A 115,343-nucleotide genomic window follows, 5' to 3' on the forward strand; every position below is an offset into this window, starting at 1 on the left:
CGATTGGATGTTTGGCGCGACGCTGGGGCCGCAGCCCGCTGCAACGACAGGCTACGGTGGTTATGGGTCCCGGCCTGCGCCGGGACGACGATGTGGGTGGTTTTGCGTTCTACAACTTCCGCCTCAGCAACCCCCTCAATCGTTCCCGATGGTGTCGCCGAACAGCTGCCAGGTCTCGCCGTTGAACTTCTGCAGCCGCATCGCCTCCACCGGGAAATAGTCGGTCGGCGACGTCTTCACCTTGATGCCGGGCAGGAACATCGGCAGCGCGATGTCGAGGTTGGCGGCCTGCTTCATGATGTTCTCATGGGTGAGGTCGTCGCCGCATTGCTTGAGCACCTGCACCGTCGCCTCCGCCACTACATAGCCGTAGACGATCAGCTGGTCCTGCAGATTGCCGTCGGGGAAATAGTCCTTCATGAACGTCTTCAGCGCGATCACATCGGGATCGTCCTTCCACTGCGGATCGTTCGGATCCTTCAGCGAGTAGGACGAGATGATGCCCTTGGAGTGTTCGAAGCCGGCCGGCTTCAGCACCGAGGACACCGAGGTCGAGGTCGCGGCGAGGAAGAACATGTCGGGCTTCCAGCCGATCTCGCCGATCTTCTTGATAGCCTGCGCCGCCTGCTTTGGGATCGCGTGCATGAACAGCACGTTGGCGCCGGAGGCCTTCAGCTTCACGATCTGGCTGTCGACCGTCGGGTCGGTCGATTCATAGGTGGCTTCCGCCACCACCATCTTGGCGGTGTTGTCCGGCCCCAGCCCCTTCTTGAAGCCGTTGCCGTAATCCTTGCCGGCATCGTCGTTCTGGTAGAACAGCGCGATCTTCGCGTCCGGCTTGTTGGTCAGCACATACTTGGCATAGACCGCGGTCTCGGCCTGGTACGACGGCTGGAAGCCGATCGACCATGGAAAATGCTGATAGTCGCCCCACAGCGTGGCGCCGGCGCCGACGAACAGCTGCGGCACTTTCTTGTCGTTGAGATATTTGCGCACGGCAAGGCCGGTCGGCGTGCCCAGCGGATTGAGGATCGCGGCAACCTCCTCCTGCTCCACCAGCTTGCGGGTCTGCTCCACGGTCTTCGGCGGCGAATAGCCGTCGTCGAGCGTGATCAGATTGATCTTGCGCCCGTTCACGCCGCCCCGGTCGTTGATCATTTTGAAGTAGGCGGCCTGGGTCTTCGCGATCACGCTGTAGGCCGATGCCGCGCCGGAGAATGGCGAGGTCTGTCCGAGCTTGACCTCGGTGTCGCTGGCCCCCAGTCCGTATTTCTTCTCGGCGGCCTGAGCCTGCGTCGCGAGCACAAGCGCTGCGGCTGTGATGGCCTTCCATCTCATCGTGAGCCTCCCTGCGGCTTTTTTGTTTTGTTCGCGCGGGAGAGCTTACGCAGGTCGAGAAGGGCGGGCTTGTGGGGAGACGCCGGGGCAGGGATGCGAAAATGCGGCTATTGCCGTCGTCCCGGCCTAGTGCGCAATTGCGCACGGGAGCCGGGACCCATAACGACTAATGTTTGCCGTTACGCGGAATGTTGCCCCAGCGTCGCATCACACAAATAGCCGGGGTAATGGGTCCTGGCCTTCGCCGGGACGACGATGACGAGATAGCGCCCTCAGCGATAGCGCACGCTGCCGGTGGTGACCGGGTCGGTCGGCAGCACGGTGGCGCCGGCGCGGTTGGCGGCGGCGGAGGTGATCATGCCCGGCTCGCCCTTCAACACATTGCGGGGCGGGTTGAATTCGAGGATGACGAGGACCGCGGTCGCCAGCACCGCCACGGCGGCGGTCGCGATCGCAGGCATCAGTCTTCCGCGCGTATCGGCTGCGCGAACTTGCATTGATCAATTCCTTTATCGGGGTCGTTCTTTGGACCTGACATAAGAACGGCCAGGCTTGTTCCCAAGAGTGCGGCGCACATGCCTCACAATCAGTTGTACCGTCCGTGATGTCCTTCACGGATTTCGAGCCGCGCAGCTTGGCCGCATCGAATCGGAATCGTGTCGGACGGCTTGTTTGCACACTAACATCTGGAAGAGATCGTGGCGTTTTGCATGCGCCTCATGCGCTCGTGATGATGCGAATGAGTTTGTGATTAATGCCGGCGCGAGAAGGCCGTTTTGCCTTGATTTATAGGGTTTCTGAACTGGGAGAGGCGTACGCGTTAAGCGTTTCTTCACGCACGGACAGCGCATCAAAATAGATTCGTGCTGTGGCGAGCGATGACACCGCTGTCATTGGCAGCAGGTGGCAACGGGCGTGTTCGGCAGAGAGTAACCGGGCTTGTCAGGCGGTCTCGTCCGTCGAGCCGCTTGGCGGAGGCTTTAGCGAAGGCGGGAAGCAACCATCTCTCCCGTCGCGAGACGGTAGATTGTCTTGCTCTTCACTGATTGATGTAGAGGAGAATCCACTCGCGCCGCGTTTGCGTGCGGCGCGCTTGTCTTGCGTGCACTCCGCGTCCACCGCATCCGCCTCCACGTTCGTGACGATCGCGATATGCCCCTCTCAGAGGAGGCGGGACGCGCTGCTTGTACCCGTGAGTGGTCGAGAAATAGGAACATTTTCTTTGTACGGACCGGACAGGGGGTGTCGCGTCGAAAAGGCGGGCGAAATTCGCGGTTTGGCGCGGGTCGGCTGCAAGCCTTGAGCATCGCGGAATGACGGGCAGTTGCAACGGCTTGTCACGGCAACCGAACTTCGGCACGATGCGACTGCCGCGTATTCGGGCATGTTGTGGGATGCGGGCAGGCTTCCGGGTGGGCCGATATTGTTTGGCAGTTTGTCTTGAGTGACCTTGCGACCGATCCCCCGCTTGAATTCGTCAACGGCGTGGCGCGCGAACGCGGTGGGTTCTGGCGCCGCGTGACGGCGTTCGCGATCGACATCGCCATCGCAACGTTGTTGCTCCAGGTGCTGGCGTTCGCCCTGTATCCCGCGACCGGCGGGCGCGTGCAGTTTCCCGGCGGCTTCATGCTGCTGTATTGCGATCAGCTCAAGGCCGTCCCCCAAGGCTTCGACGTCCCGGCAGGTTTCGTCCCCACCACGATCGTCGATTGCCGGCAGGGCCTGTTTCAGCTGACGTCGGCACGGGCGCTGAACCTGGTGCAGGTCACGCAAAACGGCGTCCTCACCACGAGAAAGCAAATCACCTTCCTGCGCGATGTCGAGGGCAAACCGGTCGAGCAACCGATCCTCGGCCTGTTCTGGCTGCCGCTGTTCTTCGTGCTGCGCCTGCTGTTCGATCGCCGGGGCGGCACGCCGGGTCGCCGGTTGCTCGGTCTTCGCCTGACTGACGCCGCGAGCGGGCAGCGTCCGCCATCATCGAGCGCGGTGGTGCGCCGCTATCTGATGCAGGCGTTGCCGCTCGCACCCTACGCCGTCGAGCCGGTGCTGCTGTCCTTGTCCGGGGTGCACATCGTGCCGCTCGGCGAGGCCTGGTGGATGGCGTTGATCCTGCCCACGGTGTGCGGCGGCATCGGCGCCCTGATCGCGCTGCATAACGTGATCTATCGCAAGGATGCCTTCTACGATTCCTTTGCGCAGACCAGCGTGCTGCGGACCGATGGCGCCGGTGCCGTGATGCGGGCCGCGGCCATGCCACCGTTGCTGCCGCCGTCATTGCCGGACGTCACGCCGGGTCAAGTCGAAGCTGCTCTTTTCGACGGGCCCGAGCAGGCTGCTGCCGATGCATTGGGCGTTGCCCAGCCGAGCGCAGCTGCGCCGCCGCCAGCCGTCGTGCTTCCTCCGCCCTTGCCGCGGCCGGCCAATTACTTCGTGCGGCACTGGCGCGGCGAGCTGTCGCTGCCGGTCTCCTATTGGGTCAACGGCACCGCGCTCGGCGCCGGCCTCGGCGTTGCGATTGCCGTGGTCGGCCATCTGCTCTACGAGCGCGGCAGCGAGTATCCGGCGTTGTGGCTGGGCTCGGTGATCGCGATCTGGGCGTCGATCGTGCTGTTGCGGATCTGGGTCACCGTCGGCGTCTGGCGTTCGGCCTCGCGCTACCGGGCGCTTGGCAAGTCGTTCTGGGGCGGTGCGGCCAAGGTCACCACCGCACTCGGCGTGGCGTACCTCGCCTATAGCTGCCTGTTCGTCGCGGCGCCGCAGATCGCTGGTGTCTACGAGATCGTCTCCGGCGACACCCGCCTCGGGCCGCACCAGTTCCGCGTGCTGTTGAACGGCCAGATGCTGGAATTCTCGGGCGGCATAACCTTCGGTGTCGCCAAGGAGCTCGAGGGCTTCCTCAACGCGATGAGTGACCTCAAGGTGGTCCGGCTCAATTCGATCGGCGGGCGTATGAACGAGGCGCAGAAGATGGCCGACCTGATCAAGGCGCGCGGACTTGCGACCTTCGTCAAGGACACCTGTGTCTCCGCCTGCACGGTGGTGTTTCTCGGCGGCAAGGAGCGCGGACTGTTCACAGGCGGCGGCAAGCTCGGATTTCACCAGGCTTCATTTCGTGGCATGACCGCGGCCGATCGCAGCTCCTCGATCGAACGGGAGATCGCGCGCCTGCAGCGCTTCGGCCTTAGCCGCAGCTTCGCCGAGCGCGCCATGAAGACGCCGCCGAGCGGCATGTGGTACCCCGACAAGGACGAACTGCTGCGTGAAAAGGTGGTGACACGGCTCTACGCGCCGCCGCCACCTGCGAACAATCCAGCGAGCGGCAACCAGCCGCCCGCGACGGCGATGCCACAGACATCCGCGGCGGCAAGCAACGCCGCGGTTGCCGCACCGCCGGCGCCGGCTACGCCGCCTGCCGCGGCGGGCACGGGCCACGCTTTCCCGACGCCCGGCCCGCCATTGCATCTGGAATCCGGGACCTATCAGACCGAGCGCGTATGGATGCAGCCGTTTCCGACCAAGCCGGCATGGCCGACGCCGGCCGCGAAGGATGCCGAGGGAGAGAAGAAAGAATAGAGCGACGTATCGGTTCGATGGTGGAGCGCTTTGCCTTGCCGAAACCGGCGAAACGGGAAGCGTCGCTTGCACGCTTCCATGCGCGCGTCTCGCAAAGGACAGGCGGAAAACAAAAACGGCCAGGTCATCGACCCGGCCGTTTCAAAACTCTCTTCGCGAATTCCGCTCTCGCAGCTCGCTCAGCTCGCCTTCTTCACCGGGGCCGGCTTGCCGACCTTCTTCTCGATCGCGCGCTTCAGGTCGAGGGCGCGGGGCGAGAGCACGTCGGCCTTGGCCTTGAGCAGGTAGGCGTCGAGGCCGCCATTGTGGTCGACGCTCTTCAGGGCATTGGTCGAGACGCGCAGGCGCACGTTGCGGCCGAGCGCATCCGAGATGAAGGTCACGTTGGCCAGGTTCGGCAGGAAGCGCCGCTTGGTCTTGATATTCGAGTGGCTCACCTTGTGGCCCGTCTGGGGGCCCTTGGCCGTCAGTTCGCAGCGCCGGGACATCTTACAAAATCCTTATTGCATCCCCGCCGCTCTGCCAGGCGTGCAATCACACGGCCCGCGCGGGGGTTTTGAATTCGCGTCCATTTTCCAGGAACCGCGGGTGTATAGGGGGAGATCGCCCAACCGTCAAGATTATATCGCCGCATGGCGGTATCGGAGAATGCCGGTTCATAAGCCGTTCCAGCCACTTAACGGCTGAAATGGCAACCATATAAAGGGCGTATTCGGCTGCAAGTCTTGGTTCCATAAGAGATGCGCACGTTGTCCGGCCGAATTGAACGTCCCGATGGACAGCGAACAGAGCGCCGATAGCAGGACCGTCAGGTAGGTTAAGTGACCACCGCCATTGCCATTTTGCCCCCGCTCGGCCGGCTGCTCGGCCTGTGCGCGGGTGCCTTGCTGCTGTTTTGCGCCGAGCGCGCCAACGCGCAGGGGCGGCTCGATGCCCAGTATGAGGCAACGCTCGCCGGTATCTCGGTCGGCAAGGGCAGCTGGACCATCGAAATCGGCGACGACACCTTCTCGGCCTCGGCCCAGGGCGGCACCGCGGGCCTCTTGAAGGCGTTTTCGGGCGGCAGCGGCTCGGGCACCTCGCAGGGCCGCGTCGTCAACGGTTCGCTCGTGGCCGCCTCCTACACCGCGACCACCACCACCTCGAAGAAGTCAGAGACGATCCGGATGGTGCTGGCCAATGGCGGCATCAAGGAATCTTCGATCGAGCCGGAGCCGCCTGTCGATGCCGACCGCCTGCCGGTGTCGGACGCGCAGAAGAAGAACGTGTTCGATCCGATGACCGGCTCGTTCCTGCGTGCGCCCGGCAATGCCGAACTGATGAGCCCGGATGTCTGCCGCACCGGCGCCGGCGTGTTCGACGGCCGCATGCGTTACGACCTCAAGCTCGATTTCAAGCGGGTCGAGATCGTCAAGGCGGAGCGCGGCTATCACGGCCCGGCGCTGGTCTGCGCGCTCTATTTCGTGCCGGTCTCGGGCTACATCCCGGATCGCCCCGTGATCAAATACCTCGCCGCCCAGCGCAACATCGAGATCGCCTTCGTGCCGATCGCGGGCACCCGCCTGCTGGTGCCGTTCCGCATGACGATCCCGACTCCGCTCGGCCAGGCCATGCTGGAAGCGACCTCGTTCGTCACCACAGCCGCGCCGCCGCGCGTGGCGAAGACGCAGTAGCCTCTCTTCGCTTCCCCCCTTGTGGGAGAGGGTGCTTCGGAGGCGCTGCGCGAGCGCCACGGCCACGGCATGCAACAAACGTCATGGAATCCGGTTGACTCTTGCCCGGTTCTGATTCGACTCGGCCACCCCTGGAACTTAAGGAATTCAGTCCGCATATCCCCTGCTTGTGGAGCCCTCTCAAACTTGATCTAGTGCCGCCGCCGTCAGCCTACCCGAGATGTTGCGGTGAACGTTTCAGGCCTGGAATGGAGTCACCGATTCGGCCGCGATTCGTTCTAGACTCGTTCCGAAGCTTAAGAACGGCGCGGAAAGCGTCGCATTGTGAGACAGATTCGGCCTCAGATGGTGTCCATGACTGCTTTTCCGTCATTGCGAGCGAAGCGAAGCAATCCATGCTTCGGGTATGCGCGGATGGATGGATTGCTTCGTCGCTTCGCTCCTCGCAATGACGGCTGACAGACAGTCGGCTGCCGCAACAAGAAACACCTGCAAAATATGGCTTTCTCAACTTCGTTCGGAAATGACCGCGTGCCCGGTGCTGGTGTCACCGCGGTGCTGGGCCCGACCAACACCGGCAAGACGCATCTCGCCATCGAGCGCATGCTGGCGCATTCGTCGGGCCTCATCGGCCTCCCGCTGCGGCTGCTCGCGCGCGAGGTCTACAACAAGATCGTCGATCGCGCCGGTGTCGACAATGTCGCGCTGGTGACCGGCGAGGAGAAGATCAAGCCGAAGGCGCCGCGCTTCTGGGTCTCGACGGTCGAGGCGATGCCGCGCGATCTCGATGTATCCTTTCTCGCCGTCGACGAGATCCAGATCGCCGCCGATCTGGAGCGCGGGCACGTGTTCACCGACCGCATCCTCAACCGCCGCGGCCGCGACGAGACGCTGCTGCTGGGCGCTGCGACAATGCGTCCGATCATAGAGCGGCTGTTGCCGGGCGCCTCGATCATCACGCGGCCGAGGCTGTCGCAGCTCGAATTCGCCGGCGACCGCAAGATCACGCGGCAGCCGCGGCGCACGGCGATCGTCGCGTTCTCCGCCGATGAAGTCTACGCGATCGCCGAATTGATCCGCCGTCAGCATGGCGGCGCGGCTGTGGTGCTGGGCTCGCTGTCACCGCGCACGCGCAATGCGCAGGTCGCGATGTTCCAGAACGGTGATGTCGATTACCTCGTCGCCACCGACGCAGTCGGCATGGGGCTCAATCTCGACGTCGATCACGTCGCCTTCGCCTCCGACCGCAAGTATGACGGCTATCAATTCCGCCGGCTGACGCCGGCCGAATTCGCCCAGATCGCCGGCCGCGCCGGGCGCGCGACGCGCAACGGCACATTTGGTACGACGGGGCGTTGCGCGCCGTTCGAGCCCGAGCTCGTCAATGCGCTGCAGAACCACACCTTCGACAGCGTCAAGATGCTGCAGTGGCGCAACGCCAGGCTGGATTTCTCCTCGCTCGGCGCGCTCCAGGTGTCACTGGCGCAGGCGCCCAATCATGAGGCACTGACGCGAGCGCCGGTCGCCGAGGACCAGCGCGTGCTCGAACATGTCGCACGCGATGCCGAGGTGCGCGAATGGGCGCATGGGCCGAAGGCCGTGGAGCGGCTATGGGAGGCCTGCCAGGTTCCGGACTACCGAAAGCTGTCGCCGGCCGCCCATGCCGAACTCGTGACCACGCTGTACGGCTTCCTGATGCAAAAGGGTCGTATCCCTGACGCATGGTTTGCGGCCCAGGTCGACCAGGCCAACCGGACCGACGGCGATATCGACACGCTATCGGGCCGGATCGCGCAGATCCGGACCTGGACCTTTGTTGCCAACCGGCCGGACTGGCTCTACGACCCGGACCATTGGCAGGGGATCACGCGCGAGCTCGAAAATAAATTGTCCGATGCGCTGCATGAACGGCTCACGGAGCGTTTCGTTGACAGGCGGACCAGTGTATTGATGCGCCGCCTGCGGGAGAACTCAGTTTTGAATACGGAAATTGGCAAGACCGGTGAAGTGATCGTGGAAGGCCATGCGATCGGCCGGCTCGATGGTTTCACCTTCGCACCTGATGCGGCCGAGGCCGGCAGCGACGCCAAGGCGCTGCAAGCCGCCGCCCAGCAGGTGCTGGCGCGCGAGATCGATGCGCGCGCGGAGAAACTGGGTGCGGCGCCCGACGAGCAGTTCGTGCTGACCTCCGACGGCACCATCCGCTGGACCGGCGATGCGGTCGCCAAGCTGGTCGCCGCCGACGACGCGCTGCATCCGCGGCTGCGCATCATTTCCGACGAGCGGCTGACCGGCGCCTCGCGCGAGGCGGTGCAGACGAGGCTCGACCTCTGGCTCAAGACGCATATCGAGAAGCTGCTCGGGCCGCTGTTCGAACTGTCCAAGGCCGAGGATCTGCAGGGCATCGCCCGCGGCATCGCCTTCCAGCTGGTCGAGGCGCTCGGCGTGCTGGAGCGCACCAAGATCGCGGCCGAGATGAAGGATCTCGACCAGCCCTCGCGCGCGGCGCTGCGCAAATACGGCGTACGCTTCGGCGCCTACCACATCTATTTCCCGCAACTGTTGAAGCCCGCGGCGCGCTCGCTGGCTTCGCTGCTGTGGGCCGAGAAGCAGAGCAATGTCGACATGGCTGCGCTGTCGAATGTGCAGCATCTTGCCTCCAGCGGCCGTACCTCGTTCCCGGTCGACAAGGCCCTGCCGCGCGATGGCTATCGCGTGCTCGGCTATCGCCAGTGCGGCGAGCGCGCGGTGCGCGTCGACATCCTGGAGCGGCTCGCCGATCTGATCCGCCCGGCGCTGGCCTGGCGCGAGACCTCGCCTGGCGAGAAGCCCGCCGGTGCGTTCGACGGCCGCGGCTTTGTCGTGACCCAGGCGATGACCTCGCTGACCGGCTCCGCCGGCGAAGACTTTGCTTCGATCCTGCGCGCGCTCGGCTACCGCATGGACCGTCGTCCGCCGTTGCCGCCGAAGCCCGTCGCGGCCACGCCGGTCGAGGCCACCGAGACGGTCGCCGCCGAGACCACCGAGGCACCAGCTGCCGAAGCGTCGGTCGAGGCCGGTTCTGACGCCGCCGTCGATGCGCCGGCCGAGGCCGCCGCCGAGCTCACGGCCGATGCGCCGGAGGCTGCGACGGATCAGGTCGTGTCCGGCGATCCCGCGCCGTCGGCCGCATTGCTGCCCGACGTCGGCTTCGCCGAGGTCGTCGCCAGCGAGGCGACGCCGGTCGTGATCGAGACCAGGCCCGAACCCGAGCCCGTGGCGGAAGTTGCCGCGGAGCCTGCCGCTCTCGCCGAACAGCCAGTTGCCGAGGTGCCCGCTTCCGAAGCTGCGCCTGCGGTGGAAGCCGCTGCGGAGGCGCCGTCCGGGGCCACCGCTGAGGCACCGGCGCAGACCGCGGGCACCGAGGCCGCAACTGCCGAGGCCGCTCCTGCGCCAGCGGAGACGCCGGCTGAGCCGCAACTGGTCGAAGTCTGGCGTCCCGGCGGCCGCTCCGACGAGCGCCGTCCGCATCATCGCGGCGGTCACGACCGCAACCGCGGCCGCCACCAGGGCAAGCCCGCCGAGGGCGCACAGGCCGCGGAAGGCGGCGGCGAGGGCGAGAAGCGCGAGCATCATCGCCGTCCGCGCCGCCATCAGGATTTCCGCACGCCGCGCCCCGGCGCACCGGCCGATGCGACCGCAGCCGCGGCCGCGCCTGCCGACGGCGCACCGGCGCGCGACAATCGCCAGGATAATCGTGACGACCGCGGCCAGCGCCGCGAGCGCTTCGAAGGCAAGGGCTTCGAAGGCAAGGGTCGCGATCGCGACAACAACGAGCGGCGCCGCGACAACAAGTTCGGCGGCGGCGATCGCAAGGGCGAGCGCGGTGATCGTGACCGCGGCGGCCGCGACAAGGGCGGCCGCGACAAACGCGAGAGCGGACCGTCGCACCGGCCCTATGCCTCGAGTGCGCCGCGCGAGCGCGACCGGCCGATCGATCCCAACTCGCCCTTCGCCAAGCTCGCTGCCCTGAAGGAGCAGCTCGCCGGCCGGAAGGAATAGTGCAACCCTGGTCTGAAGCTTGGATCGACAGCGGCTCGATAAATGGCTGTGGCACGCGCGGGTGGTGAAGGCCCGCACCAGCGCGGCCGAGCTCGTCGCATCAGGTCATGTCCGCCTCAACGGCACGCGCGAGAAATCGCCGGGCCATGCGGTGAAGCCGGGCGATGTCATCACCGTTGCGCTCGACAACAGCGTCCGGGTGCTCAAGGTGATCGGCTTTGCCGAGCGGCGCGGCGATGCCAGTTCGGCGCGCGAGCTGTACGAGGATTTGCAAGGGAGCAATTTGCAAGCCGGTAAGGAGTAGTTATCTCACGTCTGTTATTTCGGCCGAAGCATGATCCGGACTGTGGGGCCGGACGCGCGATAGGATCATGCTCCCAACAAAACCGGCTGGCAGGGTCGCCAGAATGCAGGTGTTTTTCGGGGCCGGCTTCCCTTGCGGCTCCGGTATTCCTGCGCTACGCAACCCCAGAAAAAGTGGATCGTTTCGGAGTTTTGGATGACCTACGTCGTCACTGAAGCCTGCATCAAGTGTAAATATACCGACTGCGTCGAGGTCTGCCCCGTCGATTGCTTCTACGAGGGCGAGAACATGCTGGTCATCCATCCTGACGAATGCATCGATTGCGGCGTATGCGAGCCGGAATGTCCGGCCGACGCCATCAAGCCGGACACCGAGCCGGGCCTGGAAAAGTGGCTCGAGGTCAACCGCGACTACGCCAAGAGCTGGCCGAACATCACCCAGAAGAAGGACTCGCCCGAAGACGCCAAGGAGTGGGAAGGCAAGGAAGGCAAGTTCGAGAAATATTTTTCTCCGAATCCGGGCAGCGGCGACTGATTCGCCTTACCTCTTCGGGACTACCCCGATAAGGGCAGGCTTGGCCTGCCGCAGCCGTCCGTTCGGCCGCGGATTTAACCCTAATGACGGACATATGACCTGAGGATCCCCTGTTATGCCCGGAATCGGGCGTAAATCATTGATTTTTGCGGAAAATGTGCTATATTCAGCACATTACAGGCCAAGAACCCCCTGCCATGCGTACCTTGTGGCTTCGAGGTTCCCGCAACATCGAACAGGGGCGTGGCAGTTTCCGCGCGCAGGCTGTGTCACAGAAAACGCGTAAAAAGAGTGCTTCAAAGACGACGAAAAAAGCCGCTGTCGTTGCTCGCAGCGCAACCAAGGGCCGTGCCAAGGCGTCCGTGAAGGGGCCTAAGAAGGCGGCGGCTGCAAAGTCCTCAAAGAACAAAAGAAGCGTGATGCCAGAAAAGACTGCCAAGCCTGCCGCGAAGGCGACGGCTGCGAAACCCGCTGCCGCCGCGAAGGTCGCCCCCAAAACTGCTGCTGCTGCGCCGAAGCCGGCTGCTCCGAAGGCTGCCGTCCCCGCCGCCGCTCCGAAGGTTGCCGCCAAGCCGGCCGCCGCGCCGCGCGTCGAGGAGCCGAAGAAGGTCGTGACCCAGCGTCAGGGCTTCAAGGCCAATGAATTCGTCGTCTATCCCGCTCACGGCGTCGGCCAGATCCTGGCCATCGAGGAGCAGGAGATCGCGGGCGCCAAGCTCGAGCTGTTCGTGATCAACTTCATGAAGGACAAGATGACGCTGCGGGTGCCTACGGCGAAGGTCGCCAATGTCGGCATGCGCAAGCTGTCGGAGCCGGCGCTGGTCAAGAAGGCGCTGGAGACGCTGAAGGGCCGCGCCCGCGTCAAGCGCACGATGTGGTCGCGCCGCGCCCAGGAATACGAAGCGAAGATCAATTCGGGCGACATCGTCGCGATCGCCGAGGTGGTCCGCGATCTCTATCGTTCGGAATCGCAGCCCGAGCAGTCCTACAGCGAACGCCAGCTCTATGAAGCGGCGCTCGACCGTCTGTCGCGCGAGATCGCCGTGGTCCAGCATTCGACCGAGACCGAGGCGATCAAGGAGATCGAAGGCCAGCTCGCCAAGAGCCCGCGCCGCGGCGCCAAGGCCGAATCTGCTGAAGGCGACGCCGAGGGCGATGCCGACGGTGAGGATCTCGACAACGATGGCGACGATACCGCCGTCGAGGACGAGGCGGCCTGAAAGGGTTCGACGGACTGAAAAACAAAAGCCCGGTCGCAAGACCGGGCTTTTTGCTGTCTGAAGCAGACTTCCGTCGCGCCACGGTCCTCCGTCAAGCGGCGCAGCGCGGAACTGTGCTCCGCGCGCGCCACGCAGCCTTGCGCAATTGCCGCTTGGCGGATCGCCGCGACTCATGACCTCTTGCGGCGCGCTGGCGGCGATATCGCGCCGGCAAGGGGCGCGGCATGCTTGCGGGACGATCGCTGGGGCGCGGGTTCGACACGCTGTGGGCCGCGTTCGCGGTTTCGTCGCTCGGCACGCGACTGGCCTTCGATGCCTTCCCGCTGATCGCAATCCTCGTGCTGCATGTCGGGCCGGCGGCGGTCTCTGCACTCGCTGCGGTCGGGATGCTGGCCGGTGCCGTGCTGGCGGTGCCGCTCGGGCCGTGGGTCGAATTCCGCCGTAAGCGGCCGGTGATGATCGCAATGGACCTGATCCGCTTTGCCGCGATGATGAGCGTCCCGATCGCATTCGCGCTCGGCCAGCTCAGCTTCATCCAGCTCGTCATCGTGTCGGTGATCGCGGCGGCCGCAGACATCACGTTCCGTGCAGCGAGCGGCGCCTGCCTGAAGAGCCTGGTCAGGCGCGAGGATCTGGTGCTCGCCAACGCGCGGCTCGAATCCACCATGTGGATGGCGACCGCGGTCGGCCCGCCGCTCGGCGGCGTCGCGATCGGTCTGTTCGGTCCGGTCGTCACCGTGATCGCCGATGCCGTCAGCTTCCTGTTATCGGCGGCCGGAATTCGTTCGATCGGCGCGACCGAGCCGGAGCCCGCACGGCGCGCGGCGCCGTCCTACAGCATGACCGATCTGCTCGCGGGATGGCGATACATCCTGGCACATCCGGTGCTGCGGTCGCTGTTCCTCAACACCGTGCTGGTCAATGGCCTGATCATGGCGACGGCACCGCCGCTGGCGCTGCTCATGCTCCGCGATCTCGCATTCGCGCCGTGGCAATACGGCCTCGCTTTCGGGGCGCCCTGCGTCGGCGGGCTGCTCGGCGCACGGTTGGCGCCGGTGCTGGCGGCGCGGTTCGGGCAGCACAACATCCTGCTCGCTGCCGGTGCGCTGCGCGCGTGCTGGTCGCTCGGCCTTGCCTTCATACCTGGCGGCACGGCCGGCATCGTGGTGGTGCTCTGTCTTCAGCTCGGCCTCGTCACCTGCGCCGGCGTCTTCAATCCGGTGCTGGCGGCCTATCGCCTCGGCCATATCGAAATGGAGCGGACCGCGCGGATGCTGGCGGCCTGGTCGATCTCGAGCCTGGCGATGACCGCGCTGCTGACGGCGCTGTGGGGCGTGCTGGCGGGCCTTGCCGGCGTGCGCACGGCGATTGCGCTCAGTGGCCTGCTGATGCTCCTGACCCCGCTGCTGCTGCCGCGCCGCGCGCTCAACATGAGCGCTGCTTGATGCTGCGGCCGCGGTCCTCGTAGGTAGCCGTGGATGGAGTTGCTACCTCACCCGCTGCTTCTCCAGCTTCCGCGCCAGCGTGCGGCGGTGCATGCCGAGGCGGCGGGCGGCTTCGGAGATGTTGAAGTCGGTTTCGATCAGGGTCTGGTGGATGCGTTCCCATTCCAGCGTCTTGATCGAGGTCGGCCGCGCGCCGACCTCGATGGCGGCGTTGCCGGCGGCTTTCTGGAATGCGGCCTCGATGTCGTCGGTGTTCGACGGTTTTGCGAGGTAGTGGCAGGCACCGAGCTTGATCGCCTCCACCGCGGTCGCGATGCTGGCAAAGCCGGTCAGCACCACGATCAGCATCTCGGGGTCATGCGCATGCAGCGCCTCGACGCAGGCAAGGCCCGAGGCGCCGCCGGCGAGCTTCAGGTCGACCACCGCATAGCCCGGCGATTGCTGCTCGAGCAGCGCGCGGACCTCGTCGAGCGAGGCCGATACCGCGACGCCGTAGCCGCGGCGCTCGAACGAGCGCTTCAGGGTACGGGCAAAGCCGGAATCGTCCTCGACGATCAGGAGCTGGCGGTCATCCGTCAAGATCGTCTCCGATCGCAAGCGTCGCGAGCGGCAGCTCGAGTCGGACCGCCGCGCCGATGTCCGGCCGGTTGCGCGCCGTCACCACGCCGCCGAGCTTGCGCACCACGTTGACGACCAGGAACAGGCCGAGGCCGCTGCCGGGGTTGCCCTTGGTCGACTGATACGGCTTGCCGATATGTGAAAGCATCTCGCGCGAGAAGCCCGGGCCGCGATCGTTCACCGACAGCAGCAGCTTGTCGGCATTGCGCTCGGCCATCAGCTCGATCCAGTCGCGCGAGACCTCGGCGGCGTTGTCGAGCACGTTGAAGATCGCCTGCTTGAGCGCGATATCCGAGACGATCGCCAGGTCGGCGCCGAACGCATTGCGGAAATACAACGTGGCGGAGGGCCGCGTGGTCCGCCATTCCTGCACCAGTGCGGTCAGGAACGCCGCCACCGTGGTCGGCGAGGAGCCTTCGCCGCGGGCTTCGCCGGCCGATAGCAGGATGCCCGTCACGATCGACTTGCAGCGCTGCACCGAGATTTCCATCTCGCCGAGGTCCTGCGACAGCTCGGGATCGGAAGCGAGTGCAGGCATCCGGCGCCAGTCGCCCAGGATGACCGAGAGCGAGGCGAGTGGCGTGCCGAGCTCATGCGCGGCGCCGGAGGCCAAGAGGCCGATCCGGACGATGTGGTCCTGCTCGGTGGCATGCTGGCGCAGCGCGGCGAGGCGGAGGTCGCGATCGCGCAGGTTGCGGTTGATCCGGGTCATGAACACCACGAGCAGTACCGCGTCGAGCACGAGGCCGATGAAGGTGCCGGCGATATAGAGGTTGAAGGCGTCGGCAAAGCCGTGCTGCGGGAGCTCCAGCGGGCGGTAGTAGCTGGTCAGCCAGGCGAAGTTCACGCAGACCAGCGCCACCAGCGACCAGGTCGAGGGCGCATCGAGCAGCACCGCGCCGAGCGTCACCTGCAGCAGATAGAGCGAGGTGAAGGGATTGGTGGCGCCACCGCTGAGATAGAGCAGGGCGGTCAGGGCCGCGACGTCGAGCGCCAGCGCGATCAAGAGCTCGCGGTTGTTGATGTCCGCCCGGTAGCGCAGCCACAGCAGGCTGACGACATTGAGGGCCACCAGCCCGGAGATCACGGCGGCCAACGGCAGCAGCGGGAGGGCAACGCCCATCCAGAACTGCACAAAGCCGATGGTGATGATCTGGCCGATCACGGCGATCCAGCGCAACTGGACCAAAAGGGCCATGTTCTTGCGATTGGTCGCGATGTCGGCGGGTGCTGCGAGATCGAACGGCATGCCGGCGGCCGCGCTCACGGCGGACGGCATCACGGCCCTGCCGGTCGCGGCGTTCTCCTCATGCAGATCCGATGTGCGCTCGAGCATCTGGGCCTGGGTCGCGAGACAGATTGCGGGCTGCGCCGATCAGGCGGCGCACGGCGGCGCGCCTTGAACTCCACCCTGGATCGGAGGCGCCGGCACGGTTCCTGCTGACGATGCGCAGGAGCGTGCCGGCCAGCATAAAGGCCAGCGCGAACCATGTCAGCGCGTAAATCAGGTGGTTGTTCGGAAACCGCACGATCGTGAGTCCGCCGAGGGGGGTGCCGCCCGGATTCGGCGTCGCATCGGCGTCGATGAAGTAGGGGGCGACCTGCGACAATCCGCGCGTGGCGGCGATCGCGGCGACGTCGCGCGAATACCAGCGGCCGGCCGCCGGATCGTTGCTGCGCAGGAAGCCGCCCTTCGGTTCCGACATCCGCAGCAGCCCGGTGACGCTGACCGGCCCCTGCGGGTTGCCGCCGCTGCGCGTCGCGGGATCGCGTCGGTCGGGCGGCACGAAGCCGCGATTGACCAGCACGATGGCTCCGCCCGTGGTTTGAAGTGGGGTCAGCACCCAGAAGCCGGGACCTTCGTTCGTCACAGCCTGCACCAGCGTCTCGTCGGCGTTCAGGAAGGTGCCGTGCACGGTGATGCGGCGGTATTCGTCGCGCGCGGCCGCGACATCAGGCCATGACGAGGGCGGCGGCGGGGCGACCGGTGCCGCATGCATGCGCTGCTCGACCCGTTCGATCAGCGCCAGCTTCCAGGTCCTGCGTTCGATCTGCCAGACGCCGAGCGCGCTCAGCAGCACCACGCCCAGCATGCCGAGCGTGAGCAACACGTAACGGCGCAGAGCAATCTTGCGCCCGCGTCGGGACTGCACTCCCTCTCCCGCTTGCGGGGGAGGGCTGGGGTGGGGGTGTCGCCGCGAATCGGAAGAATCATTGAGTGGAGGGAGCCCCCACCCGCCGCGCGCTGCGCGCGCGTCGACCTCCCCCGCAAGCGGGAGAGGTGAAGAGGGGCCTGAGGCGCCCCGCATCGTCACGGCATCTGGCTCATGTCGTGCATCGGCATCATGTTGATGTTGAGATGATGCATGACCCACAGCGAGCCGGTCAGCGCGATCACCACCATGATCACGGTGAATATCAGCGCCATCATGGTCCAGCCGTTCTCCGACCGGGTGTTCATGTGCAGGAAGTAGATCATGTGGACCACGATCTGCACCGCCGCCAGCACCAGCACGATCAGCGCGGTGACCGCCTTGTCGGCGATGGTCCCGGTCATCACCAGCCAGAACGGAATGGCCGTGAGGACGACCGAGAGGCCGAAGCCGATCAGATAGCTCTTCAGCGAGCCGTGGGCGGCGCCGCCATGGTCGTCATGGCCGTGGCCGCCGGCATTGGCTTCGAGGGTATGAGCGTCGGCGTGAGAATTTGATGTCATCGCAGCATTCCCAGGAGATAGACGAAGGTGAAGACGCCGATCCAGACCACGTCGAGGAAGTGCCAGAACATCGACAGGCACATCAGGCGGCGCCGGTTCGCCGTGGTCAGGCCGAAACGCGCGGTCTGCACCATCAGCGTCACCAGCCAGACCAGGCCGAAGGTGACGTGCAGGCCGTGGGTGCCGACCAGCGTGAAGAACGACGACAGGAAGGCGCTGCGCTGCGGCGTCGCGCCCTCATGGATCATGTGGGCGAACTCGGTGAGCTCGATGCCGAGGAAGGCGAGGCCGAACAGGCCGGTGATCGCGAGCCAGAGCTGGGTCTGGCCGACCTTCGACTTCTCCATCGTCAGCATGGCGAAGCCATAGGTGATCGAGGAGAGCAGCAGCATCGTGGTGTTGAGCGCGACCAGCTTGAGGTCGAACAGGTCCTTCGGCGCCGGGCCGGCGGCATAGTTGCCGCCGAGCACGCCATAGGCCGCGAACAGCATCGCGAAGATCAGGCAGTCGCTCATCAGGTAGATCCAGAAGCCCAGCATGGTGCTGGCGCCTTCCGGATGATCGTGCTCGTCGATGACGTGGAATATCGGCTCGGAGCCTTGGACGGAGATTTGGGTGGTTGCTACGCTCATGGCTGGGCTCCCGCGGCGAGAACGCGCGTCCGCGCATCTTCGGTCCGCACCACCTCATCCGCCGGGATGTGGAAGTCGCGGTGATAGTTGAAGGTATGGCCGATCGCGACCGCGAGCAGCGCGACGAAGCTGACGGCGGCGAGCCACCAGATGTACCAGATCAGGGCGAAGCCCATCACGGTTGCAAGGCCGGCGAGGATGATGCCGGTGCCGGTGTTGGACGGCATGTGGATCGGCTTGAAGCCGGTCAGCGGACGCTTGTAGCCGCGGCGCTTCATGTCCCACCAGGCGTCGTTGTCGTAGACCACCGGAGTAAAGGCGAAGTTGTAGTCCGGCGGCGGTGACGAGGTCGCCCATTCCAGCGTCCGCGCATTCCAGGGATCGCCGGTGGTGTCCTTGAGCTGCTCGCGCCTGAGGATGCTGACCGCGAACTGCACCAGCATCGCGCCAATGCCGAGCAGGATCAGGAAGGCGCCGAAGGCGGCGATGACGAACCAGATTTGCAGGGACGGATCGTCGAACACGCGGAGCCGTCGCGTCACGCCCATCAGGCCGAGCACGTAGAGCGGCATGAAGGCGAAGTAGAAGCCGGAGACCCAGAACCAGAACGACAGTTTGCCCCAGAACGGATCGAGCTTGAAGCCGAAGGCCTTCGGGAACCAGTAGTTGATGCCGGCGAACAGGCCGAACAGCACGCCGCCGATGATCACGTTGTGGAAATGCGCGATCAGGAACAGGCTGTTATGCAGCACGAAATCGGCCGGCGGCACCGCGAGCAGCACGCCGGTCATGCCGCCGATCACGAAGGTCAGCATGAACGCCACCGTCCACATCATCGGCAGCTCGAAGCGGATGCGGCCGCGGTACATCGTGAACAGCCAGTTGAACATCTTCGCGCCCGTCGGGATCGAGATGATCATGGTGGTGATGCCGAAGAACGAGTTGACGCTGGCGCCGGAGCCCATCGTGAAGAAGTGGTGCAGCCAGACCAGGTAGGACAGGATGGTGATGACGACGGTGGCGTAGACCATCGAGGTATAGCCGAACAATCGCTTGCCGGAGAACGTCGCGGTCACCTCGGAGAAGATGCCGAACGCCGGCAGCACCAGGATGTAGACCTCCGGATGGCCCCATATCCAGATCAGGTTCACGTACATCATCGGGTTGCCGCCGAAGTCGTTCGTGAAGAAGTTGGTGCCGACGTAGCGGTCGAGCGACAGCAGCGCCAGCACCGCGGTCAAGACCGGGAAGGAGGCGACGATCAGGACGTTGGTGCAGAGCGAGGTCCAGGTGAACACCGGCATCTTCATCATCGTCATGCCCGGCGCGCGCAGCTTGACGATGGTGCAGACCAGATTGATGCCCGATAGCGTCGTGCCGACGCCGGCGACCTGTAGTCCCCATATGTAATAGTCGACGCCGACATCAGGACTGTAGCCGATGTTCGACAGCGGCGGGTAGGCGAGCCAGCCGGTGCGGGCGAATTCGCCGACGAACAGCGACATCATCACCAGCACGGCGCCGCCGACCGTCATCCAGAAAGAGAAATTGTTGAGGAACGGGAAGGAGACGTCGCGGGCGCCGATCTGCAGCGGCACCACGTAGTTCATCAAGCCGGTCACCAGCGGCATCGCCACGAAGAAGATCATGATCACGCCGTGGGCGGTGAAGACCTGGTCGTAGTGATGCGCCGGGAGGTAGCCGTCAGAGCCGCCAAACGCGATCGCCTGCTGCATGCGCATCATCAGTGCGTCGGCAAAGCCGCGCAGCAGCATCACGATGCCGAGGATCATGTACATGATGCCGATGCGCTTGTGGTCGACGGTGGTGAACCACTCGCGCCACAGATAGCCCCAGAGCCGGAAGTAGGTGACGAGCGCGAACAGCGCGAGGCCGCCGGTCGCGACCACCGCGAAGGTTCCGACCAGGATCGGCTCATGCAGCGGCAGCGCATCCAGATCGAGGCGGCCGAAGATCATCTTGACGAGATCGGGATTCATGCGGTCCTCCTCAGGACTCTGATTTCGGACGCTGGCCGAGCAGCTGGGATGTCGACGACGGATGCGCGGGCGAGAACGGCGGACGCTTCAGCCCGAAGCCGCGCAGCGGCGTCAGGTCGAGCGGCGCGGTGACCTCGCGTGACGGCGCGTTCTTGATCTCGTCCATCGAGCAGATGCCGGCGACGAAGGTCGGCTCGGTGCCGAGCGGCGCGCCGCGGCGGGCGTATTTGTCGTAAGTCAGCGGCAGCGTGTTGTTGAGGCCTTCGCGCCCGAGGCCACCCTTGGCGTCGATCGCCATCATCTCACTCATGCACATCTTGCCGGGCTCGACGCACATGTTGAGGATCGCCTTGTATAGATCGCGATCGACGGTGCCGTAGAGCCGCACCGGATCGTCCTGGCTCGGACGCTCGAGCTGCAGATAGTCGCTGCGGCCGAGCATGTTGGTGCTGGCCTTGGCGTTGGCGACCCATTTGTCGAAGCCGCCGGCCGACAGGCTCTTGAATTCGAAGTGCATGCCGGAGAAGCCGGCGCCGCTGTAATTGGCGGAGAAGCCGCGGAAGCTGCCTTCCTTGTTGGCGACCGCGTGCAGCTTGGTCTCCATGCCCGGCATGGCGTAGATCTGACCGGCAAGCGCCGGGATGTAGAACGAGTTCATCACGGACGAGGCCGTGATGCGGAAGCGGATCGGGCGGTCGACGGGCGCGGCGAGCTCGTTGACGGCGGCAACGCCGTAATCTGGGTAGATGAACAGCCACTTCCAATCGAGCGCGACCACCTCGACATTGAGCGGGGCGTCCTTGCTCTCGATCGGCTTGTCGGCGGCGATGCGGCCGAGCGAGCGATAGGGATCGAGCAGATGGGTGCCCATCCAGGTCAGCGCGCCGAGGCAAATGATGATCAGCAGCGGGGCGGACCAGATCACCAGCTCAAGCTGGGTGGAGTGATCCCACTCCGGCTCGTAGGGTGCCGCGGTGTTGGACTGGCGGTAGCGCCAGGCGAAGAAGATGGTCAGCGCCATCACCGGAAGCACGATGATGAGCATCAGGATGGTCGAGATGACGACGAGGTCGCGCTGCTGGGCGGCGATGTCGCCCGCCGGCGCCAGGACGACGAAATCGCACCCGCCAAGAAGCGCCGCGAACGGCAATAAGGCCAATAATTTCAAGGCGCGCACGGCTCACCCCACTTGAATTTTATGAGTTCCGCCAAGGGGTAGCTGCGATGCAGCAAAGTTGACATTGGACAATTTGTCCAATGTTGCACTGCGGGATGGGAGGTCAGAAGGTGAGATGGACCGCGTGGCAAAGCGCCTGCGGTGGCATCTCTAAGGATGGATTTCGGCGCGATGGCACAGGCCCCAGCAATGGCTCACGGCACCCCGACCGCGTCAGGTCACGGGCAGGCGAAACCCGGCGAAATCGCCATCGGCGTCATCATCGGGCGCACCTCGGAATTCTTCGATTTCTTCGTCTATGCGATCGCCTCGGTGATCGTGTTCCCGAAGCTGGTGTTCCCGTTCGTCAACGAACTGACCGGCACGCTCTATTCATTCGGCATCTTCGCGTTGGCGTTCGCCGCGCGGCCGCTCGGCACCGTGATCTTCATGGCGGTCGACCGCCGCCACGGCAAGGGCGCCAAGCTCGTCATCGCGCTGTTCCTGCTCGGTACCTCGACGGTGGCGATCGCCTTCCTGCCCGGCTACGACACGATCGGCGTCGCGGCGATTTGGCTGCTTGCCGCCGCGCGCGTCCTGCAGGGCATCGCCTGGGGCGGCGCGTGGGATGGCCTCGCCTCGTTGCTCGCGATGAACTCGCCGCCGAACAAGCGCGGCTGGTACGCGATGGTGCCGCAGCTCGGCGCGCCGCTCGGGCTGATCGTCGCGAGCGCGCTGTTCGCGTTCTTCGCCGGCAACCTCTCGGCGGATGATTTCTTCGATTGGGGCTGGCGCTATCCGTTCTTCGTCGCCTTCGCCATCAACGTGGTGGCGCTGTTCGCGCGGCTGCGCATGGTGGCGACCGATGAATATTCCGAGCTGTTCGAAAGCCGCGACCTGGAGCCGGCGCGCGTCGGCGAGACCGTCGCGCAGGAAGGCCGTCACATCCTGCTCGGCGCCTTCGCGCCGCTGGCGAGCTTTGCCCTGTTCCACATGGTCACGGTGTTTCCGCTGTCCTGGGTGTTCCTGTTCACCAGGGAAAGCCCGGTGCGCTTCCTGATCATCGAGATGATCGGCGCCATGGTCGGCGTCGTTGCGATCGTCGCTTCCGGCATGATCGCCGACCGCGTCGGACGCAAGCCGCTGCTGCTTGGCTCGGCGGTCGCGATTGCGGTCTATAGCGGTTTTGCGCCGCAACTGCTCGACGCCGGTGCGTTCGGCGAAACGGTGTACATGGTGCTCGGCTTCGTGCTGCTCGGCCTGTCGTTCGGCCAGTCGTCGGGCGCGATCGCCTCGAGCTTCGCGCGCAACTATCGCTACACCGCCTCGGCGTTGACCTCGGATTTCGCCTGGCTGTTCGGCGCCGGCTTCGCGCCGCTCGCAGCGCTGCTGCTCGCCACCCATTTCGGCCTGATCTCGGCCGGCGCCTATCTGCTGTCCGGCGCGGTGTGGACGCTGCTGGCGCTGTGGCTGAGCGGCCTGCGCGAAGCCGAAGTCAATTGATCAGGCAGCCTCGTTCGTCTTGTGGCCCGGATTGCGCTGCGCTGCATCCGGGCCACGGACCTTCGTTACCGGAACAATCCGTCGACGCGGAACGAATAGCCGAGGCCGACAATGTAGTTCGGTGAGTTGCGGTTGAGCCCGAACGCGACATGAAGATCGAGCTGCTGGGTCGGCGTGATCCGGTAGACGCCGCCGGAATTGATCAGCTGGGTCGGCCGCGCGCCGCCCGGATAGTCGCCGACATATTCGGTGAACATGCTGATCCGCTCGGTCAGCTTCTTCTCGATCACGAAGGTCGCTTCCGACACCTGCCGGCCGGTCAGCTCGGCAGGGTGGAAGAATTCCGTGAACATGCCGCTGACGCCCCAGCCGTCATGCAGCTCCCATGACCATGGCAGCTGGATGTAGGGCTGCGCGCCACGACCGACGATCGTAGTCGCGCCGGTTGGCAGCGCGACGCCGGCGGTGATCGACAGGGCGATCTTCCCCGGCAGCGGGCTGATCTGCCATTTGATGCCGGGCGCGACGTCGGAAAAGCCCGATACGCCGGGCGATTTCACGCTGCCGGACCAGCTCGGCAGGTCGACCAGCACCTCGAGGCAGGGCGCGATCCCGAGCCGCCAGCGGCTGTTGCTGCCGTCGACGCTGCGGCCGGCGGAGCGGCCGGTGGCATTGACGCCGTTCTCGCTCTGCAGGCTCCCGACCGGCACGACGATACTTGAATTGGTGACGTCGGGCCGGTCGGTCGCAATTTCGTCGCTCGACCTGGGGCAGCCGTCCGCGCGCGCGGCGGTGGTGGCTGCTGCGGCTGTGAGCGCAGCGAGCAGCATGCACGCGAGTCCGGCAAGTCGAGCGACGGCGCCGAGCCGATTGCGAAACACTGGGGATGCTCCAATAGCCCGGCGCCGCTGCGGAGGTGGCAGCTGCGAATTGAGATCGGTGGGCCGCGCGGATATTCCACGCGGGCGGGAAAAAACTTCGGCAACAACTGCCATTCTCGGCGATCGATCCGGCTTGCGTCCAGCTCAATCGCGAACCGGCGGAATTCCCGGGAATAGATCGCCGGTGGGGCTGCTCCTGTTGTGGTGACAAACAGGAGACCCCCGGGAATGACCATCCGTTCGATCGCAGGCGCGCTGGCGCCGCGGCACGCCAAAACCGCCGCGATGGCGGCGATCGCGATCCTGCTCGCCCTGAACAGCGCCCGTGCGGCGGGAGATGCCGCGCGCGGCGCCACGCTGTATCAGGGCTGCGGCGATTGCCATTCGATCGAGAAGAACGACGTCGGACCGATGCACAAGGGTGTCGTCGGCCGGCTTGCCGGATCGGTCGCAGGCTACAATTACTCGCCTGCGTTGAAGAACTCGAAGATCGTGTGGACCGAGGCCAATCTCGACAAATGGCTGACCGGTCCCGATGCGATGGTTCCGGGCACCAAGATGTTCTACGAGGTTCAGGATCCGAGGGATCGGGCCGACATCATCGCCTTCCTCAAGGAGAAGGCGAAGTAGGCCGTTTTCTCTCTCCGTCGTCCCGGCGAACGCCGGGACCCATAACCACAGGGCTGCGTTGTTCGAGCGCGCTGTGGCCCCAGCTTCGTCCGACAATGAACGACGGTGGTTATGGGTCCCGGCTTTCGCCGGGACGACGGCGGCGGCGATGCGCCAACGCAGCCTCAATCCACCACGATCTTGACGCGGTCGCGCGGCTTCACCTGGGCATGCGCGTCGAGGCCGTTGAGCATCCGGAAGCGCTCGGCCGGATGATCGACGCCGGCCATGCGGTGCGACAGCGATTCCACGGTGTCGCCGGGCTGTACGGTGATGACCTTGATGCGCAGCGGCCGTGCGGCCTGGATCTCATCCAGCGTCAGGCGACGGAATGAATTGACGGTCTCGCGCGCGTTGCGCTCGCTCTCGGTGGATTTCTGCTTGGCGGCGAAGATGAAGCGGTAGACGTCGCTGCCGAAGCGCAGCGCATAGACCTTGAACTGCCACTGGTCGCCATGCGCCGTGGCTGACGCGGCCGGAAAGCCGTTGATGTTGAGGTCCTCGGTCGACGACTTCTCGACGCCTTCCATCCAGCCGGAATTCAGATAGTCGCCGAGCGACTGTTCGGCCGGCACCCGCACCACGTCGAAGCGCATCGCCTGGCTGCCGCCCTCGCGGACGCCGATCACGGCCTGCGCGGTGTTGTCGAGCGTGAAATTCTCGGGCGCGGTGAAGGTGAAGCCGAGCTTCGGATGCAGGAATCTGCGGCCACGGACAAAACCTTCGCTGGGGTCCTCGCCATAGACGATGTTGTCGATCGCGGCGAGATAAGTCTCGCGGTCGCGCTCGTCGTTCTCGGGCGAGGAGTATTGCCGCGCGGTGGTCTGCGCATTGGCGATGCGCTCCGGTGTCGCCGGATGCGACGAGGTGAAATCCTGCGCACGCGGATCAAGTGCGGTCTTGCCGACCTTGAGCGCGGCGTTGCGCTCCATCGCGGTCAGGAAGCGTGCCGCGCCGTAGGGATCGAAATGCGCGCGCGCGGCGATCCCGACGCCGATGCCGTCGGCCTCGAACTCCTGCTGCCGGGAGAAGCTCGCCATCGTCAGCTTGGTCTTGGCGAGCGCCAGCGCCGTCAGATCGGGGTCGGTGCTCATGTCGGTGACGACGCGCGTCACCACCGCCGCCTGGCGCGCCTGGTCCTCGCGCATCGCGGCGTGTTTGGCCAGCACATGCGCCATCTCGTGGCTCAGCACCGAGGAGAGCTCGGAGGTGTCGCTGGCGAGTGCGATGAGACCGCGGGTGACGTAGAGCTGGCCGGTCGGCAACGCGAAGGCGTTGACCGCGCCGGAATTGAGGATCGTGACCTTGTAGGCCTGGTCGGGCCGCTCGGAGGCGGCGACCAGCCGCTCGACGGTCTTGCTGATCAAGGCCTCGAGCTTGGGGTCGTCATAGGCGCCGCCATAGGACGACAGGATGCGCTCATGCTCGCGCTCGCTGTTGGGCGTCTGCTGCACCACCCGGTTCGGCTTCACCGGCGCCGCCGCCGCCGCCGGGGTGACCTGCTCGAACCGGCCGACATTGCCGCAGGCCGACAGCGTGAGGGCCGCGCAGACGAGCGCAGGCGCTGCCGAAAGGCGGCGGCCAGTCCCATCTTCACGCCGTCCAGCGCGCTCAATCACGTCAAAAACTCACAAATTGTCCCGTGAATCGGCCGGGCTGTAGCCAGAGCCTCTAGTTCCCGCCGAGCACTTCAATCTGCCCCACCCGGAGCAATTCGATTCGCGGCCCACGTCGCGCTTCCACCCAGCCTCGCACACGAATCCTGCGATTTTCCAGAGACTTGGGCGCAAGCCCGGCCGCCTCGAACGCAGGGACTATGCGCCTTGAAATAGTCAGAGCAAAGTCCCGTGTCCAGTTTCGGCCGAAATTCAGGTAAGTCGTCGCGCCCGCCTGGCGCACGGACAAAACCCTGCCCTCGACCACGGTAAAACGCCCGATCCCGGCCAAAATATCGTCCGGACTTTCAGCGTTTTTTATGACCGTGGCCTCCGCCCAGGTTCCCGATCGGGCGGCGCGCGCCTCGCCTTCCGCCGCCATCAGCGCCGCGGCGCAATCCTTGTCGGCGATGTCGGACGACACCAGCGCGACGCCCTGGCGCAGCAACTCTCTTTGTACGGGCGTCTCGCTGCCTTCGAGGAATGCGTAGGCCGGTTGCCGGCCATAGCGGTCCGGCGTGTCGTCCTGTCCGCGCAACGTCACCTCTCGGCCGGCCAGCAGCGCGCCCAGCGCTGCGGTGGCCTTCGCCCGGTCGGCCACCTCGATCCCGGCGAGCCTGACCTCGCGGCCGTCGTCCAGCCGCAGGCTGCGTGCGTCGACGACGGCGGTGACGCGACCTTCGCCCTGAATCTCGAAATTGCACCCGGCCGCTTCGGCGCGTCCGATGCATGCGGCGATCGCAAGCGCACACGCTGTCATCGCAACCGTCCGCTGACGGCGAGGACATGCTCTATCGCGTGGAGACGTCATGCTGCACTCGTCGCTCCGGCACACGCCGTTCGGGGCGTGTTCGCCAACACGAACAGTCTGGCCGAAAGATCGTTTCGGAGCCACAGGCGAGACCGCATCGATGGGGCCGACACGGCTCGGCGATGCGCCGCTGAACATTTTGTCGCGGCACTTCTCACTGCGCGCATCGTCATGCCGCGTGTTTCACATCGTTGGGCGCCCGCCGCGCCATCGCCGGATCGCCGATCGCGATGAAGATTGGCGCCAGAACCTGCGCAGCGCGCTCTCCGCGCCCGTCAACCTTACCCATTGACCATCGCAACTCCGTGCGCGGAATGAGAATTTGTTATTATTGCCAATGACTTGCGGCGCAAGCAAACTAATCGGCAATTTTTCGAAATAGCGGCCGAAGCGCGGTCGCTCACGCATATTGCCGAGGTCCTTGTGTCGAATCCGGTTGTTCTGACGCTGACGACCAGCGATCCCGTCCACGATTACACCCAGCTCTACAACGCGATCTCGGCGATCAGCGTCGGCGGCGGCCTCGCTGCGGCCAACACCGATTACGTCATCAACTTCTCGCTCTCTTCCAGTGCCCGCACGTTGCAGCTGCTCGACGATCTGCCGGTCATCAACCTGATGAACGGCTCGACGCTCACCTTCGACGGCAACTCCGACTACAACAATCAGCTCGGCGGGCAGGACTACAGCGACGTCATCGACGCGCGCGGTTATCAGGGCTTCGTCGTCACCGCGGGCAAGGTGACGTTCAAGAACCTCACCATCATCAATGCGGTTGCGAGCGGCGGTAATGGCGGCACCGGCGGCGGTGGCGGCGGTGCGGGTCTCGGCGGCGGCCTGTTCGTCGGGCAGAACGCCGACGTCACGCTCAACAATGTCAATTTCGGCAACAACGCCGCCAAGGGCGGCAATGGTGGCGCGGTCGATCCGGCCGGCGGTGGCGGCGGTGGCGGCGGCATCGGTGCCGATGGCGGCAGTGGCAATGGCGGCGGCGGTGGTGGCGGCGGCTTCGGCGGTCACGACTATTATGGCGACCACGGCAATGGCGCCAACGGTTACAGCGAAGCCGGCTCTGATAGCCAGCATCCTTCAACAGGCGCGCAGGGTTCCAGCGGCACGCCGGCGACCGTCGTCGGTCCAGGCGGCGGACAGAGCGCCGACAACTACGGCGGCATCGGCTACGGCGCGCATGCCTCCGGCGGCGCAAATGGTGGCGGTGGTGCCGGCGGCGTCGGCGGCGGCGGCGGCGGCATCGGTGGCGGCAACTCGGTCGGCGGCGGCCCTTCGGGCACGCTGATCGGCTTCGGCGGCGCGGGTGGTATCGGCGGCGGTGGCGGCGGCGGCATCTTCGCCGGCGGCAATGGCGGCTTCGCTGGTGGCGGCGGCGGATCCGGCAACGGCAGCGGATATGCGCATACCGGCGGCAATGGCGGCTTCGGCGGTGGTGGCGGCGGCTCGAACGGTACGCCCGGCACCGGCGGGTTCGGCGCGGGCAGCGGCTCGCTCGCCGGCGGCGGTGGCGGCGGTCTCGGCGCCGGCGGCGATATCTTCGTCCAGCAAGGCGGCAAGCTGACCGTGATCGGCGGCACCCTGTCCGGTGCCACCGAGACCGGCGGCACCGGCGCCAATGGTGCCGGCAACGGCTCCGCCCATGGCGACATCTTCATCCAGGGCACGATGGTCGTCACGCCGACGCACACCGTTTCCACGGTCTTCGAGGGCCTGCAGACCGTCACCACGCTGACGATCGCCGACACGATCGCGGATGAAAAGGGCATCAGCGGCACCGGCACGAGCGGAAAGCTGCAGATCTCGGGCGGCGGCACGCTGACGCTGACCGGCGCCAACACTTACGTCGGCGGCACCCAGATCGACGGCGGCAATACGCTCTCGATCGCCGCCGACAACAATATCGGCGGTTCGGCCGGCGCGCTCATCCTCAACGGCGGCACGCTGACCACGACCGGCGGCTACACCTTCACCCACGACATCCAGGTCACCGCCAATGGCGGCACTTTCGACATCTCGTCCGGCACGATTGCCGACACTGGCGCCATCAGCGGTTCAGGCACGTTCACGCTGTCGGGCGCCGGCACGCTGCAACTCGGGCTTGGTCAGCTCGCAGGGCTGACCGGGACGCTCAATTTGAGCGGCGGGCATCTGTCGCTGACAACGAGCGGCACGTTCGACGATTCGATTTCGGTCGGCGGCAGCTCGCTCCTGAAGATCGCGAACGGTGCAACCGTCACCGATACCGCCCTGATCAGTGGCAGCGGCAATCTCGGAATCGACGGCGGCGGCACGTTCGTCCTCAGCCATGCCAACACCTATGGCAGCACGACGATCTATTCGGGCACGGTATGGCTGACCACGGCCGGCGCAGCCGGCGCCGGCAACATCTCGTTCACCCCAGGACTTGCCAGCACGCTGAAGATTGACGATGCCGCGCTGACCGGCAACGCGTTCACCAACAGCATCTCCAACTTCAATCCCGGCCAGTCCATTGACCTGACCGGGCTGCACTACAACACCCAGAACACCGCGCTCAACACCGTCAGTCTTTCCGGCAACGTCCTCACGGTCTCGAACGGCACGGCGACGGATACGTTGACGGTGAACGGGCTCGACGGCGGCGCCCGCTTCCAGCTTTCGCAGGATGCAAATGGCGGCACGGTCGTGCAGCTCGCGTCGACGCGCGTCTTCAACGTCTCGACCGTCACCGAGCTCAACGCGGCCATCCTGCAGATGGATTCCGGCGGCCAGAACGCCGCGCCGAATGCCAACTACACCATCAACATCACCGCCAGCTTCAGCCTCTCGTCGGAGCTGTACGCGCTCAATCTCTTGAGCGGATCTAGCGTCACCATCAACGGCAGCGACGGTCACGGCGGCGCCTACACGATCGACGGCCTCAACGCCCAGCGCGGCTTCTTCGTCTATGCCGGCAACGTCAATCTCGAGAACCTGACCATCCAGAACACGGTGGCCGCGGGCGGCCGCGTCATCCAGGGCGGCGGCGGCGGTGGTGCCGGGCTCGGCGGCGCCCTGTTCGTCTCGGCGAACGGCAGTGCCACGCTCGACAATGTCGTATTTCACAACAGTGCCGCGAACGGCGGCAACGGCGGAACCGGCAGCACCGCGAGCAACGCCAACCTCGACGGCTTCGGCGGTGGTGGCGGAATGGGCGGCCAGGGCGGCAACAGCAGCGGCGGCGGCATCGGCCTTCACGCGCAGGGCGCGAACTCCGCCGCATTCCAGAACGGGGCCGCTGGCATCGTTCCCGGCGCCGCAGGGGGCGGCAAGGGCGTCGACGGCTACCTGATCCCGTTCGAAGGCGGGACCATGCTCTACTGGTATGGTGGAACGGGCGGCGCAAACGGAGGCGGCGGCGGAGCGGGTGGCTTCCTCGGCGACAATAACCGCGCGCACGGCACCGGCGGTGGCGTCGGCGGCGGCAACGCAATCGACGGCGGCAATGGCGGCTACGGCGGTGGCGGCGGGGCGTTCGGCAATGGTGGATTCGGTGGTGGCGGCGGCTACGGCGGCAACGGCGGCTTCGGCGGTGGTGGCGGCGTCAGCGGGCTCGGCGGCTTCGGTGGTGGAAACGGCACCGCGGGTGGTGGTGGCGGCCTTGGCGCCGGCGGCACTGTGTTCGTTCAGCAAGGCGGCTCGCTGACCGTCAAGGGCGGCTCGCTCTCGAATGATTCCGGCTTCAACGCGGTCAAGGGCGGCACCAATGGCGGCGGCCAGGCCAGCGGCTCCGCGTACGGCTCCGGCATTTTCATCCAGGGCAACAACAATCTCAGCTTCGCCCCTGGCAGCGGGCAGACGCTGACGATCGCCAACGACATCGCTGACCAGAGCGGCAATGGCGGCATCGCCGCCAACGCGGGTGTTGGTGGGCTCGTCATCAGCGGCGGCGGCACCGTCATCCTCGGTGGCAACAACACCTATACCGGCAACACCACACTCAGTGGCACCGGCACGCGGGTATCGATCGCGTCCAACGTCAATCTCGGTGCGGTCACCAACGTGCTGAAGCTCGGCGACGGCACCGGCATCAGCTTCACCAGCAGCTTCACGCAGACCCACAACATCACGGTCGCGGGCGATCCGGTATTCAATGTTGCGGCCGGTCAGACGGTCACCCAGAGCGGCGTCATCTCCGATGGCGCGACGCCGGGCGATGTCGAGGTGACCGGCGGCGGCCGGCTGCTGCTGTCGGCGCACAACACCTATTCGGGCGGCACCGTCATCAAGGGCTCCATCCTCGAGCTGGCGGCGAGCGGCGCGGCGGGCACCGGCGCGATCGCGTTTACCGACGGCTCTACCGAGAAGCTCGTGCTCGATGCCGCGGCATTCTCCGGCGCCTCGTTCGGCACATCGATCACCGGCTTTGCCGGCGGCGATACCATCGACTTCGGCAATCTCGCCTATGACGCAACGGCGACGCTGTCCTATGCGAACGGCGTGCTGCTGGTGAAGAGCAGCGGCGGCACGACGCTAGCCTCCTTGAACCTGAGCTTCGGATCAGGCGCCTCGTTCGGCTCGCTGATGCTGGCGTCCGACGGCTCGGCATCGCCGCATCTCGAGCTCAGGTCGCAGGCGAGCATCGCCTCGGTCATGGCCGACACCACCGGCCACCTCACGACGCTGAACGCCGGCAAGGTCGTCACCATATCTGTCGACTTCAGCAACGTCGTGAGCGTGACCGGCGCGCCGCAGCTGCTGCTCAATGACGGCAAGGCCGCGACCTATCTCAGCGGCAGCGGCTCGCACACGCTGGTGTTCAATTACACCGTGCAGGATGGCGACAGCACGTCCGACCTGCAGGTGCAAAGCCTTGCGCTCAATGGCGGCACGATCAAGGATCCCGGTGGCCAGGACGCCGACGTGACCCATGCGGCGACCGATCTGCATCTGGTGATCGACGCGATCGCGCCGACCGTGTCGGTGACCGCGACCCCGGCCTCGCTGCTGGCCGGGCAGACCTCGACCGTCACCTTCACCTTCTCCGAGGCGATCACGGGCTTCGCGCTGACCGACACGACGGTGAGCGGCGGGGCGTTGAGCAACCTTGTCCATGTCGGCCTCAACGCCGCGCACCAGGATATCTACACTGCGACCTTCACGCCCGATGTGACCAACGCCGAGGCGGGCTCGGTCCAGGTCGATACGTCGAGCTATACCGACGTCGCGGGCAATGCCGGCGCCGCGAGCAACACCATCAGCTTCACCGGCGACACCAAGGCGCCGACGGTGTCGGTGTCAGCCGATCACAGCGCGCTGACGGCGGGCGATACTGCGCTTGTCACCTTCACCTTCTCGGAGGCCGTCACCGGCTTCGGGCTCGGCGATGTCACGGTCCATGGCGGGGCGCTGGGGAACCTGATCCATGTCGGCGTTGATGGCTCCGGCCATGACATCTACACGGCGACCTTCACACCCGATGTGACCAACACCGAAGCGGGATCGGTGCAGGTCAACACCTCAAGCTATACCGACGTCGCGGGCAATTCCGGCTCGTCGAGCAACACGATCAACTTCACCGGCGACACCAGGGCGCCGTCGGTAACGGTGTCTGCTGACCACAGCGCGCTGCTCGCCGGTCAGAGCGCAGTCGTCACCTTCACCTTCTCTGAGGCCGTCGCGGGCTTCGCCCTCAACGACGTCAGTGTCAGCGGCGGCAGCCTGGACAGCCTCGTCCATATCGGCGTCAACGGCTCCGGCCATGACATCTACACCGCAACCTTCACGCCCGACGTGACCAACACCGAGGCCGGTTCGGTCCAGGTCAACGCATCCAGCTACAGCGATACGGCCGGTAATGCCGGCGGAGCCAGCAATACGGTCAACTTCACCGGCGATACGCTGGCGCCGACGGTGTCGGTCACGCTCAACCCGGACACGGTGCTCGCCGGCGACGTCTCGGTCGCGACCTTCACCTTCTCGGAGGCCGTCTCGGGCTTCACGCTCGCCGGCACCACCGTTCATGGCGGTGCGCTGAGCAATCTCGTGCATGTCGGGCTCAACAGCTCCGGTCATGACGTCTACACCGCGACCTTCACGCCAGATGTCAGCGACACCGAGACAGGCTCGGTGAAGGTCAATGCGTCGAGCTATACCGATGTGTCCGGCAATGCCGGTGCGGCCAGCAACACCGCCACGATCGGCGGCGACACGCTGGCGCCGACGGTGTCGGTCGCGGCGGATCGCAACGCGCTGCTGGCGGGCCAGACCGCGCTGGTGACGTTCACGTTCTCGGAGCAAATCGCAGGCTTCGCGCTCGGCGACGTCGCCGTGCATGGCGGCGCGCTCGGCAATCTGGTCCATGTCGGCGTCAACATGTCGGGCCAGGACGTCTATACCGCGACCTTCACGCCGGATGAAAGCGATGCCGAGGTGGGCTCGGTGCAGGTCGCCGCGTTCGGCTACACCGACGTAGCCGGCAATGCGGGCGCGGCGAGCAGCATCCTCAATTTCACCGGCGATACCAAGGCTCCGACGGTGTCGGTCGCGGCGAGCCCGAGCAGGGTGTTGGCCGGCCAGAGCTCGCTTGTCACTTTCACCTTCTCCGAACATGTCGCAGGCTTCACGCTCGGCGATACCGTCGTCGCCGGCGGTGTGCTGAGCAATCTGGTCCATGTCGGACTCAACGTGTCGGGCCACGACGTCTACACCGCGACTTTCGCGCCGGATATCAACGATGTCCTGACGGGCTCGATCCGGGTCACGGCCTCGAGCTACACCGACGACGCCGGCAATGCCGGTGCCGCGAGCAACACCGCCACGATCGGCGGCGACACGCGTCCGCCGACGGTATCGATCGCAGCTGACCACACCGTGCTGCATGCGGGCGACGCCGCGCTGATGACGTTCACCTTCTCCGAGGCGGTCGCGGGCTTCGGGCTCGGCGATATCGTCGTCCATGGCGGCCTGCTGGGCAGCCTGGTCCATGTCGGACTGAACGTGTCAGGCCAGGACGTCTACACCGCGCTGTTCACGCCCGATGTCACCGACCATCTGTCGGCCAATCTGTCCGTTAGCGGGGCGAGCTATACCGACATCGCCGGCAATGCCGGTGCGGCAAGCAGCACCATCGCTTTCAGCGGCGACACCAAGCCGCCGGCGGCGCCAAGCCTGGCACTGCATCAGGACACCGGTTTCTCGGCTTCCGATCACATCACCAGCAATCTGCTGATCGACTACACCAAATCCGATTCGGCCGACACGCTGCGCTTCAAGGCCGACGGCGCATCTAGCTTCTCGACGGTGGCGCCGGTGTTCACCACCGACGGCGTGCACACCGTGACGGTGCAGGAGGTCGATGCCGCCGGCAATGTCAGCGCATCGTCCAGCCTGACCTTCACCCTCGACACCACAGCGCCCCACCTCACCGGCATCACGGCGACGCCTTCCGGCGGCGTCGCGGCGACGGGCGCGCTGGTGCAACTGACCGTTGGCTTCAATGAGGCGGTGCGCGTCGATGGCGGCACGCCGATCCTGACGCTGAACGATGGCGGCAAGGCAATCTACGACGCTGCGGCAACGGCACTGCTCGGCGATTCCTCGAAGCTGGTGTTCGATCACTTCGTGTCCTCGACGGACCGCGCCGGCTCGCTGTCCGTGACCGGCTTCGTCGCGAATAGCGCTGATGTCGTCGACCTGGCCGGCAATGCGGCCTCGCTGTCGGCCGTGTCCGCCGCTTTCGATGCGCTGCACATCAACGAGACCGTCGTGCCGGCCTACACGCTCGGACCGATCACCCGACCGGAGCTGCAACTGGATCTGGGCGGTCACGTCATCATGGACACCGTGGCGTCGGCGTTCGCCGGACAATATGGCTTGCAGTATTTGTTCCTCGGCCTGCCGCCCGGAACGCCCTATCAGACCGTCCCGGACTTTCACCTCTGATCGCTGCGCCAAGCGCTTCGGCGCAGCGCTTCATTCCGCTTGATGGAAAACAGATTGCTGTCGCGCGCGGCTTGCTGCAGTGCGAGCCATGCGGCATGATCCGCCCCTCGAAACGGACCTGATGGAATGAGGTCCGCGCTTCAACGGGAGGATTTGATGAGACGAGTTTTGGCCGGCGTGTTGGCCTGTGTGTTTGCGATCTCGGCGAATGCGTCGCTGGCGCAGGACAAGCCTCCGCTGAAGCTCGGCGGCATTCTCGACATGTCGAGCCTCTATGCCGACATCACCGGCTCCGGCAGCGAAACCGCGGCCAAGATGGCGGCGGAGGACTTTGGCGGCGCGGTGCTCGGCCGCAAGATCGAGATCGTGGTCGGCGACCATCTCAACAAGGCCGATCTCTCGGCCAACATCGCCCGCGACATGATCGACAATCAGGGCGTCGAGATGATCTTCGACGTCGCGGCCTCCGCCACCGCGCTCGCCGCGGCCGAGATCGCCAAGGCGCGCGGCAAGATCATCATGTTCAACGGTCCGGGCTCGATCCGCCTCTCCAACGAGGCCTGCGGCCCCTATACCGTGCACTATGTGTTCGACACCTTCGCGCAGGCCAATGTCACCGGCTTGGCCGCGGTGAAATCCGGCCTCGATACCTGGTTCTTCCTGACCGCCGACTACGCCTTCGGCCAGGACCTCGAAAAGGACACCAGCAGCGTCGTGGTGAAGTCGGGTGGCAAGGTGCTCGGCAGCGTGCGGCATCCGATCAACACCTCGGACTTCTCGTCCTTCCTGCTGCAGGCGCAGGCCTCGAAAGCCAAGGTGATCGGGCTTGCCAATGCCGGCGGCGACACCATCAACGCGATCAAGCAGGCCGCCGAGTTCGGCCTGACCAAGAGCGGCCAGAGGCTGTCGCCGCTGCTCGCCTTCGTCACCGATATCGACAGCGTCGGGCTCGAGACCGCGCAAGGGCTGCTGCTTGCGGAAGCGTTCTATTGGGACCTCAATGACGACACCCGCGCGTTCGCAAAGCGCTTCATGGAACGCACCAAGCGGGTGCCGACCTCGGCGCAGGCCGGCGTCTACTCCTCGGTGACGCATTATTTGCAGGCGGTGAAGGCCGCCGGCACCACGGATGCCGCCGCCGTCATGAAGGTGATGAAGGAGACCCCGATCAACGACATGTTCGCCAAGAACGGCCGGATTCGCGAGGACGGCCGCATGGTGCACGACATGTATCTGTTCGAGGTCAAGAAGCCCTCGGAATCGAAGGGCCGCTGGGATGATTACAAGCTGCTCGCGACCGTGCCGGGCGACCAGGCGTTTCAGCCGCTGGCAGACTCGCGCTGCCCGCTGGTGAAGAAGTGACGGGTTGAAAACAACAACGAAAGGCAAAACGCCATGAGCGATAACCAGATGGTCCTTCAATCCCTCGACAAGGGCCTGCTCACCATCACCATGAACCGCCCGGATCGGCGCAATGCGCTCAATCCCGAGATGACGCAAGGTCTCGTCGAGGCGGCGCGGCGGGCGCAGGACGATACCGAGGTGCGCGCGGTGCTGATCCGGGGCGCCGGCGGCACGTTCTGCGTCGGCGGTGACGTCAAGTCGATGGCGGCCGGCCGCGCGCCGCTGCCGTTCGAGGCCAAGATGGCGAACCTGCGCCGCGGCATGGAGGTCTCCCGCATCCTGCACACGATGCCGAAGCCGGTGGTGGCGCAGCTCGATGGTGCTGCGGCCGGCGCCGGGCTCTCGATCGCGCTGTCCTGCGACCTTCGCGTCGCCAGCGCCTCCTGCAAGATCACCACGGCTTTCGCCAAGGTCGGCTTCTCCGGTGACTATGGCGGCACCTACTTCCTCACCAAGATGCTCGGCAGCGCCAAGGCGCGCGAGCTCTATCTGATGTCGCCGGTGCTATCGGCGCAGGAAGCCTATAACCTCGGCATGGTCTCCAAGGTGGTGCCCGATGCCGACGTCGAGGCCGAGGCGCTGGAGCTGGCGCGCTCGCTGGCGCAGGGCCCGTCGGTCGCGCTCGGCTACATCAAGCGCAACATCAACAATGCCGAGACCATGACGCTGGAGGCCTGCTTCGACGGCGAGGCGATCCACCACACCCGTGCCGGCGAGACCACCGACCACAAGGAAGCGGCGAAAGCCTTCGTCGAGAAGCGCAAGCCCACCTTCCAGGGGCAGTAGGCCGTGACCAATCACATGGCCGAATACATGCGGCTGCGGCAGATCTGCCTGGTGGCGCCGCAGCTTGCGCCTGTGATCGCGGATATCTCCACGATCATGGGCCTCGATGTCTGCTATCGCGACGGCAACGTCGCCAAATACGGCCTCGAGAACGCGCTGCTGCCGGTCGATACGATCCTCCTCGAAGTCGTGGCGCCGTTCCAGCCGGGGCCGGGCACCGCAGCCGGCCGCTTCATCGAGAAGACCGGCGGCCGCGGCGGCTACATGGCGATCTTCGCTTGCGAAGATCCCGACACGCGCGGCGCCAAAGCCAATGCGATGGGTGTGCGCACCGCGAACGTGATCACGCACGCGCCGTATCATGGCGTGCAGCTGCATCCACGCGACTGCCGCGCCGCCTTCATCGAGTTCAACCACACCGACGGCAGCGACGACATCTTGGGGCCATATCCACCGGCCGGCCCGGACTGGCAGAAGTCGATTCGCAAGGACACGACTTTGGCGCTGACCGAGGTCGAGATGCAGAGCCCCGAGCCCGAGGCGCTGGCGGCGCATTGGGGAAAGATCGTCGGCACGCCCGCCGACGGCACCGTGGTGAAGCTGCCCAACAGCATTTTTCGCTTCGGCAAGGGCGGCAGCGAGATCATGAGCGGGCTAACGTTCAAGGTCGTTGACAAGGCGAAGGTACTGGATGCCGCGAAGGCCAGAGGCTGCGCGGCAAGTGATGATGAGTTCTTCCTGTGCGGCGTGAACTTCCGTCTGACCTCGTAGCGTCGTGACCCGGGGCAGCGCTCTTCCGGATTGCGCTGCGGTGCATCCGGGAGGAGAGGTTGAGCTCGCCGCATCGATCCAATATCGTCGAGCCCAACAAGAATAATTGGACAGCGCCCCCATGCCGCATCCGCTCGATACCTTCTTTGCCCCAAAGAGCATCGCACTGATCGGCGCGTCGCGCGATCACGAGAAGATTCCCGGCCGGCTGCTCGCGATGTTGCGCAAGAACGGCTATCCGGGCGCGCTCTATCCGATCAATCCGAACTATGACGAGATCGACGGCTTGAAATGCTTCAAGTCGATCGCCGAGGTCGGCGCGCCGGTCGATCTCGCCGTCATCGTCATTCCTGCCCGCGCAGTGCTGCCGGCGCTGGAGCAGTGCGCGGTCGCCGGCGTCAAGAACGCGGTCATCATCTCCTCAGGCTTTGCGGAGGAGGGCGGCGACAGCGCCGACATGCAGGACGCGATCGTGGCGTTGGCGAAGCGGACGGGCATGCGGATCTCCGGTCCGAACGCGGAAGGTTTTTACAGCCAGGTGCAGAAGGTCGCCGCGACCTTCAGCCCGACGGTCGACGTCAAGCCGGATGCGCCGGTATTGGTCGCGAGCCAGCGGCGGATCGGCATCGTCGCGCAGAGCGGCGGCATCGGCTTTGCGATTTATCACCGCGCCAAGGCGCTCGGCGTCGCGCTGAGCTATGTGGTCAGTGCCGGCAATGAGAGCGATCTCGGCGCCGGCGAATTCCTCGACTACATGGTGCACGATGCCTCGACCGACGTGATCCTGCTGTTCATCGAGGGTATCCGCGACGTCGACAAGTTCCTGGCGGCGGCGAAGCGCGCGGCGGAGCTCAGGAAGCCGGTCATCGTCACCAAGGTCGGCCGCTCCGGCGCCGGCGAACGCGCGGCGGCCTCGCACACCGCGAGCATGGCGGGCTGGTCGGCGGCCTATGACGCCGTGTTCGCGAAATACGGCTTCATCGTCTCTAACGATCTCGACGAGGCGGTTACGATTGCTGCCGTGTTGACCACCAATCCGTTGCCGAAGGGCGATCGCGTCGCGGTGCTGACGGTGTCGGGTGGCGCCGGTATCTGGGGCGCCGACACCGTCTCGATGCAGGGCTTGCGTGTCCCGGAGCTCTCGGCCGGAATCCAGAGCCAGATCAAGCAATGGATGCCGTCCTATGGCGCGGCCGGCAATCCCGTCGACGTCACCGCGCAAGGCGTCTCCTCCGGCGGCCTGCAGAAGAGCATCGAGCTGTTCGATGCGTCCGATGAAGTGGACGCGACGCTGGTCGTGCTGTCGCTGTCGAGCGAGACGCGGATGCCGTTCAAGGAGGCCGAGCTGAAGCCGCTCATCTCGGCGCAGCGCAAGCCGGTGGTGTTCTATTCCTACACGCTGCCGTCGCCATTCGCGCGGCAGGAGCTGGCGAAGTCCGGCGTGGTGGTGCTCTCGGGACTGACCCATGTCGGTGTCGCGATGCGGCGGCTGGCGGACTATGCGGGCTTCAAGCCTGCGCCGGAAATGGTGGCCAAGTCACCGGCGCACGATCTCTCCGCGTATCTGAAGGCCGAGACGCTCTCCGAACATGACAGCAAGTCGCTGTTGCGCGCGGCCGGCATCGCGTTGCCGGACGAGGTGCTGGTGACCGATCGCGACGGGCTCGACGCGGCGATCGAGCGCGCCGGATTTCCGCTGGTCATGAAGATCCAGTCGCCTGACATCGCGCACAAGAGCGAGGTCGGCGGTGTCCGCGTCAATATCGCCGCCAAGGGCGCGGCGTTCACCGCCTATCGCGACATGCTGGAGAGCGTGCAGAAGGCGCGGCCGGACGCGGCGATCCAGGGCGTGCTGGTCGGGCCGATGGCGAAGAAGGGCGTCGAGATCATCGTCGGCACCATGACGGACAAGACCTTCGGTCCGATGGTGATGGTGGGGCTCGGCGGCATCACCACCGAACTGTTCAAGGACGTGGTCTATCGCCCGGCGCCGGTGAGTGCGGCGGAGGCGACCACGATGCTGGAGACGCTGAAGGCCGCGCCGCTGTTGCACGGCTTCCGTGGCGCGCCGAAGGCGGACGTTGCAGCGCTCGCGCAACTGATCTCACAGATTTCAGTGCTGGCGGCGCAGCATGCGGATCGGATCGCCGAGATCGAGGTCAATCCGGTGCTGGTGCATCCGGAGGGGCAGGGCGTGACCATCGTCGATGCGCTGGTGGTGCCGAGGAGTTAGCGAGCTATCTCCCCACGTCGTCCCGGCGAAGGCCGGGACCCATAACCACCGAAGAGAGTTGTGGGAGAAGCCGACGCCGCGTGCCCTTCCTATGGGCCGCGGCGTATGGGTCCCGGCTTTCGCCGGGACGACCCGTGGAGAGAGCGGCGTTCGCGGTTACCGCCCCTTGAAGTTCGCGACGCGGCGTTCGGCGGTGGCCTTGACGCCTTCCTTGAAGTCCTCGGTCGCGCGCAGCTTGGTCTGCTCCTCCAACTCGTGGTTGGTCGCGGCGAGCACGCGGTCGGCGAGGCCGGCGCGCATGGTGGCGCGGGTCGAGACCAGGCCGAGCGGCGAGCATTCGGCGATCTCCTGCGCGAGCTTCATTGCTTCCGCACGCACCTGGTCCTGCGGCACCAGCACATTGGCGAGGCCCCAGCGATAGGCCTCTTCGCCGGTGACGCGGCGGCTGGTGTAGAACATCAGCTCGGCATTGTTCTTGCCGATCAGCTCCGGCAGCGTCGTGGTGAGGCCGAAGCCCGGATGGAAGCCGAGCTTGGTGAAGTTCGCGGCGAAGCGCGCTTCCGGGCAGGCGACGCGGAAGTCGGCCGACACCGCAAGTCCGAGGCCGCCGCCGATCGCGGCGCCATGGATCGCGGCGACGATCGGCTTCTTGTTGCGGAAGATGCGCACCGCCTGAACGTAGAGATGATTGATCGGCAGGTTCGAGGCCGGATCGCTCTTGGCGCGCTCCTCCTGCTCCTGGCGGGCCGGGTCGCCGAAATTGGCGCCAGCGCAGAACGCCTTGCCCTGGGCTGCCAGCACCGAGGCGCGGATCTCGATATTGTTGTCGAATTCCTCCAGCGCGTCGGCGATCTGGTTGATCAGCGCGACGTCGAAGAAGTTCAGCGGCGGCTTGCGGATTTCGATCAGGCCGACATGGCCGTGGATCTCGACGCCGATATCAGTGTATTTGGTCATGTGTCTTATCTCCGGTAAGGCTGCAATCTCTCGGCGCAAAAGGTGTCACCTCTCCCAAGGGGAGAGGTCGATTTGCGCCAGCAAATCGGGTGAGGGGTTGAGCTCTCTCGAGGGACCGTGATCCCTCACCCGGCGCTGCACGCCGACCTCTCCCGGAGGGAGAGGTGCAAGAGCTTGCGGTGAGATCATCGGTCCCATTGGTCGTCAGCGCAAGCCGAGCCCGCGGGCGATGATGCCGCGCAGCACCTCGGTGGTGCCGCCCTGGATCGTCAGCTTGGGTGCGGTCTTGATGGCGAAATCGAGCTGCTTTTCCAGCGTCTCGCGATTGGTCGCGGTCTCCTCGACGAAGGCCGCGAGATCGCGCACCCGATGCGGCAGCTGCTGCTCCCACACCGTGCCGATGTCCTTGACGATGGAAGCCTCCACCACCGGCTCCTTTCCGGCCTGCAGCATGCCCGCGACCGACACCGACATGCGCCGCATGGTGTGCACCTGCGCCACCAGGCGGCCGATGCCTTCGGCGCTGCGGGTATCCGGGTTCTTGCCGACCGCACGCACCAGCTCAGTGAGCACGTAATAGGTCTCGAGGAAGCGCTCGGGGCCGCTCCGCTCATAGGCGAGCTCTGATGTCGCCTGCTTCCAGGCGCCGTCGACCTCGCCCAGCACGTGATCGTCGGGCACGAAGTAATCGGTGAACACGACCTCGTTGAATTCGAACTGGCCGGTGATCTGGCCGATCGGATTCACCTGGATGCCCGGCTGCTTCATCTTGACCAGGAACTGGGTCAGGCCGTGGCGGCGGTTTTCCTTGGTCGGCGGCGAGGTGCGGAAGATCGCGATCATGTAGTCGGCGATATGCGCCGACGAAGTCCAGATCTTGGTGCCGTTGACCAGGTAGCCGCCGTCGGTCTTGGTCGCACGGGTCTTCGCCGCAAACAAATCGGAGCCGGAGTTCGGCTCGCTCATGCCGATCGCGAAGCAGACCTCGCCGCGGCAGATCCGCGGCAGGATGTCCATCTTGATGTGCTCGGGCGCGTATTTCAAAAGCACCGGGCCGCTCTGGCGGTCGGCGACGAAGAAGCGGCGGGTCGGCGCGTTCGCCACCCGCATCTCCTCGGTCACCACGTAGCGCTCGAGGAAAGAGCGCTCCTGGCCGCCATATTTCTTCGGCCAGGTCATGCCGAGCCAGCCCTTGGCGCCGACGCGGCGGGAGAATTCCGGCGCGTCATTGTCCTCGCGGTTCGGCGCGTGGGGATCGAAGGTGCCGGCGGCGATCTCCTCGGCGAGGAAGGCGCGCACTTCCTTGCGGAGTTGCTCGCATTTCTCGGGCAGGCGGATCGGATCGAAACGAAGGGCTGCAGTCATGATGTCCAGTCCTGATTGTTCTGCCTGATCTCAGCGCGAAGCCACCAGCGGCCACAATTCATCGGCGCCACGGTCGGCGACGAGCTTGCCGAGCTCGACCGCCCAGTGGCTCTCCGAGCCGAAATCGTCGCGCCACGCCAGCGCGCGCAGCGAGTAGCGGTGCAGGATGTGCTCGATGGTGAAACCGATCGCGCCGTGCACCTGGTGGGCGATGCCGCTGCCCTTCTCGGCGGCCTCCGAGCAGCGGATCTTCGCCGCCGCGGCTTCGAGGAACACCGCATCGCTATTCAGCGACTTGGTGTTGACGATGGTATCGGCCGCGGAGGTCGCGGCGGCCAGCGCCGCGGCGTTTTCGCCGGCGAGGCGCGCGAGGTTGTGCTGCACGGCCTGGAATTTGGAGATCTTCTTCTCGAAGGCGACGCGCTCGTTGGAATAACGCACCGAGATGTCGAGCATGGCTTCCAGCGCGCCCGCGATCTGCAAGCTGCGCGCGACGCCGCCCATCAGCATCAGCGTGGTCTGGTCAAAGCCATCAGGCGCCGGCTTGGTGGTGACGGGCTGCACCTTGGCGAGCGTGACGGTGTCGTTGGCATCGCCGCCAAGCCCGATGCCCGATTCGATCCGGCACTTCGCGGCATCGACCAGCGCGATCGAGATGCCGCCGTTTCCGCTTGCCAGCACCGCAAAATGCTTAGCGTCCTTTGCGAACGGCACGCCACGGGCGCGGCCGGAGAGCGATCCATCGGCGTTCAGCGTGACGCGATCCTTCGGGCTCGCAGGGACGACCGTCATCTCGCCTTCCGGCGAGGCGATCTTGCCCTGCGTCAGCAGCCAGCCGGCCAGCATTGTTTCGGCCAGCGGAATAGCGATCGCATGCCGTCCGGCGACGTTGAGCACGCTGAATCCCTCGGCGAGGCTGGCGCCGGAACCGCCGAGATCGTCGGGCACCCAGGACAGCGGCAGGCCGGCGTCGGTCAGCGCCTGCCACAGCGGCGCCTTCCATGCGCCCTTCTTGTCATGATTGATGGTCTGGGCATCCGCGAGATCGGCGAAAATCTTTTCCGCGGTCTCGGCGACGATGTTTTCACTCTCCGCCACAGCGTTCCTCGTGTTGATTGGCTTGGGTCCGGCCATCAGGCAGGCCCAGCTTGCGGTGTTGTCTTGCGCTCAATGATGCGGAAAAGCCATAGCCGTGACAAGCGTGGCCCGCAGGGCCACTTGCGCAGATGGCATGAAGCCCGACCAGACGCATGAATTCCGTAGAGTGAACATTCGGGCGCGTCGGTTTGTATGCCACGCGCTGCAGCAGATAGGCGGGCCGGACCGGTTCAGTCCGCCAGATGAAACTGGTCGCCGCGCCCATGAGGCGGCAGGTTCAGACGCGCGGCCATCGGCGAGACCGGTCGGCGCGAGGGGCATATGAGTTTTCGTCGACCCGTGTTTAGCTCGAGACCAAGATCAGAGGTGATGCGATGAAGATGCATATGCTGTCGGGTGGACGGCTGCGGATGTCCAAGCGGACCTATCTGCCGGATGCGGAGCGCGGCGAGATGATCGAGCTTCCGGTGTCCTGCGTGCTGCTCCGGCATACGCAGGGCAACGTGCTGTTCGACACCGGATGCCATCCCGATGTCGCGACCGATCCGGAAGGCCGGCTCGGCACGCTCGCCAGGTTCATGCAGCCGATCACGACGGCGGACGACCATGTGCTGACCAGCCTGAAGGCCGTTGGCCTCGGTCCCGACGATATCGATGTGGTGATCTGCTCCCATCTGCATACTGACCATTGCGGCTGCAACGGCTTCTTCAGGAAGGCGACGGTCTTCGTCCACGCGCTCGAGCTCGAGGCCGCCAATGCGTCCAACGCGCTCGATCGCGGATACATCAAGGCGGATTGGGATCATCCGCTGAAGATGGAGATCTTCGACCGCCAGACGGATGTGTTCGGCGACGGCAGGTTGACGCTGATCCCGTTGCCGGGACATTCGAAGGGAACGACCGGTGCGCTGGTCAAGCTGGACCAGAGCGGCGAATACCTGCTCGCATCCGATTCGCTCAGCGTACGCGCCAATCTCGATCAGCGGGTCTCGCCGCGGAACAGTCTCGATGTCGATCAATTCCTGAAATCGCTCGACGAGATCGCCAGGCTCGAGGCATCAGGTGTCAAGATCATCTGCGGCCATGACGATGCGCAATGGGCCAGCCTGCAGAAGGGCCCGAACGCCTATTTGTGATGGACCGGCGCGGTTTGCAGATGTATTTCCGCGCGATATGGTATGCCACCGCCGGAGTTCATCTGGCTCACGACAACAAGGAAAATGCAGATGTCCAAGGACGGTTTGTGCGCGATCGTGACGGGGTCGGCATCGGGACTCGGCGCCGCCACCGCGCAAATCCTCGCCACGCCGGGCGCGCGCCTCGTCATCAACTATTCCAACAGCAAGGCGGAGGCCGAGGCGACGGCCGAGCTTTGCCGCAAGCAGGGCGCCGAGGTGCTGGTGGTGCAGGGCGACGTCTCGCGCGATGAGGACTGCAAGAAGATTGCGGCCGCGGCACAGGGCTGGGGCCGCGTCGACGTGCTCGTCAACAATGCCGGCACCACCAAGCATGTCCCGCACCATGATCTCGATGGCCTGACCGCGGAAGACTTCCAACGCATCTACGCGGTCAACACCATCGGCCCGTTCCAGATGGTCCGTGCCGCGCGTGCGCTTCTGGAGGCCGGGGCGAAGGCCTCGGGCCGTCCGTCGGCGGTGGTGAACGTCTCCTCGGTCGCCGGCATTTCCGGCGGTGGCTCGTCGGTTGCCTATGCCGCGAGCAAGGGCGCGCTCAACACCATGACGCAGTCGCTGGCGCGCGCGCTGGCGCCGCTGATCCGCGTCAACACGGTGTGTCCGGGTTATATCGATACGCCGTGGTTCACCAAGGGCCGCGGCGAGGAGGGCGCCAAGCAGGTGCGTGATGCGGTGGTCGCGCGGGTGCCGCTGAAGGTCGCGTCAACCGCCGAAGATATCGCCAATCTGGTCTGCTTCCTGGCGAGCCCGGCGTCCAGCAACATGACTGGCGAATTCGTCCGCATGGATGCCGGCATGCATCTCATTCAGTGACGCGGTGCCGCTGCAGAAATGAAAATGCCCGGGGCAGCCCGGGCATTTTTACTTTGAACCAGTGTTCGGCTTGCCGTCACTTGTTTCCGATGTCCGGGATCACGCGCGCCGCGACCAGCCGGTTCCAGATGAACAGCACCACCAGCGCGCCGATCGTGGCGGTGATGAAGCCCGCGCCCTGTTCGGGACCATAGTGGCCGATCGCCTGGCCGATGAAGGTCGCAAGAAACGCGCCGGCGATGCCGAGCACGGTGGTGAGAATGAAGCCGCTTGGATTGTTCGGTCCTGGCGACAGGAACCGTGCGATGATCCCCGCGACAAAACCGACGATGATGACCCAGATGATGCCGCCCATGACTGTCGTCCTCCTCAGATGGAATCAACGCTGCCGCTAGAGCCGGCCGCGCAGCTCGTCGCCGCTCGGCAGCCGTCCGTCCGGCGTCAGATGGTTGATCGCGTCGGGCAGGTACTGGCTCAAGCCCTGCAGCAATTGGTCGCGCGACATGCCGCTCTGCGACGCCAGCGAGTCGATCTGGTCGGCGCCAAGCGCGTTGGCGAGGTCGCCGGGCGAGATCTGCTTGTTGGGGCCGTTGCTGACCCAGGAATTCGCCGCGTCGCCATGGCCCTTCTGCTGCAACTGGTTGAGCAGATCGCCGAGGCCGCCGCTGAGCACGGTGCCGGCGGCGCCGCCGGCGAGAAGGCCGCCAAGGCCGCCCTTGAGCAGGTCACCGAGTCCGCCACCAGCGGCGCCGCCGGGCAGGCCAGCGGTGACATTGCCGGGGAGTTGCGGCGCCTGCGCGGGGGTCGGCTGAGGGGCAGTCGCGCCCGGCTGGCCGCCGGTGAAATGCTTGACCGCCTTCCAGGCGAGCAGTGCCAGGATGGCCATGGTCATCGGCGACATTCCGCCGCTGCTCGAACTGTCGGATGGTGTGCTTGGCGCGCTCGGACCGCGGGGGCCGTTCTGCATGCCGTTGAGTACGTCGAGTAAACCCATGATCGTCTCCTGCCGCAACCGTGCCCCGTGCGGGAAACATAGCTGCGGCCCATGACGGTTACAAGGCGGGCCACCCGGCGGCGGCGCGCCGAAAATAGGCAGGCGGCCCGAGGTCTGCTATCGAGCCTTGATGAACGGATGTTTAGCCGGATGAACGAGGATCGGCCGATCGGAATTGCGGGCGCCGGCAGCATCGGTTGCTTCGTCGGCGGCATGCTGGCTGCGTCCGGCTACCGCGTCGCATTGTTGGCGCGCCCGCGGCTGATCCAGGAGATTGCGGGCAACGGCTTGCGGGTCAGCAGTTTCGACGGCTCGGAGCGGAGGGTAGCCGCCGATCGGCTCATTCTGTCCGACGATCCATCGATCCTGCGCGACGCCCGGACGGTGCTGGTGACGGTGAAGAGCGCCGATACCGGCGAGATCGCCGAATTGATCGCGCGTCACGCATCCACCGATGCCGCGGTGGTCAGCCTGCAGAATGGCGTCGGCAATCTGTCGCTGCTGCGCGATCGCTTGGCGGGCCGCAAGGTGCTCGGCGGCATGGTGCCGTTCAACGTGGTCGCGCTCGGCGACGGCCGCTTCCATCGCTCGACCTCGGGCGACATCGTGATCGCGCAGGATGATGCCGGCACCGCGGCACGGCTTTCGGTGCCGAGCCTCGCGATCAAGGCCTCCGCCAATATCGATGGCGTGCAGTGGGGCAAGCTGATCGTCAATCTCAACAACGCGCTCAATGCGTTGTCCAACATCCCATTGCGGCAGCAGCTCGCGCAGCGCGGCTGGCGGCAATTGTTCGCCGACCAGATGGTGGAGGGCCTGGCCGCGGTGCGCGCCGAAGGCATCGTGCCGGTGTCGCCGACGCCGCTGCCGTCGGGCTGGATGCCGCATCTGCTGCGGCTGCCTGATGCGCTGTTCGGCATGCTGCTCGGCCGCACCATGAAGATCGATCCCGAAGCGCGCTCCTCGATGTGGGAGGACCTGCAGCGCGGCCGTCGCACCGAGATCGATTATCTGCAGGGCGTGATCACCGAGATCGCGGATCGCCGCGGCCTCCAGGCTCCGCTGTCGCGCCGCATCACCGCGCTGATCCGGAAAGCGGAGGCCGACGGCAAGGGCGCGCCCGGGCTGACGGCTGAGCAGATTCGCGTTGGGTAACCGAGGAGGTGACATCGTGAAACGATCTTGCATCATGTTGCTCGCGCTCGTTGCGCTCGCCACCAGCCCACTGCGTGCTGCGCCACCGACCGTGGTTCCCTCGCCAGGCTATGATGCGCGTCTGCAGGAGCAGCGCGCGGCAGCGAGTCAATCGGCCGCAACGGCGCGCAAACCGGTCACGCGCCGGCATCACAAGCGCGGTCGCGCGCATTGATTCATTGCATGGAAGGCCTCGGATGAAGCTGCTGTTGCTCGCACTCACCTTCGTACTCGGCATCGCTACCGCCACTGACGCCGCCGACTATGCCGGTTCGATCAGTGCCTACCGGCGCGCCAACCGGATGCCCGCGGTGACGCTCGACGCCAGGCTGAATGCGATGGCGCTGAAGCAGGCGCAGGCGATGTCGGCGACCGGATCGGTCAGCCATTCCGCGGGCGGCAGCTTCTTCACGCGCATTGCACCGCTCAAGAAGCAGCGCGCCGCGGAAAATATCGGCGCCGGCTTCATCGCCTTCGCCGAGATGCTGAAGCAGTGGGAGGATTCGCCGGGCCATCGCGAGAACCTGCTGATGCCGGGCGCCAAGCGCGTCGGCGTCGCCTATGTCGACAATCCGAAGTCGCCGTACCGCAGGTTTTGGGCGATGGTGATCACCGACTAGTTGCGCTTCGCGAGCTTGGTCGGCGGCGGCGATGCCGGCGTGAACAGCTTCTTCAAATCGTTCAGCCCGTCGGACAGCCGCGGCCAATCGCAGGAGAACGTGCCCTTCACGCAGCTGCGTGTCCGCGGTCGCGGCTCGGGAATCGGCACGGCTGCGATCCGCGGCTTGACCGGCTTTGCGGCGGGGACGGGGACCTTCGCCGGCTCGCTGTGCAGCGACGCCTGCTGGATCTGCGGCGGCCGCTCCTGCTGCTTCTCCTGCCGCTCGAGCTGCTTGGCATTGAACGCCGCGACGATGCTGGAGCGGCGCTCTTTCTCGAGATAGCCGGTATATTCCTGGTCGATCTTCTTCTGCTCGTCCGGCGTCGGATTGGGACCGGCGATGTCGAAGCTGCGGTCCTGCATGAAGTCGTAATAGGTGTAGCCGCCGCCAGGCTTGCGGCGCCCGGCAAACTTGGCGTTGCAGTCGGCGAGTTGCGCAGTCTTGTCCTGCTTGGTCTTCGCCCTCTCGGCGAGGTCGGCGCAATCCTCAAAATCCTTCGGGGCGCTGCGCCACCATTGCGCGTGCGCGCGCATCGGCGCCAGCGCAACCGCGGCGACGAAAACGGCGACAGCCAACGTCGATGATCGTGACGGCATCACGGACATTGCAAGCAAACCCGAACGACACAGAGTGACCGGATTGTCGCCATTTTAGTGACGCTTGTCACCCTGGAACCGAACGATTTCCCTGACCAATTAAGTCGCAGACCAGCCGTGGGGCCTGATCAAATAATCGCGGCATGCAATTGTAATATCTCAAGAATTCTTACCGTAACGGCGCGTCGGAAGTTGCAACAATTCGTCTCGAATCGTTCACTTGACCCGATGCAGCAACGCCACGAGTTCCGCCTGCCGATGCGTGCCGGTCTTCTGGAAGATCGTCTTGAGCTGATTGCGCGCGGTGGCAAGGGCAACGCCGGCTTCCTGTGCGGCGGTTTCGACGGAATCGCCGCGCGCAAGCCGCGCGGCGAGGCGCGCCTGCGCCGGGGTCAGCTCGAACGTCGCCGCCAGCAGCGCCTGATCGAAGGCGGCGTTGCCTTCGAGATCGCGGATCAACAGGATCGCGCGCGCGCCCAGGAACGGTGACCGCGCGGCAGGAGGCACCGGCTGCATCTGGATCACGATCGGCCGTTTGTCGATCCTGCGCACCACGATCGGCGATGACGGCAAGGGCTGCAGATCCGAGCTGCGGGCTAGCTGATCGATCAGCCTGGTCAGATCGGCATTGGCCTGCCGGTCGAGCAAAGTGAGCCGGTTGTTGCGGATCGTAAGGTCGTGGCCGAGGCAGCTCTCCGCCTGGCCGTTCATGCCGATGACGGCGCCGAAGCGGCCGACGGCAATCGCCGCGATCTGGATCAGGTCGAGCGCACTGGTGATGCCCGAGATCGCGGAGCGGCCGACGACGGCGGAGAGCGTCGCGGCTTCGGTGAGCCGCGCCGACACCCGCGAGAGCGCCTTGACCTCGTCGGCGTCGAACATGCCCTCCTTCGGCGAGCGCTGAATGGTCAATCCCCACAATGCCGGACCCGAGCGGAAGCCGATGGCGGCAAACCATTTCAATCCGAACTCGCCGAGCGAAGCGTAGAGCGGATCGCGCAACATGTCGGCTTCGGACTCGAACAGATCGGCGTCGGTGATGACGTTGGTGCCGGCGAGGATCAGCGGCACGCCGCGTGCCGCACGGATGTCCGAGAGGTGAAGGTTGTTGGGGAAGTAGCTCTTGGAGAAATACTCGGTGATCGAGTCGGTGCGGGGAATGTCTTCGGTGCGGATGTCGCTCTGAAGCATCGCAGCCCCGGTCGCGCCGACGGCAGCGCAGACCCCCTCCATGAAGGACGGCCAGGTCGCGGGATCGAGAACCACGTCGCCAAGGCGCGCGGTCACGTCGTCCAGCCTGTGCACGTCGACCAAAGGCTTAAGCTCCGCCTGCTGCAGACTTTCATTGTTTCGCAGGCGAAACAGGAAAAGCCTGGTTGCGCCCGGTACCGTGCATAAAACAACCCGCACCGCCCGTCGTGCAAGTTAAATCAGCGCCACGGTCGAGGCCGGGCACGAAAACCCCAGCGAAACATCATCGAAAATCGGCGAGCGGACGGTCCCGCCGCTACGGCAAACGTTGATCCCAGCGGTGACCGGCCTCGGTCAGTGCCACGCGGCAGAAGCCGGCGGCGATCGCGACGACGTCCTCGACGGCTTGCGGATATTGCCTCGAGACCCAGCGCAGCGCGATCGAGATGACCGCGCCGACCATGCCGACCGAGAGCAGCGCCGCTGCCGCGCTTCCGTCGCCGTGTTTCGGATCGCGCATCGGCGGCACCAGGATGTCGCTGAAGACGCGCCCGGCGTCGAGCTTGACGGCATCGACCGCCGGGCTGATGCCGGAGATTTCCAGCAGGAAGACCCGCGCGGGCTTCGGATGCTGCTTCAGCCGGGTAAAATACAGCGTCAGCGCGGCGCGCAGCCTCGCTTCCGCATCGTCGCCGGCAGCCGCTGCGGCAGCCGCCATCTCCTCGTGCAGATGGCCGACGACATGGTTATAGGCGGCGATCAGCAGGGCTTCGCTGTTGGCGAAGGACTCATAGAAATAGCGCTCGGTGAGCTCGGCGGCCTCACAGATCGCCTTCACCGTCGCGACGCGATAGCCGACCTCGCCATAGACCTCGATTGCCGCGTCGATCAGCTTGAGCCGCCGCTCGCTGCGGCGTTCGTCGGCGTCCATGCCGCCATAGAGGCGGGCTTTCCCGCTGCTTGCCATGAAGCCTATTGACATGAGCCATTGTCAGATGTCAAGTTATCTGACAACAGGCATTGTCAATTCTACCGCGGGAGGGTCGAAGCATGTCCGCTCATTTCGACGTGTTGATCGTTGGTGCCGGACTGTCGGGCATCGGCGCCGGCTATCATCTGCAGACCAACTGTCCCGACCGCAGCTACGCCATTCTCGAAGGTCGCGATTGCATTGGCGGCACCTGGGACCTGTTCCGCTATCCTGGCATCCGCTCCGACTCCGACATGTACACGCTCGGCTATTCGTTCCGGCCGTGGACCGAGCCGAAGGCGATCGCCGACGGCCCGTCGATCCTGAACTATGTGCGCGAGACCGCGCGCGTCTACGGCATCGACAAGAACATCCGCTTCAACCACCGCGTCGTGCGCGCCGACTGGTCGTCGGCCGACTCGCAATGGACGGTGGAGGTCGAACGCGGGCCGGAGAAGGCGATCGAGCATCTCACCTGCAACTTCCTGTTCATGTGCAGCGGCTACTACAAATACGAGCACGGCTACACGCCTGACTTCCCCGGCATCGCCGATTTCGCCGGCCGCGTCGTCCATCCGCAGCAATGGACCGACGACATCGACTATGCCGGCAAGAAGGTGGTGGTGATCGGCAGCGGCGCGACCGCGGTGACGCTGGTGCCGGAAATGGCCAAGACCGCCGCCCATGTCACGATGCTCCAGCGGTCGCCGACCTATGTCGTGGCGCGGCCCGATGAGGACAAGGTCGCCAACTGGTTGCGGGCGCGGCTGTCCGCAAAACTCGCCTACGGCCTCACGCGCTGGAAGAATGTGCTGTTCGGGATGTATTTCTACCGGCTCTGCAAGCGCGATCCGGAGCGCGTGAAGAAGCTGATCCTCGGCGGCGTGCGCCACGCGCTCGGTCCCGATTACGACGTCGCGACGCATTTCACACCGCGCTACAATCCGTGGGACCAGCGGCTCTGCCTGGTGCCGAACGGCGATCTCTTTCAATCCTTGCGCAACGGCGGATCATCCGTCGTCACCGACCAGATCGAAACCTTCACGCGTGGGGGCATCAAGCTCAAGAGCGGCGAGGTGCTCGACGCCGATGTCGTGGTGACCGCGACGGGCCTCGATCTGCAGGTGCTCGGCGGGCTCGAGATCAAGGTCGACGGCACCCCGGTCGATCTGTCGAAGACCATGAACTACAAGGGGCTGATGTATTCCGGCTTGCCGAACCTCGCCGCCGCGTTCGGCTACACCAACGCGTCCTGGACGCTGAAATGCGACCTGACCTGCGAATATGTCTGCCGCATGCTCAATCACATGAAGGCGCACGGCTATGCGCAGGTGACGCCGCGGCGGAACGACCCTGATGTGACCGAGCTGCCCTGGGTGGATTTCTCCTCGGGCTATATCCAGCGCGCCGCGGCCAGGTTCCCCAAGCAGGGCTCGCGCCGGCCGTGGCGGTTGTACCAGAACTATGCGCTCGATATCATGACGCTGCGGTTCGGATCGCTGAAGGATGAGGCGATCGAGTTTCTGCCGGCGCGCCGGGCCGGCGCCACGGATGCTGCCGCGAACCCGGCGCGGCAAGTGGCGTAAGGCACAACGCGGCGAACCAGGCACAACTTCGCGCGCCCGTTGGGGCGCGGGCTGGCGATCATTCGGCACCTCTGCTATGGGAGGGCTGCGCCTGCATGCTTCGCTGCGGGCGGTGCGGTCCCGTAGCTCAGCCGGATAGAGCGACGGTTTCCTAAACCGTAGGTCGGAAGTTCGAGTCTTCCCGGGATCGCCATTTTCCGCCTGCCTGTGTTCAATGCACGCCCCAGGTTGTCGCGCCTTAAGCTGGGCCTTGGTGGGGGCGCGACCGGCGGAGTTGCAAGCGACGGAGCGCAGCACTGGACTGTCGCAGCGTGTGCCGCGATGTCGCGCGCAGTTCCTGAACGGTGGTAACATTGGACGGCACGCTGATGTGTGCGAGTATTCCCGGTCCCGGTGCGACTTTCGCTGGACGCTCCGTTGGCAGCAGTGATAACGGCTGAGAAAGCCATCTCACGACGGATCGCATGCCGAAACCTCCGCCCCCTCCCGCCAATCGCGGGCCCAATCCGTCCCCGGCGCTGCAACGCGCTGTGGCCGCATTGCAGATGGGACAGATCGTCGAAGCCGAGCGGCTGGCGGCAGAGGTCTTGAAGGCAAACCGGAACGATGTCGGCGCGGCCTCGATCCTGGCGCGGGCGCTGATGATGCAGAACCGCAACGAGGAGGCGATCGCGCCGCTCGAGCGCGCGACCCGCCGCGTCGAGGATGCGGGCCTCGAGACCCTGCTCGGCGCGGCGCTCGGCGGCGCCGGTCGCCGCAACGAGGCGATCGATGTGCTGCGGCGAACCACCGCGCGGCGGCCACCATACCTGCCCGCATTTCAGGCGCTGGCCGGGCAATTGCACGCGGACGGCCGTATCGACGAGGCGGTTGCCGTCATTGAGAGCGCAATTGCGCTCGCACCAGGGAGCCTCGAGTTTCAGCTCCTGCTCGCGCAGCTCCTGCCCCAGCGCAATGAGCGCGGCCGTGCGCGCCAGATTCTGGAGAAGCTGCGCGCTGCGGCGCCGGGACATCCCGATGTTCTGGGCGCACTCGCGCGCGTGCTGCTGCTCGATGGCGAATACGCGGCCGCGGCGGATCTCTACCGCCAGGTGCTGGCGCAGCGCCCCGACGATCCCCTGACGCGTACCAGCTTCTCCGCCACTCTTCTCGAAATGGGCGACCGTGCTGCCGGCGAAGCCAATCTGCGTCTGGCGTTGCGCGGCCGGCCGCAAATGATCGGCCGCACGACGGCCGCGCTGGTCATGTCATCGCATGGCCGCTTCTTCTTCCGTCGCAGCGCGTTTGCGGAATTCTTGAGTTAGGCGATCCAGGCTGGATTTGCCGGCCGCGCCACAAACTCGCCGTCGTCCCGGCGGAGGCCGGGACCCATGACCACCGATGCTGCTTGTTGCGCGATGTTGGAACGACGAGTCCCATCAATCATATCTGCTGCGGCGTATGGGTCCCGGCTTTCGCCGGGACGACGCGCGGAGAGGGTCTCGCCCACTCCGTACCCGTCATCGCCCGCGTGCGATCCGCAACGCAATCTCGTGCGTCCAGTCTACGATCGAAACTGGCGGCGATAGAGCCCGGGCTCGCGGGCCATCTTGTTGGACAGTTCCTGCGCGCGCGCTGTTTCATCGGGCGTCATCGCCGCGGTCTGCGCGACCCAGTTTTCACGCTTCACCGGGAAGCATTGCGCAACCGGCGTGCCCCTGGGCAGTACGCCGTTGAAATTGGTATCGTGCCAGTGTGCCGGGAAATGAACCCAGCTGTCGTGGAACAGATCGCAATCGACCATGCCGGTCAGCGTGGTGAACGGCAGGTCGAACCGGTTGACCGGATGTGTGAAGAACAGCGAGTAGCCCGCCGGCGCCTCGATGGTCCACAGATTGACGAACTTGATGAGAAGGCGGTCCGGCGTGAACAGCGGCGAGCCGACCACCTGGCTTTCGTCGTGGAATCCGATCGGCGAGCGCGGGAATTCGAGCGCCCCGCCGGCGGGAAGGTCGTTGTCCCAGGTCATTGCGCCATTCTCGACCTTCAGATCGCAGACCAGCGGCAACAGGAAACCTGACGTCATCGCATCGACGAATGGCGGGCAGCGCTTGACGGTATCCTCTTCGCGATTGCTCATCGCATTGAAGGCCTGCGTCGGCATCGCCTTGAGCCACCCGGGAAGACCCAATGATGCAGGCACCGGTGGCGGAATCTTGCCCTCGAGCTCCGCCGGGCAGCGGAATTTGATGGTTATCGCTTCGTTGTTATTGGACACGGTTCTGGTCCTTGGTTCGTTCGATATCGGCAGCGCCAATGCGCCAGTCGGTGCTGATCTAGCACGCGATGACGGGGCGGAGAAAGCAATCGCGCCTGTCGCCCGGCGAGCTCCGGCATGGAGCCATAAGTTGTTGTTATCGTGACGGATAAGGCTAGTCCTCGATTCCCGGTGCGGCGCGCATGTCGATGCCGCTTTTCCGCGACGTTCCGTTCGCCAATATGCAAGACTTTGCCGATAGGCATTGGCTTTCGATGTCTGTCGGGCGCATCATGGCTGGTGTCGCTGACGCCAGGATTTGCAGCAGGTAACCGGAGGGACCAATGGCCGAATCGAAGGTTGAGACCGCCAACACTGCAGGCGCCGCGCCACCCTCCGGCGACGGCGGCGGCGTGAGCGAACTTGCGATCGCAACCGTCCGCACCGTGCCGATCGAGCAGGCGCAGTCCCGCACCGAGCACGATCTGCTCGGCGAGGACGATGTGCCGGCCAATGCGCTGTGGGGTATCCACACCAAGCGCGCGGTGATGAACTTTCCGATCACCGGCGTGCCGGTCGGCCATTTTCCGGAGTTCGTCCGCGCGCTGGCGCTGGTGAAGCAGGCCGCCGCCCGCGCCAACAAGCGCCTCGGTTATCTCGCGGCCGAAAAGGCCGATGCCATCGACAAGGCCTGCACCAAGGTCGCGACCGACAAGGTCTACGCCGAGTCTTTTGTCGTCGACGCGATCCAGGGCGGAGCCGGCACCTCGACCAACATGAACGCCAACGAGGTGATCGCCAACGTCGCGCTCAAGCTGATGGGCAAGAAGCCCGGCGATTATCACACGCTGCACCCGAACGACGACGTCAACATGGCGCAGTCGACCAACGATGCCTATCCGACTGCGCTGCGGCTTGCGGTGATCTTCGCCACCCAGCCGCTGGTGCGCGCGCTGGACGATCTCGCCTATTCCTTCAAGGGCAAGGCGGTGGAATTCGCCGACGTCCTCAAGATGGGCCGCACCCAGCTTCAGGATGCGGTGCCGATGACGCTCGGTCAGGAGTTCGACGCCTTCCACGCCACGGTGAAGGAGGACGTCGCACGGCTGAACGAGATCTCCAGCCTGTTCCGCGAGGTCAATCTCGGTGCCACCGCGATCGGTACCGGTATCAATGCCGATCCGCGCTATGCGGCGCTTGCGGTCGAGGAGCTGTCGCGGTTGTCGGGCCAGCCGATGGTGCTGGCCTCGAACCTGATCGAGGCGACCTCGGACCTCGGCGCCTTCGTGCTGTTCTCCGGCGTGCTGAAGCGCGTCGCGGTCAAGGTGTCGAAGATCTGCAACGACCTGCGCCTGCTGTCGTCGGGGCCGCGTACCGGCATCGGCGAGATCCGGCTGCCTGCGGTGCAGGCCGGCTCGTCGATCATGCCCGGCAAGGTCAACCCGGTGATCCCGGAGGTGGTCAACCAGGTCGCCTTCCTCGTCATCGGGCACGATCTCACGGTGACGATGTGTGCCGAGGGCGGCCAGCTCCAGCTCAATGCGTTCGAGCCGACCATCGGCTACTGCGTGCTGAGCTCGCTGCGTATGCTGACGGCGGCGATCGACACCCTGACCAAGCGCTGCGTCGACGGCATCGAGGCCGACCGCGAGCGTTGCCGCAGCCTGGTTCAAGGCTCGATCGGCCTGATCACGGCGCTGGCGCCGGCGCTCGGCTACGAGGCGAGCTCGCGTGTGGCGCGCCGCGCGCTGAAGGAGAACCGCTCGGTCGCCGACATCGTGCTGGAGGAGAAGCTGCTGACCGAGGATCAGCTCAACCAGCTGCTCGAGCTCGAGGCGATGACGCGTCCGGCACGCCGCCAGCCCGTGCCCAAGTTGAAGGATAGTTGAGAGCAGGCGTTACGGAGCGCGAGGCAGGACACAGCATCCGTCGTTCGTCGTGCTCGGGCTTGTCGCGGCGTACCCCTTCAATGCCGCCCGCGCAAGAGACGCGGCTGGCCGGGCCAAGCCCGGTCATGACGGCGGGAGTGTCGAACGGCGACAGCTACAGTGTCTTGATGAACTCGATCAGGGCGCGGCGCTGGTCTTCCTTCAGCCCCGGCCCGATCACGCCGGTGCCCTTCTCGTCGGAGAATTCGTGCCCGGAATTGCTGTTGCCGCGCTTGGCGGTATTGAGCATGAAGCCGTCCTTGATCTTGTCCTTCCAGACATAGCCGAGATCCTTGGGCTCATATTCCCGGCTGCCGAGATAGAAGGTCGGCGGACGCTCCCTCACCGGTGACAGCAGCGCATAGATGGTCGGGACCGACCCGTTGTGCAGATAGGGCGGGGTTGCCCAGATGCCGTTGAGCGGCCGGACCTTGTAGGCGAGCGGCGCCTGGATCTCGTTCGGCCGGTAGCCGTTGATGCGCTTGCGATCCTCGGGCGGGGTCTTGTTCTGGTCGTACCAGTAGTCGACGGTCTTCTCGACGAGTTCGCCGAGCGCCGGCCCGAAGCTGCCGTCCTTGATGTTCAGATTGGCCGGCGTCTCGACGGTGCGGGTCTGCAGGCCTTCGGCCTGCGCGCTGTCGGTGCCGATATGGCTGATCGGAATCATCTCGACGTCGAGCAGCGGTTGACCGGCGTCGTTCTTGATCCAGCGCTTCTTGTCCTTGAACAGCGAAAAGGCCTCGCTCTCGGGCAGCGCCTTGCTGTTGATCGCCGGGCCATGGCAGTCCTGGCAGTGCGTCTTGTAGAGCTCGCCACCCTTCCTCGCGAGATCCATGTTGATCTGCCCCAGGATGTTCTCCGGCCATTTCGGCGATGCCAAGCCGCCAAAGCCCTTATCCTCGCTGGGCGGCTCGCCGGCGATCATCCGTTCCATCTCGTGCAGCGTGTCGATCCGCGCGCTCGATTTGAACAGGCCCTTGGATGCATCGAGCAGATTGAGTTCGGCGCTGACGCCGAGCGCCTCGCCGGCATTGCGCACCATCGGCTGCATGATCGAGCCGTCATACTGCACCCAGCTGAACCATGGCGCATTCCAGATCCGCGGGAAATGCACCGGCGCCGAATGCGAGGCGTAGTTGTTCGGATTGTTCAGGTCGATCGCAAACACCTGGTTGCCGATCCGGTTCAGTGCGTCGAGCCGCGCATAGCCTTCCTCGACGCTGTTGGCGGCGACCTTGCTCTCAAGCGCATTGATCTTGGCATATTGCTGCAGCACGAGATCGAGCTGGCCGCGCAGCGCCATGCGTTCCTCGACGCTGGCCTCCTTGCCGAGGATCTCGTCGGCAAAGCGCGCGAAGCGGCCGGGCCAGAACCTGGTCAGCAGCAGCGAGACGCCGACGCTCTTCTGGAATTCGAACAGATTGGTGTTGGCCGGTCCGCCGTCGATCACAATCTCGGTGCCGCGATAGCTGAGGCTTCCGGTGTGGCAGGCGGAGCAGGTCAGCCCGACGCCGTTCATGTCGGCCTTGCTGTGCGGGTTGCGCCACGGCGCGCCGTTGGCATCCACCATCGGGCCGCTCGGCGCAAACCCGATCGGCAGCGCATCCGGCTTGCCCGGGATCACGGTGTCGGGAATGAAACCGAAGCGGCCGAGATAATCGGTCTCGCTGAGCTTCGGCGCTGCCGTGAACAACGGCCAGAGCGTCGGCTGCTCCAGCGCCATGAACCATTCATTCGGAATGAGGAACGTCCGCGTGCCCTGGTCGGCGTGATAGAACCAGCGCAGCCGCTCGGCGCTGACATTCTGATCCAGCCACACGGTCTTCGCAGGCGGCTGGTAGTCGACGGCCTTGACGCGGAAGCCGCTCGCCACCGTCTCGATATCGTCCTTGAAATAGAGGACGCCGGCGACAATCAGCAGTCCGATGAAAAAGATCGTCTTGCGAGGCATGCCCGTCCCCCAATTCGCGGTATCAGCGCGTCATATTGCTGAGATATTAAAAGTCGCCGAAACAGATTCGCGTTAAACGTGTGTTGCACTGTGCACTATCCTATCGCGGCGCCGCTCGGTCTACCAACGGAAATGTTGCAAGGGAAATGTCGCAAAGGAAATTTTGGTTGGCTGTGAGCCAGTTCACTTGCGGCGTGCTCTCCTCGGCGGCATTTGCGCGCATCGACGGCTGCGGCTAGAAATGCCGGGGCAACAATTCTCCGGGATGGCGTCTTGAACGCGTCTGGCGCACAACCGCTCACGATCACGGTCTCGGACGTCAGTACGGTGTCCGCGCTGCTGCTGCGCCCGGAAGCGGCACGTGCGGCCTATGTGTTCGCCCATGGCGCCGGTGCCGGCATGGCGCACCCGTCGATGGCCGCGCTGGCCGAAGGCCTGGCAGAGCGCGGCATCGCGACGTTGCGTTATCAGTTTCCCTACATGGAGAAGGGCGGCAAGCGGCCCGATCCGCCCGCCGTCGCGCAGGCCACGGTGCGCGCCGCAGTGGCCGAGATGACGCGCCATTGCGGCGAACTGCCGCTGTTCGCCGGCGGCAAGTCGTTTGGCGGCCGGATGACCTCGCAGGCACAGGCCAAGGCGCCGCTCGAAAGCGTACGCGGGCTGGTGTTTCTCGGCTTTCCGCTGCACCCCGCCGGCAAGCCGTCGAGCGAGCGGGCCGCGCACCTCGCCGAGGTCAAGATTCCGATGCTGTTTCTGCAGGGCACGCGCGACGCGCTGGCCGAGCTCGAGCTGCTCGAGCCTGTCGTGAAGGGGTTGGGCAGCCGGGCGAAGCTGCACCTGGCGCAGGAGGCCGACCATTCCTTCCATGTCCTGAAGCGCTCCGGCCGCGATGATCGCGAGGTGATGGCCGAAGTGCTCGATGCGTTCGCAGCGTGGGTGGCGAAGCACTCGTAACGAGGTCGGCGTTCCGCATGTGACACTGTCCCGGATTGCGCTGCGCTCCATCCGGGCTACAGCGTCAACTGCGAGACGCTGCCGCCGTCAGCCTAACGCCGCACCGCCATAGATGCGGTCGCGCAGGCGGCGCATGCCGGACAGCCAGCGCTCGCGATTGGTGGCCTTGCGCTGCATGTATTCCTGCACCTGCGGATGCGAGAGGATCAGGAAGCGCTCTTCCGCCATCGCCTCGATCACCATCCGCGCCACTTCGCCCGGCTGCAGCACGCCGTCGACGCGCGCCGCGCTCGGGCCGGGCGTGGTCATTCCGGTCTGGACCGATTGCGGGCAGAGCACGGAGACGCGGATGCCGCGATCACCATACTGGATCGCCAGATGCTCTGCGAGCGCGACCGCGGCATTCTTGGTCACGCCGTAGGGCATCGAGTTCAGCGACGCCAGGAGCCCCGCGGCGGATGCGGTGTTGAGCAGATAGCCGGAACCGCGTGCCAGCATGCCGGGCACCAGCGCGCGCGCGGCGAAGACGTGGCTCATCACATGCACCCGCCAACTCACATCCCAGTCGGCATCGGATGCGGTTTCCTGTCCCTTGCGCGACAGCCCGGCATTGGAGAAGAACACGTCGACCGGGCCATATTTGTCCTCGGCAGCGGCGATCAGCGCCTTGATGTCTTCCTCGAGCCCGACATCGGCGGTGACGGCGAGCCCGTCGATATCGCCGGCGACGCTGGCGAGCCGGTCGCGCGAGGTCTTGAGATCGGCGACCACGACGCCGCGCGCGCCAGCCTCCGCATAGGCCCGCGCCACTGCCTCGCCGATCCCGCTCGCGCCGCCGGTGACGACACAGACCTTGTCCTTGACGTGCATGGTTCGATGCCCCTGCTTGTTATCGTGAGATCCGGATTGTCAGCCCTGATACAGGCCCTTGTCACGCGCCTTCTGGATCGCGAGGGCGGCCATCAGGTCGAGCATCGGGGTCGGAATATCTGCTGCGCGGGCAAAGGCCGCGGGCGCGCGCACCAGCACGTCGATCTCCATGGCGCGGCCGAGCTCGTAGTCCTGCAGGATCGACGGCTTGTGGTCGGGCGCGGGTCCCGAACGGGTGACGCGCTTGACCCCGGGGATATAGCGCGTCGCCACCGCATTGGCCTCGTCGAGCAGCCGTGGGATCACCTCCTGCATGTCGGGATCGTCGCGGACGCCGCGCGCGGTCAGCCCGGTCAGCAGACAGAGCACCGACATCGACATGTTGGTGAGCAGTTTCGACCAGATCGTCTCGCGAATCTCCGTGACGTCAGGCGATTCGATCGCAGCCTCATTAAGCGCCGCGCGCAGCCGGGTGATGCGCTCGCTCCGGAGATCGTCGCATTCGCCGATCAGGAGGCGGTTGCGATCCGGCGACAGATTCGCCACCAATCCGGGCGCGATCACCTCGTTGGAGGAGAAGATCACGCCGCCGATGATGCCCTCTTGCGGGACGGCATTGCGCAGACGCCCGCCGGGATCGAGGAAGCCGAGATCGGGAATCGCGGGATGCTGCGGCGGCAGACCGAGACCGTACCACCAGGGAATGCCGTTCTGCGCGAACACGATTGCGGTGTCCCGCTCAAGCAGCGGCAACAGTCCGGTTGCGAGCGCACTGACGCCGGTGGCCTTCAGCGTGCTGATGACGACGTCCTGCGGCCCCAACTCGGCAGGATCGGCCGACGCCCTTACCCGTGCGGTGACGCTGCTGTCGCCGACCTTCAGCGTCAATCCGTTGGCCCTGACCGCATCGAGATGCGGGTCGCGCATCACGCAGGACACCTCGTGGCCGGCACGGGCCAGCCGGACCGCGAAATGGCTGCCGACGGCGCCCGCGCCGAAAATACAAATACGCATGAGTGGAACTGGTCCTTGCAACGTGCCGCGTCAGTTTCCACAAGCGCAGGGCATCGCGCAACCCGTCATGCGCATGGCGCGGTCGCGCCCGCCCGAAAGTGATGGATCAAGGCCTTTGCTCTCGCCATAGTGCGGGTAACAGCAATGCCGAACGAGGGAGAAACGTCATGTCGGCCAGCCCAGTCCTGTGGAGCCTCGATGCGCGCGGGGTCGCGACCGTCACGCTGAACAGGCCCGAGGTCAACAACGCCTATGACGGCGCGCTGATCGCCGGCGTGCTGGCCGCGATCGACGAACTCTCGACCAAGCCGGTCCGCGTCGTCGTGCTCAAGGGCAACGGCAAGCATTTCCAGGCCGGCGCCGACCTGAAATGGATCAACGGCGTGCGGCCGAAATCACCTGACGAGAACGAGGCGGCGTCGCGCGCCACCTTCGAGGCGGTGCAGCGGCTCAACACGCTGCCGGTGCCTACCGTGGCGCTGGTGCAGGGCGGTTGCTTCGGCGGCGGCACCGGCGTGATCTCGGCCTGCGATATCGTGATCGCGGCCGACAACGCGCTGTTCTCGATCACCGAAGTGCGCTGGGGCCTGACGGCGGCGATCATCATCCCGCAACTCTGCGACGCCATCGGCGTCCGCCAGGTGCGGCGCTACGCACTGACCGGCGAACGGTTCGGCGCCGAGGACGCGCGCCGTATCGGTCTCGTCCATGAGGTGGTGCCCTTGGCCGATCTCGACAGCGCCGGCGCCAAGGTCGTGGAGCAATTGCTCGGCAATGCCCCGGATGCGCTGGCCGAGACCAAAAAGCTGGCGATGGAAAGCTCGTTCGGCGGCATGGCCGTCGACGATGCGGCCTACAAGCGTCTGGTCCATCTGCATTCGGCCAAGCGGCAGACCGCCGAGGCCGCCGAGGGACTTGCGTCCTTTGCCGAGAAGCGCGCGGGCCGCTGGAGCGGGGCGGCGTAAGCCAGCTCAGCAGCCGTTGCAGATGCCGCGGATGCTGCGATAGACCTCCGCGTCGTCGCGGCGCATCTGCTCCAGCGATTCAAACGTCTTCGATTCGTTCGATCGCGCCGCCGGCTCGGACCTGGATTCGGGCTTGCGCTTGGCCGCGAGCTCCTGCTCCTGCCGATGGTAGCAGGCCTCGCGCTCTGCCTTGGGCTCGATGAAGCGGCAGGTCTCGATCGCCGCCGCTGGTGTCGCGACGAAGATCAGGCCGAGCGAGGCTGATATCAGGAGTTTCAAGCGGGCGATCCTTTCGCGTCCTTGTCTCAGGTCGGCGGGCGGCGGGGCAAGGCCGCCATCGCATCACAGCGATCGCGACAGCGACTTCTTCAATGTCTTCAACAGCGCCTGCACCGCGGCGGCGTCGATGCGGCGTTCGGGAACGGCGGCCTTCACCCACAGTTCGGGAATCGGAAACTCGGTGAGGATCGGCTGCAGCGTGCCCGCGCGCAGCGCGTCAGCGACCAGATAGTGCGACAGCAGCGCGATGCCGTTGCCGGCGATCGCGCTTTGCGTCAGCACGCGGCCCTCGTTCGACGAGAGAATCGGGCGCACCTGGATGTTGATGCGGCCGCGCGGCCCCTCGAACGGCCATTCCGGACCGGTCGGCAGGAAGCTGAGGCAGCGGTGATCGACCAGATCGCGCGGATGCTTGGGCGTGCCGTGCTTCCTGAGATAGGACGGCGAGGCGCACAATAGCCGCGGCAGCCGGCACAGCGGCTCGTCGACCACGCCGCCGAAGGAATGCGGAAAGGCGCCGATCGCGATGTCGAAACCTTCGGTCACCGGATCGACCGGGCGATCGATCATTACGATCTCGAGCTTTACGCTGCGGTTTTGCCGCTGGAAGATCGTGAAGGCATCGGCGAGGCGTGCCACCGTCAGCGAGGTCGGCGCCTTGACGCGCAAATGATCGGAGAGGTCGCGCTGCTTCTCGCCCATCCGCGACAGGAGATCGCCGACATCGGCGACGACGCCGCGGGCGCGGTGCACATATTGTTGCCCGGCCTCGGTCAACCGCAACTGTCGCGTCGAGCGATGGAACAGCGCAGTGCCGATCCGCTCCTCGAGCTGGGTGACGCGCTTGGCGACAACCGATGTTGCAACGTTGAGCTTGCGCGCGGCGGCGGAGAAGCCGCCGGCATCGGCAGTGGCGAGGAAGGCTTCGAGGTTCACAAGCGTATCCATCTGCCCTCCCCAATACTTCTCCGCTTTTCTCGATTCGCGAAAGCTGATTACATAATTTGGTGGATTGTACTGCAATCTGCATCAATTCATAGTCGGCCCAATCAACCCTGTTCAGGGCGGAAATGATGCGAGCGAGCACGATCGAAGAACCTGCGCGGCAGGTCCCCCTCTATGGCGAATATGACGTGGTGGTGCTTGGCGGCGGCCCGGCCGGCATTGCAGCTGCGGTCGGCGCGGCGCGCGCCGGGCGGCGGACGCTGTTGATCGAGCGCTACGGATTTCTCGGCGGCATGGGCACCGCGGCCGGCGTGACCAATTTCTGCGGCCTGCACGCCAATATTTTCGGCGGGATGCATCGGGTGGTGCAGGGCGTCGCCTCCGACCTCTTGGCGCGGATCGACCGGCTCGGCGGGTTGAATGCGCCGCATCTGATCCTCGGCAAGATTTTTGCGCAGGCCTACGACACCGCGGCGTACAAGATCGCGGCCGACGATCTTCTGGCGCATCACAAGGTCGATATCCTGTTCCACGCGCTCGGCGCCGGCGTCGTGATGGATGGCACCCATATCCGCGCGCTGATGGTGGAAACCAAGGCCGGCCGTCAGGCGGTGCGCGCCGGCATCTTCATCGACTGCTCCGGCGACGGCGACCTCGCAGTGTGGGCCGGTGCACCCTATGAAGTCGGAGACAATGCCGGCGGGATGCTCTATCCCTCGATGATGTTCCGCCTCAACGGCATCGATCCGGCGAAGGCCGGCGATGCCTGGCGGACGATTCCGGAGCGGATGGCGCAGGCCGAGGCCGCCGGCACCCACACCTTCCCGCGCAAATCCGCGATCGTGCGGCCGCAGAAATCGCAGATCGAATGGCGGGTGAATTTCACCCAGGTGACGCGCAGCGATGGCGGCGCCATTTCCGGTATTGATCCCGACGAGATGACGCGCGGCGAGATCGAGGGCCGCCGCCAGGCGGTCGAAGCGTTCAAGTTCCTGCGCACCGTGCCCGGCTTCGAAAATTCCTACATCGTCGATCTGCCGCCGCAGCTCGGCATCCGCGAGACGCGGCGCGTAATCGGCGGCTACATGCTGTCCGGCGAGGACGTGCTGGGCTGCGCCTCGTTCGAGGACTCGATCGGCGTCAATGGCTGGCCGATGGAAAAGCACGTGCCCGGCGATGTGACCTTCGAGTTTCCGCCGATCCCTGAGAGCCGCGGCTATAACGAATTGCCGTACCGCATGCTGATACCTGACGGCGTCGACAATCTCCTGGTCGCCGGCCGTTGCGCGTCGATGACCCATGAAGGGCAATCGGCGGCGCGCGTCTCCGGTGCCTGTTTCGTGATGGGCGAGGCGGCGGGAACCGCGGCCGCGCTGGCACTCTCGGGCAATACGATTCCGCGCGACATTTCCGTCGAAAAGTTGCAACAACAGCTCACGCAGCAGGGCGCGTTCATCGGCCGCGATCGGCCCGTGCCCGAAGGAATCTAGGGCGTTTTCAGGCGAAGTGGATCCCGGTTCGCGTGAAGAAAACGCGTCAAAACAGGAATCGAGAGCCCCGTTCCGATTTGATCGGAACGGGCTCTAGGCGGAGGATGAAATGAAGGGTTGGGCGCGGCTCGCACTCGCGGGCCTGCTGATGTGGGCCGCGAGCGGTATCGCGCGGGCCGACGATCTGCTGAAGGCGAAGATCGGCGTGCTGCGGCTGTCGTCCTCGGCGCCGGTGTTCATCGCGCAGGACAAGGGCTATTTCCGTGACGCCGGGCTCGATGTCGAGCTGAAGTTCTTCGACGCCGCGCAACCGATCGCGGTCGCGACCACGTCGGGCGATGTCGATTTCGGCATCACTGCCTTCACCGCCGGACTCTACAATCTTGCCGGAAAGGGCACGCTGAAGGTGATCGGCGGCATGAGCCGCGAGAAGGCCGGCTATCCCCTGATCGGGTATTTCGCCAGCAACAACGCCTATGCGGCCGGCCTGAAGACCCCGAAGGATCTCGCCGGCAAGCGCGTCGCGGTGACCCAGGTCGGCTCCAGTTTCCACTATTCGCTCGGCCTGCTCGCCGACAAATACGGCTTCAAGCTGTCCGACGTGAAGATCGTGCCGCTGCAATCGCTGTCGAACGCGGCCGCGGCGCTGAAGGGCGAGACCGTCGACGCCGCGCTGCTGCCGATCTCGACGGCGCGGACGCTGATGGATTCCAACGGCGCGAAATTCCTCGGCTGGGTCGGCGACGAGACGCCGTGGCAGCTGGGCGCCATCTTCGCGTCGCCGAAGACGCTGACCCATGCGCAACTGGTGACGAGGCTGCTCACCGCGCTGACCCGCGCCGACCGCGAATATCACGATGTGGTTCTGGCCGCGATCAAGGACGGCGTGGTTCCGATCAACGAGAAGACAAGACCGCTGCTCGAGATCATCGCCAAATACACCAACCTGCCGGTCGAGCAGGTGGTCGGCAACTGCGCCTATGTCGATCCCGACGGCAAGCTCGACGTGAAGAACGTCGACAACCAGATCAAATGGCTGCAGGAGCAGGGTTTCGCCGACAAGGGTTTTGATGCGAATGCGATCATCGCCAAGGACTATGTGAAGGCGGATTGATGATGAGCCGTATGCGCAATTCTCGACCCGCCATCCTGAGGAGCCGCGAAGCGGCGTCTCGAAGGATCGACGGCCCGAATGCAGCAGCTCGGCCGTCGACCCTTCGAGACGCGCGCAAATGCGCGCTCCTCGGGGTGACGGGTCGGGTCGTGGGGCACTGAATGGACCTGATCGCCGACCATATCAGCCATCGTTTCGGCGCGCTCGACGTGCTCAGCGACGTCTCCTTCACGGTCCGCGCCGGCGAGGTCGTTGCGATCGTCGGTCCGTCCGGCTGCGGCAAGAGCACGCTGCTCTCGATCCTCGGCGGCCTGCTGCGGCCGAGTAAGGGCGCCGCCGAGTTGCGCGGCGCGCCTCCGGCAGGAAGCCTCAATCCGCTGACCTTCGTATTCCAGGACTTTGCCCTGCTGCCGTGGAATACGGTCGAGGAGAACGTCGCATTCCCGCTGCTGCACACGGGCCTGAGCGCCGGCGAGCGCCGCACCGTGATCGACGACGCGCTGCGCCGCACGGGCTTAACGGATTTCCGCGCGACCTATCCGAAGCAGCTCTCCGGCGGCATGCGCCAGCGCGTCGGCATTGCGCGGGCGCTGGCGGTGCGTCCCGCGATCCTGCTGATGGACGAGCCGCTGTCGGCGCTGGACTCGCAGACCCGCGAGCTCCTGATGGAGGATTTCGTGCGTCTGCTCGCCGACGGCACCATGGGCGCGGTCTATGTCACGCATAATCTCGAGGAAGCGGTGCGGCTCGCCGACCGCGTCGTCGTGCTGTCGCGGCGTCCCGGCCGCATCCGGGAGATCGTGACCATTCCGATGACGCGCGCCGAGCGCGGCACGGCGGATGCGCGCGGGCAGATGGCCGCATTGCAGGGCGAATTGTGGTCTTTGATCCGCAAGGAGGCGATCGATGCCGAGCGCGAGGTCCAGCATGCTTGACCGCGCGCCGCCGGACACGAAGGACCAATTGGGCGAAGCGACGCGGCCGGTCGCGTTTCGCGGCGCCGGCTTCACGCCGGGCGGCAGCCGCTATGCGGGTTGGCTCGCGCTCGCACTCGTCATCGCGATCTGGCAGCTCGCCGGCAGTGCCGGATGGGTCAATCCGCTGTTCCTGCCGGCGCCGTCGGCGATCGCGGTCGCGATCTATAAGCTCGCGACGTCGGGCGCGCTGTGGCAGCACCTCTCCTGGTCGATCATGCGGATCGGCACCGGCTGGATGATCGGCACGGCAGCGGGCGTCATTGTCGGCTTTGCGATCGGGCTGTCGACCATGGCGCGCGGTGTCGGCATCACCTTCATCTCGGCGCTGTTTCCGATCCCGAAGATCGCGCTGCTGCCGCTCTTGATCCTGTGGCTCGGGATCGGCGAGGAGCCGAAGATCGCGACCATTGCGCTCGGGGTGTTCTTCTCGACCGCGATCTCGGTTTATAGCGGCGTCGATGCGGTGCCGCGCAACCTGATCCGGATGGCACAGAGCTTCAACGTGCCGTTCCACGCCATCGTGCGCCGCGTGATCTGGCCGGGCGCGCTGCCCTCGATCCTCGCCGGCTTCCGCATCACCGCATCCGTTGCGTTGCTGCTGGTGGTCAGCGCCGAGATGATCGGCGCGCAATACGGCATCGGCGCCTTCGTGCTGCAGGCCGGCAATCTGATGCAGACCGACCAACTGCTGGCCGGCGTCGTGATCCTGTCGCTGTTCGGCCTCGCGGTCGGGAAGCTGATCAATCTGCTGGAGACGCGGCTGCTGCACTGGCGGTGAGGGGCGCGAGGGCGGCAAACTCAAATGTCGTCCCTGCGAAAGCAGGGACCCATAACCACAGGAGGTCGTCGTTAGGAAAGGCTGGGGCCCCAGCACCTCCAACAACACGACCCTGTGGTTATGGGTCCCGGGTCGCGCTTCGCTTGCCCGGGACGACGGTGGTTCCGGGACGACGACGACTACACGTTTCTGGCTACGCGTTGCCCCGATCCTCGCGGAACAGGTCGAGCTTCTGCTGCACCGGGCGGTCGGAGAACGAGAACAGCACCGAGTCGGTATCGGCCTCGTGGGTGACCCAGTGCCAGCTCGGCACCACGAACAAATCGCGCGGGCCCCATTCGAAGGTCTGATCGCCGACCCGGGTGCGGCCCTTGCCTTCGATCGCGGCGAACACCGTGGCGTCGGTCGACCGATAGCGCGCGGTCTTGAAGCCCTTCGGCAGCAGCTGGATGAAGGTGCCGATGGTCGGCATCGCGAAATCGCCGGTCTCGGGGTTGGAGAATTTCAGCTTGAGGCCGTGGCAGGCGTCCCACTCGTCGCTGGTTCTGGCCTTCTCCAGCGCCTCGCGGGTGTATTCATAGGGGTAGTTGAAGATCGGTGAGGTCTTCGATGTCCGCTTCTGATCGATCGGCAGGAGATTGTGACCGTAGCGCGCGAAGCTGGCGCCGGCCGGCTTGGAGATCGACTGCTGGTCTTCCTTGGCGCCTTCGGCAAACGAGCAGTCGAAGAACTGCACCATCGGGATGTCGAGCCCGTCGAGCCAGAACATCGGCTCATTGGTTTCGTTGGAATGGTCGTGCCAGGTCATCGACGGCGTGATGACGAAATCGCCCGGCGACATCGCGGTGCGCTCGCCGTCGACCGCGGTGAACGCGCCCTGGCCCTCGAGCACGAAGCGCAGCGCCGATTGCGCATGGCGATGGGCGGGGGCGATATCGCCCGGCACCACCATCTGCACGCCGGCGAAAAGTGAGGTCGTGATCTTGGACTGGCCGCGCAGCCCGGGATTTTCCAGCACCAGCACGCGGCGCTCGGCTTCCTTGGCCGTGATCAGTCTGCCGGCCTCGTTCATGTAATCGCGGATCTGGTCGAACTTCCACAAGTGAGGCCGGCAGGCGCTCTTCGGCTCCGGCGTGATCAGATCGTTCATCACGTTCCACAACGCCGAGAGGTTTTGGCCGTCGATCTTCTTGTAGAACGCTTCGCGCTCCGGGGTCTTCTGCACGGCTTCCATGGCAAGCCTCCCATCGTTCTTGTCGGTGCAATTTAATTGACAGTATACTCACAATATGGCTAGCGTCAATCTAACGAAATGCAAGGGAGGTTCCGATGAAGCTGCATGGCTATTTCCGGAGCAGCGCGTCCTACCGGGTCCGGATCGCCCTCAACATGAAGGGGCTGACGCCGGAGCACCTGCCGCATCATCTGCGCAAGGGCGAGCAGTGCGCGCCGGCCTATCTCGCCATCAATCCGCAGGGGCTGGTGCCGACATTGGAGAGCGACGCCGGCGCGATCCTCACCCAGTCGCTCGCGATCATCGAATGGCTCGATGAGACCAACCCCAATCCGCCGCTGCTGCCGAAGGATCCGCTGCGGCGCGCCAAGGTGCGGGCGTTCGCGCAGGCGATCGCCTGTGACACCCACCCGGTGCAGAATCTGAAGGTGCTGGCGCGGCTGCGCAAGCTCGGCCTGCCCGAAGAGCAGGTGACCGAATGGGCGGCCTGGGCCAATCGCGAAGGACTTGCGGCCTGCGAGACCCTGATCGCTGACGAGGCCGGGCCGTTCTGCTTCGGCGATACGCCGACGCTTGCCGATCTCTGCCTGGTGCCGCAGCTCGCCAATGCGCGGCGCTTCGGCGTCGACGTCTCGGCCTATCCGCGCCTGCTCAAGGCCGAGGCCGCGACAAAGCAAGTCGAGGCGTTCGCCGACGCCGCCCCGGACAGGCAGCCCGATGCCGAGTAGCAAGCCGACGCCCGTCACCATGGACGCGGTCTACACCGCGCCCGGCTATCTGTTCCGGCGCATGCAGCAGATCGCGGTCGCGCTCTTCATCGAGGAGTGCAGGGCGTTCGACCTGACGCCGGTGCAATATGCCGCGCTGGTCACGATCTCGACCCATCCCGGCATCGACGCCACCAGGCTCTCCGCCGTGATCGCGTTCGACCGCTCCACGCTCGGCAATGTGATCGAGCGGCTGCAGGCCAAGGAATACATCGTTCGCAAGCCGGCGGCGGAGGACAAGCGCGTCAAGCTGCTCTATCTCACCAAGGCCGGCGCGGGCGTGCTCAACGACATCATGCCCTCGGTCGACAAGGCGCAGGCACGGATGCTCGAGCCGCTGAAGCCGGCCGACCGCAAAACGCTGCTCTCGCTCTTGACCCAGCTTGTCGATCTCAACAACGAGGCGTCGCGGGTGCCGTTGCGCGCCGAGGACGCGCTCGAACATCTGGGGAGGTCGGGCTGATGGCGGAGACGCGACCTGTCCTGATCGCGGGCGGCGGCATCGGCGGCCTTGCCGTGGCGCTCGGCCTCGCGCAGAAGGGCATCCGCTCGATCCTGCTGGAGAAGGCGGCCGCGCTCGGCGAGATCGGCGCCGGCATCCAGCTCGGGCCGAATGCGTTCCACGCCTTCGACTATCTCGGCGTCGGCGAGGCCGCGCGCAACATGGCCGTCTATATCGACCAGCTCCGGCTGATGGATGCGCTGACCGCCGATGAGATCACCCACATCGATCTCGGCGAGACGTTTCGCGCGCGGTTCGGCAACCCCTATGCCGTGGTGCATCGCGGCGACCTGCATGGCGTGTTCCTGCGCGCTTGCGAGAGGCACGAACTGATCGAGCTGCGCGTCTCCAGCGAGGTGACAGGCTACGAGCAGGACGGATCGTCCGTGACCGCAAAGCTCGCCAATGGCGCGCGCGTCACCGGACGCCTGCTGATCGGCGCCGACGGGTTGTGGTCCAACATCCGCAAGCAGGTCACGGCGGACGGCCCGCCGCGCGTCTCCGGCCATACCACCTATCGCTCGGTGATCCCGACAGAGCAGATGCCCGAGGATCTGCGCTGGAACGCGGCGACGCTGTGGGCCGGCCCGAAATGCCATATCGTGCATTACCCGCTGTCGGGCTGGAAGGTGTTCAACCTCGTCGTCACCTATCACAACGACGCGCCGGAGCCGGTCGCCGGCAAGCCGGTGTCCGAGCAAGAGGTGATGAAGGGCTTCACCCACGTCCACGAACGCGCGCAGAATATCATCCGCCACGGCACCAACTGGAAGCTCTGGGTGCTCTGCGACCGCGATCCCACCGAGCGCTGGATCGACGGCCGCGTCGCGCTGCTCGGCGACGCCGCGCATCCGATGTTGCAATATTTCGCGCAGGGCGCCTGCCAGGCGATGGAAGACGCGGTCTGCCTGTCGCACATGCTGGCCAATCACGATGATCAGGCGGCGGCGCTCGACGCCTATCGCGCGCAACGCTTCCCGCGCACCGCGCGCGTGCAGCTGATGTCCCGTGCGATCGGCGAGCACGTTTATCACCCGGCCGGCGACCACGCCCGCATCCGCAATGCGATCATGAGCGCGAAGTCGCAGAACGAATGGTGCGACGATATCGCGTGGCTGTATGGCGGAACGGGGTTGGGCGGTTAGCTAGTAGTGGCTGACGTACGCGTTCGCCACACCCTCAGTCGTCGTCGCGGCGAAGGCCGGGACCCAACCACGAATAGTCGTTGTTGAGGCAGCTGGGGCCCCGATCTTCGCGCCACAAGCATTTGTGGTTATGGGTCCCGGCTTTCGCCGGGACGACATTGAATGTGTGGCCGCTGTGGTGCGCAAGCCGGCGTCGCTACATCCGCATCACCGCCTGCCGGTCGATCTTGCCCGTGCCGGTCTTCGGCAGTTCGTCGATGAACTTCACCTCGCGCGGATATTTGTAGGGCAGGAGCTTCGTCTTGACGTAGTCCTGCAACCGCCGCGTCGCCTCATCGCTGTCGAAGCCGGCCTTGTTCATCACCACCACGGCCCGCAGCGTCATGCGGCGGTCGGGCAATTCGGCGCCGTAGACCGCGCATTCGCGGACGTCGGGGTGATCGGCGAGGCAGAGCTCGACCTCCAGCGGATAGACCCACTGGCCGGAGATCTTGATAAGGTCGTCGGCGCGGCCGCGGAAGAAGTGGAAGCCGTCGCTGTCGCGCACGAAGCGGTCGCCGGTGTAGATCCAGCCGTCTTCGCGCACGGTCTCGGCGGTCTTGTCCGGCCGGTTCCAGTACAGCGGTGTTGCGGAATCGCCGCGCACCCACAAAATGCCTTCCTCATTGTCGCCGACCTCGCGGCCGTCGCTGTCGCGCAGCATGATCTCGTAGCCGGGCACGCGCAGGCCGGCGGCGCCGAGCTTCTTCTGCTCCGCGCGGTTGCTGAGATAGACGTGCAGCACCTCGGTCGAGCCGAGGCCTTCGATGATCTCGAGCCCGGTGAGCTGTTTCCAGCCGTTGAACACATCGGCCGATAGCACCTCGGCGGCGGAGACCGCCATGCGCAGCGAGGAGAAGTCCGCAGCGTCCGCGCCTTCGGCCTTGGTCAGGGTGATGTAGAGCGTCGGCAGCCCGAAGAATACGGTCGGCCGATACTGACCGATCGCCGCGAAGATCGCGGCGGGTTTCGGTTGGCCCGGCAGCAGCAGCGTGGCGGCGCCGACCGAGAAGGGAAACGTGATCGAATTGCCGAAGCCGTAGGCGAAGAAGATCTTCGGCACCGAGAAGCAGATGTCGCCGGGCTTGAGCTTCAGCACGTTGCGGGCAAAGGCGAGCTCGCTATAGGCCATGTCGTGCTGCAAATGCACGATGCCCTTGGGGCGGCCGGTCGAGCCTGACGAATACATCCAGAACGCCATCTCGTTGCGATGGGTGTCGGCCGCGTCGAGCTCGCTCCGAAATCCTTGCAGCCATTCGCCGGCATCACGCGTCTCCGCAACGGCATGACCGCCCGCGGCGCCGTTGACCACGATCAGCGTGCGCAGCGGCGTATCCTTGCAGGCCTCGGCGTTGAAGCGCGAGCAGAACTCCGCATCGGTGACGGCGACCTGCGCGCCGGCATCGGACAGGTAGAATTGCAGCAGCTCCGGCGTCGTCAGCGTGTTGATCAGGAGCGGCACGAGACCGGCGCGCACAGCGCCGAAGAACGCCGCCGGGTAGGCCGGGGTGTCGTCAAGGAACAGCAGCACGCGGTCGCCGCGCTTCAGCCCGAGCGACAGGAATGCGTGACCCCAGCGTGCTGCGTCGGCGCAGAGCTCGCGATACGTCCGTGTGCCGGCCGGGCCGGTCAGCGCCAGGCGTTCGGCATTGCCGTTGCCGAGATTGTCGAACAGGATGCGGCTCGCATTGTAGTGCGCGGGAATCGCAAAGCCGATCTCGCGCGCACCGGGACTGTCCTGCGGAACCTGGTCGGCGATCAGGCTCATGACGGTCCCTTTGCGGCTTCGTACCGGGCCATGAAGGCCGGCGACATCGCGCGCAGCCGCGCGTCGTCGATGCGGCCGGAGCGGGTGATGTAGCTGTAGGCGAAATCCAGCAGGTCGCGCTTCATGTGCGCGGGGAAATGCTCATACCAGTCGGCGCTGGTCCGCGCCGCGGTGACGAGCTTCTTCACGATCGGCTTACGCTCGCTCTCGTAGCGCGCTAGTGCTGCGGCAACGCCGCTTTCGCTCTCCAGCGCCTTGGTCAGCGCAATCGCGTCCTCGATCGCCAGCCGCGTACCGGAGCCGATCGAGAAGTGCGCGGAATGCAGCGCGTCGCCGATCAGCACCATGTTGCCGTGCGACCAGCGCTCGTTCCAGATCCACGGGAAATTGCGCCACACCGATTTGTTCGAGATCAGCCGGTGGCCATCCAGTGTCTCGGCGAACACCTCCTCGCAGATCGCCTGCGACTCTTCGATGCTCCTGTCGGCGAAGCCGTAGGCCGCCCAGGTCGCCGCGTCGCACTCGACCAGGAAGGTGCTCATGTCCTTCGCATAGCGATAGTGATGGGCGTTGAAGCAGCCCACGTCGGTTGCCACAAAGGTCTGCGACAACGTTGCGAAGGGCTTCGTGGTGCCGTACCAGGCGAATTTGTTGGTCGAGTGCGAGACCGATGCCCCGAATGCGGTCTCGAAACCGCGGCGAACCATCGAGTTCAGCCCGTCGGCAGCGACGATCAGGTCGTACCCCTTGAGCTCACCGACCGATTGCACAGCAGTGTCGAATTGCGGCGTGACGCCGACACTGCGCACGCGCTCCTGCAGGAGCGTCAGCAATGCCAGCCGCCCGATCGAGGAGAACCCGACGCCATCGATCTCGACGCTCTCGCCGCGCAGATTGAGGGTGATGTTCTTCCAGCTCTCCATCCGCGGGGTGATGGCGTCGACCGTCTCGGGGTCGTCGGCGCGCAGGAAGTCCAGCGCCTGCTCGGAGAACACCACGCCGAAGCCCCAGGTGGCGCCGGCCGGATTCTGCTCGAACAGATCGATCTCGGCGTCGGGATGACGCTTCTTCCAGAGATAGGCGAAATAGAGCCCGCCGGGCCCTCCGCCGATCACGGCGATCCGCAACGTCTGCCTCCCAGATTGACAGTGTACTTACAATTTGGATCGAGACTAATCTCCCTCTGGCGGGAACGCCAGAGGGAAAATGCGCGCAGCGGCTACAAGCGTGGTGCCGAAAAGTTCAGTAGCAGCGGCGGACCTTGACCCCGTCGACCCAAATCCAGCGGCAGCCGGCGACGACGGGCTTGCGGACGACGACCGCGCCGCGATGGCCGGCGCATCCCGCGCGATAGGGGCCGCGCCCGCACACGACCGCGTTGGCGTCGGCGGACTCGAAGGCCATGGTCGCGGCAAAGGACAGCAGGGCTGCAGCGATCAGCAATAATGAGCGCATGATATTCCCTCTCCCGGAGTGAGGACTGGTTGGCCTCTGGATGACAACAAGGTGCTGCGGCTTCGTGCCCGACAGTCGCCGGGCACAGGTCGTCGCGCCGCTTGTGCGGCTATTTCTTTTCGGCTTCCGCCAGCACCTTCTTGCAGGCGGGCGTCAGCTTGTCGCTTTCCTTGGCGAGGCAGGCGATGATGCGCCCGCCGCCGGGCGTCACGCTCTTGCAGAACTTCTGGTAGTCGCCCATGCAGGCGTCGCGTTGCGCCGTAGTCAGCTCCTGGGCAAAGACGGCGGTTGAGCCGCACAGCAAGGCGGCGGTCAGGACAATACGCAGCATCGATCGCTCCCTGTTCCGGTCAGTCGGGTGAAAACGGCATCAGCGCGCCGCGAACGGCGCTAGCACGTCACGGCACGCCGGTGACAGCGAGCCGGCATTGGTCGCCAGGCACTGCACGATCCGCCCGCCGCCCGGCTGGACGCCGCCGCAGATCGAGCGGACGTCGGCGCCACAGGCCGAGCGCAACACGAACAGCTCTTCGCGTGGTCGCAGTGGCCGCAGCGTGATCGCTGCCGGCGCGGCCGCCGGGGCTGCCGCCGTCGCCGCGCCTTCGGCCGGTGCGGCGCCGCCGCCACCGGCCGCCGCAACCGCCTTCTCGCAGGCCGGTGAAAGCTTCGCCTTGTTCTTCTCCAGGCATTGCAATGCAGGCGCGCCGCCGGTCGGCACCCCGGCGCAAACCTTCGGATAGTCGGAGCGGCACGCACTGCGGATCGCGGAGATTTGCGCGCTGCTCGGCTTGCCTGCGGCGGCAGCTTTCGGTGCTGCCGTCTCCGCGGGCTTGGCCGCGGTGGTCGCGGGCGCCGCATCAGTCTTGGCTGCCGCAGGCGCGGCGGCCGGCGCTTCCACGGCCTTCACCGCGCTGGCACAGGCCGGGGCAAGGCTTGCCATGTTCTTCTGCAGGCATTGCAGCGACGCCTCACCGCCCGGTGGCACGCTCGAGCAATGTGCGATGTAGTCGTTGCGGCATTGCGACTTGATGGCGTCGCGCTGGGCCTGGGTCGGCGCCTGCGACAGGGCCGGCGCGGTGCTGATGAATGTCGCGAGCCCAAGCCATGCACACAGCTTCGTTGCACGTGTCAACGCGTTGATCATTTGAATAAATCCTCTCGTTGCGCCGGAAGCTGCCGGCCCAACTGAACTGCGTTCTGAAATGTCTTGCTGTACGCGAGCGACATCATTTTCGCTTTCGAGTTCCGCTGCAAGCGGATTGTTGCTATGGATGAAGCAGACTGAATTTTTTGCGCCTACCACGTTTGAATTAGGTCATTTGAACTGAGGCTCGGAAATGAGGCATGCGCGCGCGTCCGCACATTTCGGTCAGAGCAATTTTGTGCGGCTGCGAAATGCGCCACTTATGCGCACGGTCTGCGCCATAGCGGCCTTCCTCAGTTTAAGTGCCTGCGAGCAAAACAGTTTTGTTCCGCCGCCGCCGCCGAAGGTCGACGTCGCGCCGCCTGTGCAGCGCGCCATCACGCGTTATCTGGACGCAACCGGAAACACTGCGCCGATCAAGACCGTCGATCTGGTCGCGCGTGTGCAGGGCTTCCTGCAGTCGATCGACTATCAGGACGGTTCGCCGGTGAAGCAGGGGACCACCCTGTTCACGATCGAGCCGGAGACCTACAAGCTGAAGCTGGAGCAGGCGCAGGCCGCCGAAGTCGGTGCGCAGGCGACGCTGAAGCAGGCGGAGCTCGACTTCAAGCGGCAGCAGGATCTGGTGCAGCGCCAGGCAGTGTCGCAGGCGACGCTGGATACTTCGACCGCGACGCGGGACAACGCCCAGGCCGGCCTGCAGCAGGCCCAGGTCAACACCAAGCTCGCTGCAGTCAATTACGGCTACACCAATGTCGCCGCGCCGTTCGACGGCATCGTCAGCAACCATCTGGTCTCGGTCGGCGAACTGGTCGGCGTGGCGTCGCCGACCCAGCTTGCCACCATCGTGCAGCTCGATCCGATCTATGTGAATTTCAACGTCAACGAACAGGACGTGCAGCGGGTGCGGGACGAAGCGCGCCGCCGCGGCATCACGACCACCGACCTCAGGCAGCTGCCGATCGAGGTCGGGTTGCAGACCGAGACCGGTTATCCGCACAAGGGCAAGCTTGACTACATCTCGCCGACCATCAACCAGTCGACCGGAACGCTCGCCGTCCGCGGCCTGGTCCCCAATCCGGAGCGCGTGCTGCTGCCGGGTTTCTATGTCCGCGTTCGGGTGCCGATCGACAAGCAGGACAATGCGCTGCTGGTGCCGGACGTTGCGATCGGCAGCGACCAGAGCGGCCGCTACGTGCTGGTCGTCAATGCCGACAACGTGGTCGAGCAGCGCAAGGTGACGACCGGTCCGCTCGACGAGGGCCTGCGCGTCATCGAGAGCGGGCTGAAGGCGGACGATCGCGTCGTGACCGCCGGGCTGCTGCGCGCGATCCCCGGCCAGAAGGTCGATCCGCAGATGCAGAAGGGCGACGCGACGCCGGCCGCGGCCAAGTGAGGGGCGCGCCATGATCTCGAAATTCTTCATCGAGCGGCCGGTCCTGTCCAACGTCATCGCGATCCTGATGATCCTGATCGGCGGCGTCGCGCTGTTCAATCTCGCGGTCGCGCAATATCCCGACGTGGTACCGCCCACCGTGCAGGTGACGACGCGCTATCCCGGCGCATCGGCAAAGACCGTGATCGACACCGTGGCGCTGCCGATCGAGCAGCAGGTCAACGGCGTCGAGGACATGCTCTACATGCAGTCCTACAGCGGCGCCGACGGCACCTACACGCTGACCGTGACCTTCAAGATCGGCACCGACCTCAACTTCGCGCAGGTGCTGGTGCAGAACCGCGTCTCCTCGGCGCTGTCGCAACTGCCGACCGCGGTGCAGAACCAGGGCGTCACGGTGCAGAAGCGGTCGACCTCGATCCTGCTGTTCGTGACGCTGACCTCGCCGAACAAGACCTACGACAGCCTGTTCCTGTCGAACTACGCCACCATCAACATCCGCGACGAGCTGTCCCGCCTGCCGGGCGTCGGCAACGTCACCGTGTTCGGCGCCGGGCAATATTCGATGCGGGTCTGGCTCGATCCGAACAAGCTGCAGGCACGCGGGCTGATGCCGCAGGACGTGATCCAGGCGATCCAGCAGCAGAGCCAGCAGGTCACAGCCGGCCAGGTCGGCGCGCCGCCGGCGCCGCAGGGGCAGGCGTTCCAGTACACGCTGAACGTCAACGGCCGGCTCGACGACGCGAGCCAGTTCGAGAACATCATCGTCAAGACCGGCAATGTCGGCGACGTCATCCGGGTCCGCGATCTCGGCTCGGTCGAGCTCGGCGCGCAGACCTACAGCCAGGTGTTCTCGCTCAACCAGAAGCCGGCCACCGGCATCGGCGTGTTCCTGTCGCCGGGCGCCAACGCACTGCAGGTCGAGAAGGAAGTGCAGAAGAAGGTGGCGCAGCTCGCCAAGCAGTTCCCGCAGGACATCAAATACGACACGCCGTTCGACACCACCAAATTCGTCCAGGCCTCGATCGACGAGGTCTACCGGACGCTGATCGAGGCCGGCCTCCTGGTGCTGGTCGTGATCCTTGTGTTCCTGCAGGATTGGCGGGCGATGCTGGTGCCGGCGACCACCGTGCCGGTCACCATCATCGGGGCGTTCGCGGCGATGGCCGCGCTCGGCTTCACCATCAATTTGTCGACGCTGTTTGCGATCGTGCTGGCGATCGGCATCGTGGTCGACGACGCCATCGTCGTGGTCGAAGGCGCCGCGCACAATATCGAGCAGGGCATGTCCGGCCATGACGCCGCGATCAAGGCGATGGACGAATTGTTCGCGCCGATCGTCGGCATCACGCTGGTGCTGATCTCGGTGTTCCTGCCGGCGGCGTTCCTGCCGGGGCTGACCGGCCGGATGTACGCGCAATTCGCCTTGGTGATCGCGGCGACCGCGCTGCTCAGCGCCGTCAATGCCGCGACCCTGAAGCCGACGCAGTGTGCGTTGTGGCTGCGTCCGCCGGTGCCGCCCGAGCAGCGCAACTTCTTCTACCGCGGCTTCAACGCAGTCTATGATCGGGTGGAACGGGGCTACACGCGGATCATCGGTGGCATTGCCGCCCACGCCAAGACCTCGGTCCTCGTTGCGCTGGTCCTGATCGGAATTGCCGGCTACGGGCTGTCGCGGGTGCCGACCGGCTTCATCCCGATCGAGGACCAGGGGTATCTGCTGGCCGCCGTGCAGTTGCCCGACGGCGCCGCGATCGATCGCACCCAGCAGGTGCTCGACAGGGTCACCGAGATCGCCCGCAAGACGCCGGGGGTCGAGCAGGTGGTTTCCATCGCCGGCATCTCCGCGCTCGACAATTCGTCGAGCCTTGCCAATGCCGGCGTCGCCTATGTGATCCTGAAGGACTGGGGCTCGCGCGGCCCGGGCGAGGATCTGCGCTCGCTGGTCTACGGCCTCAACGACCGGCTTGCGGTGATCCCGGAGGCGCGCATTTTGGTCATCCCGCCGCCGCCGATCCAGGGCATCGGCAATGCCGCCGGCTTTGCCATGCAGGTGCAGCTGCGCGACGGCAACGCCGACTACGGCAAGCTGCAGGCGGTCACCGGCGCCGTCGTCAGCAATGCGCAGACGCAAAGCGCGCTGCAGCGGGTGCAGTCGTCGTTCCGCTCGATGGTGCCGCAGTTCGACGTCCAGGTCGATCGCGTCAAGACCGAGACCCTGCACGTCACCACCGACCAGATCTTCTCGACCCTGTCGTCCTATCTCGGCGCCAGCTACGTCAACCAGTTCACCAAGTTCGGCCGCACCTTCCAGGTCTACACCCAGGCCGATGCGCAATACCGCCTGACCTTGCGCGACATCCAGAACATGATGGTGCGCAACAGCAATGGCGACATGGTCCCGCTCGGCACGGTGGCGAACATCACGCCGTCGGTCGGGCCGTCGCTGATCAGCCTCTACAACCTCTATCCGTCGGCCACCATCATCGGCCTGCCGTCGCAGGGCTACAGTTCCGGCCAGTCGATGAGCTTGATGGAGGAGATCGCCGCGAAGACGCTGCCGCCGGGCACCGGCTATGAGTGGACGGCGATGTCGTACCAGGAGAAGGAGGTCGGCAGCCAGATCTACTTCGTGTTCGCGCTGGCGCTGCTCCTGGTCTACCTCGTGCTCGCCGGACAATATGAGAGCTGGTACGCGCCGATCTCGGTGATCCTGGCGGTGCCGCTGTCGCTGCTCGGGCCGATGCTGGTGCTGACTGCGCTCCGGATCGAGAACAACCTCTACACCCAGATCGGCACCATCCTGCTGATCGCGCTGTCGGCCAAGAACGCGATCCTGATCGTCGAGGTCGCGCTCGAGCATCACATCCGCGACGGCAAGCCGGTGCTGGAATCGGCGATCGACGCGGCGCGCGCCCGGTTCCGGCCGATCCTGATGACCTCGTTTGCGTTCATCCTCGGCGTCTTGCCGCTGGTGATCGCGACCGGCGCCGGCGCCAACGCCCGCAAGTCGATCGGCATCACCGTGTTCTCAGGCATGATCGCCTCGACCTGCCTCGCGGTGCTGTTCGTGCCGGCGTTCTTCGTCGTGGTGCAGAATTTCGAGAACTGGCGCAAGGCGAAGAAGGGCAAGGCGGCCGGGCCGCAAGCCGCGCAGCAGGCGCCGGGCACGGCGCATTAGCCCCGCGCACCTACCTATCCCCGTCACCCCCGCGCAAAGGCTTCGCCTTTGTCGCGGGAGGAGGCCGCAAAGCGGCCGTCTCGAAGGGTCGACGGCTCGGCGCCATCTGCGCCGCCAAACCGGGGCCGTGGATCCTTCGAGGCGCGCAAGAGCGCGCACCTCAGCATGACGGAACCGAGAGCTTTTGCCCCTACACCTTCACCATGCGCTTGCCGCGGTTCTCGCCGGCGAGCAGCCCGATCAGCGCCTGCGGCGTGTTCTCGATGCCGTCGATGACGTCCTCCTGCACTTTCAGTTTGCCGGAGGAGACCCAGGACTGCAGGTCGGCGAGCGCGGCGTCGCGCTGGTCCATGTAGTCCATCACGATGAAGCCCTGCATGACCAGCCGCTTCACCACGATCAGGCCGGGCACGCCGCGCGGGCCGTGCGCGGAGGGCACGCCGTCATATTGCGAGATCGCGCCGCAGCAGGCGATGCGGCCGCGGTTGTTCATCTGGGAGAGGCAGGCCTCCAGGATGTCGCCGCCGACATTGTCGAAATAGACGTCGATGCCCTTCGGCGCCGCTGATCGCAGTGCCTTGTAGGTGGCGCCGTCCTTGTAGTCGACCGCGGCGTCGAAGCCGAGCTCTGACGTCAGCCAGTGGCACTTGTCCTTGCCGCCGGCGATGCCGACCACCCGGCAGCCCTTGATCTTGGCGATCTGGCCGACGATCGAGCCGACCGAGCCGGCCGCCGCCGACACCACCACGGTCTCGCCTTCCTTGGGCTTTCCGACATGGAGCAGGCCGAAATAGGCGGTCAGGCCGGCGATGCCGTAGACGCTGAGCAGGTGCGTCATCGGCTCGAGCTTCGGCATCTTCGAAAGGTGTTTGGCGGGCACGGTGGCGTAATCCTGCCAGCCGGTGTCGCCGAACACGATATCGCCCGGCTTGAGGCCTGGGTCATTCGACGACACCACTTCGGCGATGCTGCCGCCGGCCATCACGGTGTTGGCTTCGACCGCAGCACGGTAGGTGGCGCCGTGCATCCAGGCGCGGTTGGCGGCATCGAGCGAGATGTAGCGCGTCCGCACCAGCGCCTCGCCCTCCTTCGGCGCGGGGATGGTGGCGTTGGTCAGGCGAAAATGCTCGGGGCCGAGTTTGCCGGTCGGCTTTTCAACCAGCAGGATCTGGCGATTGATGGTGTCGTTCATTGGCGATGTCTCCCCCTCGCGTTGGTCGTTTCGCATGCAGTTTGACTGCGACGCGCGCAGCTTAGTGCACAGATTGTGCGCTGCATGAACGCTAGTCCCGGCGCTGGCATTCCACAACGGGAACAGATCGGCAAAGTCCCGCTGGACGCGAAGCGTGTTGCGTAGCTGCGTAAATCTGCCACACTTGCCTTACGCCGGGAACTTACGGGGGTAAGAGAATGTCGAACAGGTTTACGCAGTACATCCTGATTGCGATGGTCCTTGGCATCGCAATGGGGACGATCGTCTTCAACTATCTTCCTGACAGCCGTGCCGAGATCGCCGCCGACGTCAACCTGATCGCGATGCTGTTTCTGCGCCTGATCAAGATGATCATCGCGCCGCTGGTGTTCGCCACCCTCGTTGGCGGCATTGCCCATATGGGAAGCGGCGCCAAGCTCGGGCGCATCTTCGCCAAGACCATGGGCTGGTTCGTCTCCGCCTCCTTCATCTCGCTGCTGCTCGGCCTCGTGATGGTCAATCTGTTGCAGCCCGGCGCCAATTTCCCCGGCACACTGCCCGACAAGGCGCAGTCCACCGGCCTGCCGGTCTCGGCGTTCTCGATCGAGAAATTCCTGACCCATCTGATCCCGACCTCGATCGCGGATGCGATGGCGCAGAACGAGATCCTGCAGATCGTGGTGTTCGCGGTGTTCTTCGCGGTCGCGCTCGGCGCCATGCCCGAGCGGTCGAAGCCGATCATGAGCCTGATCGACGACCTCGCCCATATCATGCTGAAGGTCACCGGCTATGTGATGCTGTTCGCGCCGATCGCGGTGTGGGCAGCGATCATGGCGACCGTCTCGAAGAACGGCCTCGGCGTGCTCTGGAAGCTGATCGTCTTCATGGGCGGCTTCTATCTGTCGCTGCTGATCCTGTGGGGCATCCTGGTCGCGGTCGGCTTCATCGTGATCGGGCCGCGCTACAGTCACCTGCTGCGGCTGATCCGCGAACCGCTGATGATCGCGTTTTCGACCGCCTCTTCGGAGGCGGCCTATCCGAAGACGCTGGAGGGGCTGAACAAGTTCGGCGCCTCCTCGCGGATATCGGCTTTCGTGCTGCCGCTCGGCTATTCGTTCAATCTCGACGGCACGATGATGTACTGCACCTTCGCGAGCATCTTCATCGCGCAGACCTACCATATCGAGATGTCGCTCGGCACGCAGCTCGCGATGCTGGCAACCTTGATGATCACCTCCAAAGGCGTCGCCGGCGTGCCGCGCGCGTCGCTGGTGGTGATCGCCTCGACGCTGTCGCAGTTCGGCATCCCCGAGGCCGGGTTGCTGATGATCATGGGCATCGACACCTTCCTCGACATGGGCCGCAGCGCCACCAACGTGATCGGCAACTCGCTGGCGACCGCCGTGGTCGCGAAGTGGGAGGGCGAGCTGAAGGCCGAGCACGAGCTCGGGCCCGACGACGCGGTGCCGCAGGACGCGGTGCCCGGCGCCGTGATGGCCGGCCATTGACGGGAGGGATGCATGCATCGCGCCCGCTGGAGGCCGATCCGGGCTGAGCGCCGGTTGCTGTCGGCATGTCTGCTGGCAGCAAGCCTGCTCACCGGACCGGCGTCCGCACAGCCGGCGGGCGAAGGGCTCAGCCCCACGCTCGCCAACATCAAGGCCACGCACACGGTGCGGATCGGCTATCGCGAGAGTTCGCCGCCGTTCTCGTTCCTCGATCACTCCAACCGGCCGATCGGCTACAGCCTCGAGCTGTGCGATGCGATCGTCGACGAGATCGGGGCCGAGGTCGACGACGCCGGCCTCAAGGTCGACTACATCAAGGTCACCTCCGACGACCGCATTCCCGCGTTGGTCGACAAGAAGATCGATCTCGAATGCGGGTCGACCACGGCGAATGCGGAGCGTGGCAAGCAGGTCGCGTTCTCGCCGCTGATGTTCGTGGCCGGTACCAAGCTGATGGTGCCGAAAGCTTCGGGCGTCAACCAGGTGGCCGATTTGAAGGGCAAGACCGTGGTGGTCACCAAGGGCACCACCAACGAGCAGGCGATCCACAATGTCGACGCCAAGCAACAGCTCGGCCTCAACATCGTCACCGGCGGTGACCACGAGCAATCCTACCAGATGCTGGTGGACGGCAAGGCGGATGCGTTCGCGACCGACGACATCCTGCTCTACGGCCTGATCGCGCGGCACAAGTCGCAGGACAAATTCCGCGTCACCGGCGACTATCTGTCCTACGATCCCTACGGCATCATGTACCGCAAGGGCGAGCCGCAGATGAAAGAGGTGGTCGAGCGTGCGTTCCGCAAGCTCGCCTCGAACCGCGACATCATCCCGCTCTACAACAAATGGTTCGTCGCGCGCCTGCCGACCGGCGAGAAGCTCAACGTCGCGCTGTCACCGCAGCTCGAGGAAGCCTTCAAGGTGCTCGACGAGAACCAGTAGCTTCGGTATGTCACCCGTCGTCCCGGCTTTCGCCGGGGCGACCAACTTGTTCAAACACCGCGTCCAGCGCCGCGTGATACGCAGCTTCGACCAACGCCGGATGCCGGCGGCCCAGCGCCTCCATCTTCACGCCGGAATTCACCTCGAGCACTTTCCACGCACCATCGGCACGCACGACGTCGATGGAGGCGAAGCGGATGCCGACAGCCTGCGCGGCCTTGATGGCGAGCGCGGTGCAGGCGTCGCGTGTCGCATCATCAGCGATCAGCATGGGCTCGGCACCGGCGTCGAGATTGTGCCGCCAGTTCAGCAGGAGCCGCTCGCCGGCCGGTGGAATGGCGTCGAGCGCGGCGGCGTCGAAATCCTCGGGGAGAGTCTTGAGCTGCTCGGCGGTCGCGCTCGCCTGCGCCAGCGCGCGGAGCGAATGGATGCCGTCGCCGACCACCATCGGGCGCGTCTTGCCGTAGACGATCAGTGCGTGCGCATCGAGCAGCACGACGCGCACCTCGTGCTCGATCTCGACATAGGGCGAGATCGCGAGACTTGGATGTGCGGCAAGGATGCGCGCGACCGCGGCCTCCAGCTGCGCCCGCGTCGTGACGCGGAAGACGAGCTCGCCGGATGTCCCCTCGTTAGGCTTGACGACAAGCCCGCGCGGATGCTGGTCGAGCAGCAGCCGCATCGCCTCCAGCGAGTCCGATCCCGGGATGTGCTTGCTGAGCCTGCCGCCGAGAAACAACGTGTGCGCAATGGCGGGAACGCCGGCCGATGCCAGCACCTCCGCGCAGGCCGATTTGTCGTTGGCGACCTGATGCGCGACTGCGCTGTTCAGCCCGATGTCGTAACCGATCGCGAGCCGCCGCCGACGGCCCTTGGTCATGATGACCAGCCAGCCGCCCGACCGCACCTCGACCGCAATCGAGCGCGCCAGACAATATTTTTTGATGGTTTCCAGGAAGATTCGCTGGCTGATCAGGACCACGAGATCATTTTCCCTTCACCACAGTATTCATAGCAATTATTTGCCAGATCGGCGTCGATCTCAGCAAGTAAATTACGTGCAGCGCCACGCGTTAACGATGGTCGTGGTTGAACCCCTGCGCGAAATCGAACGACTGCCATTCTGAGATCGCAATTGCACGCCAGTTGATCTTGACTATCTCATGCGCAGGGGCGATGGACACGCGAGATCTTCAATGATTTCGGCCACTTCTGCGCCGTCGCGAGCAGTCTAGAAATCAAATCATTCTAAACCTGGTCAGTCGAGAAAACGAAAACACATGAGCGCGTTCTATCGAGAGAAGGTTCTTTCGGTTCAGCACTGGACCGATACGCTTTTCAGCTTCCGGGCCACCCGCGATTCCGGTTTCCGCTTCCAGAACGGGCAGTTCGCCATGATCGGCCTCGAGGTCGACGGCCGGCCGCTGCTGCGCGCCTATTCGATGGCGAGCGCCAATCACGAGGAAGAGCTCGAGTTCTTCTCGATCAAGGTGCAGGACGGCCCGCTCACCTCCAAGCTGCAGAAGATCCGCGAGGGCGACACTATCCTGGTCGGCCGCAAGGCGACCGGCACGCTGATCACCGACAATCTGATCCCCGGCAAGCGGCTGATGCTGCTGTCGACCGGCACCGGACTGGCGCCGTTCGCGAGCCTGATCAAGGACCCCGAGGTCTATGATCGCTACGACCAGATCCTGCTGGTGCATGGCTGCCGCCAGGTCTCCGAGCTCGGCTATGGCGAGGAGCTGGTCGCCAAGCTGCGCGACGACGAGCTGTTCGGGCCGCTGCTGTCCGAGAAGCTGTCCTACTATCCGACCGTGACGCGCGAGCCGTTCCGCAACCGCGGACGCATCACCGACCTGATCACCTCGAACCAGCTGTTCACCGACCTGCATCAGGGTCCGCTCGACATCGAGACCGACCGCATCATGATGTGCGGCAGCCCGGCGATGCTGGAAGAGCTCAAGCAGCTGTTCGAGACCCGCGGCTTCAAGGAAGGCAGCGGCAACACGCCCGGTCACTTCGTGATCGAGAAGGCGTTCGTCGAGCGCTGAGACCGCTTAAGACTGTCGTCCTGGCGAAAGCCAGGACCCATTACCATCACTCTCGGTTTTGCGAAGGCTGGGGCCCCATCAGGCTTCAGCTTTTTGCATTTGGGGTTATGGGTCCTGGCCTTCGCCAGGACGACGGCTGTGGTGGTGGCGTGCACCATTTGTGTGTTGCTATAACTCACCCCAACGCCGCGCAGCCCTTTCCGAACGCGGCGACCAGGGAGCCGCGCCTTGTCCATCACCGATCCGGATGCACCGAAGACCGCCTTTGTGTTTGCCGGCGGCGGCAGCTTTGGCGCGGTCCAGGTCGGCATGCTGCAGGCACTGGCGGCGCATGGCGTGGTCGCCGACATGGTGGTCGGCTCCAGCGTCGGCGCGCTCAACGGCGCCTTCTATGCCGGTGATCCGACGGTCTCGGGAGTAGCGCGGCTGGCCGAGATCTGGCGCGGCCTGAACCGGCAGGACGTGTTTCCGGTGACCTGGCGGACACTGGTCGGCTTCCTGTGGCGGCGCGATTTCCTGATCCCGCATGACGGCGTCCGCAAGCTGATCGACGATTACATCCCGTTCCGCAATCTCGAGGACGCGCGGATGCCGATCCACATCGTCACGACCGACATTATCAGCGGCGACAGCGTCGTGCTGTCGGAAGGCTCCGCCGCGGAGGCGATCGTGGCATCGACCGCGATCCCCGGCGCGTTCACGCCGGTGCATTACCGCCATCATTTCCTGGCGGACGGTGCGATCTCCAGCAACACGCCGATCCGCGTTGCCGTGAAGCAGGGGGCAAAACGACTGATCGTGCTGCCGACCGGGCATGCCTGCGCCAACCAGGCACCGCCGGTCGGTGCGCTCGCCAACGCGCTGCATGCGCTGACATTGCTGATCGCGCGGCAACTCGTCAACGAGCTCGAGAATATCGGCTCCGATGTCGAGTACTTCGTGGTACCGCCGCTCTGCCCGCTGGTCGGCTCGCCCTACGATTTCTCCCGAACCTCAGATCACATCGCACGCGCCCTCGACACCACCAATGCGTGGCTGGCCGGCGATGGCCTCAAGGCGGGGCACATCCCGCACGAATTGCAGCCGCATGGCCATTGAGGGGGCGGCGGCTGCGCTTTTTCCTCCACCTCCCCCGCAAGCGGGAGAGGGAGCGCAGTCTTTACGCGGCCACCTTAGTTGCACTGCAGCAGGTGGGATCAAGTTGAACGATCATGGCACCCGCACCCGCCCATCCGGGCGGTTGTCACATCTGTGACTGCTCGGCCGTATAACCGTAGTGCACTTGTTCCGCGAGTTGGATTAGGCTCAGCGTCGACGGGATATTCAAGGCAGACCGGAGGATTCAATGGATACGATACTGCTTCCGTTCTCGCCGCGCTTCATCGTGCTGACGATCTGCGCCGTTGTCACGGTGCTCCTGCTGCTGGTTGGGATTTTCGACCACAAGGTCTTCAAGATCATTCTGATCCCGCTGGTGATCTTCGGCGCGCTGACCCTGCTCGGCATCCGCGACTTCACGCAGAAGAACCACGCGGTGCTGCGCAACTACCCGATCTCTGCGCATGTCCGCTTCCTGCTCGAGGAAATCCGCCCGGAGATGCGGCAGTATTTCTTCGAGAGCGAGAAGGACGGCATGCCGTTCTCGCGCGACACCCGCGCCGTGGTCTATCAGCGTGCCAAGATGGTGCTCGACAAGCGGCCGTTCGGCACCCAGGAGGATGTCTACCGCGAGGGCTATGAGTGGATGCATCATTCGGTGGCGCCGAAGCCGCGCGCCGACGAGAAATTCCGCATCACGATCGGCGGGCCCGATTGCACCAAGCCGTATTCGGCCTCGGTCTTCAACATCTCGGCGATGAGCTTCGGCGCGCTGAGCCCCAACGCGGTGCGGGCGCTGAATGCCGGCGCGAGGAAGGGCGGCTTCGCCCACGACACCGGCGAGGGCGGCGTCAGTCCCTATCACCGCGAGATGGGGGGCGACATCATCTGGGAGGTCGGCTCCGGCTATTTCGGCTGCCGCAACCGCGACGGCACCTTCAATCCCGAGCTGTTCGCAAGCGTCGCGGGCGACGACCAGATCAAGATGGTCGAGCTCAAGATCAGCCAGGGCGCCAAGCCCGGCCATGGCGGCGTGCTGCCGGCCGCCAAGGTCTCCGAGGAGATCTCCAAGATCCGCGGCGTGCCGATGGGCGAGGACTGCATCTCGCCGGCCTATCACAAGGCGTTCTCGACGCCGATCCAGATGATGGAATTCGTCGCCAACATGCGCAAGCTGTCCGGCGGCAAGCCGGCCGGCTTCAAGATGTGCATCGGCCATCCCTGGGAGTTCCTGGCGATCTGCAAGGCGATGAAGGAGAGCGGGCTGTATCCCGACTTCATCGTGGTCGACGGCAATGAGGGCGGCACCGGCGCTGCGCCGCTCGAGTTCATGGACCATCTGGGCATGCCGATGCGCGAGGGCGTCAATTTCGTCCACAACGCGCTGATCGGCATCGGCGCGCGCGACCGCATCAAGATCGGCGCGTCCGGCAAGATCGCGACCGCCTTCGACATGGCGCGCGCGATGGCGATCGGGGCCGATTGGTGCAATTCGGCCCGCGGCTTCATGTTCGCGCTCGGCTGCATCCAGTCCCTGAGCTGCCACACCGACCGCTGTCCGACCGGCGTCACCTCGCAGGACCCGATCCGCAACCGCGCGCTCTATGTGCCGGACAAGATCGAGCGCGTGTACAATTACCACCACTCGACCCTGCACGCGCTGACCGAGCTGCTCGCCGCCGCCGGCCTCGAGCACACCAAGGATCTGCGGCCGATCCACTTCTCGCAGCGGACCTCGACCACCGACGTGCGCACCTTCGCGCAGCTGTATCCGACGCTGCGCCCGGGCGAGCTGCTCGACGGCACCCAGGATCCGCGTTTCCGCGAAGCCTGGGCGATGGCGCGCGCGGACTCGTTCCAGCCGGCGGGGTAGGGCGTCCGACTTACGTCGGCGCGCCGAACCATCTGGTCAACGCTTCCGTGAGGCCGGCGCGGGTCCGGTCTCCGACCCACGCCACGTAGCCGTCCGGGCGGACCAACACTGCGCTGGGTGCCGACACCGCTCCGAGCGCGGGCAGCTCCCAGGTGCCGGCATAGGCGGCGTCGAGCAGCTGAACCCGGTCGGCCCACCCGGTGATGTCGAAGCTGCCGGGCTCGCCAAGATTGAGCAGCGCCGGCCGCGCCTGGTGCAGCAGTGCGAAGACCCGTCGCGGGCCGCTCGCCGTGACCAGATCGAGATCGGGCATGCGGCGTCCGAGCAATGGATGACCGTCGCCGAGCTCGTAATGCAGGTCGAGGCCCGACATCATCGCGGCAAAGCGGCGGCGCGGCTCCTCCATGCGCAGCAATTCGGAGACCACCTCGCTCAGCGCCTTGCTGCGCGCATCGGTGCGGTTGAGCGCGACGTGCGCCATGGTGTTGCGCAGTACGCGGGCCGCCACCGGATGCCGCTCGGTCTGATAGCTGTCGAGCAGGCTGTCCGGCGATGTCAGCTTGACCACCTGGGCGAGCTTCCAGCCCAGATTCACCGCGTCCTGCACGCCGATATTGAGGCCCTGTCCGCCCATCGGCGGATGCACATGGGCGGCATCGCCGGCCAGCAGCACGCGCTGCCTGCGATAGCTCACCGCCTGCCGGGTCATGTCGGTGAAGCGCGAGATCCAGACCGGATTGTGGATGCCGAAATCGGTGCCGTAGGCGGCGATCAGCGTCTCGCTGACGTCGTTGAGGGTGGGCTCCCGGTCCGTGCCGAGCTGCCGCTCGGTCAACACGACCCGCACCCGCCCGCTGTCTTCCACCTTGCCGATCGCGAAAGTGCCGGTGTCGTCCTGGCGAAAGCCCCAGTGCGGTTCGCCGGACATCTCGGCCTCGGCGATCAGCCAGCTTCTGGTCGGATCCCATCCGGCGAAGTCGATGCCGGCCGCTTTGCGGACGGTGCTCCGGCCGCCGTCGCAGCCGACGAGATACTGCGCCCGGAGCCGGCCGTCCGACAGCTCGACATCGACGCCGGCGTCGTCCTGGGCAAACCCGGTCACGTCGCGTTCGCGATAGATCGGCACCGCGAGTTCGCCGACCCATTCGCCGAGAATGCGCTCGATATGGCTCTGGAACAGCCCGAGCGTGAAATTGCGCCGGGTCGGAAAGTCGGTGATATCGAGCGGAACCAGATGCGAGTGGAACAGCACCGCGGGATGCCGCGTCCCCTCCGCGACGAATCGATCGCCGATGCCGCGCTGATCGAGCACCTCCACGGTGCGCGCATGCAATCCGCCCGCCCGCGCGCCGATCAGGTCCGCTCCCGCGCGCCGCTCGACGACGGCGACATCGATCCCGGCCAGCGCCAGCTCGCCCGCAAGCATCAGCCCGGTCGGACCTCCACCGGCAATCACCACAGCATGTTCCCGCATCCCGCACTCCCTTCGTTCGATTGGGCGCGCGTTCTACGGGATGACCCCGGGCTTGCGGCAAGCCCGGGGGGTCTACATATATTTGAGTGGGGAGAGGGCGTTTTGTCGCTCGAACCAATCCAAAACATCATTGCGAAGACCGGCGCGGCAAACTCGCTGTCGTCCCGGCTTTCGCCGGGACGACAGTTGGAGGTAGCAGCCCTAGAACTCGCCGTGCAGACGGCCGGAGATGATGTGCACCGGGCCGCGGTCGGCGTTGTAGGCGGGGTTGGCGATGAACTGATAGTCTGCGGTCACCGTGAAGTGCTTGTTGACCGAATAGGCGTAGTAGCTCTCGAAGATGCCCTCATTGCGGTAGTTGAGCGCGCCGTCGCCGATCAATAGGCCGGTACCGCCGGCGGCGAGGAAGTCGCGATGCGAGGCGGAGAGCCCGTTGATCGCGCCGCCGATGCCGATGGTGTCGTCCGGCCGCCCCCATCGGGCGCCCTTGATCGACACGCCGCCCGAAAGGCTGCGGTCGACGTCGGTGAACGACAGGATCTCGTTCTGGCCGTCATTCCAGCTCAGGCGACCGAACACGCCGACATCGGTTGCGATCTGCTGCTCGGCGTTGAGATAGAAGCCGTATTTCAGGTTGTCCTTGCGGATGCCCGCCATCACGGCGTTGATGTCGAGCGTCGGGTCGGCGGCGACCGTGCCGAGCGCCTGGCTGTAATTGCCGGTGAAGCCGCGGTTGCCGAACACGCCGACGCGTATCTTGCCGGGCTGGTCGAAGATCGAGTAGCGCCCCTCGAACTCGACGACGGCGCCGCCGGTCTTCCAGGTCAGGACGTCGCTGTTCGGCGCATCCGGCACCTGGAACAGGGCGCCGCGCACCGCCCAGTCCCTGCGGTTGAAATCGACCACGGCGCCGCGGGTGTAGCCGGGCAGGTCGGCCGGGAAATCATAGGCGGCCGACGACCACATCGCCCAGTTCATGAAATCGGCGCGCGGATCCTTCGCATAGGAATTGCCGTCGAAGAAGTCGCCGACTGCGAAGCGGCCGACGATCAGCGTCAGCCGATCGATGTCGCGCTTGCCCGCGATCTGGTTTGGGCCGTCAGGGACGTCTTCCTGCTCGCCGCCGAAGCCGAAGGTCTGCTTGATGTAGTAGCGCTGCGGCCGGATCCTCGGATATTCGGCGCCGGCCTTCTGGGCTTCCCCGTTCGGGAAGCCGGCGATGCCGAGCGTGCCGTTGAGGCCGAAGCCCTGCGCGGTCTCCGGGTTGAAGTAGAGCTCGCCGCCCTCCCACAACCGCACACCGAGGAACGCAGTCGTGGTCCAGGTCTGCTGCGCCTGTCCGCCCGCCGGAAGGCTGTTGGTGCCGCTAAAGGCTGAACGGAACGCCGGGTAGCCCTGTCCGATCAACGTCGTCTGGCCATGGATCGTCCAATTGTCGGAGTCCGGCAACCGCGGCTGGGTCGGCGTCGCCGACCATGGCGAGTCGCCAAGCTGGTAGTTCAGGCCGAACTTCAGCAGATGAATCCGCGGGTCCATGGTGACGCCGGGCATGCCGAAATCATTGAGCCCGAGCGTCCGCCGCGACAGGTCGATATATTCGTATTCGATCTTGGCGGTCCAATTGCCGCTCAGCGCGAACTCGGCGCCGACGCCGGCGGTCCAACCGGTCTGGTACTGCCCAGGCTCGGAGACGACACTGCCCGAATCGTCATTGACCCTGACCTGGGTGTGTCCCCAGGCGAAGCCGCCGGTGACATAGGGCATCCAGCTGCCAAAGCTGTAGCCGGCGCGGCCGCGCACGGTGCCGACATAGTCGATCGAGGCATTGAAGGGGCCGAGCGTGCGCCGCGGCAGATCGACCGGGCTCACGAAGGTCGCATCGGTCTCGACGCCGAGCACGAAGCGGTTGGCGAACTGGTGATTGTATCCGACCTGGAAGCCGCCGACCCCGCCCGTGACGCTGTGCGGAAAGAAGACCGCCTGGAGGGGAAGCGGATTGGTATCGGGACCGAGGCTGCCGTCGCCATAGCCGACATGGCCGCCGACGTAAAAGCCGGTCCAGTTGTAGACCGCCGTGTTGATGGCCGGTGACTTGACGGCCATGTCGGCCGCGGCCGCGGGCGTGCCGAAGGCTGCAGCGCCGAGCGCTGCGCCGGCGGCGATCCGGACCCGAAACAGGCGGACGCAGGTCATGACGCGACAATCTCCCCCGCGCGGTTGGAGGTATTCCCTGCCATCACTGCAGATTTGGCGGCCGCGTGCCACCCGAGATTTGAAGTCATCGCCCGCCGTCCCCGGTCTGATCTGCATCATTCCATCCAATGCCAGATCAGCAACTAACACCCCCAGTTCCTTATTGCAAATGGTTCGCAATAGCAACTGAGACTCGCCGGATGCCTCCCGGTGTGCACTGCCTCTATGACAGTCGTGTAACGAGGTGAAGCCGCCGGCGCGCTTCGCTGCAATTGGCTGCGCGGGTGTGGCAGTCCGGTCGAGGGCCCACCGCTCATTCGATGCCGTCATGGTCTTTAACTTTCCTTGTCGAGGTGAATTCCGGCCGCGGCCTTCGTCCCAGCGCGATCAGCGCGCCGGCTCGTTCGAAGGTCCGCGCCACTGAGAGCGCCGCGCGCAGCTCGGCGCTCGAGATTGTGCGTTTCAGGTAGAGCGCGGTTGCGCCGCGCAGGATGGCGCTCGCCAGCCTCAGCAGCACGACCGCGCCCCATCGACGGCCGCGGCCGAGGGGCACGACCGTCACGCCCCCACCGTGGCGAGCTGCACGATCCGCAACAGCACGAGCCCGGCGGCGACGACCAGATAGCCGCGCAGCACGATCATCCAGATCCGGCTCAACGGGCTGAGCCGCGCCGGCGGCAGCCGATCGAGCGGCGGCATCCGCCAGGTGTCGCGGTCGAACAGCGGCGGCTGGTGCCGCTTGAAGCGGAACGAGGCGTGGCGGCGCGACGACATCTCGTACAGCTTGACCAGCGCCGTGACGGCGACGGCAAGTGCGCTGCCGCCGACCAGGATGCCGATGATCCAGGCCTCGCTGAGGTCGGGGAACAGCACCGCGGCGGTCAGGATCACCGACAGCATCACCAGCCCCGCCACGACAGCGCCGGTGAACAGGTTCAGCCTCGTCGAATTGATCCAGGGTCCGAGGATGTGACGGTCGTTGCAGAGCAGGAGCAGGAACACGGTCGCGCTCGGCAGCAGCACGCCGGCCAGCGTCTGCACCGCGTTGGTGAGCAGCCCGAGCGGCGTGCCCGGCGTCAGCACCAACACGGCGGCGAGCACGATCAGGCCGCAATAGACGCTGTAGAAGCCTTTGGCGTCCCACAGCTTGCGGTGCAGCGAGTGCTTGACCGCGAATACGTCGCCGATCGCATAGGCGGTCGAGAGGGAGACCGCGGCGGCGCCGATGATGCAGGCATCCAGCAAAGCGAGGGCAAACAGCACAGCCGGCAGCCGCCCGGCATATTTCTCGAGCCCGACCGCGGTCCCGAGCGCGTCGGTGTAGTTGCCGAATTCGGGCTGTCCGGAGAACACGTGCGCGCAGAACGAGATCATCGCCACCGCGCCGACCACGACCAGCACGATGCCGATGCACAGATCCATCCGCTCATAGCGGATGAAGCGCGGGGTGATCCGCTTGTCGACGATGTAGCTCTGCTGGAAGAACAATTGCCATGGCGCCACCGTGGTGCCGACGATGGCGACGATCAGCAGCATCACTTCGCTGAGCTTGGCGCCCTCGGGCATCTTCGGCACGAAGAAGTCGGAGGCGATCTGCCCGATCGGCGGATGCACCATCAGGATCACAGGCACCAGCAGCAGGCTGCCCGCGACCAGCACGATGCCGAAGCGTTCGAAACGGCGGAAGTCGCCGGTCGATACCGCCAGCATCACGATCGCGGCCGAGGCCAGCACGCCCCAGAATTGCGACAGGCCGAGATAGCTCAGCGCGAGCGTGATGCCGATGAATTCGGTGACGATGGTCAGTGCGTTCAGCACCAGCAGGTCGATCACGCTGAAGGCGCCCCAGAATTTTCCGAACCGCTCGAAGATCAGCCGCGCATGGCCGACGCCGGTGACGGCGCCGAGCCGCACCACCATCTCCTGGTTGACGTAAAGCACGGGAATCAGCAGCAGCAGCGTCCACAGCAGCGTGGTGCCGTAGTTCTGGCCGGCCTGGGTATAGGTGCCGAAGGCGCCGGCATCGTTGTCGCCGACCATCACGATCAGGCCGGGGCCGACGATCGCGAGCAGCGTCTTCAACCGCGCCGTCAAGGTCGCGCGCGGCGCGACATCATCTTCCGCGATGCTGCCGAGCGCGCCGTGGATATCGCCGAGATGCGCCCGGTCCAGGACCGCGGTCCGGCTCGAGGCGAGAGCCGCTTGATCGGGGGCGTGCATGTCCAAGTCATTGACGACGGTCATGACTCATTCCTTCTTACTTGCGTGGTTTGGTGGTTCGGGCTGCTGGAAAGCGGATGATGTTGGTCGCATCAGGCGCGGGCGTTGGCGTTGCGGCGCGTCGGCGCTTCGGCGCGGTATCGGTGTCCAGCACCAGCACGACGCCGAGTGCGGCGACGTGGCGTACCAGGCCCGCGCTTTCGCTGATGATGCCGATGACGCTTCGCATCACGGGCGCGAGCGGATCGTAGGCTTCACCGGTGTTGCGGACGGTCTGCGTGGCGGTCGGCCGGCGGCCCGGCCCGAAGATGTCATTTGCCTTGCTCATGTTCGTCTCCTGTCCGCTTCGGTGCTGGCATGGACGGGTCTGAATCCCGGTGACGGGATTTCGGCGGCTTCTCGGCAATCCCGAGTTCGTCGGCGCGGCGGCGCATCTCGATCCAGACCGAGCCGGGTTCGATGCCGGCGCGATGCCACAATGCGACGAGGTGGTAGAGCAGGTCGGCGCTTTCGCTGACGATCGCCTGCGTGTTGTGCTTGACGGTCTCGAGCGCGACCTCTCCGGCCTCCTCGATCACCTTCTGGGCGATCTTGCGGGTGCTCGAGGTGAGCAGCCTTGCGGTGCGCGGGTGATTATCCGGCGTCACCGCGTCGAGTGACGCATGCAGCCGATCGAGTTCACCCTGCGAGGCCGTCGCCGCGCGCGGCCCGTCGCCGACCGGCGGCGCTCCGGCCTGGCGGCGCAAGCGTCCCTGCCGGCGGGGCGGCTCTGTCTCTGTTTGTCTGGCGGTTTCAGTCATACCTGCTCCGATCGTCTCCGCGCTGCCTGTCAGGCACGGCGCGAGGGACGCGGAGCGGCTTTACGCGCGCGCGCAACCTCCGCTGCCGTGAGCAGCGGCATTCTCAAACGTGATGTCGTTCCCCGAAGGGTGTCCCGTTGCAGCGCCGGAACGGCGGGCAACGGGACGACTAGGTCCCTCGTCCATGTTCGTCCCCTAGGGCATGATCCGGAAAACTGCGAAGCGGTTTTCCGGAACGATCATGCCTAAACAAGAATCCAGAGCGCGATGACGATTCAAGCTGATCTCATCGCGCTTCAGGCGCTCGCCGCCATCTTGAGCTTGGCGGCACGCGCGATTGTTGTGCGCGGGCCGGAAGGCCGGTCCGCGCATCGCTCACCGTTGGTCGGTTCGGTGCTGGTTTCGACGGTCCACCGGCATTCCAGGTGGCCGTCGATCAAGACCCAATGACATGCCGGTGCCGGGGTTGGACGCCGGCCTCGGCCCTCCGGGTGGCGAAAACCCGGGAGGTTGTCATTGGAATGGGTGGCCGCAATCGGCCGCGGCGCCATGCGCTGCGGCTCGAACGGCCGGAATTTTGCGAGCTTTTCGAACATCGCTCACCTCCACTTCCGCTGTCGCGCGGCAGGCCGGTGAGGAGCGGCGGTCAGCTAAGGCGCGACCACCCATCCACGCAGGCGAAATCTGCGCGATCAGTTTTGCTATGTTGCGGCGTCAACAGTCCCGTCGAGGGTCTACTGTCGCCTGAGTTGCTACTGCCCATGTGCCTTCTGTGTTGGCTCGTGGTCGGGTTGGTCTTTCGGGGTAGGACCCCGGCGCGGAACGAATGTTCCGACAATTGGGCACTACGCCTGACACAAACACGTGTCAAGCCGAATTTGCTATCCTCCTGGGAGGATCGCGATTATCCTCCCGGGAGGATAGGAGAACCATATGTCCGACGACCATCCGCATGTTGCCATCGCCCGGCGCCTGAAGCGCGCCAACGGCCATCTCGAGACCATCGTCGAGATGATCGAGCAGGGCAAGCCATGCGCCCAGATCGCCCAGCAATTGCAGGCCGTGGAGAGTGCGATCGAGAGCGCCAAGAAGGCGCTGATCCACGATCACATCGGCCACAGCCTGGAGGAGACGTTGAAGGCATCGGGCCCCAAGGGCCGCAATGTGCTGCGCGACTTTCGGCTGATCGCGAAATACCTGTGACCCAACATACCTGTGACCCAAGATACCCGTGATCAAAGGCCGCATGCGGCGGACTGACGAAGCTTGACCCGTCCGGGGGGATCACCGGACGGGTCGGTTGCGACACGGGGTGGATGAGGACCCGTGCCGAACGCAGGATCCGCAGCCTTTAGAAAAGCCCGTCGATCAGTAGCAGGTGCGCACGCGGCCGATGTAGTTGCCGTAGGCGTCGAACTGGCGCACCCAGCCGCAGCGGCGATAGCCGGTGTCGTAGTAGCCGTCGCTGGCCGCGATCGCGCTGCCGACGATGGCGGCGCCGACCAGCCCCGCGCCAACGCCCCAGCCCCAGCCATACGGCTTGGCTTCGGCCTGCGAGGTGGTGGATGCGATGGTGCCGGTCACGGCGAGCGCGGCGAGGGCGAGGGCGGCAAACTTGGTCTTGATCGACATGGGATACTCCATCCTGTTTGAGCGCGGTCCGGTGTGGTCCGCATGCCCGTTGGACGGAGGCTTTCCGGTTCCGGTTCGAGCGCCGGCCGGGAAATATGGTTTCGTGGATTGTTTCGTCGCGAATAAAGCTCTGCGAGATGGGTCTAAATGGCTCGCCGCGAGCTCGGTGCACCTCTCCCCGTCGGGGAGAGGTGAACCATCCACGGCGCTTCCTGCTCAAACCTTATCCATCATGCGTCAGCAAGACGGAGTCAGTTGCCCGCGAATACGCCCGGATCGAACCTGTCGACGTCCGCAAGCAGCTCGCAGAACGCACGCGCGCCATGCTCGAGCAGCTGCTCGCCCTTGTCGGCAGAAGCCTTGGTGGCATCGCCGATCGCGCCGCTTGGATTGAGATCCTGCGCCTGCCAGGCGAACGGTGCCGGCCGCTGGGTCGACAGCAAGCGGTGATCCTGCTCGATCTGAATGCTCGCGGGCTTGAAGTCCGCGATCGCATCCTTGCGCACATGCTGCGGATACTTCGCCAGCATGATCGAGGTTTCGACCGCGCCGCCATGGATGCCGTGGCGCAGTTCGTCGGCATCGAACAGCCCGTCGGGTGTGCCGAAGCGCGACCAGCTCGTGGTGACCACCAGCATCTTGTGCTGCGCGCGCAGATCCTGCGCGACGAGTTGCATCGCGGCGGAGTTGCCGCCATGGCTGGTCACCATCACGAGCTTCCTGACCCCGGCGCGTGCCACGCTCTCGCCGAGCGCCATCCAGCTGTTCAGCGCCACCTCGGTCGGCAGGGTCAGCGTGCCCGGAAAATCGATGTGCTCGGTGGAGATGCCGACCGGCTGCACGGGCAGGAACGTCGCCGGGATGGCCGCTGGCAGCAGCGCCTGCACCCGCGCCAGATACGCTTCACCGATCATGACGTCGGTTCCGAGCGGCAGATGCGGCCCGTGCTGCTCGGTCGCGGCCAGTGGCAGCACCACGATCCAGCGCGCGGCCGCGCCCTTGGCGATGTCGGGCCAATGGATGGCGGTCCAGTCACGGGGCGGAAGCGTCGAGGTCATCAAGGCTGTCGTTTCAATACAAGCGTTTCATGGGATGGATTTGCAGGCTAGTTTGTTTAACATCGTGAGGCGTTCGCGTCTCCGGGCGCGGTCCACCTCCTGCCGCCTTCCATCATGGGCCATTATATCAGACGGAGTCCAACCATGATCCCGGCCTTTTTGCTGCGAGCGTTAACCACAGCCCTGCTGGCCGCCACCCTCGGCGTTTCCGCAGGTGTCCTCCCGGTGCGGGCGCAGAGCTCGGACAAGTCTTTGGACAAGGTCTCGTTCGGCACCAACTGGGTCGCCGAGGGCGAGCATGGCGGCTTCTTCCAGGCGCTGGCCGACGGCACCTACAAGAAATACGGCCTCGACGTCACCATCGTGCCCGGCGGCCCCAACGAGAACAACCGCATGCTCCTGATCGCGGGCAAGCTCGACTTCTTCATGAGCGCGAACTCGCTGCAGACCTTCGACGCCGTCACCAACAACGTGCCGCTGGTCGCCGTCGCGACCATGTTCCAGAAGGACCCGCAGGTCTTCCTCACCCACCCGGAGGTCAAGGTCAGCAAGATCGAGGATCTGAAGCCGCTGACGCTGCTGATCTCGAAGGAAGGCATCACCAGCTACTTCCAGTGGCTGAAATCTGAGTACGGCTTCGACGAGAACAAGGTGAAGCCCTACACCTTCAACCCGCAGCCCTTCATCGTGAACAAGCAGACGGCCATGCAGGGCTATGTCACGTCGGAGCCCTTCGCGGTCGAGAAGGCCGCCGGCTTCAAGCCGAACGTGCTGCTGCTCGCCGACTACGGCTTCAACTCCTATTCGACGCTGATCGAGACCCGCCGCGACCTGGTCGACAAGAAGCCGGACCTGGTGCAACGCTTCGTCGATGCCTCGATCGTCGGCTGGTACACCTATGTGTACGGCGACAATTCGGCCGGCAATGCGATGATCAAGAAGCTCAATCCCGACATGAACGACGAGCTGCTGGCCTATTGCGTCGCCAAGATGCGCGAGTACGGCATCGTCGATTCCGGCGATTCCATCAAGAACGGCATCGGCGCCATGACCGACGAGCGGATGGCGAGCTTCTTCGACAAGATGGTGCGCGCCGGCGTGGTCAAGAGCACCATCGACTATCGCCAGGGCTATACGCTGCGCTTCGTCAACAAGGCGGTCGGCGTCGAGCTCCGGCCCAAGAACTGACGGTGCGGACGCGATGAACTTTGACGCGAATGTTGCAGCGTCGGTAGTCCACCTCTCCCCCTGTGGGAGAGGCATAGGCCGCCCATGGCGGCCGTACCTAGCGACGCCGAAGCAACGCTTCGGCTATGTCGCATCGCCAGATGCGATCCGGGTGAGGGGTGACGCTCTCTCGTGGGACCTGCGCCCCCTCACCCGGCGCTTCGCGCCGACCTCTCCCCGATGGGGAGAGGTGCTCCCCGCGGCACGATCGCGCTCAGCAAAATCCAGCCGTCGATGGTAGAGAGCATCGTGTCGGAAATCGCCGCCAGCAGCTCCGCCGTGCGCCTGCGCGGCGTCACCAAGACCTATGACAGCGGCGTGATGGCGCTCGGGCCGCTCGACCTCGAAGTCCGGCAAGGCGAGTTCGTCTCGCTGCTCGGGCCCTCCGGTTGCGGAAAATCCACCGCGCTGCGAATTATCGCAGGCCTCGCCACACCGAGCACAGGCACGGTCGAGCTCGCGCATCACGACGTCGAGCGGCGCGGCAGTCACCGTATCGGCTTCGTGTTCCAGGAGCCGACGCTGATGCCGTGGGCCAATGTGCGCGACAATGTCCGCCTGCCGCTGAAGCTCGCCCGCGCGCCGGCGACCGATGCCGATGCCCGCATCGAGGCGGCGCTCGATCAGGTCGGGCTGGCGGAGTTTGCCGGTGCCTATCCGCGCGAATTGTCCGGCGGCATGAAGATGCGGGTGTCGCTGGCGCGCGCGCTGGTCACCGATCCGGATATCCTGCTGATGGACGAGCCGTTCGCGGCACTCGACGAGATCACGCGTTTTCGCCTCAACAACGATCTCTTGTCGCTGTGGCGCGATTTGCACAAGACCGTCATCTTCGTGACGCACTCGGTGTTCGAGTCGGTCTATCTCTCCGAGCGTGTGATCGTGATGACGGCGCGGCCGGGCCGGATCGGCGCCGAGTTTCATATCAACTCGGCCGAGCCGCGCGGCGAGGAGTTCCGCACCTCGGCCGAATATGCCGCCTACTGCCGCGAGGTCTCGCATGCGCTGGCGCCGTCCTATGCGGGGCAGGCCGGCGCATGAAGTCTCCGCAAGACCTCATCCGCTTTCTGCTTCCGGTCGCGGTGTTCGCTGCGGGGCTCGCGCTCTGGGAAGCGATCGTCCGCGCCTATGGCATCCAGCCCTACGTGCTGCCGAGCCCGCTATTGGTGCTGAAGACGCTGGTTGCAGACTGGCCGATCCTGTCGCAATCGCTCGGCGTCACGCTGCTGACCACGCTCGAAGGCTTCGTTGCCGCCGCGGTCGGCGGCGTGGTGCTGGCGCTGTTGTTCAACCAATCGAAATGGCTGGAATATTCGCTGTTTCCTTATGCGGTGGTGCTGCAGGTCACGCCCGTGATCGCGATCGCGCCGCTGCTCCTGATCTATCTGCAGCAGCAGACCGCGGTGATCGTCTGCGCCTGGATCGTGGCGTTCTTTCCGGTGCTGTCGAACACCACGCTCGGGCTCAACTCGGTCGATCGCAACCTCGCCGGTTTGTTTCAACTTTATGGCGCGTCACGGCTGCAAACGCTGTTGTTCCTGAAGCTGCCTGCGGCGCTGCCTTATATTCTCGGCGGCCTGCGCATCGCCGGCGGGCTGTCGCTGATCGGCGCCGTGGTCGCGGAGATCGCAGCGGGCAGTGCAGGTGCCGGCTCGGGCCTCGCGTTCCGGATCGCTGAATCGGGCTACCGGCTGAATATTCCCCGCATGTTTGCAGCCCTTCTGCTGCTATCGCTGGCCGGGATTGTCATCTATGGGGTGCTGGCGCTAGTTTCGCACCTCTTGTTGCGGCGTTGGCATGAAAGCGCGTTAGGAAAGGACAGTTGATGGCCCCGATTTCTTCCGAAAAGATCGATCTGCTGATTTACGGACCGATCCGGCCAATCCTCGAAAACGGCTTTTCCGATCAATACGTGCTGCACAAGGCCGAGAGCCGCGGCGACCTCGAACGGCTGACGATGGACACGATGGCCAAGATCCGCGGCATCGCCGTCACCTATCACACGATGGCGACCGACAAGACCGCGATGGCGCTGTTTCCCAAGCTGGAGATCGTCGGCAGCTTCGGCGTCGGCTACGACCACGTCGATTCCGCCTATGCGCGCGATCACAATATCGTGGTCACCAACACGCCCGACGTGCTGACCGAGGAGGTCGCCGACGTCGCGATGGGTCTGTTGATTGCGACCTTGCGCGAATTCGTCAAGGCCGACCGCTATGTGCGCTCCGGCCTGTGGCAGACCCAGAATTATCCGCTCAGCGTCGGCTCGCTGCGTGATCGCAAGATCGGCATCGTCGGCATGGGCCGGATCGGCCAGGCGATCGGCCGTCGCCTGGAAGCCTCGCGGGTGCCGGTGTCATATCACTCGCGCAACCCATCCAAGGACGTTTCCTACAAGCACTATCCCGACCTGATCGAAATGGCGAAGGCGGTCGACACCCTGATCGTCATCGTGCCGGGCGGCGCCTCGACCGCGAAGATGATCAATGCCGACGTTCTGAAGGCGCTCGGCCCGCGCGGTGTGCTGATCAATGTGGCGCGCGGCTCCGTGGTCGACGAGCCGGCGCTGGTCGCGGCGTTGAAATCCGGCACCATCCTCGCCGCCGGTCTCGACGTGTTCGCGGCCGAGCCGAACGTGCCGGACGAATTGAAGGCGATGCAGAATGTCGTGCTGCTGCCGCATATCGGTTCGGCCTCGGTGGTGACGCGCAACGCAATGGACCAGCTCGTGGTCGACAACATCAGGAACTGGTTCGCCGGCAAGCCGCCGCTGACGCCGGTCGCCGAAACCCCGGTCAGGGATCGCTGATGGCATTGTCCCGCTTCAGCGTCGTGCTGCTCGCGCTGCTGGCCGCATCCGGTCCAGCCGCCGCGCAGGACGTCACGACGTTGAAGAAGGACATGATCGGACAGTGGGAGCTCGCCACCACCGAGCGCAGCAAGACCTGCGTCGTGACGCTGAAGAGCGACGCGACGCCGCAAGGCTTCAAGCTCGAGCTCGAGCCGGCCTGCGCCGCCGCGCTGCCCTTCACCAAGGACATCACCGGCTGGAGCATCAAGGGCCTCGGCGACATCGTGCGGCTACACAACGCGGCCGGCGAGGCGGTGATCGATTTCACAGAAGTCGAGGCCGGCATCTTCGAGGGCATGCGCACCAACGAGGGCGTCTACATCCTGCAGAATCTCGCCGCCGCCCGCTCGCTCGCCAAGTCGATGGACCAGATGATCGGCGACTGGTCGATGGTCCGTGGCAACGGCCAGGCGATCTGCGCGCTGGTGCTGACCAACACCGACGCCGGCAACGACAATTTCCAGGTGTTCATGAAAGGCAAATGCGATCCCGCGGTCGCGACCTTCAACCCGACGCTGTGGCGGCTCGACCACGGCCAGATGATCCTGATGTCGCCCAAGGGCGAGAGCTGGCAGTTCGAGGCCGACGACAACGCCCAGTGGCGCCGCATCCCCGACAGCGCCGATCCGCTGATCATGTTGCGGGAGCAATAGGGGGCCGGCGAAATATCACCGCCTCCGCATGCGGTACTCGCCGACAAATTTGCGCGATTTCGGAATATTGGAAATATCTCCCTGATTTGCCCGACGTGTCAAGGTCCCCGTATCGGACGCCGGCAGCCCGCCGGCTGCTTTGCATGGGGTTGTTTTCGATATTTTTGACCCCGCGCATCCGCGGCGGCGTAAAGCCGCCGATGCGTCCGCAGTTTGCCCTGTTCCGTCGTCCAGCCCGAAAATAATTCCCCACTCCCTGTCGATCCGGTTCGCGCCGGATCGTCGTCACCAGTAGCGAGCCGGTTTTGCGGCGGTTATCGTCGCTTCTCGCCTAAAACAGGAGTTTTCCGATGCGGTTCATGTATATCGTCACCTCGTCCCAGCCCCCGCGGCCGCCGACGCCGGCGCTGATGGAGGCGATGGGCAAGCTCGCCGAGCGGGAAATCAAGGCCGGCCGCATGATCGACACCGGCGGGCTGCTGCCGGTCGCGATGGGCGCCCAGGTCCGCATCACCGACGGCAAGCTCAACGTCATCGACGGGCCGTTCGTCGAGACCAAGGAGATGATCGGCGGTTACGCGATCTTCGAGCTGCGCAACAAGGAAGAGGCCGTCGCGGCCGCCGTGGAGTTCATGCAGCTGCAAAAGGAGCATATGCCGGGCTGGGAAGGGACCTGCGAGGTGCGCCACCTCGCGACCCCGGGCGTTGACGTCGCCTGCCAGGTCGATGTGTCCGCCGTCGCCTGACGGGCCGCGGAGGGAGCGTTTTCGAGCGAAGTGGCTTCCAGCCCGCGTGAAGAAGGCGCGACACGGCAAGACGTCAAGTCGGCGGCGATGACGGCCGCCGACATCCAGTCCACGATCCTTGCGGTGTGGCGCATCGAGCAGCCGCGGCTGATCACCAGCCTGTCGCGGATGCTGCGCGACGTGCCGCTCGCCGAGGATCTGACCCAGGAAGCGCTGGTCGCCGCGCTCGAGCACTGGCCGGCCGACGGCGTGCCGGAGAAGCCGGGCGCCTGGCTGATGGCGACCGCCAAGCGGCGTGCGCTCGATCACATCAGGCGCAACAGCATGCTGACCGGCAAGCACGGCATGCTGGCGCATGATCTGGCGTGGGAGCAGGAGACCATGCCCGATTTCGATTCCGCGCTCGACGACGACATCGGCGATGAATTGCTGCGGCTGATCTTCACCGCCTGTCATCCGCTGCTGTCGCGCGAGGCACGCGCCGCGCTGGCGTTGCGGATGATCTGCGGCCTCACCACCGAGGAGATTGCGCGCGCCTTCCTGCAGGTGGAAGCGACCGTCGCCCAGCGCATCGTGCGTGCCAAACGCACGCTGTCGGAGTCGGGCCTCGCCTACGAGACGCCGCGCGGCGAGGCGCTGTCCGAACGGCTCGCCTCGGTGCTCGAGGTCGTCTATCTGATCTTCAACGAGGGCTACACCGCCGCACGCGGCGACGAATGGCTGCGACCGCAGCTCTGTAACGAGGCGCTGCGCATCGGCCGCGTGCTGACCTCGATCGCGCCATCGGAGCCGGAAGCACACGGCCTGCTGGCGCTGATGGAGTTCAACGCCTCGCGGATGGCGGCGCGCACCGATGCGGCCGGCGAGCCGATCCTGCTGATGGACCAGAACCGCGCGCTGTGGGATCGCCTGCAAATCCGCCGCGGCCAGCTGGCGCTGGCGCGCGGCCGCGAGCTCGGCGGCGCCGGCGGCTTCTATGTGCTGCAGGCCGCGATCGCCGCCTGCCACGCCGAGGCCGATGCGCCCGCCGCGACCGACTGGCGCCGCATCGCCGCGCTCTATGGCGATCTCGCTGCGCTGCTCGATTCGCCCGTCATCGCGCTCAACCGTGCGGTTGCGATCGGCATGGCCGAAGGGCCGCAGGCCGCGCTTGCGATCGTCGACGGTCTCGCCGACGAGCCGGCGCTGAAATCCTATCACCTGCTGCCGAGCGTGCGCGGCGATCTGCTGCAACGGCTGAGCCGCTTCGCGGAGGCGCAATCAGCGTTCGAGGCCGCCGCCGCATTGGCCGGCAACGCACGCGAGCGTGAGTTCCTCAAGCGCCGCGCCGCGGCCGCCGCGCGCGCGGCGCAGGAGCGCGAGCAGCACTGACGGTGGTCGTCAGGAGAGATCATCGCACGTCATGGACAAGCGCCGCCTTGCCGCGCAGCCCCCAGAGCAGCAGGGCCGATGCCGCGATGATCGCAAGGCCGATCGAGACGAACCCGGCGGTGACCAGCGTCTCCTGCCACGGCGGGGCACTACGCCCGGGCGCGGTGACCGGCGAGAGCGCGCCGGTTCCGAGAATGGCGGCGAGCGTCGTCACCGCCCAGTTGCCGTAGGTGCCGCAGGGCAGCGCCCAATAGGCGACAGCGCGCGGGCCCGACGCCAGCCTGACCTCGCTCCAGATCGCCCCGACCGCGAGCAGGAAGGTGCCATTCATCACCCCTTCGAGATGGGCCGCGAGTCCCATCCGGACGTTGGTGAAATGCTGCTCGACAAGTCCGGTCAACAGCCCGATCAGGAACAAGGCCATGCCGTGAAACAGCAGCCGTCGCCGATAATCCATTCCCGCCCCCTCAAATGATCGCCCGGTCAATGGCCGATCATAGCAGACGGGACGAAGCCGTCCGTCAGTGACCTGGGGTCGCAGCGGCCGTGGCTGCCCCAAAACCGGGACGGACCACGGCCTGCTGCAGAAGCCCGGCGGTTGTTGCCGGCGGCAACCTATGACACCATCCCGATTCCGGTTTGTTCTTGACTTTTGGAAGCCCATGCCGCGCCGCAAATATGCCTGGGAGCAGCTCACGGACGAACAGTTGCTCAAGCAACGCCTCAGCAGTCTGAGGGTTGCGGTCGAAGGCACCTGGCTCGCGGATTGCGTCGGCACGCTCTACGAAGAGCTCGAGGAGCGCGGCATAAGGCTGCGGCCGCACACCTGGATCTCGAGCGAATGGTTCAGCCCGGCGGATGTGCCCGGCATCGCGATTCCGTTCTATCTCGCCCATCCGCGCCTGATGAAGCTCGAGAAGAAGATGATGCTCGACGTCGAGGGCGCCTCGTGGTCCGAGTGCATGGCCATTCTCCGCCACGAGGCGGGCCACGCCGTGCAGCACGGCTACCAGTTGCAACGCCGCCGCCGCTGGCAGCAGCTGTTCGGTCCATCGTCGCAGCACTACCCGCGCTACTACCGGCCCAATCCGGCCAGCCGCAATTATGTCCAGCATCTGCGGCTTTGGTACGCGCAGAGCCATCCGGACGAGGATTTCGCCGAGACCTTCGCGGTGTGGCTGCGGCCGCGCTCGAACTGGCGGACGCGCTATGCCGGCTGGCCGGCGCTGAAGAAGCTCGAATATGTCGACGAGCTGATGGGCGAGATCGCCGGCAAGCGGCCGCTGCTTACGACGCGCGAGCGCGTCGATCCGTTGCGCGAGCTCAAGCAGACGCTCGGCGAGCACTACAAGAAGAAGCAGGCGTTCTACGCATTCACGCCGCCGAAGACCTATGACCGCGATCTGTCCAAGCTGTTCTCCGCCGATCCGCGGCATCAGCGGTATCAGCCGGCTGCAGTGTTCATCAGGCGGCATCGTGCTCACATCAGGCAGCTGGTCGCGCGCTGGACCGGCGAGAATCAGTTGACGCTCGATGCCGTGCTCGACGACATGATCTCGCGCTGCCGCGAGCTCAATCTGCGTGCCGTCGGCCCCGAGCAGAAGCTCGTGACCAACTTCATCATCCTGCTGACCGCCAAGACCATGCACGCGCTGTTCGGTCCGTCGCGCCGCAAATGGATCGCGCTATGAAGCATTTCCGCATCCTGGTGCTGATGCATCCCGACTGTGTGCCGCCCGATAGCAGCGATGGATATTCCGCGCGGGAAATCAACGAGTGGAAGACCGAATACGATGTCGTCAGCACCCTGCGTACGGCCGGCCATGAGGTTCGGCCGCTCGGCGTGCAGGAGGAGATCAAGCCGGTGCGCGACGCGATCGAAGGCTTCAAGCCGCACATCGTGTTCACGCTGCTGGAGGAGTTTCACTACGACGTGGTGTATGACCAGCACATCGCGAGCTATCTCGAGCTGATGAAGATCCCCTATACCGGGTGCAACCCGCGCGGCCTGATCCTGGCGCGCGGCAAGGATCTGTCCAAGACGCTGGTGCATCATCGCCGGGTCCCGGTGCCGGCCTTCGCCGTGTTTCCGATGCGCCGCAAGGTCAAGCGGCCGCCGCGTCTCGAACTGCCGCTGATCGTCAAGAGCCTGAGCAGCGACGGATCGCTCGGCATCTCGCAGGCGTCGATCGTCGATACCGACGAGAAGCTGGTGGAGCGCGTCGCCTTCATCCACGAGCGGATCGGAACCGCGGCCATCGCCGAGCAGTTCATCGAGGGCCGCGAGCTTTATGTCGGCGTGCTCGGCAACAACCGGCTGCGGGTGCTGCCGGTGTGGGAATTGAAGTTCGGCAGCATGGGCGGCCCCGGCGCGCGGCATATCGCGACCGAAAAAGCCAAGCACGATACCAACTATCAGGAGCGCATCGGGATTGCGGATGGCCCGGCCGACGACCTCACGCCCGAACTATCCGCGCATATTCAGCGGCTGGCGAAACGCATCTACCGGACGCTGGGGCTCGACGGCTACGCGCGCATCGACTTCCGCCTGTCGACCAGCGGCGTGCCGTATTTCATCGAAGCCAATCCCAATCCCGAGATCGCCAAGAGCCAGGAGTTCGCGATGGCGGCCGGGCATGTCGGGCTCGATTACCCGGGTCTGTTGAACCGGATCGTGACACTCGGAATCAGCCGCGCCAAGGCCGGCGTATCGCTGGGCTGAACCGGAGGCCCTGAAGCATGATCCGGAAAAGTGCGAAGCGGTTTTCCGGAAAGATCATGCTCAAGAAGGGGCTAAAGCGCGATGACGATTCAACCCAATCTCATCGCGCTTTAGAGGCTGCGCTGCATCGTGTGACGTCGCGCGTCTCTGGGGATGAACATCGCAAACGTTTCCCTAACGCGCGCCGCCGGCGTCGCGTCGGGGGCGGTCGCAGAAGCAGGGGCGGCCGCGACACGAAATTCATCCGGGTTAGGCCATCGCCGTACAAAGATGTCGCCGACGGGTGCCGCCATGAGCAGGCCGTCGCTGCGGCAGGTGTCGTAGACGTACAAAACGGCAAGAAAAATCGATACGACAACAAGGATCGTTCTGAAAAACGGCATTGTGTTTGCGCCTTCTTGATTGAGGCGGACAATGCCCGGCGACGGTGAACCGCGCGTTTAGCTGCCCGGCCGATCGGCCGGTAAGGTTCTCAACTCATGAATGCGGACGTAAACGGCTCGCTTACCAACGCCCTCAAGGTTACGGCAACCAGCTTTGCTCACCAGCCTGCAAGGAGTCTCTGGCATCAAGGGATCAAGAAAAAGACTGAGGAGGCCACCATGTTCGTCGCCATTCGAGTCATGATCCTGATCGCCAGCGCCTATGCAGGCTCGGCCGTCGCAGAGATGCAATTCGCGCCGCTGCCGAGCCTTGCGGCACCGTCCGCGCCGTAAGACTGGCGGGCCGCATTTCCTGATGTGATCGAAGCGAGCGCTGCGCCGATCATTGACGATCATGGAGCCTCCGCTGCCGATCCAGTTCAACCTGATCGCATCACGCTTCAGGTCAGCCGCTTTCGGTTCAGGAATTCCTGCATCGCGTCGTGACTGGCCGGCAGGCTGTCGTCCAGCAACAGGAAGTGCACGCAGCCTTCGACGGTTTGCGACGTACGCGCGAATTGTTCGGCAAGGCTCAGGACGATTGCGCGCTTGTCCGGCTCCATGATGCAATAGAACGCCAGCGTGAGCCGCAGGGCTTCCTTGTCGTCGGGGCGTCCAAGCATTCGAGTCTCCGGGAGTTCGCAGCAGTCTGCATCTAGGGACCTTCCGGCGGCGTCGGTGCGTGACGAGCGCTGGAGGCCGTCGCTCTGGAGAGCATCTCGATGGTCGTCGATAGGCTCTTGAATGCGGCCATGAACTCCTTGCGGGAGATCCACAGTCTTTCGAGCAACTCGTCGCGCGACCTAGGGTCAGCCTGGCGCTCGATTAGTTCCTCGATGGCCGTCGTGACCTCGAGAATGCCACCGATCTGGCGCCGGACCGAGAGGCAGGCCAACAGGGCCGCAGAGATATCTCCCTGCGGCCGGCTCGCCGATGAAGCCGTCTGCTTCGACAGATGGGCGCGATTGCGGAACTGCTGGAGATCGATGATGCGTCCCATTCAAAGCATAGTCCCGCTCGTCCGCGTACAAAAGAAGAGTTCGGCCAATGCGTTGCGCTGAGTGTTTCGGAGCGGAAACATCAGGCCGCGATCGGCACCAAGAAATCGGAACAGCCCGAGGCCGGTCACGAAATCGGAAACATCGCGCGGAGCGTAATACGTCGCGTGCGCAATTCACCTCGTAACTTTACTAGTTCTGCGCGCCGTGATCGTGCCGCACATCCTACAACAGCTTCAGGCGGATCGCGATGGTTGCAGCATGCACCTTGTTCGTCGCATTCAATTTGCGCGTGGCGTTGCGCAGGTGGAATTCAACTGTTCTGGCGCTTCTGCCTATGATTGCTGCAGTTTCTCCAGCGGTCTTGCCAGCGCTGACCCATTTCAAGCACTCGCGCTCCTTGTCGGTGAGATCGCCTTCGACGGTCTCGCGGCGATAGTCGTCTGCCGCATTTCGAGCGGCCGGCGGGTCGTTGGGCTCGTCGGGCCATCGCGCGGCCTGTCCTGCTGCGGCCGTCCGGAATTCGGTGATGTCGGTGACGCAGCCGATCGCGCGACGGTGATGGCTGGAGGAATCCAGGATCAGGCAGGCGACCGAACGCAGCCAACGTATTTCTCCGGATGGCCGCACGATCCTGAATTCGACGCGGTAGTATTCGTTTCTCGCGAGCAACGCGGATACTTCGGCGTCGTCTATTCTGGTCGCGATCTCCAGATCGTCAGGATGAATATAGGGCTTGAAAGCCTCTATCGACGTGATCGGGTGCGTCGCCTGATCCAGCCCCAAAATCTCGTACCAGCGCTCGTTGCAGAACAGCATGTCGGCGTCGATATCGTAATCCCACAGGCCGCCTCCCATGGCCTTGAACGAGAGTGACAGGCGTTCATATTCGAGTTGATCGACTGCCTTTTCCTTGGCTGGCTTCCGCATCGTGCTTGGCCTCAAACGCTCCGTTGACTTTGCCAGTGCACTTCCGCGCTTTTAAAAAGCGTAGCTTGATCGCGTATCGAATCTCCCGGATTTGGCGGAGTTACAGATCGATTTGCAAGTGCCGAGTGGTCACGATCGCAGATCGGTGCGACATTGATGAACAAAGGTTTGGATCGCAGTCGGCGATGCGCAGGATTGCGGCATTGGTCGTCCTTGCCGCGGGTCTTCTCGTATCGAACGCAGACGCGACGACCTGCATTTGTTCGAACAATCTGTCCGGATGTGGTTTCTCCGGAAGGCTGGCGTTGAACTTCAACCCATCGAACTTCAACGGGGGTGTATCGCCGGTCCCGGGAGATGCAGGCACGGCTTGGCGCTGCCACTTGCCTGGATATTCCGGCCGGTACGCCCGCTGGAAAGCGGTTGCGGCCATATCGACGGAAGCCCGATGCTCGTCAACGGCAGTGTCACGGCGTGCATTGCCAGGGCCAATTATCCGAATATTAGCGAGGGCGGAGATTGACAGGAACGCGATGCGTCGCCGATGGTGCGGCGGCACGGCCGTATCGCAGCGAGACACCGATGCAAGTTCAACGATGGGCTCTGTCGATGCTTGCCGGGCTTGCGGTCCTGGCTCTGTCGGGTGCTGCTGGCGCACAGGGTGGTGCCCCCGATCCGATGTGGCCGAGCCGGCAATGGCAGACCGCGACACCGGAAGAACAGGGGATGGACTCTGCGGCGCTGGCGAGGCTCGTCAATTATGGCGCGGTGCGCAGCTTCGATAGCCTCTTGATCGCGCGTCACGGCCAGATCGTGCTCGACGCCTATTATGCGCCGTACACGCCCGAGATCCCGCACCTCCTCAATTCCGTCACCAAGGCGGTGACCGGTACATTGGTTGCGATGTTGCTTAAAGAGGGCGTGCTCGATAGCCTCGACCATCGCTTGGTGGATTTCTTCGGCGACCGCACCATTGCAAATCTCGATGACCGCAAGCGGGCGATCACGGTCCAGACCATGCTCGACATGACTTCCGGCATGGCGTGGACCGAAGGCGTCGAGGGCGGGCGGCCGGACTCGCTGATCGAATGGGAGCGTAGCCCCGACGTGATCCAGTTCATCCTCGACCGTCCAATGGCGAAGGCGCCGGGCGAGGCGTTTTATTACAACACCGGCAATCCGCAGCTCCTGGCCGCGATCATCAACAAGCTCACCGGGATGAGCGCGCGGGACTATGCGGTGACGAAGCTGTTTCGCACGCTCGGAATTGCCGCGCCCTATTGGCACAGCATCGGGCCGGGGCTGACCCAGGGCGGCGGCGGACTGCTGCTCGCGCCGCGCGACGCCGCCAAGATCGGGTTGCTCTATCTGCATGACGGCGAATGGGAGGGACAGCGGCTGCTGCAGTCGGGCTGGGTCGATCGCATCAGGCACGCGACGACAGACATGCACGCTTCATTCGATCCTTCCCTGCATTATGCCAATTTCTTCTGGGTGATGCCGAAGCGCCAGGTCGTCATGGCGGTGGGCGATCGCTGCCAGCTGATCATGATATTTCTCGCGCTCGACATCGTCGCGGTGGTGACCGCGCGTGACTACTGCTCGTTCGGCAGAATGGCCGACGACATTTCCGGCGCGGTCAAGTCCGACACCGCGCTGCCGGTGAATTCCGCCGGCGGCAATCAGCTTGCTGCCGCGCTGCGCGAGATCGCGACGGAAAAGCCATCGGCCGTCGGCGCCATGCCCGAGACCGCTGCCGCCATCTCGGGCAAGACCTGGCGCTTCCCGGCCAACGGCCTCAACCTGCGGGCGCTGACACTGCATCTGACCGATCCGTCCGCGCGCTACGAGCTGGAAACGGCGACGCCGGATCCGGCGCGGCCGGTGATCAAACTGACGGGACCGATCGGGCTCGACGGGACCTACCGTCTCGGCCAGCCGACGCCGCTCGGCGTGATGGCGCTCAAGGGGACGTGGCTGGACGGTGAGAGGCTCGCGATCGACCTGCGCCTGGTCGGCGGCGACACCGATCGCAAATGGCTGCTCTCGTTTGGCAGCGGCAAGGCGAGGCTCAGCGGCAAGGATCGCTTCGGCCACGACGTGCAGGTCGATGCGGAGACGCCCGGTGCGCAATAGCGTGATTGAGGCGCCGGCAAAGGCGAGAATCCGGAATCGGGAAGGCGCTGAAGGGGCGAAACGAAATGCAATGCTCGGACAATTCCTGTCTTGAGAATGCGAACATACGGCTCACGAACAATGCCACACGCTCACTGTCGTCCCGGCGAAGGCCGGGACCGATAACCACCGATGGTCATTGTTGAGCGATGCCGGGACGACGAGTCCGCTTCACGACATCCGCCGCGGACTATGGGTCCCGGCCTTCGCCGGGACGACGCCCGCGAGGAGTCATGGACTCACTTGATGGATCACCCGCGCAGCATGCGCGGGTGATGACACCGAGAACATGGGGCTGTTTGACAGTCGAACCGGTAGCAGACTCTAGTGGTCGGTCTTCGGCGTCTTGGCCGACATGTCGAGCCCGAGCTGAAGGGCGCGCTCCTGGCGTTCTTCGGACAAGAACCTCAGCTCCCGTTCCAGCGACCGCGCAACCTCGTCCTGGGTTTGCTGGGAGTGGCGGCGGGAGCCGCCATGCGGTTTGGCCGGTTGGGCAGTCACGGGGATCCTTTGTCATCACAGTGTCACAGGTGCAGGCATGCCACGGCCAGAGTCGCGGCGACAATCAAAAAGAATTCAGCGGACGCCATTTGGAACGTTTGTTGGGCATCTGACTCCAATTTGAGCAGGAAATTCTCCCTGGCCTCGACCTATGCCTTGGTTCGAATGGAGTCGCGTCCGGTCGGGCTTGCGCTCTCATCAATTCGGATGAGAGTGCCCGGTTCCCTCGAAATCATTTCCGAAATCGCACGAAGACGTCCTGAAACCGACAAGGTCTAACCTTAGTAGCGTTGTGAACAACGGGTGCCTGATGAGACGCTGACAATGCGGTCGTGAGATTCACGACCGAGGTCGTGCAATCAGTACTCGTCAGACGCTGGGGATGATCTCGGAAATGAAGAAGCCGAATGCTGTGCCATATGTCTGGGCGGCCGCGCTGATCGCGGTCGCGATCTGGGGCGTGAGCGGCGCGCCGCAGATGGCACATACATCTGCCCCCACGCATCTGGCGCGGGCTCGCTAGAGCTTCGGCCGCAGCGAGCGCTGCATATCCATCGTGTAGGTGTAGCGCCCTTCCGGGTGCGTGGTGATGGTGACCTCGAACAGTTCCTCGCGCAGGCCGTAGTAGCGGCGGACCACGGTGAGCGCCGGCGATCCGGTCTTGACGTCGAGCGCCTTGGCGATCGGCGCCGGCATCCCCCGCACGAAGATTTCCATCTGCGCACGCTCGGTGACCTGGCCGTACATCTTCGCGATCTGCTCGTGCACCGGGGTGCGGCCGTGGTCGCTGCGGGTCACGACATCGGCGAATCGGCGCAGCACGTAAATCTCGGTCCAGCCGAGCGGGGCGGCGAACTGGTCGGAGCGGCGCACCGCCTCGATCAGGAACCAGCTCTTGCCGGGCTCGCATTTCAACTGCGCGGCCAGCTTCCGATCGGCGACGATGTCGCTGCTGCCAACCACGTCGCGGTAGGTTTCGTTGGAATAGCGCAGCCATTCGCCGAGCGACTTGACGCTGTGGGTGAACAGCACCGGCGGCTCGGAGGCGATCACCACCGAACCGAGGCCGGCGCGGCGCACGATCAGGCCTTGATCGATCAGGATGCGCAGCGCCTCGCGCACGGTCTGGCGGCTCGCCTGGTAGCTCGCCATCAGTTCGGTCTCGGTCGGCAGCAGATTGCCGACCGCGTAGGTGCCGAGGCGGATATCCTTCTGCAGCCCGGTGGCGATGTCGCGATAGCGGGACGATCTCGCCCTGTCCGGTTGTTCAGACATGGCAGATCACTGGTATGCCAAATGGCAGGCGACTGGATGTCCCGACTGCATCGATTGCAGCGCGGCCTCGAATGCCGCGAGCGTCGCCAGCACGTCAGCTTGGGGCACCGGGAACGGCTGCTTGCGTTCGACCGCGTCGGCAAAGGCGGTAAGTTCCGCGGTCAGCGTGTTGACTGCCGGATAGCGTGTCGTTGCAGGCGCCTCGCCGGATTTCCGTAGCACCATCGTCCCCTCGTCGAGCACTTCTGCGGATCCCTTCATCCCGAACACATGCACGCGCCAATAGAACGGTGTTGCGCGGACCGTAGCAAGGGTTGCACTCACGCCATTCACAAATTCAATCGCTAAAGTTGCAGCGTCGAGCGGCGGCGGTCCGGCCTCGCGTTCATTCAAGCGGGCATAAACCTGTCGGGCAGGACCAAGGAGGCTGACGAAGCCGTCGAGCACATGCAGGCCCGCGCCGGTCAGCCCGCCGCCAGGCGACTCCTCGGGCGACAACCGCCAGCCCTGCATGATGGCCTGCGAGTTCTCGTTGCTGTTGTGCCCCTCGACATGCAGGATCGTGCCGAGCTCGCCACTGGCCGTGATCGCGCGGAGCGCCTGCATCGACGGCCAGAACCTTCGGTTATGCCCGACCGCGAGCAACACACCGGCATTGCGGCAGGCAGCGAACATCTCGGCCGCATCGTCGCGCCGCAGCGCCAGCGGCTTCTCGCAAAACACCTGCTTGCCGGCTCCGGCGGCCGCGATGACCTGGCGCTTGTGCAGCGAATGCGGTGTTGCCAGCAGCACGGCAT

General features: G+C 65.2%; 102 protein-coding genes and 1 tRNA gene (1 of these 103 running past the window's edge). 52 read left to right on the plus strand and 51 right to left on the minus strand.

The genetic code is table 11. The features are described from left to right. Positions 1-135 precede the first annotated feature (135 nt). Positions 136-1,338, minus strand: coding sequence for an ABC transporter substrate-binding protein (locus JQ507_00805; protein QRI70120.1), 1,203 nt, complete (start codon positions 1,336-1,338; stop codon positions 136-138). Between the two features lie 272 nt (positions 1,339-1,610). Continuing rightward, entirely contained in the window at positions 1,611-1,835 is a 225-nt protein-coding gene (locus JQ507_00810) for a hypothetical protein (protein ID QRI70121.1), read from the minus strand. Positions 1,836-2,778: 943 nt separating this feature from the next. Here JQ507_00810 and JQ507_00815 point away from each other — a divergent pair. After that, positions 2,779-4,911 (plus strand): RDD family protein, encoded by a 2,133-nt coding sequence (locus JQ507_00815; protein QRI70122.1) that lies wholly within the window; start codon positions 2,779-2,781, stop codon positions 4,909-4,911. A 179-nt stretch (positions 4,912-5,090) separates the two neighbouring features. On the opposite strand, the gene rpmB is transcribed toward JQ507_00815, so the two are convergent. Then, entirely contained in the window at positions 5,091-5,399 is a 309-nt protein-coding gene (rpmB, locus tag JQ507_00820; GenBank protein QRI70123.1) for a 50S ribosomal protein L28, read from the minus strand. A 354-nt stretch (positions 5,400-5,753) separates the two neighbouring features. Between rpmB and JQ507_00825 the strand changes: the two genes are divergently transcribed. The 6 genes from JQ507_00825 to JQ507_00850 all read left to right on the plus strand — a co-directional run bounded on the left by JQ507_00825 (position 5,754) and on the right by JQ507_00850 (position 14,128). Continuing rightward, the gene (locus JQ507_00825; protein QRI73128.1) at positions 5,754-6,584 is read left to right on the plus strand and encodes a DUF3108 domain-containing protein; all 831 of its coding nucleotides are present in this window, start codon (positions 5,754-5,756) and stop codon (positions 6,582-6,584) included. Between the two features lie 498 nt (positions 6,585-7,082). After that, positions 7,083-10,625 (plus strand): helicase, encoded by a 3,543-nt coding sequence (locus JQ507_00830; protein ID QRI70124.1) that lies wholly within the window; start codon positions 7,083-7,085, stop codon positions 10,623-10,625. Positions 10,626-10,644: 19 nt separating this feature from the next. Next, positions 10,645-10,929, plus strand: coding sequence for an RNA-binding S4 domain-containing protein (locus JQ507_00835; GenBank protein ID QRI70125.1), 285 nt, complete (start codon positions 10,645-10,647; stop codon positions 10,927-10,929). A gap of 195 nt (positions 10,930-11,124) precedes the next feature. Continuing rightward, on the plus strand, positions 11,125-11,463 hold the full coding sequence (locus tag JQ507_00840; protein QRI70126.1) for a ferredoxin family protein: 339 nt from the start codon (positions 11,125-11,127) through the stop codon (positions 11,461-11,463). 419 nt (positions 11,464-11,882) lie between these two features. Then, entirely contained in the window at positions 11,883-12,683 is an 801-nt protein-coding gene (locus tag JQ507_00845; protein ID QRI70127.1) for a CarD family transcriptional regulator, read from the plus strand. Between the two features lie 224 nt (positions 12,684-12,907). Beyond that, on the plus strand, positions 12,908-14,128 hold the full coding sequence (locus JQ507_00850; protein QRI70128.1) for an MFS transporter: 1,221 nt from the start codon (positions 12,908-12,910) through the stop codon (positions 14,126-14,128). 42 nt (positions 14,129-14,170) lie between these two features. Here the strand turns inward: JQ507_00850 and JQ507_00855 are convergent, their stop codons facing one another. The 7 genes from JQ507_00855 to cyoA form a co-directional block, all read right to left on the minus strand. Continuing rightward, a complete protein-coding gene (locus JQ507_00855; protein QRI70129.1) occupies positions 14,171-14,707 on the minus strand; it encodes a response regulator transcription factor in 537 nt (178 codons plus the stop codon). Next, positions 14,697-16,082: a HAMP domain-containing histidine kinase gene (locus JQ507_00860; GenBank protein QRI70130.1), complete on the minus strand. Its 1,386-nt coding sequence runs from the start codon at positions 16,080-16,082 to the stop codon at positions 14,697-14,699. The genes JQ507_00855 and JQ507_00860 overlap by 11 nt, the downstream gene beginning before the upstream one ends. Next, on the minus strand, positions 16,054-16,839 hold the full coding sequence (locus tag JQ507_00865; GenBank protein ID QRI73129.1) for an SURF1 family protein: 786 nt from the start codon (positions 16,837-16,839) through the stop codon (positions 16,054-16,056). The genes JQ507_00860 and JQ507_00865 overlap by 29 nt, the downstream gene beginning before the upstream one ends. Positions 16,840-17,057: 218 nt before the next feature. Continuing rightward, complete coding sequence (gene cyoD, locus JQ507_00870; protein QRI70131.1) at positions 17,058-17,462, minus strand: cytochrome o ubiquinol oxidase subunit IV; 405 nt, start codon at positions 17,460-17,462, stop codon at positions 17,058-17,060. Continuing rightward, positions 17,459-18,094, minus strand: coding sequence for a cytochrome o ubiquinol oxidase subunit III (gene cyoC / locus JQ507_00875; GenBank protein ID QRI70132.1), 636 nt, complete (start codon positions 18,092-18,094; stop codon positions 17,459-17,461). Before cyoC ends, cyoD begins: the two co-directional genes overlap by 4 nt. Further along, positions 18,091-20,094, minus strand: coding sequence for a cytochrome o ubiquinol oxidase subunit I (gene cyoB / locus JQ507_00880; protein ID QRI70133.1), 2,004 nt, complete (start codon positions 20,092-20,094; stop codon positions 18,091-18,093). Before cyoB ends, cyoC begins: the two co-directional genes overlap by 4 nt. 10 nt (positions 20,095-20,104) lie before the next feature. Continuing rightward, a complete protein-coding gene (gene cyoA / locus JQ507_00885; protein ID QRI70134.1) occupies positions 20,105-21,271 on the minus strand; it encodes a ubiquinol oxidase subunit II in 1,167 nt (388 codons plus the stop codon). Between the two features lie 189 nt (positions 21,272-21,460). Here cyoA and JQ507_00890 point away from each other — a divergent pair, with 189 nt between their 5' ends. Further along, positions 21,461-22,753 carry an MFS transporter gene (locus JQ507_00890; GenBank protein QRI73130.1) on the plus strand — a complete coding sequence of 431 codons (1,293 nt, stop codon included), beginning with the start codon at positions 21,461-21,463 and terminating at the stop codon, positions 22,751-22,753. A gap of 65 nt (positions 22,754-22,818) precedes the next feature. Here JQ507_00890 and JQ507_00895 read toward each other — a convergent pair whose 3' ends face one another. After that, complete coding sequence (locus JQ507_00895) at positions 22,819-23,634, minus strand: transporter (GenBank protein ID QRI70135.1); 816 nt, start codon at positions 23,632-23,634, stop codon at positions 22,819-22,821. A gap of 228 nt (positions 23,635-23,862) precedes the next feature. On the opposite strand from JQ507_00895, the gene JQ507_00900 reads away from it, so the two are divergent. Continuing rightward, positions 23,863-24,264, plus strand: a complete 402-nt coding sequence (locus JQ507_00900) for a c-type cytochrome (GenBank protein QRI70136.1) — start codon at positions 23,863-23,865, stop codon at positions 24,262-24,264. 164 nt (positions 24,265-24,428) lie between these two features. Here the strand turns inward: JQ507_00900 and JQ507_00905 are convergent, their stop codons facing one another. Both JQ507_00905 and JQ507_00910 read right to left on the minus strand, forming a co-directional pair. Beyond that, positions 24,429-25,922 carry a M48 family metalloprotease gene (locus JQ507_00905; protein QRI70137.1) on the minus strand — a complete coding sequence of 498 codons (1,494 nt, stop codon included), beginning with the start codon at positions 25,920-25,922 and terminating at the stop codon, positions 24,429-24,431. Between the two features lie 52 nt (positions 25,923-25,974). Further along, a complete protein-coding gene (locus JQ507_00910; GenBank protein ID QRI70138.1) occupies positions 25,975-26,718 on the minus strand; it encodes a thermonuclease family protein in 744 nt (247 codons plus the stop codon). Between the two features lie 49 nt (positions 26,719-26,767). Between JQ507_00910 and JQ507_00915 the strand changes: the two genes are divergently transcribed. From JQ507_00915 to JQ507_00940, 6 genes are all read left to right on the plus strand, one after another. Continuing rightward, on the plus strand, positions 26,768-27,061 hold the full coding sequence (locus JQ507_00915) for a hypothetical protein (protein ID QRI70139.1): 294 nt from the start codon (positions 26,768-26,770) through the stop codon (positions 27,059-27,061). 131 nt (positions 27,062-27,192) lie between these two features. Further along, the gene (locus JQ507_00920; GenBank protein ID QRI73652.1) at positions 27,193-34,683 is read left to right on the plus strand and encodes a hypothetical protein; all 7,491 of its coding nucleotides are present in this window, start codon (positions 27,193-27,195) and stop codon (positions 34,681-34,683) included. A 156-nt stretch (positions 34,684-34,839) separates the two neighbouring features. After that, positions 34,840-36,045 (plus strand): ABC transporter substrate-binding protein, encoded by a 1,206-nt coding sequence (locus tag JQ507_00925; protein QRI70140.1) that lies wholly within the window; start codon positions 34,840-34,842, stop codon positions 36,043-36,045. Between the two features lie 33 nt (positions 36,046-36,078). Next, complete coding sequence (locus JQ507_00930; protein QRI70141.1) at positions 36,079-36,873, plus strand: enoyl-CoA hydratase; 795 nt, start codon at positions 36,079-36,081, stop codon at positions 36,871-36,873. 15 nt (positions 36,874-36,888) lie between these two features. Beyond that, positions 36,889-37,644, plus strand: coding sequence for a hypothetical protein (locus tag JQ507_00935; protein QRI73131.1), 756 nt, complete (start codon positions 36,889-36,891; stop codon positions 37,642-37,644). A gap of 121 nt (positions 37,645-37,765) precedes the next feature. Continuing rightward, positions 37,766-39,877: an acetate--CoA ligase family protein gene (locus JQ507_00940; GenBank protein ID QRI70142.1), complete on the plus strand. Its 2,112-nt coding sequence runs from the start codon at positions 37,766-37,768 to the stop codon at positions 39,875-39,877. Positions 39,878-40,033: 156 nt separating this feature from the next. On the opposite strand, the gene JQ507_00945 is transcribed toward JQ507_00940, so the two are convergent. The 3 genes from JQ507_00945 to JQ507_00955 all read right to left on the minus strand — a co-directional run bounded on the left by JQ507_00945 (position 40,034) and on the right by JQ507_00955 (position 43,297). After that, a complete protein-coding gene (locus JQ507_00945; GenBank protein QRI70143.1) occupies positions 40,034-40,834 on the minus strand; it encodes an enoyl-CoA hydratase/isomerase family protein in 801 nt (266 codons plus the stop codon). 204 nt (positions 40,835-41,038) lie between these two features. Beyond that, positions 41,039-42,199, minus strand: coding sequence for an acyl-CoA dehydrogenase family protein (locus JQ507_00950; GenBank protein ID QRI70144.1), 1,161 nt, complete (start codon positions 42,197-42,199; stop codon positions 41,039-41,041). A gap of 30 nt (positions 42,200-42,229) precedes the next feature. Next, positions 42,230-43,297 (minus strand): acyl-CoA/acyl-ACP dehydrogenase, encoded by a 1,068-nt coding sequence (locus JQ507_00955; protein ID QRI70145.1) that lies wholly within the window; start codon positions 43,295-43,297, stop codon positions 42,230-42,232. Positions 43,298-43,671: 374 nt separating this feature from the next. Here JQ507_00955 and JQ507_00960 point away from each other — a divergent pair, with 374 nt between their 5' ends. Continuing rightward, the gene (locus JQ507_00960; protein QRI70146.1) at positions 43,672-44,433 is read left to right on the plus strand and encodes an N-acyl homoserine lactonase family protein; all 762 of its coding nucleotides are present in this window, start codon (positions 43,672-43,674) and stop codon (positions 44,431-44,433) included. 90 nt (positions 44,434-44,523) lie between these two features. Then, complete coding sequence (locus tag JQ507_00965) at positions 44,524-45,306, plus strand: SDR family oxidoreductase (protein QRI70147.1); 783 nt, start codon at positions 44,524-44,526, stop codon at positions 45,304-45,306. A gap of 76 nt (positions 45,307-45,382) precedes the next feature. On the opposite strand, the gene JQ507_00970 is transcribed toward JQ507_00965, so the two are convergent. Both JQ507_00970 and JQ507_00975 read right to left on the minus strand, forming a co-directional pair. After that, the gene (locus JQ507_00970) at positions 45,383-45,661 is read right to left on the minus strand and encodes a GlsB/YeaQ/YmgE family stress response membrane protein (protein ID QRI70148.1); all 279 of its coding nucleotides are present in this window, start codon (positions 45,659-45,661) and stop codon (positions 45,383-45,385) included. Between the two features lie 36 nt (positions 45,662-45,697). Next, positions 45,698-46,300, minus strand: coding sequence for a DUF937 domain-containing protein (locus tag JQ507_00975; protein ID QRI70149.1), 603 nt, complete (start codon positions 46,298-46,300; stop codon positions 45,698-45,700). Between the two features lie 150 nt (positions 46,301-46,450). On the opposite strand from JQ507_00975, the gene JQ507_00980 reads away from it, so the two are divergent. After that, complete coding sequence (locus JQ507_00980) at positions 46,451-47,455, plus strand: 2-dehydropantoate 2-reductase (protein ID QRI70150.1); 1,005 nt, start codon at positions 46,451-46,453, stop codon at positions 47,453-47,455. A gap of 236 nt (positions 47,456-47,691) precedes the next feature. Next, a complete protein-coding gene (locus JQ507_00985; protein QRI70151.1) occupies positions 47,692-48,114 on the plus strand; it encodes a CAP domain-containing protein in 423 nt (140 codons plus the stop codon). On the opposite strand, the gene JQ507_00990 is transcribed toward JQ507_00985, so the two are convergent. The 3 genes from JQ507_00990 to JQ507_01000 all read right to left on the minus strand — a co-directional run bounded on the left by JQ507_00990 (position 48,111) and on the right by JQ507_01000 (position 50,910). Continuing rightward, positions 48,111-48,752: a hypothetical protein gene (locus JQ507_00990; GenBank protein QRI70152.1), complete on the minus strand. Its 642-nt coding sequence runs from the start codon at positions 48,750-48,752 to the stop codon at positions 48,111-48,113. The two genes, JQ507_00985 and JQ507_00990, sit on opposite strands and share 4 nt — an antisense overlap. A gap of 216 nt (positions 48,753-48,968) precedes the next feature. Further along, positions 48,969-50,039, minus strand: a complete 1,071-nt coding sequence (locus JQ507_00995) for a hypothetical protein (protein QRI70153.1) — start codon at positions 50,037-50,039, stop codon at positions 48,969-48,971. 220 nt (positions 50,040-50,259) lie between these two features. Continuing rightward, positions 50,260-50,910 (minus strand): TetR/AcrR family transcriptional regulator, encoded by a 651-nt coding sequence (locus tag JQ507_01000; GenBank protein QRI70154.1) that lies wholly within the window; start codon positions 50,908-50,910, stop codon positions 50,260-50,262. Between the two features lie 83 nt (positions 50,911-50,993). Here JQ507_01000 and JQ507_01005 point away from each other — a divergent pair, with 83 nt between their 5' ends. The 3 genes from JQ507_01005 to JQ507_01015 all read left to right on the plus strand — a co-directional run bounded on the left by JQ507_01005 (position 50,994) and on the right by JQ507_01015 (position 53,803). Continuing rightward, complete coding sequence (locus JQ507_01005) at positions 50,994-52,499, plus strand: NAD(P)/FAD-dependent oxidoreductase (GenBank protein QRI70155.1); 1,506 nt, start codon at positions 50,994-50,996, stop codon at positions 52,497-52,499. 116 nt (positions 52,500-52,615) lie between these two features. Then, a tRNA-Arg gene (locus JQ507_01010) sits at positions 52,616-52,692 on the plus strand. Between the two features lie 271 nt (positions 52,693-52,963). Further along, the gene (locus JQ507_01015) at positions 52,964-53,803 is read left to right on the plus strand and encodes a tetratricopeptide repeat protein (GenBank protein QRI70156.1); all 840 of its coding nucleotides are present in this window, start codon (positions 52,964-52,966) and stop codon (positions 53,801-53,803) included. 239 nt (positions 53,804-54,042) lie between these two features. On the opposite strand, the gene JQ507_01020 is transcribed toward JQ507_01015, so the two are convergent. Continuing rightward, positions 54,043-54,756, minus strand: a complete 714-nt coding sequence (locus JQ507_01020) for a hypothetical protein (GenBank protein QRI70157.1) — start codon at positions 54,754-54,756, stop codon at positions 54,043-54,045. Between the two features lie 323 nt (positions 54,757-55,079). Here JQ507_01020 and JQ507_01025 point away from each other — a divergent pair, with 323 nt between their 5' ends. Continuing rightward, entirely contained in the window at positions 55,080-56,624 is a 1,545-nt protein-coding gene (locus JQ507_01025; GenBank protein ID QRI70158.1) for an aspartate ammonia-lyase, read from the plus strand. Positions 56,625-56,778: 154 nt separating this feature from the next. Here the strand turns inward: JQ507_01025 and JQ507_01030 are convergent, their stop codons facing one another. Further along, on the minus strand, positions 56,779-58,614 hold the full coding sequence (locus tag JQ507_01030) for a hypothetical protein (protein QRI70159.1): 1,836 nt from the start codon (positions 58,612-58,614) through the stop codon (positions 56,779-56,781). 273 nt (positions 58,615-58,887) lie between these two features. Here JQ507_01030 and JQ507_01035 point away from each other — a divergent pair, with 273 nt between their 5' ends. Then, a complete protein-coding gene (locus tag JQ507_01035; GenBank protein QRI70160.1) occupies positions 58,888-59,568 on the plus strand; it encodes a dienelactone hydrolase family protein in 681 nt (226 codons plus the stop codon). A gap of 87 nt (positions 59,569-59,655) precedes the next feature. Here JQ507_01035 and JQ507_01040 read toward each other — a convergent pair whose 3' ends face one another. Both JQ507_01040 and JQ507_01045 read right to left on the minus strand, forming a co-directional pair. Beyond that, positions 59,656-60,438 (minus strand): SDR family oxidoreductase, encoded by a 783-nt coding sequence (locus JQ507_01040; GenBank protein QRI70161.1) that lies wholly within the window; start codon positions 60,436-60,438, stop codon positions 59,656-59,658. A gap of 39 nt (positions 60,439-60,477) precedes the next feature. Next, positions 60,478-61,452 carry a 2-dehydropantoate 2-reductase gene (locus JQ507_01045; protein ID QRI70162.1) on the minus strand — a complete coding sequence of 325 codons (975 nt, stop codon included), beginning with the start codon at positions 61,450-61,452 and terminating at the stop codon, positions 60,478-60,480. A 167-nt stretch (positions 61,453-61,619) separates the two neighbouring features. On the opposite strand from JQ507_01045, the gene JQ507_01050 reads away from it, so the two are divergent. Next, positions 61,620-62,417, plus strand: a complete 798-nt coding sequence (locus JQ507_01050) for an enoyl-CoA hydratase/isomerase family protein (GenBank protein ID QRI70163.1) — start codon at positions 61,620-61,622, stop codon at positions 62,415-62,417. Between the two features lie 6 nt (positions 62,418-62,423). Here JQ507_01050 and JQ507_01055 read toward each other — a convergent pair whose 3' ends face one another. Together JQ507_01055 and JQ507_01060 are read right to left on the minus strand one after the other, a co-directional pair. After that, entirely contained in the window at positions 62,424-62,684 is a 261-nt protein-coding gene (locus JQ507_01055; GenBank protein QRI73132.1) for a hypothetical protein, read from the minus strand. A gap of 75 nt (positions 62,685-62,759) precedes the next feature. Next, positions 62,760-63,644, minus strand: a complete 885-nt coding sequence (locus JQ507_01060; GenBank protein QRI70164.1) for a LysR family transcriptional regulator — start codon at positions 63,642-63,644, stop codon at positions 62,760-62,762. Positions 63,645-63,769: 125 nt separating this feature from the next. Here JQ507_01060 and JQ507_01065 point away from each other — a divergent pair, with 125 nt between their 5' ends. The 4 genes from JQ507_01065 to JQ507_01080 all read left to right on the plus strand — a co-directional run bounded on the left by JQ507_01065 (position 63,770) and on the right by JQ507_01080 (position 68,000). Beyond that, complete coding sequence (locus JQ507_01065; protein ID QRI70165.1) at positions 63,770-65,131, plus strand: FAD-dependent oxidoreductase; 1,362 nt, start codon at positions 63,770-63,772, stop codon at positions 65,129-65,131. A 109-nt stretch (positions 65,132-65,240) separates the two neighbouring features. Further along, entirely contained in the window at positions 65,241-66,245 is a 1,005-nt protein-coding gene (locus tag JQ507_01070) for an ABC transporter substrate-binding protein (GenBank protein ID QRI70166.1), read from the plus strand. Between the two features lie 161 nt (positions 66,246-66,406). Beyond that, positions 66,407-67,180, plus strand: coding sequence for an ABC transporter ATP-binding protein (locus JQ507_01075; GenBank protein QRI70167.1), 774 nt, complete (start codon positions 66,407-66,409; stop codon positions 67,178-67,180). Further along, positions 67,173-68,000, plus strand: coding sequence for an ABC transporter permease (locus JQ507_01080; protein QRI70168.1), 828 nt, complete (start codon positions 67,173-67,175; stop codon positions 67,998-68,000). Before JQ507_01075 ends, JQ507_01080 begins: the two co-directional genes overlap by 8 nt. A 193-nt stretch (positions 68,001-68,193) precedes the next feature. Here the strand turns inward: JQ507_01080 and gtdA are convergent, their stop codons facing one another. Further along, positions 68,194-69,234: a gentisate 1,2-dioxygenase gene (gene gtdA, locus JQ507_01085; GenBank protein ID QRI70169.1), complete on the minus strand. Its 1,041-nt coding sequence runs from the start codon at positions 69,232-69,234 to the stop codon at positions 68,194-68,196. Between the two features lie 95 nt (positions 69,235-69,329). On the opposite strand from gtdA, the gene maiA reads away from it, so the two are divergent. From maiA to JQ507_01100, 3 genes are read left to right on the plus strand one after another with little or no spacing between them, the layout of a single operon-like run. Next, the gene (gene maiA / locus JQ507_01090; protein ID QRI70170.1) at positions 69,330-69,962 is read left to right on the plus strand and encodes a maleylacetoacetate isomerase; all 633 of its coding nucleotides are present in this window, start codon (positions 69,330-69,332) and stop codon (positions 69,960-69,962) included. Continuing rightward, positions 69,952-70,464, plus strand: a complete 513-nt coding sequence (locus JQ507_01095) for a MarR family transcriptional regulator (GenBank protein ID QRI70171.1) — start codon at positions 69,952-69,954, stop codon at positions 70,462-70,464. Before maiA ends, JQ507_01095 begins: the two co-directional genes overlap by 11 nt. Then, on the plus strand, positions 70,464-71,648 hold the full coding sequence (locus tag JQ507_01100; protein QRI70172.1) for a 3-hydroxybenzoate 6-monooxygenase: 1,185 nt from the start codon (positions 70,464-70,466) through the stop codon (positions 71,646-71,648). Before JQ507_01095 ends, JQ507_01100 begins: the two co-directional genes overlap by 1 nt. A 196-nt stretch (positions 71,649-71,844) precedes the next feature. On the opposite strand, the gene JQ507_01105 is transcribed toward JQ507_01100, so the two are convergent. The 5 genes from JQ507_01105 to JQ507_01125 all read right to left on the minus strand — a co-directional run bounded on the left by JQ507_01105 (position 71,845) and on the right by JQ507_01125 (position 76,054). Beyond that, complete coding sequence (locus JQ507_01105; protein QRI70173.1) at positions 71,845-73,455, minus strand: benzoate-CoA ligase family protein; 1,611 nt, start codon at positions 73,453-73,455, stop codon at positions 71,845-71,847. Continuing rightward, complete coding sequence (locus tag JQ507_01110) at positions 73,452-74,582, minus strand: FAD-dependent monooxygenase (protein QRI70174.1); 1,131 nt, start codon at positions 74,580-74,582, stop codon at positions 73,452-73,454. Before JQ507_01110 ends, JQ507_01105 begins: the two co-directional genes overlap by 4 nt. A 115-nt stretch (positions 74,583-74,697) precedes the next feature. After that, the gene (locus tag JQ507_01115; protein QRI70175.1) at positions 74,698-74,910 is read right to left on the minus strand and encodes a hypothetical protein; all 213 of its coding nucleotides are present in this window, start codon (positions 74,908-74,910) and stop codon (positions 74,698-74,700) included. Positions 74,911-75,019: 109 nt separating this feature from the next. Beyond that, positions 75,020-75,241, minus strand: coding sequence for a hypothetical protein (locus JQ507_01120; GenBank protein QRI70176.1), 222 nt, complete (start codon positions 75,239-75,241; stop codon positions 75,020-75,022). 39 nt (positions 75,242-75,280) lie between these two features. Then, complete coding sequence (locus JQ507_01125; protein ID QRI70177.1) at positions 75,281-76,054, minus strand: hypothetical protein; 774 nt, start codon at positions 76,052-76,054, stop codon at positions 75,281-75,283. A 262-nt stretch (positions 76,055-76,316) separates the two neighbouring features. On the opposite strand from JQ507_01125, the gene JQ507_01130 reads away from it, so the two are divergent. Further along, the gene (locus tag JQ507_01130) at positions 76,317-77,450 is read left to right on the plus strand and encodes an efflux RND transporter periplasmic adaptor subunit (GenBank protein QRI70178.1); all 1,134 of its coding nucleotides are present in this window, start codon (positions 76,317-76,319) and stop codon (positions 77,448-77,450) included. 10 nt (positions 77,451-77,460) lie between these two features. Then, positions 77,461-80,631 carry a multidrug efflux RND transporter permease subunit gene (locus tag JQ507_01135; protein ID QRI70179.1) on the plus strand — a complete coding sequence of 1,057 codons (3,171 nt, stop codon included), beginning with the start codon at positions 77,461-77,463 and terminating at the stop codon, positions 80,629-80,631. Between the two features lie 190 nt (positions 80,632-80,821). Here the strand turns inward: JQ507_01135 and JQ507_01140 are convergent, their stop codons facing one another. Beyond that, positions 80,822-81,823 carry an NADP-dependent oxidoreductase gene (locus tag JQ507_01140; protein ID QRI70180.1) on the minus strand — a complete coding sequence of 334 codons (1,002 nt, stop codon included), beginning with the start codon at positions 81,821-81,823 and terminating at the stop codon, positions 80,822-80,824. A 218-nt stretch (positions 81,824-82,041) separates the two neighbouring features. On the opposite strand from JQ507_01140, the gene JQ507_01145 reads away from it, so the two are divergent. Further along, positions 82,042-83,331: a dicarboxylate/amino acid:cation symporter gene (locus JQ507_01145; GenBank protein ID QRI70181.1), complete on the plus strand. Its 1,290-nt coding sequence runs from the start codon at positions 82,042-82,044 to the stop codon at positions 83,329-83,331. A gap of 12 nt (positions 83,332-83,343) precedes the next feature. After that, positions 83,344-84,273 (plus strand): amino acid ABC transporter substrate-binding protein, encoded by a 930-nt coding sequence (locus JQ507_01150; protein QRI70182.1) that lies wholly within the window; start codon positions 83,344-83,346, stop codon positions 84,271-84,273. 10 nt (positions 84,274-84,283) lie between these two features. Here the strand turns inward: JQ507_01150 and JQ507_01155 are convergent, their stop codons facing one another. After that, positions 84,284-85,255, minus strand: a complete 972-nt coding sequence (locus JQ507_01155; protein ID QRI70183.1) for a RimK-like protein — start codon at positions 85,253-85,255, stop codon at positions 84,284-84,286. A 298-nt stretch (positions 85,256-85,553) separates the two neighbouring features. Here JQ507_01155 and JQ507_01160 point away from each other — a divergent pair, with 298 nt between their 5' ends. The 3 genes from JQ507_01160 to JQ507_01170 all read left to right on the plus strand — a co-directional run bounded on the left by JQ507_01160 (position 85,554) and on the right by JQ507_01170 (position 89,298). Further along, positions 85,554-86,327 carry a ferredoxin--NADP reductase gene (locus tag JQ507_01160; protein QRI70184.1) on the plus strand — a complete coding sequence of 258 codons (774 nt, stop codon included), beginning with the start codon at positions 85,554-85,556 and terminating at the stop codon, positions 86,325-86,327. 228 nt (positions 86,328-86,555) lie between these two features. After that, positions 86,556-87,425 carry a patatin-like phospholipase family protein gene (locus JQ507_01165; GenBank protein ID QRI70185.1) on the plus strand — a complete coding sequence of 290 codons (870 nt, stop codon included), beginning with the start codon at positions 86,556-86,558 and terminating at the stop codon, positions 87,423-87,425. Between the two features lie 247 nt (positions 87,426-87,672). After that, entirely contained in the window at positions 87,673-89,298 is a 1,626-nt protein-coding gene (locus tag JQ507_01170; GenBank protein ID QRI70186.1) for an FMN-binding glutamate synthase family protein, read from the plus strand. 10 nt (positions 89,299-89,308) lie between these two features. Here JQ507_01170 and JQ507_01175 read toward each other — a convergent pair whose 3' ends face one another. From JQ507_01175 to JQ507_01205, 7 genes are all read right to left on the minus strand, one after another. Further along, positions 89,309-90,772, minus strand: a complete 1,464-nt coding sequence (locus tag JQ507_01175; GenBank protein ID QRI70187.1) for an FAD-dependent monooxygenase — start codon at positions 90,770-90,772, stop codon at positions 89,309-89,311. A 201-nt stretch (positions 90,773-90,973) separates the two neighbouring features. Further along, positions 90,974-92,965, minus strand: coding sequence for a carbohydrate porin (locus JQ507_01180; GenBank protein QRI70188.1), 1,992 nt, complete (start codon positions 92,963-92,965; stop codon positions 90,974-90,976). Between the two features lie 313 nt (positions 92,966-93,278). Continuing rightward, positions 93,279-93,527: a hypothetical protein gene (locus JQ507_01185; GenBank protein ID QRI70189.1), complete on the minus strand. Its 249-nt coding sequence runs from the start codon at positions 93,525-93,527 to the stop codon at positions 93,279-93,281. Continuing rightward, a complete protein-coding gene (locus JQ507_01190) occupies positions 93,524-95,185 on the minus strand; it encodes a divalent metal cation transporter (protein ID QRI73133.1) in 1,662 nt (553 codons plus the stop codon). The genes JQ507_01185 and JQ507_01190 overlap by 4 nt, the downstream gene beginning before the upstream one ends. Positions 95,186-95,222: 37 nt before the next feature. Beyond that, positions 95,223-95,513 (minus strand): hypothetical protein, encoded by a 291-nt coding sequence (locus JQ507_01195; GenBank protein QRI70190.1) that lies wholly within the window; start codon positions 95,511-95,513, stop codon positions 95,223-95,225. Further along, entirely contained in the window at positions 95,497-95,985 is a 489-nt protein-coding gene (gene hisE, locus JQ507_01200; GenBank protein ID QRI70191.1) for a phosphoribosyl-ATP diphosphatase, read from the minus strand. The genes JQ507_01195 and hisE overlap by 17 nt, the downstream gene beginning before the upstream one ends. 296 nt (positions 95,986-96,281) lie before the next feature. Then, positions 96,282-96,581, minus strand: a complete 300-nt coding sequence (locus tag JQ507_01205) for a hypothetical protein (GenBank protein QRI70192.1) — start codon at positions 96,579-96,581, stop codon at positions 96,282-96,284. A 337-nt stretch (positions 96,582-96,918) separates the two neighbouring features. Here JQ507_01205 and JQ507_01210 point away from each other — a divergent pair, with 337 nt between their 5' ends. Next, on the plus strand, positions 96,919-97,188 hold the full coding sequence (locus JQ507_01210; protein QRI70193.1) for a metal-sensing transcriptional repressor: 270 nt from the start codon (positions 96,919-96,921) through the stop codon (positions 97,186-97,188). Positions 97,189-97,353: 165 nt separating this feature from the next. Here JQ507_01210 and JQ507_01215 read toward each other — a convergent pair whose 3' ends face one another. Then, the gene (locus JQ507_01215; GenBank protein ID QRI70194.1) at positions 97,354-97,617 is read right to left on the minus strand and encodes a hypothetical protein; all 264 of its coding nucleotides are present in this window, start codon (positions 97,615-97,617) and stop codon (positions 97,354-97,356) included. A 251-nt stretch (positions 97,618-97,868) separates the two neighbouring features. Next, complete coding sequence (locus JQ507_01220) at positions 97,869-98,675, minus strand: creatininase family protein (protein ID QRI70195.1); 807 nt, start codon at positions 98,673-98,675, stop codon at positions 97,869-97,871. A 144-nt stretch (positions 98,676-98,819) separates the two neighbouring features. On the opposite strand from JQ507_01220, the gene JQ507_01225 reads away from it, so the two are divergent. The 7 genes from JQ507_01225 (at position 98,820) to JQ507_01255 (ending at position 105,523) form a co-directional block, all read left to right on the plus strand. Continuing rightward, a complete protein-coding gene (locus JQ507_01225) occupies positions 98,820-99,863 on the plus strand; it encodes an ABC transporter substrate-binding protein (protein ID QRI70196.1) in 1,044 nt (347 codons plus the stop codon). A 273-nt stretch (positions 99,864-100,136) separates the two neighbouring features. Then, entirely contained in the window at positions 100,137-100,943 is an 807-nt protein-coding gene (locus JQ507_01230) for an ABC transporter ATP-binding protein (GenBank protein ID QRI70197.1), read from the plus strand. After that, positions 100,940-101,728 (plus strand): ABC transporter permease, encoded by a 789-nt coding sequence (locus JQ507_01235; GenBank protein QRI70198.1) that lies wholly within the window; start codon positions 100,940-100,942, stop codon positions 101,726-101,728. Before JQ507_01230 ends, JQ507_01235 begins: the two co-directional genes overlap by 4 nt. Next, the gene (locus JQ507_01240) at positions 101,728-102,711 is read left to right on the plus strand and encodes a 2-hydroxyacid dehydrogenase (protein ID QRI70199.1); all 984 of its coding nucleotides are present in this window, start codon (positions 101,728-101,730) and stop codon (positions 102,709-102,711) included. Before JQ507_01235 ends, JQ507_01240 begins: the two co-directional genes overlap by 1 nt. Beyond that, on the plus strand, positions 102,711-103,406 hold the full coding sequence (locus JQ507_01245; protein QRI70200.1) for an AprI/Inh family metalloprotease inhibitor: 696 nt from the start codon (positions 102,711-102,713) through the stop codon (positions 103,404-103,406). Before JQ507_01240 ends, JQ507_01245 begins: the two co-directional genes overlap by 1 nt. Positions 103,407-103,756: 350 nt before the next feature. Further along, on the plus strand, positions 103,757-104,152 hold the full coding sequence (locus tag JQ507_01250) for a hypothetical protein (protein QRI70201.1): 396 nt from the start codon (positions 103,757-103,759) through the stop codon (positions 104,150-104,152). An 87-nt stretch (positions 104,153-104,239) separates the two neighbouring features. Beyond that, complete coding sequence (locus tag JQ507_01255; GenBank protein ID QRI73134.1) at positions 104,240-105,523, plus strand: sigma-70 family RNA polymerase sigma factor; 1,284 nt, start codon at positions 104,240-104,242, stop codon at positions 105,521-105,523. A 19-nt stretch (positions 105,524-105,542) separates the two neighbouring features. Here the strand turns inward: JQ507_01255 and JQ507_01260 are convergent, their stop codons facing one another. Next, on the minus strand, positions 105,543-105,980 hold the full coding sequence (locus tag JQ507_01260) for a hydrogenase (GenBank protein QRI70202.1): 438 nt from the start codon (positions 105,978-105,980) through the stop codon (positions 105,543-105,545). A 205-nt stretch (positions 105,981-106,185) separates the two neighbouring features. Here JQ507_01260 and JQ507_01265 point away from each other — a divergent pair, with 205 nt between their 5' ends. Genes JQ507_01265 through JQ507_01280 form a run of 4 tightly spaced genes read left to right on the plus strand, consistent with a single transcriptional unit; the run spans position 106,186 to position 108,961 of the window. Next, positions 106,186-107,214: a putative zinc-binding metallopeptidase gene (locus JQ507_01265; GenBank protein ID QRI70203.1), complete on the plus strand. Its 1,029-nt coding sequence runs from the start codon at positions 106,186-106,188 to the stop codon at positions 107,212-107,214. Continuing rightward, positions 107,211-108,245, plus strand: coding sequence for an ATP-grasp domain-containing protein (locus JQ507_01270; protein QRI70204.1), 1,035 nt, complete (start codon positions 107,211-107,213; stop codon positions 108,243-108,245). The genes JQ507_01265 and JQ507_01270 overlap by 4 nt, the downstream gene beginning before the upstream one ends. 17 nt (positions 108,246-108,262) lie before the next feature. Beyond that, complete coding sequence (locus JQ507_01275; GenBank protein QRI70205.1) at positions 108,263-108,676, plus strand: hypothetical protein; 414 nt, start codon at positions 108,263-108,265, stop codon at positions 108,674-108,676. Positions 108,677-108,724: 48 nt separating this feature from the next. Then, a complete protein-coding gene (locus JQ507_01280; protein QRI70206.1) occupies positions 108,725-108,961 on the plus strand; it encodes a hypothetical protein in 237 nt (78 codons plus the stop codon). A 107-nt stretch (positions 108,962-109,068) separates the two neighbouring features. Here the strand turns inward: JQ507_01280 and JQ507_01285 are convergent, their stop codons facing one another. The 3 genes from JQ507_01285 to JQ507_01295 form a co-directional block, all read right to left on the minus strand. Then, a complete protein-coding gene (locus JQ507_01285; GenBank protein QRI70207.1) occupies positions 109,069-109,290 on the minus strand; it encodes a hypothetical protein in 222 nt (73 codons plus the stop codon). A 32-nt stretch (positions 109,291-109,322) separates the two neighbouring features. Next, on the minus strand, positions 109,323-109,667 hold the full coding sequence (locus tag JQ507_01290; protein ID QRI70208.1) for a hypothetical protein: 345 nt from the start codon (positions 109,665-109,667) through the stop codon (positions 109,323-109,325). A 223-nt stretch (positions 109,668-109,890) separates the two neighbouring features. Further along, the gene (locus JQ507_01295) at positions 109,891-110,595 is read right to left on the minus strand and encodes a PAS domain-containing protein (GenBank protein QRI70209.1); all 705 of its coding nucleotides are present in this window, start codon (positions 110,593-110,595) and stop codon (positions 109,891-109,893) included. Between the two features lie 582 nt (positions 110,596-111,177). Here JQ507_01295 and JQ507_01300 point away from each other — a divergent pair. Beyond that, positions 111,178-112,731 (plus strand): serine hydrolase, encoded by a 1,554-nt coding sequence (locus JQ507_01300; GenBank protein QRI70210.1) that lies wholly within the window; start codon positions 111,178-111,180, stop codon positions 112,729-112,731. A gap of 363 nt (positions 112,732-113,094) precedes the next feature. Here JQ507_01300 and JQ507_01305 read toward each other — a convergent pair whose 3' ends face one another. The 3 genes from JQ507_01305 to JQ507_01315 form a co-directional block, all read right to left on the minus strand. Then, on the minus strand, positions 113,095-113,271 hold the full coding sequence (locus JQ507_01305; GenBank protein ID QRI70211.1) for a hypothetical protein: 177 nt from the start codon (positions 113,269-113,271) through the stop codon (positions 113,095-113,097). A 519-nt stretch (positions 113,272-113,790) separates the two neighbouring features. After that, a complete protein-coding gene (locus JQ507_01310; protein ID QRI70212.1) occupies positions 113,791-114,546 on the minus strand; it encodes a GntR family transcriptional regulator in 756 nt (251 codons plus the stop codon). A gap of 6 nt (positions 114,547-114,552) precedes the next feature. Further along, on the minus strand, positions 114,553-115,343 hold the 3' portion of the coding sequence (locus JQ507_01315) for a Gfo/Idh/MocA family oxidoreductase (protein ID QRI70213.1). Its footprint extends 190 nt past the window's final position; 791 of the gene's 981 nt are visible here — the last part of the coding sequence; its start codon lies off the right edge, out of view — the gene reads right to left on this strand; the stop codon is at positions 114,553-114,555.

This window comes from Bradyrhizobium sp. PSBB068, assembly GCA_016839165.1.
Lineage (GTDB): Bacteria > Pseudomonadota > Alphaproteobacteria > Rhizobiales > Xanthobacteraceae > Bradyrhizobium.

Bases quoted from the DNA above. Each gene is read 5' to 3' on its own strand.
- JQ507_00805 (QRI70120.1), bottom strand. From the start codon at position 1,338: ATGAGATGGAAGGCCATCACAGCCGCAGCGCTTGTGCTCGCGACGCAG.
- JQ507_00810 (QRI70121.1), bottom strand. From the start codon at position 1,835: ATGCAAGTTCGCGCAGCCGATACGCGCGGAAGACTGATGCCTGCGATC.
- rpmB (QRI70123.1), bottom strand. From the start codon at position 5,399: ATGTCCCGGCGCTGCGAACTGACGGCCAAGGGCCCCCAGACGGGCCAC.
- JQ507_00830 (QRI70124.1), top strand. From the start codon at position 7,083: ATGGCTTTCTCAACTTCGTTCGGAAATGACCGCGTGCCCGGTGCTGGT.
- JQ507_00840 (QRI70126.1), top strand. From the start codon at position 11,125: ATGACCTACGTCGTCACTGAAGCCTGCATCAAGTGTAAATATACCGAC.
- JQ507_00845 (QRI70127.1), top strand. From the start codon at position 11,883: ATGCCAGAAAAGACTGCCAAGCCTGCCGCGAAGGCGACGGCTGCGAAA.
- JQ507_00850 (QRI70128.1), top strand. From the start codon at position 12,908: ATGCTTGCGGGACGATCGCTGGGGCGCGGGTTCGACACGCTGTGGGCC.
- JQ507_00860 (QRI70130.1), bottom strand. From the start codon at position 16,082: ATGCTCGAGCGCACATCGGATCTGCATGAGGAGAACGCCGCGACCGGC.
- JQ507_00865 (QRI73129.1), bottom strand. From the start codon at position 16,839: ATGCTGGGCGTGGTGCTGCTGAGCGCGCTCGGCGTCTGGCAGATCGAA.
- cyoD (QRI70131.1), bottom strand. From the start codon at position 17,462: ATGACATCAAATTCTCACGCCGACGCTCATACCCTCGAAGCCAATGCC.
- cyoC (QRI70132.1), bottom strand. From the start codon at position 18,094: ATGAGCGTAGCAACCACCCAAATCTCCGTCCAAGGCTCCGAGCCGATA.
- cyoB (QRI70133.1), bottom strand. From the start codon at position 20,094: ATGAATCCCGATCTCGTCAAGATGATCTTCGGCCGCCTCGATCTGGAT.
- JQ507_00890 (QRI73130.1), top strand. From the start codon at position 21,461: ATGGCTCACGGCACCCCGACCGCGTCAGGTCACGGGCAGGCGAAACCC.
- JQ507_00900 (QRI70136.1), top strand. From the start codon at position 23,863: ATGACCATCCGTTCGATCGCAGGCGCGCTGGCGCCGCGGCACGCCAAA.
- JQ507_00910 (QRI70138.1), bottom strand. From the start codon at position 26,718: ATGACAGCGTGTGCGCTTGCGATCGCCGCATGCATCGGACGCGCCGAA.
- JQ507_00915 (QRI70139.1), top strand. From the start codon at position 26,768: ATGCTGCACTCGTCGCTCCGGCACACGCCGTTCGGGGCGTGTTCGCCA.
- JQ507_00925 (QRI70140.1), top strand. From the start codon at position 34,840: ATGAGACGAGTTTTGGCCGGCGTGTTGGCCTGTGTGTTTGCGATCTCG.
- JQ507_00930 (QRI70141.1), top strand. From the start codon at position 36,079: ATGAGCGATAACCAGATGGTCCTTCAATCCCTCGACAAGGGCCTGCTC.
- JQ507_00935 (QRI73131.1), top strand. From the start codon at position 36,889: ATGGCCGAATACATGCGGCTGCGGCAGATCTGCCTGGTGGCGCCGCAG.
- JQ507_00940 (QRI70142.1), top strand. From the start codon at position 37,766: ATGCCGCATCCGCTCGATACCTTCTTTGCCCCAAAGAGCATCGCACTG.
- JQ507_00945 (QRI70143.1), bottom strand. From the start codon at position 40,834: ATGACCAAATACACTGATATCGGCGTCGAGATCCACGGCCATGTCGGC.
- JQ507_00950 (QRI70144.1), bottom strand. From the start codon at position 42,199: ATGACTGCAGCCCTTCGTTTCGATCCGATCCGCCTGCCCGAGAAATGC.
- JQ507_00960 (QRI70146.1), top strand. From the start codon at position 43,672: ATGAAGATGCATATGCTGTCGGGTGGACGGCTGCGGATGTCCAAGCGG.
- JQ507_00965 (QRI70147.1), top strand. From the start codon at position 44,524: ATGTCCAAGGACGGTTTGTGCGCGATCGTGACGGGGTCGGCATCGGGA.
- JQ507_00970 (QRI70148.1), bottom strand. From the start codon at position 45,661: ATGGGCGGCATCATCTGGGTCATCATCGTCGGTTTTGTCGCGGGGATC.
- JQ507_00975 (QRI70149.1), bottom strand. From the start codon at position 46,300: ATGGGTTTACTCGACGTACTCAACGGCATGCAGAACGGCCCCCGCGGT.
- JQ507_00980 (QRI70150.1), top strand. From the start codon at position 46,451: ATGAACGAGGATCGGCCGATCGGAATTGCGGGCGCCGGCAGCATCGGT.
- JQ507_00985 (QRI70151.1), top strand. From the start codon at position 47,692: ATGAAGCTGCTGTTGCTCGCACTCACCTTCGTACTCGGCATCGCTACC.
- JQ507_00990 (QRI70152.1), bottom strand. From the start codon at position 48,752: ATGCCGTCACGATCATCGACGTTGGCTGTCGCCGTTTTCGTCGCCGCG.
- JQ507_01000 (QRI70154.1), bottom strand. From the start codon at position 50,910: ATGGCAAGCAGCGGGAAAGCCCGCCTCTATGGCGGCATGGACGCCGAC.
- JQ507_01005 (QRI70155.1), top strand. From the start codon at position 50,994: ATGTCCGCTCATTTCGACGTGTTGATCGTTGGTGCCGGACTGTCGGGC.
- JQ507_01015 (QRI70156.1), top strand. From the start codon at position 52,964: ATGCCGAAACCTCCGCCCCCTCCCGCCAATCGCGGGCCCAATCCGTCC.
- JQ507_01025 (QRI70158.1), top strand. From the start codon at position 55,080: ATGGCCGAATCGAAGGTTGAGACCGCCAACACTGCAGGCGCCGCGCCA.
- JQ507_01030 (QRI70159.1), bottom strand. From the start codon at position 58,614: ATGCCTCGCAAGACGATCTTTTTCATCGGACTGCTGATTGTCGCCGGC.
- JQ507_01040 (QRI70161.1), bottom strand. From the start codon at position 60,438: ATGCACGTCAAGGACAAGGTCTGTGTCGTCACCGGCGGCGCGAGCGGG.
- JQ507_01045 (QRI70162.1), bottom strand. From the start codon at position 61,452: ATGCGTATTTGTATTTTCGGCGCGGGCGCCGTCGGCAGCCATTTCGCG.
- JQ507_01050 (QRI70163.1), top strand. From the start codon at position 61,620: ATGTCGGCCAGCCCAGTCCTGTGGAGCCTCGATGCGCGCGGGGTCGCG.
- JQ507_01060 (QRI70164.1), bottom strand. From the start codon at position 63,644: ATGGATACGCTTGTGAACCTCGAAGCCTTCCTCGCCACTGCCGATGCC.
- JQ507_01065 (QRI70165.1), top strand. From the start codon at position 63,770: ATGCGAGCGAGCACGATCGAAGAACCTGCGCGGCAGGTCCCCCTCTAT.
- JQ507_01070 (QRI70166.1), top strand. From the start codon at position 65,241: ATGAAGGGTTGGGCGCGGCTCGCACTCGCGGGCCTGCTGATGTGGGCC.
- JQ507_01075 (QRI70167.1), top strand. From the start codon at position 66,407: ATGGACCTGATCGCCGACCATATCAGCCATCGTTTCGGCGCGCTCGAC.
- JQ507_01080 (QRI70168.1), top strand. From the start codon at position 67,173: ATGCTTGACCGCGCGCCGCCGGACACGAAGGACCAATTGGGCGAAGCG.
- gtdA (QRI70169.1), bottom strand. From the start codon at position 69,234: ATGGAAGCCGTGCAGAAGACCCCGGAGCGCGAAGCGTTCTACAAGAAG.
- maiA (QRI70170.1), top strand. From the start codon at position 69,330: ATGAAGCTGCATGGCTATTTCCGGAGCAGCGCGTCCTACCGGGTCCGG.
- JQ507_01095 (QRI70171.1), top strand. From the start codon at position 69,952: ATGCCGAGTAGCAAGCCGACGCCCGTCACCATGGACGCGGTCTACACC.
- JQ507_01100 (QRI70172.1), top strand. From the start codon at position 70,464: ATGGCGGAGACGCGACCTGTCCTGATCGCGGGCGGCGGCATCGGCGGC.
- JQ507_01105 (QRI70173.1), bottom strand. From the start codon at position 73,455: ATGAGCCTGATCGCCGACCAGGTTCCGCAGGACAGTCCCGGTGCGCGC.
- JQ507_01115 (QRI70175.1), bottom strand. From the start codon at position 74,910: ATGCGCTCATTATTGCTGATCGCTGCAGCCCTGCTGTCCTTTGCCGCG.
- JQ507_01120 (QRI70176.1), bottom strand. From the start codon at position 75,241: ATGCTGCGTATTGTCCTGACCGCCGCCTTGCTGTGCGGCTCAACCGCC.
- JQ507_01125 (QRI70177.1), bottom strand. From the start codon at position 76,054: ATGATCAACGCGTTGACACGTGCAACGAAGCTGTGTGCATGGCTTGGG.
- JQ507_01130 (QRI70178.1), top strand. From the start codon at position 76,317: ATGCGCACGGTCTGCGCCATAGCGGCCTTCCTCAGTTTAAGTGCCTGC.
- JQ507_01135 (QRI70179.1), top strand. From the start codon at position 77,461: ATGATCTCGAAATTCTTCATCGAGCGGCCGGTCCTGTCCAACGTCATC.
- JQ507_01140 (QRI70180.1), bottom strand. From the start codon at position 81,823: ATGAACGACACCATCAATCGCCAGATCCTGCTGGTTGAAAAGCCGACC.
- JQ507_01145 (QRI70181.1), top strand. From the start codon at position 82,042: ATGTCGAACAGGTTTACGCAGTACATCCTGATTGCGATGGTCCTTGGC.
- JQ507_01150 (QRI70182.1), top strand. From the start codon at position 83,344: ATGCATCGCGCCCGCTGGAGGCCGATCCGGGCTGAGCGCCGGTTGCTG.
- JQ507_01160 (QRI70184.1), top strand. From the start codon at position 85,554: ATGAGCGCGTTCTATCGAGAGAAGGTTCTTTCGGTTCAGCACTGGACC.
- JQ507_01170 (QRI70186.1), top strand. From the start codon at position 87,673: ATGGATACGATACTGCTTCCGTTCTCGCCGCGCTTCATCGTGCTGACG.
- JQ507_01175 (QRI70187.1), bottom strand. From the start codon at position 90,772: ATGCGGGAACATGCTGTGGTGATTGCCGGTGGAGGTCCGACCGGGCTG.
- JQ507_01180 (QRI70188.1), bottom strand. From the start codon at position 92,965: ATGACCTGCGTCCGCCTGTTTCGGGTCCGGATCGCCGCCGGCGCAGCG.
- JQ507_01190 (QRI73133.1), bottom strand. From the start codon at position 95,185: ATGCACGCCCCCGATCAAGCGGCTCTCGCCTCGAGCCGGACCGCGGTC.
- JQ507_01195 (QRI70190.1), bottom strand. From the start codon at position 95,513: ATGAGCAAGGCAAATGACATCTTCGGGCCGGGCCGCCGGCCGACCGCC.
- hisE (QRI70191.1), bottom strand. From the start codon at position 95,985: ATGACTGAAACCGCCAGACAAACAGAGACAGAGCCGCCCCGCCGGCAG.
- JQ507_01205 (QRI70192.1), bottom strand. From the start codon at position 96,581: ATGTTCGAAAAGCTCGCAAAATTCCGGCCGTTCGAGCCGCAGCGCATG.
- JQ507_01210 (QRI70193.1), top strand. From the start codon at position 96,919: ATGTCCGACGACCATCCGCATGTTGCCATCGCCCGGCGCCTGAAGCGC.
- JQ507_01215 (QRI70194.1), bottom strand. From the start codon at position 97,617: ATGTCGATCAAGACCAAGTTTGCCGCCCTCGCCCTCGCCGCGCTCGCC.
- JQ507_01220 (QRI70195.1), bottom strand. From the start codon at position 98,675: ATGACCTCGACGCTTCCGCCCCGTGACTGGACCGCCATCCATTGGCCC.
- JQ507_01225 (QRI70196.1), top strand. From the start codon at position 98,820: ATGATCCCGGCCTTTTTGCTGCGAGCGTTAACCACAGCCCTGCTGGCC.
- JQ507_01230 (QRI70197.1), top strand. From the start codon at position 100,137: ATGGTAGAGAGCATCGTGTCGGAAATCGCCGCCAGCAGCTCCGCCGTG.
- JQ507_01235 (QRI70198.1), top strand. From the start codon at position 100,940: ATGAAGTCTCCGCAAGACCTCATCCGCTTTCTGCTTCCGGTCGCGGTG.
- JQ507_01240 (QRI70199.1), top strand. From the start codon at position 101,728: ATGGCCCCGATTTCTTCCGAAAAGATCGATCTGCTGATTTACGGACCG.
- JQ507_01245 (QRI70200.1), top strand. From the start codon at position 102,711: ATGGCATTGTCCCGCTTCAGCGTCGTGCTGCTCGCGCTGCTGGCCGCA.
- JQ507_01250 (QRI70201.1), top strand. From the start codon at position 103,757: ATGCGGTTCATGTATATCGTCACCTCGTCCCAGCCCCCGCGGCCGCCG.
- JQ507_01255 (QRI73134.1), top strand. From the start codon at position 104,240: ATGACGGCCGCCGACATCCAGTCCACGATCCTTGCGGTGTGGCGCATC.
- JQ507_01260 (QRI70202.1), bottom strand. From the start codon at position 105,980: ATGGATTATCGGCGACGGCTGCTGTTTCACGGCATGGCCTTGTTCCTG.
- JQ507_01265 (QRI70203.1), top strand. From the start codon at position 106,186: ATGCCGCGCCGCAAATATGCCTGGGAGCAGCTCACGGACGAACAGTTG.
- JQ507_01270 (QRI70204.1), top strand. From the start codon at position 107,211: ATGAAGCATTTCCGCATCCTGGTGCTGATGCATCCCGACTGTGTGCCG.
- JQ507_01275 (QRI70205.1), top strand. From the start codon at position 108,263: ATGATCCGGAAAAGTGCGAAGCGGTTTTCCGGAAAGATCATGCTCAAG.
- JQ507_01280 (QRI70206.1), top strand. From the start codon at position 108,725: ATGAATGCGGACGTAAACGGCTCGCTTACCAACGCCCTCAAGGTTACG.
- JQ507_01285 (QRI70207.1), bottom strand. From the start codon at position 109,290: ATGCTTGGACGCCCCGACGACAAGGAAGCCCTGCGGCTCACGCTGGCG.
- JQ507_01290 (QRI70208.1), bottom strand. From the start codon at position 109,667: ATGGGACGCATCATCGATCTCCAGCAGTTCCGCAATCGCGCCCATCTG.
- JQ507_01295 (QRI70209.1), bottom strand. From the start codon at position 110,595: ATGCGGAAGCCAGCCAAGGAAAAGGCAGTCGATCAACTCGAATATGAA.
- JQ507_01300 (QRI70210.1), top strand. From the start codon at position 111,178: ATGCAAGTTCAACGATGGGCTCTGTCGATGCTTGCCGGGCTTGCGGTC.
- JQ507_01310 (QRI70212.1), bottom strand. From the start codon at position 114,546: ATGTCTGAACAACCGGACAGGGCGAGATCGTCCCGCTATCGCGACATC.